Source organism: Pseudomonas sp. Larv2_ips, from assembly GCF_963879675.1.
GTDB lineage: Bacteria > Pseudomonadota > Gammaproteobacteria > Pseudomonadales > Pseudomonadaceae > Aquipseudomonas.
In genome coordinates, this window is sequence record NZ_CAWOAW010000031.1 from 354,813 (window position 1) to 466,833 (window position 112,021).

The following is a 112,021-nucleotide window of genomic DNA, read 5'->3' on the forward strand; positions in this document are numbered from 1 at the left end:
CGCCACCATGGTCCAGGCCGGTCTAAAGCGCGAAGGCGCGCGCAGCAAGCTCGGCGACACCGCCGACAACGCCGTGGCCAAGACCAATGAGGTCGAGAAGGCACTGCTGCAAGGTGACAGCGTCACCCAGTTCAACAACGTGGTCGACTTGAGCAAGCTGATTCAGCAATCACGCTTCCAGGTGCGCGGCTACACCTACAGCGCCAAGGCGGAAGCCGAGCAGCCGGCCCTGGATGCCATCGACAACGCCCTCAAGAAAATCACCGACCTGCAAGGCCAATTGCCTGCCCAGTATCAGGCCAACCTGCAAGAAGCCGGCGTGTCGCTGCAAGCCTATCGCGCCGCCGTCAGCCAGTACCGCGATTCCCAGGTCGCCAGCGCTGCGGCCCTGAAAATCATGACCGAGCAAGGCGATATCCTGCTGGGCCACAGCGAAAAACTCACCCTCTCGCAAACCGCAGTACGCGATGCCGACGCGGCGCAAGCCAAACAGCTGTTGCTGCTGGCCACCGTACTGGCGCTGATCTTCGGCATGGTCGCCGCCTGGGCCATCACGCGCCAAATCGTCATTCCGCTGAACCAGACCCTCAACGTCGCAGAGCAAGTCGCCTCTGGCGACCTGAGCCACAACCTCAACTCTGCGCGCCAGGATGAGTTGGGGCAGCTGCAACGCGCCATGCAAAGCATGACCGTCGGCCTGCGCGAGTTGATCGGCGGCATCAGCGATGGCGTCACTCAGATCGCCAGCGCTGCCGAGCAACTGTCGGCCGTCACCGAGCAGACCAGCGCGGGGGTCAATAGCCAGAAGGTCGAGACCGACCAGGTGGCCACTGCCATGAATGAGATGGCAGCCACCGTGCAGGAAGTAGCGCGTAACGCCGAAGAAGCCTCTGAAGCCGCCGTGGCCGCTGACCAGCAGGCCCGCGAAGGTGACAAAGTCGTGGGTGAGGCCATCGCCCAGATCGAGCGCCTGGCCACTGAGGTGGGCAACTCCACAGAAGCCATGGGCCATCTGAAGCGCGAGAGCGACAAGATCGGCAGCGTGCTCGACGTGATCAAGTCGGTGGCCCAGCAAACCAACCTGCTGGCGCTTAACGCCGCGATCGAGGCCGCGCGTGCCGGTGAAGCCGGACGTGGCTTTGCCGTGGTCGCCGATGAGGTGCGCAGCCTGGCCCAGCGTACGCAGAAGTCCACTGAAGAGATCGAAGAGCTGATCGTCGGCCTGCAAAGCGGCACCCAGCAGGTGGCGACCATCATGGACAACAGCCGTGGCCTCACCGACAGCAGTGTCGAGCTGACCCGTCGGGCCGGCAACGCGCTGGGCAATATCACACGCACGGTCTCGACCATCCAGGCGATGAACTCGCAGATCGCCACCGCCGCCGAGCAGCAGAGTGCCGTGGCCGAAGAGATCAACCGCAGCGTGCTGAATGTACGCGATGTGTCTGAACAGACCTCTTCGGCCAGTGAGGAAACCGCCGCCTCCAGTGCCGAACTGGCGCGCCTGGGGATTTACCTGCAAACCCTGGTTGGCCGCTTCCGCATCTGAGCCGCCTTGCACGGCGGCCGACCCGGGCCGCCGAATCCCTTGAGCGTTTCAGCGCGTTGGCGCTGAACCGCTTGCAGGCACCGCACAATGCAGTGCCGGAGCAAATCAATCGCAGTGTGATGAGGGTGCGGTGCGTGTCGCCACGCACTGCGGCGGCCGGTGCTCAGTTGACCTCGTCGGGCCCGGCCTTGAGGTTTACAGGACCTGGCGCAGGAAGGCCTGGGCCCGCGGGTCTTTCGGCGCGTCAAAGAACGCGGCAGGGGACGCGTCTTCCAGCAATTTGCCATGATCGAAAAACAGCACACGGTCGGCCACTTCGCGGGCAAAACCCATTTCGTGGGTGACGCAGACCATGGTCATGCCTTCCAGGGCGAGGGTCTTCATCACGTCCAGCACTTCACCGACCATCTCCGGGTCCAGCGCCGAAGTGGGCTCGTCAAACAGCATGACCTTGGGTTCCATTGCCAACGCGCGGGCGATGGCCACACGCTGTTGCTGTCCACCAGACAAACGTGACGGAAACTCGTTGGCCTTTTGCGCAATACCGACCTTTTCGAGCAGCGCCAGGGCCTTGGCCTCGCGCTCCTGTTTGCCGCGCTTGCGCACGACTTTTTGCGCCAGGCACAGGTTTTCCAGCACGGTCATGTGCGGGAACAAGTTGAAATGCTGGAACACCATGCCAACTTCGCGGCGGTAGGCGTTCACGTCGGTTTTCGGGTCAGCCAGTTGCAAGCCGTCGATGCTGACGGAGCCCGAGTCGAATGCTTCCAAACCATTCAGGCAGCGCAGGAAGGTGGATTTGCCGGAACCCGACGGACCGATCACCACCAGCACTTCGCCCTTGGCGACGTGAGTGGTGACGTGGTCCACCGCGCGCACCACGTGACCACGGGTGTCGAAGACTTTTACCAGATCGCGGACTTCAATCACTTTGCGCGAGCCTCCGCTCAAGCCGGCTGGCCATTTTTGACAGCGGCAGGTTGATCAGCAGGTACAGGCCTGCCACACAGAACAGGATTTCAAACGGCGAGAACGAGGTGGTGATCACCTCGCGACCACTTTTGAGCAGCTCGGTAATCGCGATTACCGACACCAGCGACGTGTCCTTGACCAGGCTGATAAATTGCCCGGCCAAAGGCGGCAGCACGCGTTTGAACGCTTGCGGCAATACCACATGGCGCATCGAGTGGCTGGCACTGAGGCCCAGCGAACGCGCGGCTTCATTCTGGCCACGGGTGATCGACTGCACACCGGCGCGCACGATTTCCGCCACATAAGCGCCAGTGAACAGCGACAGTGCCGCGATCCCGGCAAACTCCCGCGACAGGTTGAGCACCGTGCCGATGAAGAAATAGAAAATGAATATCTGCACCAACAGCGGCGTCCCGCGCACCAGCTCGACGTAGATAGTCGACAGGTCGCGCAAGGTCGGGTTATTGGACAGACGGCACAGGCCGGTTGCCAAGCCGATCGCCAGGCCGAGAATGCCGGACACCACCGAGAGCCACAATGTGGTCCACAGGCCCCACATCAACGGCCCCAGCGCCCAATGCCGGTTCACGCCCACCACGTCGCCTTCGGCGACATCATCGCCACGCGACACTTGCAGGCTGTTGTCGGCTACGGTGAGCTTTTGCTCGGTGCCGGCGTCGTTGCGCAGGGTCACTTCAGCGACGTCGCCTTTGTGCACCAGTTCCACCACGGTGGAAATGTCGGCGGCACGCTGGGACGTTTCGGCCTGATAGGCGAAGTACTGCGGCACGCGGTTCCAGCGCCACTCGTAAGACATCAGCGAAGTGGCGTAGTACAACGCGCCAGCCAGGCCAACCAGCACGACCACGGTCAGCAGGTGCCAGGGCCATTGGGCTTTTTTCTGTTTCATTTCACTTTCCGAAGATGTATCGCCTGGCATGCCGTCATCGCGGGCAAGCCCGCTCCCACAAGGGAACGCATTTCAACTGTGGGAGCTGGCTTGCCTGCGATGAAGTCGACTGGGTGTCAGCCCTTATTCCATGTCCTTGAGCCACTCGGCGCTCTTGAACCACTTGTCATGGATGCGATCGTAGGTGCCGTCGTTGCGGATCTGGTGCAGGAAGTTATTGATGTAATTGAGGCTGTCGTAATCGCCTTTTTTCAGGCCAAACGCCAACGGCTCGAACGTGAAGGGTTCTTCCAGGAACACCAGTTTGCCGTTGCCGACCTTTTTCTCGGCAACCACGTTGTACGGCGCGTCATACACAAAGGCATCTGCCTTGCCGTTGACCACGTCGAGCACGCCTTCCTGCTCGTTGTCGTAGCCGTGGTACTTGGCTTTGGAGATCAGCTTTTTGGCGACCATCTCGCCGGTGGTGCCCAGCTTGGAGGTCAGGCGGTATTTCTCATCGTTGAGGTCTTTGTAGGTCTTGATGGTGCCTTCCAGGTCCTTGCGAATCAGCAGCGTCTGGCCGACCACGATGAAAGGTTCGCTGAAATTGAGTCGCAGGTTGCGCTCTTGAGTCAGGGTCATGCCGCTGCCGATCATGTCGAACTTGCCGGTCAGGAAGGCCGGGATGATGCCGTCGTAACCGGTCGACACCAGCTCCAGTTTGACGCCCATCGATTTAGCCATTGCCTTGAGGATGTCGACTTCAAAGCCGATGATTTCACCGCGCTTGTCTGTCATTTCGAACGGCATGTAGGTCGGGTCCATGCCGACTTTCAGCGTGCCGCGCTTGACCGCATCATCGATGGCGCCAGCGTGAGCCGCGGTGGCCGCGACCAGCGCGGTGACGCCGAGCATCAGCATCGAAAGATACTTTTTCATCATCAAGTCCCCTGAACGGTTCTTATAAAGTCGGCGCGCAAAAGGGCTGCACCAATTCGGGGTGCGATCCTACCCCACTCGCTGCCCGTCACAAAGGTTTCGCGGGTAAATGTTCCCTGCGTATGTCGGAAAAGCCCCACAACGGTGCAGCGAGGCGCAGGGTTAGACAGGTTCAGCGGGAGAGCGCGGCAACGTCTTGATAGATAAGTGGTTATGACGATCAATCGATCTCGGCCATCCAGGCGGTGTCCTTGAACCACTTGTCGTGCAGGCGATCGTAGGTCCCGTCCTGGGCCACCTGGCTGAGGAAATGGTTGATCCAATTGAGGCTGTCGTAATCACCCTTTTTCAACCCGAACGCCAGAGGCTCAAAGGTAAACGGCTGTTCAAGTGCCAACAGTGTGCGGTTTTCCGGCCGGGCCATTGCGATCAGGTTGTAGGGCGCGTCATGAATGAAGGCATCGGCGTTACCCTCCACCACCTGCCGCACGCCCTCTTGCGCGGTGGCGAAACTGCTTAATCGGGCCGCCCCGAGCAAACGTCGCGCCGCTGCCTCTCCGGTCGTACCTGCCGTGGCGGCGATCCGGTAACCCGCCTCGTCCAGGTCTTCGATACTGGAAATTTTGCCGGCCAGGCTCGGATGCAGCAGCGCGGTTTGGCCAACCACGATGAAGGAGTCGCTGAAATTCAGCTTCAGATTGCGCTCTTGCGTGACCGTCATGCCGCTGCCGATCAGATCGAACTTCTTCGCCATAAGCCCCGGAACCAGGTCGGCATAGGGCATCGTGACCAATTCAAGTTGGACGCCCAGGGCATGGCTCATGGCCTGGAGCAAATCGATCTCGAAGCCGACGATGCGCCCCTGCTTGTCCGTCATCTCGAAGGGCACATAGGCGGGCGTGGTGCCGACTTTGAGCACGCCACGGCGCACGGCGTCATCCAGGGCGCCGGCACTCAACAGGCCCGCGTACACCCATGCGACAGCGCCTGCCAGCCACGCCCAACAATAGCTCTTGCTCATGATTCCCCCTGTGACCTCGTCAATTCGAGGGGGCGATGCTAACCCAGCCACAGGCACGGCAATACGTCGCGAACAAAGGACTTTTGTTTCGAAATAACAAGGCGTTAGTGCTTAGAGGAAGAAGCGCGAAACGCTGTAGGACCAGCGCTTCAAACGCCCCCGAGGTGGGCCCTCGGGGGCGTATGAATCAGGCCGGTTGAGCCTGGGACGACAGCGGTTGCAGCGGCAGCAAAGGCGCGTGCGGGTCCGCCTTGATCGAAGCACGCCAGGCGTCCAGCCACTCGGCGTGGCCTTCGCTCCAGACTTGCTGGTGCAGACGAGCCAGGGCGACAGGATCGCTGAGCAGCGCCACGCGTTCGCCGTTGTTGAGGCCGGCAGGGCCGACTTTCAATGCGTGGCGGACACGCTCCTGACGCAGATGCTCGATCGGCTCCGCTTCACGGTGACGCGAGGTCGCCAGGGCGCAGGCCAGCGCATTCTGCTGCGGGTCGACGACCGAACGCACAAACCCGTCGTTCAGCGCGTGCCAACGGTTTTCGTGGGTGTACTTCTCGGTCGACAGCAGGGCTTGCGGCGGATTGTATTCCTCAGGGATCAGGAACAGGCTCTCGTCGCGGGACTTGAGGCCCAGTTTCACGCGGCTGGAAATCACCGACACCGGAATCGACAGCATCAGCGAGCCGACAATCGGGATCAGCCACCACAGGAAGCTTGGGTTCAGCCACACCACCAACAACGCCCAGAGGAAGCCGAGCAATGTTTGCGGGCCGTGACGCTTGACCGCCTCGCTCCACGGCGTGGAGTCGTCGTCACGCTGCGGCGAGTTCCAGGTCGCAGCCCAGCCGAGGAACGCGGCGAGCACGAAACGGGTGTGGAAGATCATCCGCACCGGCGCCAGCAGCATCGAGAACAGCATCTCCAGCAGCATCGACAAGGTCACCTTGAACTTGCCGCCGAACTCTTTCGCGCCCTTGGCCCAGATCAGGATGATGCTCAGCAGTTTGGGCAGGAACAACAGCACGATGGTGGTGGAGAACAGCGCCACCGCCTTGTCCGGATGCCATTGCGGCCACAGCGGGTACAACTGGCGTGGTGCCATGAAGTACTGCGGCTCCATCAGGGTGTTCACCGCCAGCAACGCCGTCGACAGCACCAGGAAGAAGAACCACAACGGCGCCGACAGGTACGACATCACGCCGGTCAGGAACACCGCGCGGTGCACCGGGTGCATGCCTTTTACCAGGAACAGGCGGAAGTTCATCAGGTTACCGTGGCACCAGCGACGGTCACGCTTGAGTTCGTCCAGCAGGTTCGGCGGCAGTTCTTCGTAGCTGCCCGGCAAGTCGTAGGCAATCCACACGCCCCAGCCGGCACGGCGCATCAGCGCTGCTTCAACGAAGTCGTGAGAGAGGATCGCACCGGCAAACGCGCCTTTACCCGGCAACGGCGCCAGGGCGCAGTGCTCGATAAACGGCTTCATGCGGATGATCGCGTTGTGGCCCCAGTAGTGGGATTCACCCAACTGCCAGAAGTGCAGGCCGGCGGTAAACAGCGGGCCGTACACACGGGTGGCGAACTGTTGCATGCGCGCATACAGGGTGTCCATGCCCGACGCACGCGGCGCGGTCTGGATAATCCCGGCATCCGGCGTGGCTTCCATCAGGCGCACCAGGCTGGTCAGGCATTCGCCGCTCATCACGCTGTCGGCGTCGAGGACCACCATGTACTTGTAGTCACCGCCCCAGCGACGGCAGAAGTCGTCGAGGTTGCCGCTTTTGCGTTTGACGCGACGGCGACGGCGGCGATAGAAGATCTTGCCGAAACCCCCGGCTTCGCGGCACACGTCAAGCCAGGCTTGCTGTTCGGCGATGCAGATATCGGCTTCGTTACTGTCGCTGAGTACGAAGAAATCGAAACGGTCCAGGTCGCCTGTGGCGGCCACCGACTCGAAGGTGGCGCGCAGACCGGCAAACACCCGCGGCACGTCTTCGTTGCAGATGGGCATCACCAGCGCGGTACGCGCATCCTTCGGGATCGGCTCGTCACCGGCACTCTTACCGGAAATCCGGTATTTATCGTGACCGGTCAGCAGTTCCAGAAAGCCCATCAGCGCGGTCCAGAAACCGGCCGAGACCCAGCAGAACAAGATCCCGAACATGATCAGGATGCTGGTTTGCAGGGCGTAAGGCAGGACTTGGGTCGCGGTTTGCAGCAAGGTCTGGTTGCGCACTTCGTCGAAGTCGACCAGTGACCAGCCCTGGTACGGCATGATGCCTTTCATGTACCAGCCGGCAACGATGGTCTGACCGAGCATCAAAATCAGCAGGATGTAACGGCGGATCGAACCGACGGTACGCCAGCGCGCGGCCGGCAGTACACGCTCGTCTTTGGGCGGCTTCGGCGGGTTGGTGCGACCGGTCATCCGGCGCCAACCGCGCACCAGAATGTTGGTGCGCCAAGGCTCAGGCACTACTTTGGTCCGACGAATCGGCGGCGTAGCCTTCAGGCAAACCCGGCCACTGGCGTCGAGCGCAAGCATTTCTGCGTCTTGCAGCTCTTCGGCGGTGTTGAGGGTCAGCCGACGGCCGACCGACGCTTGGGCAGCGTCGGCTGGTGCGTCGAAGGTCGCAGACGAAAGCCGCTCATGCAGCTCGCTGAAGGACGTGCAGCCCGCCAGTTCGGCGCGCTGCTCGGCGGTCATCGGGAGGTGCGCCAGGTACTCGGACAGAGTCTCGGGCGTGGCTTGAGAATTACTCATCGGCAGGCAACTGATAGCTCCAGGTTTCGGTCAGGACGTGTTCTGTCTTGGCCGGCTCCGGATTAGAGAGTGGCGTGGCCGGGGCAGCTTCTGGCTGCTTGGCTTCCTTGTCTTTGGCTTCTTTCGCGTCTTTTGCTTCTTTTGCTTCTTTAGCTTCTTTCTTGGCCTGTTTCTCGTGCTGCTTGGCCAGCAGCTTGTCGGCCTTGATCACTTGGGTCGACGCTTTCTCAGGCTCCGGCTGCGGGATGTCCTGGACCAGGGCTGCACGCATTTCAGTCGGTTTGCCTGCGTCCTTGATCTTCATCCGCAGGGTCAAGCGCCAGCCTTTGGTGTGTTCGTTGTAACGCACGCTGTTTTCAACGATTTCGGCGTTGTCGCCGACACTCACCTGGCTGCGCACCGCGGCGTCTGCCGGCAGGGCTTTGAGGGACGGGCCCTCGAAGTCAACCAGGTAGGCCACGCTGCCGTCCGGCTGACGGATCAGGTTGGACTGCTTCACGTCACCGGTGGAGCGCAAGGTTTGCTTGACCCAGGCGCTGTCGGCCGGGTGCAGGGCTTTCTCGTCCATGGTCCAGTGCAAGCGGTAGCTGATGTCCAGCGGCTCGCCGACTTTTGGCAGCTCGGCCGGGCTCCAGAACGCAACGATGTTGTCGTTGGTTTCATCGGCGGTCGGAATCTCTACCAAATCGACGGAACCCTTGCCCCAGTCGCCCTCAGGCTCGATCCAGGCGCTTGGGCGCTTGTCGTAGTTGTCGTCCAGGTCTTCGTAGTGGCTGAAGTCGCGGCCGCGTTGCAGCAGGCCGAAACCACGCGGGTTTTCGATGGTGAAGTTGCTGACCGACAGATGTTTAGGGTTGTTCAGAGGGCGCCAGATCCACTCACCGTTGCCGGCATGGATCGACAGACCGCTGGAATCGTGCAGTTCACGACGGTAGTTGAGCACCTTCGACGGCTGGTTCGCACCAAACAGGAACATGCTGGTCAGCGGGGCAACGCCCAGTTTGCTGACCTTGTCGCGCAGGAACATCTGGGACTTGACGTCGACAACGGTGTCGGTGCCAGGGCGCAGGGTCAGGCGATAGGCGCCGGTGGCGCGTGGGGAGTCCAGCAAGGCGAAAATCACCAACTGCTTTTCACCCGGTTTTGGACGCTCGATCCAGAATTCGGTGAAACGCGGAAACTCTTCACCGGACGGCAATGCAGTGTCGATCGCCATGCCACGGGCCGACAGGCCATACGACTGGCCTTTGCCGACGACGCGGAAGTAGCTGGCGCCGAGCATGGTCATGATTTCGTCTTGCTTGTCAGGCGTGTTGATCGGGTACAGCACACGGAAACCGGCATAACCCAGCTGTTCAGTGGACTTGGGATCGTATTTCACGTCGCCGAAATCGAAACGCGTCGGGTCGTATTTGATTTCCTGAACGGTGTCGGCGGTGACTTCGTTGATTTTCACCGGCGTGTCGAAATGCATGCCCTGGTGATAGAAGGACAGCTTGAACGGCGTGTTTTGATCGGCCCACTCGGCTTTTTCGTTACGGAAACGAATCTTCTGATAGTCGGCGAATTTCATTTCGCGAAATTCGTTCGGCAGATTGCTGCGCGGAGCTTCGTATTTCTGCCCGGCCAGCTCTTTTGCCTTGGCCGACACATCATCCAGACTGAATGCCCACAGTTGACCCGCGCCGAACAGGCAAAACAGGGCGGAGCCCGTCACCAGTGCGTTTCGTAACCGTTTGGCAGACAATTTTGGTGCATTACAGGGACTAACAATCACGAGCAACCCTCGCCGAAAACAGATCAAAAAACCAACGGCCAGCTATCTATATGCCAGGTTGGCGAGCATTGTTCCGACTCCCTTGGGTCAAAATGATTCCCCATTGGTTTGTCGGACAAGTCTCTACCTAAGTCAAAAATGGACCAAACAACGCTGATCCCCGTAGCGCGCGATTATCTAGTAGCCCGCGAAACAACGCATCAGGGACAACGAAGTATTTGTAGCGAAACCCTGCGTTTTTAGGCATTAACGTCGTTTTTAATACATTCATGTCTGTAAGAGGAAGGTCACAGGGCCATCATTGACCAAATGCACCTGCATATCCGCCCCAAAACGCCCTGACGCCACCTTGCCATGCAATTGTTGCGCTTGTAACAGCAAGTGATCAAAAAGCGCTGCTCCCAGCGCCGGAGGGGCCGCGGTGGAGAAGCTCGGCCGCAGGCCGCTTTTGGTATCCGCCGCCAGGGTGAACTGCGACACCAGCAGCAAACCACCGCCAATGTCCTTCAAGGACAGGTTCATCTTGCCCTCGTCATCACTGAATACCCGGTAGTTAAGCAGCTTGTGTAACAGTTTGTCGGCGCTCTCTGGGGTATCTGAAGGCTCAACGGCGACAAGCACCAGCAAACCCTGGTCAATTGCGCCTACGACCTCGCCCGCCACCTCGACGCGGGCGCCACGCACCCGTTGCAACAGGCCCTTCATGCTTCTTCTGGCGGCAGATCAAGCAGGCGCCGTGCCATTTCGCCGGTTGCACGCACCAACGCATCGGTGATGCCGGGCTCGGACGCGGCATGGCCGGCCTCGCGGATCACCTGCAGCTCACTGTTGGGCCACGCCTGATGCAGCTCCCAGGCATTGTCCAGCGGGCAGATCATATCGTAGCGCCCGTGAATGATTACGCCAGGCAAGTGGGCGATCTTGTGCATGTCGCGAATCAGCTGGTTGGGCTCCAGGAAGGAGTTGTTGGTGAAGTAGTGGCACTCGATACGTGCGATCGACAGCGCGCGCTGCGGCTCGGAAAACCGCTCGACATGCTGCGGGCTCGGGCACAGGCCCAGCATGCGGCCTTCCCAGCCGGACCACGCCTTGGCGGCGTGCATCTGGGCGATCTGGTCGTTGCCGGTCAGGCGTTTGTGGTACGCGGCGACCAAGTCGTGACGCTCATCCGCCGGGATCGGTGCCAGGTAGTCCTGCCAGTAATCCGGGAACATGCGGCTCGCGCCTTCCTGGTAAAACCAGTGAATGTCCTGGTCGCGAGCCAGGAAGATTCCGCGCAGGATCAGGCCATGCACGCGCTCGGGATGGGTTTGCGCGTAAGCCAGCGACAGGGTCGAGCCCCAGGAGCCGCCAAACAGCACCCACTTTTCGATGCCCAGGTGTTCGCGAATGCGCTCAAGGTCGGCGACCAGGTCCCAGGTGGTGTTGTTTTCCAGGCTGGCGCGAGGCGTGGAGCGTCCGCAGCCGCGCTGGTCGAAGGTGACAATGCGGTACAGGTTCGGATCAAAGTAGCAGCGGCTCTGGGCGTCGCAGCCGGAGCCTGGGCCACCGTGGATAAAGACGACGGGCAAGCCTTCGGGGGAGCCACTTTCATCGACGTACAGCGTGTGGGTGTCATCGACGGCCAGATCGTGCCGGGCGTAGGGTTTGATCTGCGGGTACCAAGTCTGCATTGCGCGCTCCGTAGGGTGTCGGGTTCATCCCTGAGGGGACGTCTATTATTTTTGCCGTCTGGCATCATAAACCCGAATTGTGCAATGAGCATGTCCTTGAGCACTTAGACCTGTGTCAGCCCTTCGCTCCCCAGACAGCGCCGCACGTAGCCCAGCAGATAGTCGTAGAGCTGATCCACCTGCGCCACGTGGCCGCGCGCGCGCAAACAGCCGTGGACCAGGCCTTTGCCGGGGTACAACACAGCCTCCACAGTCGCCGCCCGCAGGCGTTCGGCATACAGCATGCCGTCATCGCGCAGCGGGTCGAACTGGGCCACGGCGATCAGCGCCTTGGGTAAACCGCTGAAGTCCTTGGCCAGCAGTGGCATGGCATAGGCCGAAGGCGTGTCTGCGCCCGGCAAGTAGAGCGCCAGGTAGCAGTCGGTGTCGGCGGTACTGAGCAAGGGCGCATCCCTGCAGTCGCGGCGCGACGGCAGGTCCGCCGCGCCGCCCAAACCTGGGTAAATCAGCACTTGGGCGCGGGGCAGCGGTTGGCCGTCATCGCGCAAACCCAGGCACAACGCCGCGGCCAGATTGCCGCCCGCGCTGTCGCCCATCACCACCAGGCGCTGCAGGTTGATCGCGTGCGGCCCCTGCCCGGCCTGGATGGCCTGCCACACTGCGCGGCAGTCCTGGTACGCCGCCGGGAACGGGTGCTCCGGCGCCAGGCGGTAGTCGATGGCGATCACCAGTACTTCAAGCGTGCTGGCCAGTTCGAAGCAAATGAAGTCATGGGAATCCAGCCCGCCGACCACCCAGCCGCCGCCGTGCATATAAAGGAGGCATGGCCAGCCTTCGGTTGGCGTGGGCGCCGAAGGGAGATAGCTGCGCACGCCGACTGCACCGAGGGCAAAGTCAGAGACTTGCAGCCCTTCTGGCTTCGGCGGGGTGAATGCCTGGCACATGCGGTCGTAGTTGCGGCGTAAACCTGCGAGCGACGAGTCGTCGCTGCTGAAAGATTCGGTTTTAGTGACGAAGGCCGCAAGCTGCGGAGAAATCGGATACATGCGCAAATATCCCTAATCGCTGTAGATCAAGTGCGGGAGCGGGCTTGCCTGCGACAGCGGTGTGTCAGCCACTTGTGAATGACCTGATACACCGCCATCGCGGGCAAGCCCGCTCCCACATTTGCCCTGTGTTGTTTGAGCTACCGTGCCTGGCTTAGGGTTTGAGGCTGGCCTTGACGGCCGCGACGCCATCGCCGCCATCAAACGCTGCTACCCCAGCCAGCCAGCGCTGCAAATCCTCCGGGTGGTCGCGCAACCATTGCTTGGCCACGTCCTGCGGCGATTGGCGCTCCATGATCGGCACCATCAACTGACTTTCCTGCGCGGCGGTGAAGGTCAGGTTTTCCAACAGGCGGTTGGCGTTCGGGCAACGCTCGGCGAAATCCGGCGCAGTCACGGTGGACACCGTGGCCCGGCCTTCGTCAGCCCCAAATACATCCTCGCTGCCGGTGAGGTAAGCCATTTTCATGTTGATGTTCATCGGGTGCGGAGTCCAACCAACAAACACGACAAACTCTTTGCGGTTTACCGCACGCTGCACGGCCGCGAGCATGCCCGCTTCACCGGAGGCTACCAGCTTGAAGCCGCCCAGGCCGAAGTGGTTGGCGTCGATCATTTTCTGGATATCGGTATTCGCGCCGCTGCCGGGCTCGATGCCGTAGATCTTGGCGCCCAGCTTGTCCTTGAAACGCGCAATGTCGGCGAAGGTTTTCAGCCCGGCATCGGCCACGTATTGCGGCACCGCCAGAGTGGCCTGGGCGTCAGACAAGCTGGGCGTATCGAAGACCTTGACCTGCTTGGCGGCCAGGAATGGCGCGATATTGTTGTCCATCGCCGGTTTCCAGTAGCCGAGGAAAATATCCAGGCGCTTGTCGCGGATGCCGGCAAAAATGATCTGTTGCACGGCGCTGGTCTGTTTGCTGTCGTAGCCCAGGCCATTGAGCAACACGTCGGCCATGCCGGAGGTGGCGACCACGTCAGTCCAGCTGACCACGCCCATGCGTATGGCTTTGCAGGAGGCCGGTTCCGCAGCCATGGCGTGCGCACTGAGCAGTGCGGCGCCGGTGAGGGTCAACAGGCAACGGTTGAACAGTCTTTTCATGAAAAGAGGTCTCACTCGGCAGCGTTATTGTGGGAAGTGGCATCTGACGCGCCCTATCCACAACATTACCCAGCGGGACTTTGGTGAAAGCGACCTGTGGCGACCGGCAATTGCACTGCGGCGACTGTGAGGCCTCATCGCAGGCAAGCCAGCTCCCACCTTTACACCGCATTCTCATGTTGGAACGCGGCCAAATGTGGGAGCGGGCTTGCTCGCGAAAGCTATTTCAGCAGTACCAAAAGTTTAACGGTAGTGCTTCTGTCCCCAGGCCAACACCCCTTCCAGCAACTGCTTCAACACCACCTGGGTCGGTTCAGCCAAGTCAGGGCGATACCGAAACGGCTCGACCTCTTCCATGTACGCGCTCTGACACAACTCCAGCTGCACCGCGTGGATGTCCTGCGCCGGGTCGCCGTAATGCCGGGTGATGTGCCCACCCTTGAAGCGCCCGTTGAGCACATGGGTGTACTGCGGATGCGCGGCGCAAATCGCCTCCAGCTGGCTGGCCAGCTCAGGATCACAGGCGGCGCCGTTGAAAGTGCCGAGGTTGAAGTCCGGCAGCTTGCCTTCGAACAGGTGCGGGATCACCGAGCGAATCGAGTGCGCATCAAACAGCAGCGCGTAGCCGAACTCGGCCTTGAGCCGCGCCAGTTCCTCTTGCAGGGCGCGGTGGTACGGCCCCCAAATCTTCTGCAGGTAGGTCGCGCGCTCCTCGGCGGAAGGCTCCAGGCCTTCGCGAAATAACGGCACGCCGTCGAACAGTGTCGCCGGGTACAGCCCCGTAGTGGCGCCGACATACAGCGGCTTGTCGTCCGATGGCCGGTTCAGGTCGATCACAAACCGTGAGTACTCTGCCGACAAGGTGCTGGCGCCCAGGTCTTCGGCAAAGTCATACAGCGTGGGAATGTGCCAGTCGGTGTCCGGCAGGCTTTGTGCCTCGGGGATCAATCCGGCTTCCACCGCGGGCGTCAGGCGCAGGCCCGCGTGGGGCATGCTGATCAGCAGTGGCACTCGGCCTTGTTTGAAGTTCAGAACCTTATCCACAGCAGTGCTCCTTAAACAGTGACATCGACGCCGTGGCGCACGACGCGTTTATCCAGTTCGCCGCCCAGCCAGTAGGCCAGGTCGGCGGGGCGATCAATCTGCCAGGCGACAAAGTCGGCGACCTTGCCCACTTGCAGCGAACCGTGGGTGTCGCCCATGCCCAGCGCGGTAGCCGCGTGTTGCGTGGCGCCGGCCAAAGCTTCTTCCGGAGTCATGCGGAACAGCGTGCAGGCCATGTTCAGCATCAGGCGCACCGACAGCGCCGGCGAGGTGCCTGGGTTGAGGTCGCTGGCGATGGCAATCTTCACGCCGTGCTTGCGCAGCGCATCCATCGGCGGCAGCTGGGTTTCACGCAGGAAGTAGAACGCGCCCGGCAGCAACACGGCGACGGTGCCCGACGCGGCCATGGCGATGGCGTCGTCTTCGGTCATGAATTCCAGATGGTCCGCCGACAGCGCGTGGTAACGCGCGGCCAGGCTTGAGCCATGCAACGAAGAGAGTTGCTCGGCGTGCAGCTTCACCGGCAGGCCAAGTTGCTGGGCGACCTTGAACACACGCTCGACCTGTTCCGGGGAAAACGCCAGGTATTCGCAGAAGGCGTCTACCGCGTCCACCAGCCCTTCGGCTGCCAGGGCCGGCAGCATCTCGTGGCAGATGTGGTCGATGTAATCGTCGGCGCGGTCCTTGTACTCCGGCGGCAACGCATGCGCCGCCAGGCACGTGGCGCGCACGCTGACCGGCAGTGCTTCGCCGAGGCGCCGTGCCACGCGCAACATCTTGCGCTCGTTGACCAGGTCCAGGCCGTAGCCGGATTTGATCTCCACCGTGGTCACGCCGTCACGCAGCAAACTGCGCAGGCGCTTGTGCGCGCTGGCAAACAGTTCATCTTCAGTGGCCGCGCGGGTGGCGCGCACCGTGCTGGCAATACCGCCGCCCTGGGCCGCGATGTCGGCGTAGCTCACGCCCTGAAGGCGCTGCTCGAATTCGCCGCTGCGATTGCCGCCGAACACCGTGTGGGTGTGGCAGTCGATCAGCCCGGGGGTGACCCACGCGCCTTGCAGGTCATGCACCTGGGCGTAATCCGCCGTCGGCGCCTGGCTGCGAGGGCCGATCCACTCGATGAGCGAATGGGCAGTGACCATGGCGGCATCCTCGATGATCGAGTACTTGCCGTCTGCCATAGTTGCGACGTGGCAGTGTTGCCAAAGCGTTTTCATCAACGCCTCCCTAAGTTAACGATGAGATAAAGCCGGGTCGTAATGAACCGTGGCCGCTTGCCCGGCAGCCGGTTTGACCCACAGCAGGTAAGCGACGACGAGCAGCACGATCCACACGGCGCCGACCAGCAAAGCGGCCTGGGTGTCCGGGAAGTAACCCAGCACGCCAAACACGAACAGCATGAACACGATGGCCGCTGCGGGCGCATAGGGCCAGAACGGCACCGGGAATTTCAGCTCGGCGACCTGCTCCCTGGTCATCGAGCGGCGCATCGCGACCTGAGTGAACAGAATCATCAGCCACACCCACACCGTGGCGAAGGTGGCAATCGAGGCGATCACCAGAAACACGTTTTCCGGGATCAGGTAATTGAGCACGACGCCGCCGAGCAACGCCGCGCCCATCACCACCACGGTCATCCACGGCACGCCCTGTTTGGACAGCTGGGCAAAGCCCTTGGGCGCCTGCCCCTGCTGGGCCAGGCCGTACATCATGCGGCCAGCGCCAAAGATGTCGCTGTTGATGGCCGAGACGGCCGCCGAGATCACCACGATGTTAAGGAGGGTCGCCGCCGAGCCGATGCCGAGGTTGCTGAAGATCTGCACGAACGGGCTGCCCTGGCTGCCGATCTGCGGCCACGGGTAGATCGCCATCAACACAAACAGCGTCAGCACGTAGAACAGCAGGATGCGCAACGGCACCGCGTTGATCGCCTTGGGGATCACGCGTTGCGGGTCCTTGGCTTCACCGGCGGTGATGCCGATGATTTCGATGCCGCCGAACGCAAACATCACCACCGCGAACGAGGCGATCAGGCCGCCAACGCCGTTGGGCATGAAGCCGCCATGGGCCCACAGGTTGCTGATGCCGCTGGCCTGGGTGTCGCCGGCCGAATGAATGCCAAACAGCATGATGCCCAAGCCACCGAGGATCATCGCCACAATGGCGCCGACCTTGAGCAGCGACAGCCAGAACTCCATCTCGCCAAACACTTTGACGTTGCACAGGTTCAGGCCGCCGATCAAAAACACAATGCCGAGCACCCACACCCAGCGCGCGACCTCGGGAAACCAGAAGCCCATGTAGATGCCGAACGCGGTGACGTCGGCGAGGCAGACAATGATCATTTCAAACGCATAGGTCCAGCCGAGGATAAACCCGGCCATTGGGCCCAGGTAGGTGCTGGCGTACTGGCCGAAGGAGCCTGCAACCGGATTGTGCACAGCCATCTCGCCGAGGGCGCGCATCACCATGAATACGGCGGCGCCGCCGATCAGGTAAGCGAGCAGCACGGCGGGGCCGGCCATCTGTATGGCGGAGGCAGAGCCATAGAACAGCCCGGTGCCGATCGCGGAACCGAGTGCCATGAAGCGAATATGTCGGGCGTTCAGCCCGCGTTTCAAACCCTTTTCTTGCTGGTGCATTTCTCTTCCCTAGTTATTGTTATCCCGAGAAAATTCAAAGCTATCGCAACTTAAATGTGGGAGCTGTCGAGCCCCAGCGAGGCTGCGAAGGCGGTGTGTCAGGCAACAAAAATGTTGCCTGTACCGACGCCTTCGCAGCCTCGCTGGGGCTCGACAACTCCCACATTGGACAGCAGCGAGCTTACAGGCTCGGCAGCAACTTGGCCGACACCAGCTCGTTCAGGCAGCGGCTGGCGAGCAGTTCGCTGGCGGCATTGATGTCCGGGGCGAAGAAGCGGTCCTTGTCGTAGAAGCCGACCTTGGCGCGCAGGATGCCACGGGCTTGCTCCAGCTTCGGCGAGGTTTTCAGGCCGTCGCGCAGGTCCAGGCCCTGGCACGCGGCCAGCCATTCCACTGCGAGGATGCCACGGGTGTTCTCAGCCATTTCCCACAGGCGTTTGCCCGCAGCCGGGGCCATGGACACGTGGTCTTCCTGGTTCGCCGAGGTCGGCAGGCTATCCACGCTGTGCGGATGGGACAGCGCCTTGTTTTCGCTGGCGAGGGCAGCAGCAGTCACCTGGGCGATCATGAAGCCGGAGTTAACCCCGCCATTGCCCACCAAAAACGGCGGCAATTGCGACATGTGTTTGTCCATCATCAACGAGATACGGCGCTCGCTCAGGGAGCCGATTTCGGCGATGGCCAACGCCATGTTGTCAGCCGCCATGGCCACCGGTTCGGCGTGGAAGTTGCCACCGGAAATCACGTCGCCTTCGGCGGCAAACACCAGCGGGTTATCCGACACGGCGTTGGCTTCCACCACCAGCACGTCGGCGGCCTGGCGGAACTGGGTCAGGCAGGCGCCCATGACTTGTGGCTGGCAGCGCAGGGAGTACGGGTCTTGCACCTTGTCGCAGTTCTGGTGCGACTGGGAGACCTGGCTGCTTTCGCCGAGCAGGTCGCGATAGGCCGCAGCCGAATCGATCTGCCCACGCTGGCCACGCGCGGCGTGAATACGCGCGTCGAACGGCGAGCGCGAGCCGAGCACGGCTTCCACGGTCAGGCCGCCGCATGCCAGTGCAGCGGCGAACAAGTCTTCACCCTCGAACAGGCCGCGCAGCGCATAGGCGGTGGACACCTGGGTGCCGTTGAGCAGGGCCAGGCCTTCTTTGGCGGCAAGGGTCAACGGCGTCAGGCCGGCGACTTTCAGTGCCTCGGTGGCTTCCAGCCATTCGCCTTTGTAGCGCGCCTTGCCTTCGCCCAGCAGCACCAGCGACATGTGCGCCAACGGCGCCAGATCGCCCGAAGCGCCGACCGAACCTTTGAGTGGGATGTGCGGGTACACCTCGGCGTTGATCAGTGCGATCAGTGCGTCGATCACCTGGCGGCGAATCCCGGAGAACCCACGGCTCAGGCTGTTGACCTTGAGCACCATGACCAGCCGCACCAGCGCGTCGCTGATCGGCTCACCAACGCCGGCGGCGTGGGACAGCACCAGCGAACGCTGGAGGTTTTCCAGGTCTTCGCTTGCGATGCGGGTCGAGGCCAGCAGGCCGAAACCGGTGTTGATGCCATAGGCGGTGCGATTCTCGGCGAGAATCTGCTCCACGCAGGCAACACTGGCTTCGATCTGCGCCGTGGCGCTGTCATCCAGACTGAGGGTTACCGGCTGCTGGTAGATGGTCCGCAGTTGGGCAAGGCTCAGTTGGCCTGGAATCAGATTTAGCGCAGTCACATTCATGCTCCTTTGAATTGTTCTTCTGAATATTTGTGAATAAGTAATCAGTGCAAATGGGGTAATACGTGGTGCAGCAAAGCGGTGTCCTTCAGCAACGCGGCAGCGCTGGCGATGTCCGGCGCCAGCCAGCGGTCTTGCTCGTACGGTGGGACTTTTTCACGTAGCAGGCGCCAGGCGCTGTCGGTGCCCGCGCCGAAACGCTGGTCCTTGAGAAACTCGAAGGCCTGGGCCGCCAGCAGGTATTCGATGGCGAGAATCTGGGTAACGTTGGCCAGTAACTGGTGCAGCTTGAGCGCGGCGTTGGTGCCCATGCTCAGGTGATCTTCCTGCAGGCCGGAGGTGACGAAATTGTCGAGCACCGCCGGTTGCGCCAGCTGGCGGTTCTGCCCGCACAGCGAGGCGGCGACGTATTGCACAATCATCATCCCGGAGTTGACCCCAGGGTTGCTGACCAGGAACGCCGGCAAGCCGCTGACGTGCGGGTTGATCAGGCGGTCCAGGCGGCGCTCGGCCACCGAGCCGATTTCCGCCATGGCGATGGCGAGCATGTCGGCCGCCAAGGCCACGGACTGCCCGTGCGGGTTGGCCTGGGACACCACGCGGTAGGTGTCCGGCGTGCCGAGCACCAGCGGGTTGTCAGTGGCGCTGTTGAGTTCGGTCTCGATCTGGCGGGTGGCGTGTTCGACCTGGTCGCGCGCTGCGCCGTGAATGTGCGGGATCGAGCGGATGCTCAAGGCGTCCTGGGTGCGAATGCCTTGGCTGCTGGCGATCACTTCACTGCCGTCGAGCAAGGCGCGCAGGTTGATGCCGACTTGCTGCATGCCCGGGTGCGGTTTGAGGGCGATGATGGCTTCGTCGAACGCGTCGATCTGGCCGCGCTGGGCTTCGAAACTCATGGCGCCGATCACGTCGGCCCATTGCAGCAAATGATGTGCGTCGGCCAGGGCCAGGCAGCTCAGGCCGGTCATGCACGGCGTGCCATTGACCAGGCACAGGCCGTCTTTGGCGCCGAGTACCACCGGCTGCAAACCTTCTGCCTGTAATGCTTCTTGCGCTGTCACGATCTGACCGCGATAGCTCACCGTGCCGACACCGAGCAATGCCACGCCGACGTGGGCCATGTGAGTCAAGTAACCCACCGAACCCTGGGACGGCACCTGCGGCGTGATGCCGTGGTTGAGCAGCGCCAGCAGCGAATGCACCACCTGTGGGTGCAAGCCGGATTTGCCGTGGCTGTAGTTGATGATCGCCGCGCAAATAATCGCGCGGGTTTGCTCGTCACTCAGTACCGGGCCGACGCCGCAGGCGTGGCTCAGCAAGGTATTGCGCGACAGCTGGCTGAGTTGCTCGCCCTTGAGCGACACATTGCACAGCGCGCCCAGGCCGGTGTTCACGCCATAGGCGCGCTCGCCGCTGGTGACGATGCGCTGCACGATGGCCTGGGCATTGTCGATGCGCGCCCAGGCGTGGCCCGAGAGTTCGAGCTGCGCACCAAAGCGGGCGACGGCGACCACGTCCTGCCAGCGCAGGGGAGCGTCGGCGATGATGATTTTTGCTGCCTGGGACATCTTCATACCTTCTTCAATTCTTGTGCAGCCTTACCGGCCTCTTCGGGGGCAAGCCCCCTCCCACCTTGAAGGTGTTCACAGTTCAACATGTGGGAGGGGACTTGCCCCCGATAGGGCCCGCAGCCTCACCACACAATCCGGCTCAAACCACCGCAGCGCGGCGCTGAACAAACCGGTCCACATACTCATCCGCCGGCGAATGCAGAATCTCGCGCGGCGTGCCGACCTGGATCAGCTTGCCGTCCTTGAGGATCGCGATGCGGTTGCCGATGCGCACGGCTTCGTCGAGGTCGTGAGTGATGAACACGATGGTTTTGTGCAGGGTTTTTTGCAGCTCCAGCAACTGGTCCTGCATCTCGGCGCGGATCAACGGATCGAGGGCGCTGAAGGCTTCGTCCATCAGGATGATGTCGGTGTCGGCGGCCAAGGCGCGGGCCAGGCCCACACGCTGGCGCATGCCGCCGGACAGCTGGTGCGGGTATTTGTTTTCGTAGCCTTTGAGGCCCACGGTTTCGATCCAGTGCAGCGCGCGTTCGGCGCACACCTGCTTGGTTTCGCCACGCACTTTCAGGCCGTAGGCGACGTTGTCGAGCACGCTCTTGTGGGGCAGCAGGCCGAAGCTCTGGAACACCATGCTGATCTTGTGCCGACGGAATTGGCGCAGGGCTTCCATGTCCAGTTGCAGGATGTCTTCGCCGTCCACCAGGATCGCGCCGCTGGTAGGGTCGATCAGGCGGTTGAAGTGGCGCACCAGCGTGGATTTGCCGGAGCCCGACAGGCCCATGATCACGAAGATCTCGCCGGTGCCGATGCTCAGGGACAAGTCGTTGACGCCGACCACGCAACCGGTCTCGGCCAGTACCTGGTCCTTGGTCTTGCCTTGGCCAACCATGGCCAGGGCGTCCTTGGAACGGTTGCCGAAAATCTTGAAGACGTTTTTAACTTCAATTTTGCTGACAGTAGTCATTTGCTCGCCTCATGCCGTGGACGACCATAGGCCTGGGTAATGCGGTCGATGACCACTGCGAGAATCACAATCGCCAGCCCGGCTTCGAGGCCACGACCAACATTGAGGGTCTGGATGCCGACGAGCACGTCTTCACCCAAGCCACGCGCGCCGATCATCGAGGCGATGACCACCATCGACAACGCCATCATGGTGGTCTGGTTGATACCGGCCATGATGCTTGGCAGCGCCAGCGGCAGTTGCACGCCGAACAGCTGCTGCCAGCGGTTGGCGCCAAAGGCGTTGATGGCTTCCATGACTTCGCCGTCGACTTGGCGAATGCCCAGGTCGGTGAGGCGAATCAGCGGCGGCGCGGCGTAGATCACCGTGGCGAAAATCGCCGGCACCTTGCCCAGGCCGAACAGCATCAGCACCGGAATCAGGTACACGAAGCTCGGCATGGTTTGCATGATGTCCAGCAACGGCATCAGCACCGAGCGCAGGCGATTGCTGCGCGCCGACAAGATGCCCAGCGGAATGCCGATCAGCACCGAAATCACCGTGGCGACCATCATCAGCGCCAGGGTTTGCATCAGCTTGTCCCACAGGCCAACCGCGCCCACCAGGAACAGCAAGCCGACGATCACTGCGGTGGTCAGCACCTTGCGGGTGGCATGCCAGGCGATGCCGCCGACGATGGCCAGCATCAGCCACCAGGGCGCCGCGCGCAGCAACCCTTCCAGGTTGACGATGGCCCACAGCAGGGTGTCGGAGATGTGCCGGAACACATCGCCGTAGTTGGTGACCAGTGAGTCCACCCAACCGTTGACCCAGTCGGCGATGGAAAACGTAAAACTCTCAGGAAACATATCGTGCTCTCGATCCAGTGGGTTGTGGCCGGGTGTCCGACCAGCCCCTCAGGGTGGTCGGACACGGTTGACCTACAAGGCCGCGTCGATTTTCTTGGCTGCGTCGTCGCTCACCCATGCGTGCCAGACTTCAGGATGTTCCTTGAGGAAAATTTTCGCCAGTTTTGGCGACTCAATTCGCTCTTTGGCCATGCGGCCCAGGTTCTGGTTCAACAAGTCGATAGGCAGGTTGACCTTCTCCAGCACGGCCACCAGCTCTGGCGCTTGCTCGTGAAAGGTCTTGGACAAGCCGACCTTGATGCTCACGCTTTTATCCACACCGGGCTTTTCTTCCAGTTTGACCAGGTCGACCTGGCCCATCAGCGGCGTCGGCGACCAGTAGTAGAACAGGATCGGCTCGCCACGCTTGTAGCTCGACAGCACCGCCGCATCCAGCGCCGGGCCGGTGCCTGGGCGGAAGTTGGTATAGGTGCTTTCCAGGCCGTAGCTTTTGAGCATTTCGCTGTTGTCCAGCTCACAGGTCCAGCCGGCCGGGCAGTTGTAGAAACGGCCTTTGGACGGTTCTTCCTGGTCCTTGAACACCGAGGCGTATTTGGCCAGGTCGGCGATGGTTTTCAGGTCCGGCGCCTTGGGTTCCAACTTGCGCTTGGCGTCGCCTTCAATCACGTAGCGCGGCACGTACCAACCTTCCACCGCGCCGACGACCGGCGCGCCGACGCCAACGACTTTGCCGGCCTTCTCGGCCTTGTTCCAGACTTCGCTGCGGCCGACCCATTCTTCGGCAAACACTTGGATGTCGTTGCTGCTCAGGGCGTTTTCCATGGTGATGGAGTTACCCGGCAGGCTGTCGGTTTTGCAGTCGTAGCCTTTTTCCAGCACGGTTTGCAGGATGTCGGTGAGCAACATGCCGCTTTCCCAATTCAGGCCCGCAAACTTCACCGGTTTGCCGGATTCACACCAACCAGCCGCCTGGGCGCCGGCACTCGCCAGCACGCTTGCAGAGAACAACGTGGCCAGCAGGGTCTTATTCATCTTCATTGTTGTGACGCTCCCAATCTTGAAATGGATTACGGCAGTCAGTAGGCATCCTGCCCTGTCCACGTCCCATCAGGCCTGTGCAGCCAGCCCGTTTGTCGTTGGTATAGCGCCCTGCTCTACCGGCAGGATCAGTCGTTCAGGAATTGCGCTGTGCCACTTTTTCGCGGCCCAGTAATACAGCGCGGCGGGCACCACCAGGCCGATGATCCAGGAGATATCGGTGTCGCCAAGGCTGGCAACCAATGGGCCGGTGTAGAAATGCGTGGAGATGAACGGCATCTGAATCAGCACGCCCAGCACGTAGATGCCGATGCCCATCCAGTTCCAGCGGCCGTAGCGACCATTGGGGTTGGAGAGTGCCGGGATGTCGTAACGCTCTTTGGTGATGCAGTAGAAATCCACCAGGTTGATCGCGCTCCACGGCGTGAAAAACGCCAGCAGAAACAGGATGAACGCGGAGAAATCCTTGAGGAACGAGTCCTTGCCCAGCAGCGCCAGCGCGGCGGCAATCGACACCATCAGGAAGATGTACAGCAGGCGCACCGCACTCGAAATGTGCCGGCTGCCACGAAAGCCGCTGATGATCGTCGCGATGGACATAAAGCTGCCGTAGGCATTGAGGGTGGTCACCGTGACCTTGCCGAAGGCGATGCTGAAATACAGCAGCGCCGCGACAATGCCGGTGCCGCCCAGGCCGACGATAAACGACACTTCGTGGTGGGCGAATTGCGCACCGGCCAGGGCCGCCGCGAACACACCGAACACCATCGACGCCTGCGCCCCGATCACCGAGCCCAGGCCAACCGCCCAGAAGGTTTTCGAGGCCTGCGTGCTGCGTGGCAAGTAGCGGGAGTAGTCCGCCACATATGGGCCGAACGCAATCTGCCAGGACGCCGACAACGAAATCGCCAGCAGGAAACTGCTCAGCGAAAAATGCTTGTTGCCCAGCAGCGCACCGACATCGTTACCGGCGAGCAATTTGTAGAACAGGTAGATGAAGGCAACCACGCCAAGCACGCTGGCGACGCGACCAATACCGTGGATCACGCGGTAACCGAAGACGGTGAACACCATGATCAGCCCGGCGAACAGCACAATGCCGACCCAGTCTTCCACGTGCAGCAGCTGCGCCACCGCCTGCCCCGCCAGCAGCGAGCCGCTGGCCGAAAAACCGATGTACATCAGGCACACCAGCACCAGCGGGATCACCGCGCCATACACGCCAAACTGCACGCGGCTGGAAATCATCTGCGGCAAGCCCAGTTGCGGGCCTTGCGCCGCATGCAGCGCCATCACGCCGCCGCCCAGCAGTTGGCCGATCAACAGACCGATCAACGACCAGAACACATCGCCGCCCAGCACCACGGCCAAGGCCCCGGTGACAATCGCAGTGATTTGCAGGTTGGCACCCAGCCACAGGGTGAACTGACTCAATAGACGACCGTGTCTTTCCGCTTCCGGGATGTAGTCGATCGAACGCCTTTCGATCAACGGGGTGGTGCTTGCACGTGCGTCATTTGCAGCCATGTGTGTTCAACCTCTGATGGATTGTTCTGTATGCGGATTGCTCTTCTGTGGGAGCTGGCTTGCCTGCGATGGCATCACCTCGGTTTTACTGAAAAACCGAGTCGTCTGCATCGCGGGCAAGCCCGGCTCCCACAGGACCGAGCCAGTCTTTACTTGATCATCGGCAGATTGAGGCCCTGCTCTTTGGCGCAGTCGATGGCGATCTGGTAACCGGCATCGGCGTGACGCATCACCCCGGTGGCCGGGTCGTTGTGCAGTACGCGAGCAATGCGCTCAGCCGCTTCGTCGGTGCCGTCGCAGACGATCACCATGCCCGAATGCTGCGAGAAGCCCATGCCCACGCCGCCGCCGTGGTGCAGCGAGACCCAGGTTGCGCCGCTGGCGGTGTTGAGCAAGGCGTTGAGCAGTGGCCAGTCGGACACGGCGTCGGAGCCGTCCTGCATGGCTTCGGTTTCGCGGTTCGGGCTGGCTACCGAGCCGGAGTCGAGGTGGTCACGGCCGATCACCACCGGCGCCGACAGCTCGCCGCTGCGCACCATTTCGTTGAACGCCAGGCCCAGCTTGGCGCGCTGGCCCAGGCCAACCCAGCAGATGCGTGCCGGCAGGCCCTGGAAGCTGATGCGCTCGCGCGCCATGTCCAGCCAGTTGTGCAGGTGGGCGTCGTCGGGGATCAGCTCTTTGACTTTGGCGTCGGTCTTGTAGATGTCTTGCGGGTCGCCGGACAGTGCAGCCCAACGGAACGGGCCGATGCCACGGCAGAACAGTGGCCGGATGTAGGCCGGTACGAAACCCGGGAAGGCGAAGGCATCTTCCACGCCCTCTTCCTGGGCCATCTGGCGAATGTTGTTGCCGTAGTCGAAGGTCGGGATGCCTTGCTTCTGGAACTCGAGCATGGCTCTGACGTGCACGGCCATCGACTGCTTGGCGGCCTTGATTACAGCAGCCGGTTCGGTCTTGGCGCGGGCGCGGTATTCGTCCCAGGTCCAGCCGGCCGGCAGGTAGCCGTTGAGCGGGTCGTGGGCGCTGGTCTGGTCGGTGACCATGTCCGGGCGCACGCCGCGCTTGACCAGTTCCGGCAGGATTTCCGCCGCGTTACCCAGCAGGGCGATGGAGATGGCCTTGCCTTCCTTGGTGTATTTGGCGATGCGCGCCAGGGCGTCGTCGAGGTCGGTGGCTTGCTCGTCGACATAGCGGCTGCTCAGGCGGAAGTCGATGCTGACCTGCTGGCACTCGATGTTCAGCGAGCAGGCGCCAGCCAGGGTTGCCGCCAATGGCTGCGCGCCGCCCATGCCGCCGAGGCCGGCGGTGAGAACCCAGCGGCCGGTCAGGTCGCTGTTGTAATGCTGACGACCGGCTTCGACGAAGGTTTCGTAGGTGCCCTGGACGATGCCCTGGCTGCCGATGTAGATCCAGCTGCCGGCGGTCATCTGGCCGTACATGGCCAGGCCCTTGGCATCCAGCTCGTTGAAGTGTTCCCAGCTGGCCCAGTGCGGCACCAGGTTGGAGTTGGCGATCAGCACGCGCGGGGCGTTGCTGTGGGTCTTGAACACGCCGACCGGCTTGCCGGATTGCACCAGCAGGGTCTCGTCGTCATTCAGGTTGGTGAGGCTTTCGACGATCTGGTCGTAGCACTCCCAGTTACGCGCTGCACGGCCGATACCGCCGTACACCACCAATTCTTTCGGGTTCTCGGCCACTTGCGGGTCGAGGTTGTTCATCAGCATGCGCAGCGGCGCTTCAGTCAGCCAGCTTTTGGCGGTGAGCTTGTTACCGCGAGCGGCACGGATTTCGACGTCACGGTACTTTGTAGGCTTGGTCACAACAGACTCCTCGGCGATCGATGCGCGAACATTGATGGTGCGAAGGAGAGTCTTACGCACACATCTTTACTTGTACATACAAGCATATGCAATCGAGCGGCCAACTTTGCGCGTGAGCTGTTGAGATTTTTTTGGAAGGTGTGTGTAAGCCTTGAAAATTAAGGCTTGGAGGTTTGGTGAAATTTCTTACAGAGGCGTTTTTCAGCGAGGGAGATTGTTCATAACAACGCGGCATTGCGCCACGCTGGGGCATTCGGTAACAAATTGGTGCGGGACCTGGAAACACATGCTGTAAGCGCCACAGAAGCAAATGTGGGAGGAGGCTTGCCCCCGATTGCGGTGTATCAGCCAGCCCATCTGGTACTGATACACCCTAATCGGGAGCAAGCCCCCTCCCACATTTTTTAACCGCGTGCGGTCAGTTCGATGACGCAGCAGCGGCCACTGACCGAGAGGTCCAACAGGCCGGTGTTACCGTCCACCTGCAGACAATCGTGATGCCCCAGCTTCTGGTCCAGCACCTTCACTTCATCCGCCACGCTGAACACCAGCACCGTCTGCGCCGTCGTGAAAAACCGCTGCACGCCATCAATCCACTGAAAGCGCGCCTGATAACGCTGCGGCGAATAAATCAGGTTGAAATCGCGGATCGGTCCGGTGATCAAGCGGCACGAAACCTCGCTTTCACCGCTGAACGCAAAGGGCTGCAGCGGCAACAAACCACGCTGCTCTTCGCCATCCACGGTCAGGACCATGCCTGCACCCTTGATCACAGTGATCACGCGCTGATAGCCGGCGAAGGTGGAAAACCCACCCGACTCGGCGATATCGGCAATCGACAGGCGCCAGCCAAAGCCATCCAGGCCGGTGCCTGCGTCACGGGTGATTTCTTCGGTGCTGCCGCCGCCGTTTTTCCACGGCATGCGGATGTAATCGGTGGCGCGCCAGACTTTCACTGCACTCATTTACTGAAACGTCCTTCCAGGCTATGACGGGAACCGGGGTGGATCAAACGCGCGGCGGTCACCGGCTGGCGCCCGGACCACGTACGCCGGCGAATCAGCAGGCACGGCTCGCTCGGCTCGATCTGCAGCAGCTTGCACTCCTCGGCATCGGCGAGGATCGCTTCAACCACGTGCTCGCCTTCGGTCAGCGGTGCAACCTGGTTGAGGTAGGCGTACGGCGTTTGCTGGGTGAAATCCTGCTGCAGGTAATCCGGCGCGACGAGGGCATTGACGAAACGGTCTTCGATTTGCACCGGAATGTCGTTTTCGAAGTGCACGATCAGCGAGTGGAACACCCGCCCGCCTTCGCGCATTTCCAGGGCGACGGCGCGCTCGGAGCCTGCGGCCTCTTCGCACAAATGGATGACCTGGCAGGTATGCCGGTGACCGCGGGAGGCGATCTCATCGGCAATGTTGTGCACTTCAAACAGCGCCGACTGGCTCTTGGGCTCGGCGACGAACGTGCCGACGCCTTGCATGCGCACCAGCAACCCTTCGGCGGTGAGTTCGCGCAGGGCGCGGTTGATGGTCATGCGGCTGAAACCCAGCTGGCTGACCAGCTCGCTCTCGGACGGCACGCGGTAATGCGGCGGCCAGTTGCCGTTGAGGATCTGCTGGCTGATCATCTGTTTGACGCGGGCATACAAGGGCGCCGGACTTTCGTCCATGTGGGCAGCCAGCGAAGACTTGGCAGGCGGAGTCGGCACAGGGAATCCTTGCAGGGGGAAAAGATGCATAGATTGCCGGAGTTTACCGAGCAGGCAAACGTCTGTATATGTATATACAAATAAACACACGACCGGGGTGCCTTGATCATGTCCGCTTTCTTTGCCGAACGCGCGCTGCTGCCTAATGGATGGGCCAACGATGTACGCTTTGATGTCAGCGCCGATGGCGTACTGACCCACGTTGAGCCCAACGCCACGGCAGACGGCGCCGAACGGCTCAGAGGCCCGGTGTTGGCGGGCATGCCGAACCTGCATTCGCATGCGTTCCAGCGCGCCATGGCGGGCCTGGCCGAAGTGGCCGGCAACCCGAATGACAGCTTCTGGACCTGGCGCGATCTGATGTACCGCATGGTCGGCAAGATCAACCCGGAGCAACTCCAGATCATCGCGCGCCAGCTGTATGTCGAGATGCTCAAGGCCGGTTACACCTCGGTGGCCGAATTTCACTACGTGCATCACGACGTCAGCGGCCAGCCCTATGCAGATCGCACGGAGCTGTCGCGGCAGATCAGCCAGGCAGCCGCCAGCAGCGGGCTCGGCCTGACGCTGGTGCCGGTGCTTTACACCCATTCCGGGTTTGGTGGCCAAGCGCCGAACGAAGGCCAGCGCCGATTTATCAACAGCACCGAAAATTACCTGGACCTGCAAGCGCGCCTCAAGCCGATCCTCGCCGCGCAACCGGCGCAGCAGTTGGGCCTGTGCTTTCACTCCTTGCGCGCTGTCACGCCGCAACAAATCAATGACGTCCTGGCTGCCAGCGACAAGACGTGCCCGGTGCATATCCACATCGCCGAGCAGCAAAAAGAGGTCGATGACTGCCTGGCCTGGAGCGGCAAACGCCCGTTGCAATGGCTGTATGACAATGTCGACGTCGATGAGCGTTGGTGCCTGGTGCACGCCACTCATGCTGATGCTGATGAAGTGGCGCGCATGGCCAAGAGCCGCGCGATTGCCGGTCTGTGCCTGACCACCGAAGCCAACCTGGGCGACGGGATTTTCCCCGCCGTCGATTTCCTCGCTCAAGGCGGGCGCATGGGCATTGGTTCCGACAGCCATGTGTCGTTGAGTGTGGTGGAAGAATTACGATGGCTGGAATACGGCCAGCGCCTGCGCGATCAGCGGCGCAACCGCTTATACCGCAGTGACCAACCGATGGTCGGCCGCACGCTGTTTGATGCCGCGCTGGACGGCGGTGCCCAGGCGCTGGGCCAGCCGATTGGTCGACTGGAAGTGGGGAAACGCGCGGATTGGATTGTGCTGGACGGTGATGACCCGTACCTGGCCACGGCCAGCGAAGACGGCATTCTCAACCGCTGGCTGTTCGCCGGCGGTGACCGGCAAGTGCGTGATGTGCTGGTCAACGGCAAGTGGGTGGTGCGCGATGGCCGCCATGCCGGTGAAGAAGAAAGCAACCGGGCATTCACGCACGTGCTGAGAGATTTGTTGGGCTAACCGCCGACACAAAACAAATGTGGGAGCTGGCTTGCCTGCGATAGCATCACCTTGGTGTAACTGATACACCGAGGTGTCTGCATCGCAGGCAAGCCAGCTCCCACATTAGATTGAGGGTGACTTCAGGTTACTGGGAGGTCTTCGCCATTTGCCTGTCCGACGTACGCCAGATCAATCGCGTGGTGTCATACCCTTGCTGGCGCGCCCTGCTCAGCAGGTCTTCGCGGGTGTCGGCGTTCACCGTCGGCGTACGTGACAATATCCACATGTAACGCCGGCTTGGGCTGCCGACGATGGCGGTCTTGTAGTCGTCGCTGACATACAGCACCCAGTAATCGCCCTTGGCGACGCCCGGCAGCAGCGCCGTGAACCAGTTATTGAATTCCACCCAAAGCTTGTCGGTCTTGCCCGGCACTTGCGGCGTGGCCGTGCCCTTGGCTTCTTCCCACTTCCATTCAGGTGTCAGGCAGCGGTTGAACACCGACATGTCGCCATCGGGCAGCAACGTGTAGCGGGCTTCGGACTGCGCGCAGTTGCGCTGGAAGTACATGGGCAATCGGGCCAACTCATACCAGGTGCCCTGGTAACGCTTGAGGTTGACGTTGCTTGCTGTCTTGGGTTGCAGATCATCGCCAGAATGGCTGGCGCAGCCTGCCAAAAACAGGCTGGCACAAAGGCACAAAACAAAACGCATCATTCTTCTTCTCCCGCAGGCTCGCGCCCCGGTTTACTTCAGGCCTTGCCCGGAAAACATCAAAACTTTGTCACCGGCATATTGAACGCTGATAAAGCTGTTTTTATCGCCCCAGGTGCAACTGGACATGCCCAGTGCGCCAGAACAATCGGTTGGCTTGCCCAGCAGCGACTCCACCTCAGCCTTGGCCATGCCAGCCGACAACTTCGCGTAGTTTTCTTGGTTGACCTTGCTGCAAGCGGCCAATAGCACGCAAAAAGCCAGCAGGGCGAGACGGCGTAACGACATGGAAAAACTCCTGGAGGGACGAAGCAGCTTGGGTATCTGCCAGAAGCTTAGAAGGGAAAAGAGGTGTCTGGTTCCCGATGAGCAAAAACAAAAAAGCCCCGAAAACGCTGAAACGTTTCGGGGCTTTTTCAAGAGTGAACAGCCTCACAACATCGCGGATAAGTGATCGCCGCGTCTTACTTCTTGTGGTAACCGGTCACACGCTCAACTTCTTCTTTGGAACCCAGGAACACCGCCACGCGCTGGTGCAGGCCTTCGGGCTGGATGTCGAGGATGCGCTGGTGGCCGTCGGTGGACGCGCCGCCCGCTTGCTCGACCAGGAAGGACATCGGGTTGGCTTCGTACATCAAACGCAGCTTGCCCGGCTTGGACGGCTCGCGGCTGTCACGCGGGTACATGAACAAGCCACCACGGGTCAGGATACGGTGCACGTCAGCCACCATCGCGGCGACCCAGCGCATGTTGAAGTTCTTCTTCAACGGGCCTTCCTCACCTGCCATCAACTCGCCGACGTAGCGAGTCACCGGCTCTTCCCAGTGACGCTGGTTGGACATGTTGATCGCGAATTCCTGGGTAGAAGCAGGAATAGTGATGTCTTCGTGGGTCAGCACGAAGCTGCCCATTTCGCGGTCCAGGGTGAAGCCTTTGACGCCATCGCCCAGGGTCAGCACCAGCATGGTCTGCGGGCCGTAGATCGCGTAGCCGGCAGCCACTTGCTCGGTGCCTGGCTGCAGGAAGGCCTTTTCGTTCAGCGCTTCGTTCTGGCTCAGGTATTCGTTCGGGCAACGCAGTACCGAGAAGATGGTGCCGACCGGAGCGTTGATGTCGATGTTGGACGAACCGTCCAGTGGGTCGAACACCAGCAGGTAGGCGCCTTTCGGGTATTTGCCCGGGATCTGGTAGGCATTGTCCATTTCTTCGGACGCCATGCCGGCCAGGTGACCGCCCCATTCGTTGGCTTCGAGCAGGATCTCGTTGGAAATCACGTCGAGCTTCTTCTGCACTTCGCCTTGGACGTTTTCAGTGCCCATGCTGCCCAGAACACCACCCAGTGCGCCTTTGGACACGGCGTGGCTGATTTCCTTGCAAGCACGCGCCACCACTTCGATAAGGAAGCGCAGATCGGCAGGCGTGTTGTTGCTGCGGGTCTGCTCGATCAAATAGCGACTCAGGGTAACGCGGGACATGTAAGGCTCCGGAGAATGGGGGGCTTAAAAACCCGCGCAGTTTAACGCGAGTCGAGGGTTATTTCCTCTAATCAGAGGATTTAACGCCAATAGAGTTCACGGTTTGGCCGCAGGCGCACGCAACAAACTGTAGGCCATCGCCCCCAGCGCCGCCACACCCAACAGGAGCACGGCCCACAGGCCGAGTTTCTTCCAATCGGTGCCCACTTCGGGCGATGCGGCAACGGTGGCGCTTTTAACCACAGCGTCACCGGTGACCCTGGCCTGGCCCAGCGTCTTGAGGCGCTCGGCGCTGTAGTCGGGAATCAAAGTCGACAAGGGCAGGTTCGCCGCCTTGACCGCGCCATTGCCCAACGCCAGGGTAAACGGCGGCTCACCCCGCGCCAGAAACACCAACTGCGTGGCGCGCACGGCAAAACGCAGGGCTGGCGCCTCAACGCCCAGGCCACCGCCGCGCTCATCCACCTGCAATTTAAGCTCGCCGACGGCCACTCCCGGCAGTTGCAACTCATCCTGCACCACATCCTGGCCATTCTGGGTCAAGCGGTACAACACACCAGTGCTCAGCGGCTGCCAGGCTTGATTGGCATCACGGCGCCCCGCCAAGGTGACCGGCGCCAGCGTGTTCGGCTGCTTCAGCTCGATGCGCAAACGCTCGACATGCAGCCCCGTCGGCAACGGCCAGCTGTACTCGCCCGCCTTGAGCCGCGCGCCCGACAAGGGCTGCGACCACACCAACGGCATCGGCAGGCTACTGCTGGTGGCGCTCACCAGCTTGGCCGAGGTCAGCGTCGGCGCGACCTGGCCCTGCCACAGCAGGCGCAGGTAGCGCGCCGATTGCCCCGGCAAACTCACCTCATGTTGCTCGACACGCTCGTCGGCAAACGACAGACGTGCCACCTGGCCATCGCCCCACGACGCCCAGTGCTGCAAGTCGTCGCTGGCCTCAATGCTGAAACGCTGGAAGCCGTCCTGTTCGCGGCTCCAGTCCAGGCTCAGTTGCTGCAACGGCGCCTTGATCGCACTGGCGTCCAGCACCCAACCGCGCAGCACTTGCTTGCCCGCCCTGGACGGGCGCACTTCGAGCAACGTGCCTTCGGCCGTGGATTTCATCACCACATCCGGCACGCTTTCGCGCGTGTCGGCGGCGTACAGCGGGAACCACTTCACGTCGGTCACAGTGCGGCTTTCGGTGCGTTGCGCAGATTGGCGTGACAGCGCATAGGCCTGAGGTTCACCGGCGGCGTTAAACACGCGCACATCGCCGAGATCCGCCTGACGCGCGCTCAGTTGCACAGACAGCGGCAACTCCAGGCGATACCAAGGGCCGTTGCCACTCACCGCCAGCGGCACTTGCGTGGTGAAGTCGGCAGGCGTTTCCTGCGCCCACACCGACGACGTCATACACACGCCCACCGCGATCACGCTCAACTTACCGATCAAGAGGATGCTCCTTCAGTTTCCAACACAGGTTCGGCACGCTTGGGCGGCAGCGGCGCAAAGTAACCCACCACCAACAGCAACCCACCCACGCCGATAAACGACACGATCCGCGCCAGCCCGCCGCGGTTGCTCAGCTCGACGAAGAACAGCTTGGCGACCACCACCGCAATCAGCGCCGCACCGATCAACCACACTTCGCGACGATGGCGCAGATGGCCGCCGATCATCAGCCCGAGGGCGATGAGGGTCCAGACAATCGACAGGCCGGCCTGAACCAGCATCGACTCCAGCAACGCCTCCGGATGGAACGGCACGCCTGCCCAGTGGTGGGCAGCGCGCATCACCAAGGCCGTGAAAAAGGCAAACAACGAAACACCCGCAACACCTTGGGCGACCAGCTCGGCGCGAGGACCGCGCTGCGGCGCTACGCTGCGCGACCACAGGTAAATACCCAGCAACGCGAACAACAGGCCCAGGTCCAGGGGGCTGAGCAGCGGCACATATGGCAGCGGTTTGGCCGTGCCATCGCTGAAGATATTGGCCAACCAGAACCAGCCGAGCATCAACACCGCCAGCGGCAGCGCGGCGAGCACACGGTATTCACGTGGATACGCCGACACCGGCCATGGCCAGCGGCGTGGCGCAGCCGCCAACACCAGGTACAGACTTGGCAGGATCGCCCAACCCAGCCAGCGCCAGGCGTTGTACTCGCTCGACAGCAGCAACAGGCCGTAACGCAGCTCGAGCGCCAGCACGCCGATCAGCATCCAGCAGCCGAGTACGTGAGCGATGCTCAGCACGTTGCTCGGCACCACCGCCGCCAAACGCCGTAGCGAAATGAAATGCACCACAAACACTGCCAACCATGCCAGCCAGCCGTACTGCGCCGCCGGGTGGTAATAATCATCGGCTGAGGCCAGCAACACCAGGCCCGCCGCCGGCATCAGCAACGCGCATAGCATGCCCAGCGACGCCCAGCGCAAACGTTCGGCCAGCAGCGCCCAGATCGCCACGCTCACCGCCGCGATGCCGAGCAAATAGGCGCCTTGCTGCGCCTGCGCGATAAACCGCAACACTTCACCGATCAGCGCCAGCGTCCACCAGGCCGCGCCCCACACCAGCAGCAGGTCAGACAGGCGTTGCAGTTTCAACACGGCAAACACCGGCGCATGCGGCTCACGCTGCAAGCGCCAGGCGCCGACCAAGGCAGCCAGGCCCAACACCATTGGCGTCCAGAAACCGCTGTGCGCCAAGGGGCGCAAGCCTTCGCTGCTCAACGGCCCGAGCAGCTGCGGCACCGCCAACAGGAACGAGGCGCCGCCGATCAGTTGCAGCAGTAACCCAAACACGAAGCTCACACGCTGTTGCAGGTACAGGCTCAGCCAGATGATCAGCAAACCGCTGGCCGCCCACACGCCGCTGGCGCTTTGCCACGGCAGTACAAACAGTACCGCGAGGTTGATCAGTACCAGACCGGCGAGCAGCACCACTGACAGACCGCGCAGCAGGCCGACGTCGCTGCGCACCTTGTCGTCGCGCACGGCCAGCAGCATGCCGCCAACCAACGCCAAACCGATCAGCGAGGCGGTCAACAAACCGCTCCAGCCCGCACTGAATACCGCCGTCCCGTCGCCGCCCTGCAGGCGCAGGAGGAACAACGCACCACCGAGCAATTGCACGCCAAACGCAGTGAACAGGAAGGTGCGCGAGCCGATGCGCAGGCCGACAAACAACGTCACAAGACCCGCGATTGCCCAACTGATGGCGGTGCCTTGGGTCAGCAGCAGCAACGGTGCAAGCAGGTACAAAAAGCTCAGGCCCAGGCTCGCCAGCACGGGCAGGCCTTTGCGCTCCCAGTCCGCCGCCTGCTCGATTGACGCCCTGCGCAACTGAGCGAAGCTGAACAACAGCGCAGCACCCAGCAACAGCGCGCCCAGCGGTGCACCATCAAGCAAGGTCAGTTCGCCTACGCGCAGTTCGCTGAGGAAGGTCAGCGCCGAACCCAATTGCAACAACAGGCCAAATGCCCGTGCCAGCGGCCGCTGCTGACGCAAGCCGAGCCAGAAGATCCCGGCGCCCTCCACCGCCCAGGCCGCGGCCGTCCAGCGTGCGTCGAGGCCCAGCGGAATCGCCAGGCTGGCAAAGATCACGCCCAACGCCAGGCAGGTTTCCGCCAGCAACAAAGCCCGCCCGCCACGCAGCCCTTGCGCCAGCCCCATGTACAGGATGCCAAGGCCCAGCGCACTGAATGCGGCGGCAAATTCCAGGTGCTGCACCAGCGCGAACTGCAAACCAAAGCCCACCAACGGCGGGCCGAACAGCATGCTGCCATCGACATAATCACCCTTGGCCGCCGACCAGCGCAGCAGCGCACCGCGACTGTCGTCTTCGGGTGCGTCGCTCATCTCAAGCAAGGTGCGCCGGGCAAACAACAGGCCGATGGCCAGGTACATCAGAAAAAACACGATCAGGAACGGCTCGGTGCTCCACAGCAGTTCCGGTGTGTAGGAACGCATGCCCCAAGCGAAACCAATGCCGAAGGTGCCGACAAAACCGATCAGGTTAAGCAAGCGCCAGGCCTTGAACCAGGCGATGGCGAGGATGCCGGCGTTCAGCAATGCGAAGTAGCTGAACAACGCCACGTGATTGCCGGCGCCGGTTGACGTGAGAATCGGCGCGGCAAAACCACCCAACGCCGCCGCGCAAGCCAGGCCGAGGGCATCCTGGGTGATCGCCAGGATCGCCGAGAACACCGTAACCGCCACCAGCAGGCCCAGCGCGGCGCCCGGATCGATCAACGGGTGCAAGCGCATCGCGGCGAACACCGTCAGGTACAACACGGCAATGCCGGTGCCTTGCAGCATCAGGCCGTAATTGCTGTTACGCAGCCGCAACCACCAACCCAAGCCCAACAGGCCGATGGCGGCAGCGGCAACCCCGGCGTAACGCAACTCGATCGGCACCACCACGCCTTCGGTGGCATAGCGCAGCAAAAAGGCCAGGCCCAGGAACAACAGCACCACGCCGACGCGCAGCACGGTGTTACCGCCAAACAGCCAATTGCGTGCGCCACTGATGGCGCGCTCGATCAGGTTGGGGCCGCGGGGCGCGGCAGGCGCTTTGGGAGTTGGCGCTGCGACCCAGGCGTCATCGGGCAGCGGCTGACTGGCTTGGGCGGCCACAGCCACAGGCGCCAGTTCGGCGGGTAGCTCCCAGACAAGTTCGGGCTTTGCAACGACAGGAGGGGGTTCAGGCACGGAGGGTTCGACAATCACGCTGTTCGTCGGCGCGGGCACCTCCAGTTGCCGCAGGCGCTCACCCAGCGCAATCAGCGCCTTCTGCGTGGTTTCCAACTGACGGGCCTGCTGGTCCGCCTGCGCCGACAGCTTCGCCAGGCGAAGGGCCTGGCCAATGCCCAAGCCCAGCAGCGCACCGATACCCGCATCACTGAACGACTCATCGAGTGTCCAGCCGAGCACCAGGCCAATCAGCATGAAAATCCATTGCATGGTCGATATCCCTAAGCAGCCCGAGGCGGGCAAACCGGGGCCTAGTATATCGACGCGGGGCCAATGTGGGAGGGGGCTTGCCCCCGATAGCGGTGTGCCAGTCGACATATCTGCAAACTGGCAATCCGCTGTCGGGGGCAAGCCCCCTCTCACATTTAGTATTGCGGTGATTAGTCGAGCGCTTTCCAGATTTCGGTCGCGTACTCCCTGATGGTGCGGTCCGAGGAGAACCAGCCCATGCGCGCCGTGTTCAGCACCGCCGAGCGCCACCACGCCTTGGAGTCATGCCAATGCGCCTCGACCCGCGCCTGAGCGTCCCAGTAGGAGTCGAAGTCGGCACACACCAGGAAGCGGTCGTAGTCGATCAGCCCGTCGATCAGGCCCACATAGCGGCCGGGATCATCCGGCGAGAACACCCCGCCCCGAATCGCTTGCAACACGTCGTTGAGACGATGGGAGGCAGCAATTTCCGGCCCGGCGTTGAATTCGCCTGCGTGCTTGCGGGCTTCAACCTGCTGAGCACTGAGGCCAAAAATGAACATGTGATCGGCGCCCACGCGCTCGTGCATTTCCACGTTGGCGCCGTCCATGGTGCCGATGGTCAGCGCGCCGTTGAGGCCGAACTTCATGTTGCTGGTGCCCGAGGCTTCAAAGCCGGCCGTGGATATCTGCTCGGACAAATCCGCCGCCGGAATAATGCTTTCCGCCAGGCTGACGTTGTAGTTGGGCAGGAACACCACCTTGAGCAAACCGCGCACGGTCGGATCGTTGTTCACGGTGCGGGCGATGTCGTTGGTCAACTTGATGATCAACTTGGCCTGGTGATAACTCGCTGCTGCCTTGCCGGCGAAGATCTTCACCCGTGGCACCCAGTCGGTGCCAGGCTCGGCGCGGATCGCCTGGTACAGCGCCACGGTGTGCAGCAGGTTGAGCAGTTGGCGTTTGTACTCGTGGATGCGCTTGACCTGCACGTCGAACATCGCCGCCGGGTTGACTGAAATACCCAGGCGCTCGTGGATGATCTCGGCCAGTGCACGTTTGCTGTGCAGGCGCTGGTCGGCGAAGGCTTTGCGGAAGGATTGCTTCTCGGCGAAGGTTTCCAGCTCCGTCAGGCGGGTTTCCATGGTGTCGAGAATATCCGGGCCCAGCGCCTCCACCAGCATCTCGGTGAGCTTGGGGTTGGCCTGGTACAGCCAGCGGCGGAAGGTGATGCCGTTGGTTTTGTTGTTGATGCGCTCCGGGTACAGCTTGTGCAGCTCGGAGAACACCGTGCTGCGCATCAGTTGGGTATGCAGGCCAGACACGCCGTTGACGCTATGCGAGCCGAGGAACGCCAGGTTACCCATGCGCACGCGGCGGCCGTTGTCTTCTTCGATCAGCGACACGGCGCGCAGCACGTCGAAGTCGTGAATGCCTTTGGCCCGCAGCGAGTCGATGTGCTGGGCGTTGATCAAGTAGATGATTTGCATGTGCCGCGGCAGCATGCGTTCCATCAAGCCTACGGGCCAGGTCTCCAGGGCTTCAGGCAGCAGGGTGTGGTTGGTGTAGGAAAGGGTTTCAACCGTCACGTCCCACGCCGCTTCCCACGGAATGTCATGCAGGTCGACCAGTTGGCGCATCAGCTCGGCGACGGCAATCGAGGGGTGAGTGTCGTTGAGCTGGATGGCGGCGTGCTCGCCCAGGCTCAATACCGAGCCGTGCATGTTTTTGTGGCGGCGCAGCAAATCTTGCAGCGAGGCAGAGACGAAGAAGTATTCCTGGCGCAGGCGCAGTTCCTGCCCTGCTTCGGTGCTGTCGGCCGGGTAAAGCACACGGGAGATGCTTTCGGCGCGGGCGACTTCGGCGACGGCGCCCAGGTGGTCACCGGCGTTGAAACGCTCCAGGTGCAAGTCTTCCACGGCCCGTGCACGCCACAGGCGCAGGGTGTTGACGCTGGCGCCGCGCCAGCCGACGACGGGGGTGTCATAAGCCACCGCGCGCACGGTTTCATTCGGCGACCACACCTGGATCATCTTGCCGGAAGCGTCCGCCAGGGTTTCGACGCTGCCGCCAAAACCGATGGGGTAAATCACCTCGGCCCGTTCGAATTCCCACGGGTTGCCAAAGTCCAGCCAGCGCTCGGTCTGCTCCTGTTGCCAGCCATCGACGATCGCCTGGCGGAACAAACCGTGCTCGTAACGAATGCCATAACCGTGGCCGGCAATGCCCAAGGTCGACATGCTTTCCATAAAGCATGCGGCCAGGCGGCCCAGGCCACCGTTGCCAAGCGCCGCGTCGGGCTCCAGCAGGCGGATGCGCTCCAGGTCCACACCGAGTTCGGACAGCGCTTCGCGCGCGATCTCCAGCACGCCGAGGTTGCTCAGGCTGTCGTAGAGCAAACGGCCGATAAGAAATTCCAGCGAAAGGTAATAAACCCGCTTCTGGCCTTTGCGGTAAATACGCCGCGTGTGGTCCATCCAGTGATCGACCATCTGGTCGCGGGCGGCCAGCGCAATGGCTTCAAACCAGTCGTGGTCGAAAGCGTGGTCGGGGTCCTTGCCCACCGCGTAGGTGAGTTTGGTCAAGACAGCATCGCGGAATGCGGCTACCTCTGCTTCTCGTGCAAGCGGTTCCTGAGACATCGGTGCGACCTCGGGCGAGATTGAAGGAGTTGCTAGAGCCTAGTCGGTCTGACAGACGGTAGACGCTCTGGTTCGGCAGTTTTTTAACTCATTCACCGTTGCGCAAAATTGATGCAGGGGTCGTGCCCAATCGGTGCGTGAGTCGCCTTCGGGCTGAAAACCGCAAAATATTGTTCAAAAAACCATCAATCCCGGTATGATCGCGCGCCCGGATATAGCCCCACCTTGGAACCCTGATGAAGCCTCAACTGATCGCCGCTGCGGAACTCGACCGTCTCGAGACCTGGCAGAAATATTCCGCCCACATGTGCGGTGGCTGCGTGTCCAGCTGCTGCACGCTGCCGGTTGAGGTGAAGATCAAGGACCTGATCCGCATTGGCATCGTCGATGAGTTCGAGCGCGGCGACCCGCCCAAGAACATCGCCAAGCGCTTGCAGAAAGAAGGCATCGTCGAGCGCTTCAATTCCAAATCCGAGATTTTTACCCTGCAGCGCATGAGCAATAACGATTGCCTGTACCTGGATCGTAAGACGCGCTTCTGCACTATTTATGACAAGCGCCCGGATACGTGCCGCAACCACCCGAAAATCGGGCCGCGGCCGGGGTATTGCGCGTACAAGCCCAAGGAAGTGGTGCGCGAGACGAAGTTCAAGACGCTCGATAAGTTCTGATTCGATTTTTGTGGGGCTGTTGAGGGCCCTATCGGGGGCAAGCCCCCTCCCACCTTTGATCTGTGAGCACATTCAAGTGTGGGAGGGGGCTTGCCCCCGATGAGGCCGGTATATTCACCACAAATTCTGCAGGCACAAAAAAACGCCCCCGGCCTTTCAACCGGGGGCGTTTTTCATTCAGCCTGAGTTAACTCAGTTCTTGGCTTTCTTGGCAGCGCGGGTACGCTCGCCTTCGTCCAGGATCTTCTTACGCAGGCGGATCGACTTAGGCGTGACTTCGCACAGCTCGTCGTCCTGGATGAATTCCAGGGCCTGTTCCAGGGTGAAGCGAACAGGTGGAACCAGAGCGATGGTTTCGTCTTTACCCGAAGCACGCATGTTGTCGAGCTTCTTGCCTTTGGTTGGGTTGACGCCCATGTCGTTGTCACGGCTGTTCAGACCAACGATCTGACCGTTGTAGATCTCTTGACCGTGTTCAACGAACAGCTTGCCACGCGCCTGCAGAGTTTCCAGGGAGTAGGTCAGTGCCTTGCCGGTTTCTACCGATACCAGAACACCGTTCTGACGGCCGGACATGTCGCCGGACTTCATGGTGTCGTAGCGATCGAAGATCGAGGTCAGGATGCCAGCACCGTTGGTCAGGGTCAGGAACTGGTTACGGAAACCGATCAGACCACGAGCAGGGATGTTGTATTCCAGACGCACACGGCCTTTGCCATCCGGCACCATGTTGGTCAGGTCGCCCTTACGCAGGCCCATCTCTTCCATGACCTTGCCCTGGGATTCTTCAGGGGTGTCGATGGTGACGTTTTCAAACGGTTCCTGCTTCACGCCGTCAACCTGACGGATGATCACTTCTGGACGACCAACGCCCATTTCGAAGCCTTCGCGACGCATGGTTTCGATCAGTACCGAGAGGTGCAGCTCACCACGGCCGGAAACCTTGAACTTGTCAGCCGAGTCGCCTTCTTCAACGCGCAGAGCAACGTTGTACAGCAGCTCTTTGTCCAGACGTTCCTTGATGTTACGGGAAGTCACGAACTTGCCTTCTTTACCGCAGAAAGGCGAGTCGTTTACCTGGAAGGTCATGGAAACGGTTGGCTCGTCAACGGTCAGAGGCTTCATCGCCTCGACGTTGTCCGGCTGGCACAGGGTGTCGGAGATGAACAGCGAGTCCATACCGCTCACGCACACGATGTCACCGGCAAACGCTTCTTCAACGTCGATACGGTGCAGACCGTGGTGACCCATCAGCTTCAGGATACGGCCGTTGCGTTTCTTGCCGTCGGCGCCGATGGCGACAACCGGAGTGTTCGGCTTGACGCTACCACGAGCGATACGGCCAACACCGATAACACCCAGGAAGCTGTTGTAGTCCAGTGCCGAGATTTGCATCTGGAACGGGCCTTCACGGTCAACTTTTGGCGCCGGTACGTTGTCGACGATCGACTGGTACAGCGGGGTCATGTCTTCAGCCATGTCGGTGTGTTCCAGACCGGCAATGCCGTTCAGGGCCGAGGCGTAGACGACTTTGAAGTCCAGCTGTTCTTCAGTAGCACCCAGGTTGTCGAACAGGTCGAAGATCTGGTCCAGAACCCAGTCCGGACGCGCGCCTGGACGGTCAACCTTGTTGATGCACACGATCGGACGCAGGCCGGCTTCGAACGCCTTCTTGGTCACGAAACGGGTTTGCGGCATAGGGCCGTCTTGAGCGTCGACCAGCAGCAGAACGGAGTCAACCATCGACATTACACGTTCAACTTCGCCGCCGAAGTCGGCGTGGCCCGGGGTGTCCACGATGTTGATGTGGTAGCCGTTCCAGTTGATAGCGGTGTTTTTAGCCAGGATGGTAATACCGCGCTCTTTTTCCTGGTCGTTGGAGTCCATCACGCGCTCGTCGTTGAGCTCGTTGCGCTCCAGGGTGCCGGATTGACGCAGGAGTTTGTCTACCAGGGTGGTTTTACCATGGTCAACGTGAGCAATGATGGCGATGTTACGTAGATTTTCGATCACTTGTGTATCTCGATCAGAGGATTCGGTGTGCTGACAGGTCGTGGCAGCGATTAACAGTAGAGTCAGGCCTTGCCGTTACAGCTTGACGGCAGAGTCGGGGGGCCGGTGACGCAGGCCACAGGCAAACAGCCCCGGGCTCTTAGCTCGGTCGATAAACGCGCACATTGGCATGCCCCTCACTGAGCAAATGGTGGGCATGCAGGCGACTCATCACGCCTTTGTCGCAATACAGCAGGTACTGACGGCTGTTATCCAGTTCCTTGAAACGCGCGTTCAATGCGTAGAACGGCAGCGTTTGCACGTCGATGCCAGCGATTTCCAGCGGCTCATCTTCGGCGGCATCCGGGTGACGGATATCGACGACAATCTGGCCGGCCAGGACTTCGCTGACTTCTTCGATTTGCACATCCTGGCCCAGTTCGTCGATTACACGATCGATCGGGACCATTTTGGCGTTCTCGAGCGCACGCTCCAGAATCGCCATGTCGAACTGTTGTTCTTCGTACTCCACGCGGTTGCGCTTGGCGTGGGTCTTGGGGTTCACCGAGATGACCCCGCAATATTCAGGCATGTGTTTGGCAAACGCCGCCGTGCCGATTTCTTCGGCCTGGTCGATGATGTCCTGCTTGTGACTCGCAATCAGCGGGCGCAGCACCAGCTTCTCGGTCACGCAGTCGATCAGCGACAGGTTCGGCAGCGTCTGGCTGGAGACCTGGGAAATCGCTTCACCGGTCACCAGCGCGTCGATCTGCAACTGATCGGCAATCCGCGACGCAGCGCGCAACATCATACGCTTCAATACTACGCCCATATGACTGTTATCGACTTTGCCGAGAATTTCGCCCAGCACTTCCTCAAACGGCACGCTTACGAATAGCACGCGCTGGGAGCTGCCGTACTTCTTCCAGATAAAGTGCGCGACTTCCATCACGCCCAATTCGTGTGCACGCCCGCCCAGATTAAAGAAGCAGAAGTGGCTCATCAGGCCGCGGCGCATGATCTGGTAGGCCGCCACCGTGGAATCGAAACCGCCGGACATCAATACCAGGGTCTGTTCCAGGGCACCCAGCGGGTAGCCGCCGATGCTGTTGTGCTGGCTGTGGATCACAAACAACCGTTGGTCGCGAATTTCCATGCGCACTTCAATTTGCGGCGCTTTCAGGGAAATTCCGGCAGCGCCGCACTCGCGACGCAGCTTGCTGCCGACGTATTTCTCGACGTCCATGGAGCTGAAGGTGTGCTTGCCGGCGCGCTTGCAGCGCACCGAAAAAATCTTGCCTTCAAGCTCGCTACCGTAGTGCTGCTTGCACTTTTCGGTGATGTCGTCAAAGTCGCCCAGCGGGTACTCATCCACCTGCAGGAAATGCGCAATGCCCGGCATGCAGCTCAGGCGCTCAGTCATGTCCTTCAAGGCTTTGGCGTCGGTGACACGGGTTTCCAGCTCGAGGTTGTCCCACACGCCGTTCACCACCACAGCCGGGTCCAGGTCACGGAGCACGGCACGGATGTTCTTGGCCAACTGACGGATGAAACGCGTCCGTACCGGTCGGCTTTTGATGGTGATCTCGGGGAACACTTTAACGATTAATTTCATGGAAACAGCGCGCGCCGGGCCTGCTGAAAAAGGGGGGCGCGGATTATAGCGGAAATCGCTCAAGGTTTAACCAGTTAATATGCATCAGACACAACGCGCACCAAAACGGGTCGTTTGCGCAAATTAACGCTACATTGCAGTGCGTTATTTATTCCGCTTCAGCGGATTGCACCTTTATAGGGGCCATTTTGAGGCAAAAAGGCCATGTTGGCGCACTGGCATGCAATTTGCTCTCTTGTGAGGCAGGTTGCCTTGGTCGAGTATTCGCGCCGGCATCACCCACATTCTAAGGGCTAACTCCACTACCCCAGCCCGAAGCCACCCGGAGGACACCATGTCGAAGTCGGTTCAACTCATCAAAGATCATGACGTTAAATGGATTGATCTGCGCTTCACGGACACTAAAGGTACTCAGCACCACGTGACCATGCCGGCTCGCGACGCGCTGGATGATGCTTTCTTCGAAGAAGGCAAAATGTTCGACGGTTCCTCCATTGCTGGCTGGAAAGGCATCGAAGCCTCCGACATGATCCTGATGCCGGACGACAGCACTGCCGTTCTCGACCCGTTCACCGAAGACCCAACCCTGATCATCGTCTGCGACGTGATCGAGCCTTCGACCATGCAAGGCTACGACCGCGACCCACGTGCGATCGCCAAGCGTGCCGAGGAATACCTGAAGTCGACCGGTATCGGCGACACCGTATTCGTAGGCCCAGAGCCAGAATTCTTCATCTTTGATTCGGTCAAGTTCAAGTCCGACATCTCCGGCTCCATGTTCAAGATCTTCTCCGAACAAGGTTCGTGGATGTCCGACCAAGACATCGAAGGCGGCAACAAAGGCCACCGTCCAGGCATCAAAGGTGGCTACTTCCCGGTTCCGCCGTTCGACCACGACCACGAAATCCGTACCTCCATGTGCAACGCCATGGAAGAAATGGGCCTGGTCATCGAAGTTCACCACCACGAAGTGGCGACTGCCGGCCAGAACGAAATCGGCGTGAAGTTCAACACCCTGGTTGCCAAGGCTGACGAAGTTCAGACCCTCAAGTACTGCGTACACAACGTGGCTGATGCCTACGGCCGTACCGCTACTTTCATGCCTAAGCCGCTGTACGGCGATAACGGCTCGGGTATGCACGTTCACCTGTCCATCGCTAAAGAAGGCAAGAACACCTTCGCTGGCGAAGGTTATGCCGGCCTGTCCGACACCGCCCTGTACTTCATCGGCGGCATCATCAAGCACGGTAAGGCCCTGAACGGTTTCACCAACCCGTCGACCAACTCCTACAAGCGTCTGGTCCCAGGTTTCGAAGCACCGGTAATGCTGGCTTACTCGGCACGTAACCGTTCCGCCTCGATCCGTATTCCTTACGTGTCCAGCCCTCGCGCTCGCCGTATCGAAGCGCGCTTCCCGGATCCAGCAGCCAACCCGTACCTGGCCTTCGCTGCCCTGGTAATGGCCGGCCTGGACGGTATCCAGAACAAGATCCACCCTGGCGACGCCGCCGACAAAAACTTGTACGACCTGCCGCCTGAAGAGGCCAAAGAGATCCCACAAGTGTGCGGCAGCCTGAAAGAAGCCCTGGAAGAGCTGGACAAGGGCCGTGCGTTCCTGACCAAAGGCGGCGTATTCAGCGACGACTTCATCGATGCCTACATCGAGCTGAAAAGCGAAGAAGAAATCAAAGTACGCACCTTCGTACACCCACTGGAATACGAGCTGTACTACAGCTGCTGATCCGGTAGCGCCGCTTAAAGCAGCGTGACAAAAAAGGCCTCCTTCGGGAGGCCTTTTTTATGCCTGAAAAAATATCGAAGCTACCCGCGCGGCGCGGCAGAAGGCGGCGGTCGATGCCAATCAGGGCCATCGTGTTTCTGGCGGCGCTGCGGCACCTACCACGCCCACCTCTTACATCACGCAGGCAGATAACTGCGCAGACTTACCGCCTCGCCCGACATCCATCCCGACCGCACGCCCGTAGCCTGAAGCACTACTCTGCTCAACGGATCAAATCATGGACAACCGCTCGCTCGCGCTCATCGCCTGCCTGTTCCTGCACGGGTGTGGCACCCCGCCCAACGCCCTTGCGCCAATCGAAAGGCAAATCCTGCTGCAAAGCAGCGCATCCTGGGACGGTACGCCTTATACCGGCTACCCCCAAAGCGCCCCGGAGCTGACACTGCTGAAGCTCAAGATTGCGCCACACACCACCCTCGCCTGGCACACACACCCGATGCCCAACGCGGCTTACATACTCCGTGGAGAACTCACCGTGCAAAGCCGCGACAGCGGTCACGCTCAGGTTTTCAAACAAGGGCAGACACTCGCCGAGATGGTCAACATCGTCCATCGAGGCGTCACAGGGGATACACCGGTGGAATTACTGGTGTTTTATGCCGGCAGCCCGGGCATGCCGCTCTCCCACACCGATTGATGCCGCCCGGCGCCAATAACCGCCGGGCAACGGCGGCGCGCAAAAAACCTCATGCGTGCCGCGCGCCTTCAATAATTACGCGTTATCGTTGGCGACCTTCGAACACGCTCGTGCCTACAGGGGATCGCCTTTGAAACATCGACTCGTACTTGCCTTGCTGTTCGCCAGCGCCACGGCCAGCGCCGCGCCGCCGACACTCGAACCGCTGCTCAATAGCATCGCCGAGCGCCTGACCATCGCCGACCAGGTCGCACTGAGCAAATGGGACAGCCACAAGGCCGTGGAAGACCGACCTCGCGAACAGGCTGTGATCGCCAGCGCGAGAGCCCAGGCCCCCGACTACAAAGTCTCGCCCGAGGCGGCGGAGCAATTTTTCTCCGCGCAGATAGAGGCGAATAAACTGGTGCAATACACCCGACTGTCCGACTGGCAGTTTAAAGGCAAGGCGCCCGATACGCCGCGCCCGGACCTGACCGGCAAGATTCGGCCCCAACTGGACCAACTGCAAAAGCGCATGCTGCAACAATTAGCTGACTTCGGCCCCGAGCGCAGCAACCCGCAGTGCCCGCACTGGGTAGCCCTGGCCGTGCATCAACCGCTTAACGATCCCTTGGTGCAGATCGCAATGACCCGCGCCACAGCCGAGTTGTGCGTCTACACGCCTTGAAGGATAAGGGCCTGCTTCATTGAAGGCCCTTTCCCGAACCTTGGTTAAATCGCGGAAATGTCTGATACATCCCAGGCCATCGACCCCCTACGATGCAGCGTCCTGCCGCCACTCGCCGATGTCTTCGCGATGAACCTTATCTGTAAGACCCTGTGTTCACTGACGCTCGCGCTCAGCCCAATCGCCGCAGCGCAAAAACCCACACCGCCTACGCCCCTCGACCTTGAGCCCACGGCGTGGACGGTAGAAGCGCCCTACCCGCAAAGCACGATTATCAATGCCCGCATCAATGGCATCGCCGCCCACGACGGCAATTCCAGCATGGCGATCCTGCATGTGGCCTGCTACAGCGCGCCCTTGCGCCCAATGATCTCGCTGCTCACCCACACCGACCAGTTGCATTTCAAACCCGGCATTTATGAAGGCCCGGATGCTCGCTCCACCGGGCCGCTCAGCCTCACCACCGGCGTGCTTCCACCCCGCACTTACCGCGTAAACGGCTATTACAGCGCCGAGCCCACGCAGCAGCACGGCGTGCTGTTCAAACTCACCATGCCCGCCAACCGCCAGGAGCTGCGCGAGTGGATCACCGACGACATGGGTGGCCAGCTCATCAGGATGACCATTCCCTCCGCGATTCCCGGTGATTCGCCACTGAGCGCCGAGTTCATCCTGCCCAAAGACAGCAAAGGCTTGCGCGAGGTCATCAAGCCCTGCCTGAACAATCGTAAAAGCACGCCTAAAAAACCTTCCTGAACAGACCTCGCAAAACTGCACTATATTGGTGCGTAGCGCCGCACCCTTCCCACCCTGACAGCCCATTTTGGTTCGAATCTTCCCGAGTGAGCTGGCAGAACGCCACAGTTTCGCGCCTTAAACCCCTATTTCAGGGCTTTAACGCTTCTTTTCGGAGCCTTGGTTTGGTTTTTGCATTTTCCTTGTATCAGCGTGTGCCTCAAGCCCGCGCCTTGCTCCAAAAGAGGTCCTGATGACCATTAGCGATGCACTGCACCGTTTGTTACTCGACAACCTGACCACCGCGACCATTCTGCTCAATGACGACCTGCGTCTTGAGTACATGAACCCGGCGGCGGAGATGCTCCTGGCCATCAGCGGCCAGCGCAGCCATGGGCAGTTCATCAGCGAATTGTTCACCGAGTCGGCCGAAGCCTTGAGCTCGTTGCGCCAGGCGGTGGAGCAGGCACACCCGTTCACCAAGCGCGAAGCGATGCTCACCGCCCTCACCGGCCAGACCCTGACCGTCGACTACGCGGTCACCCCGATCCTGAGCAACGGCGCCACCCTGCTGCTGCTCGAAGTACACCCGCGCGACCGCTTGCTGCGTATCACTAAAGAAGAAGCGCAGCTGTCCAAGCAGGAAACCAGCAAGATGCTGGTGCGCGGCCTGGCCCATGAGATCAAGAACCCGCTGGGCGGGATTCGCGGCGCCGCGCAATTGCTGGCCCGCGAGCTGCCGGACGAGAACCTCAAGGACTACACCAACGTCATCATCGAAGAAGCCGACCGCCTGCGTAACCTGGTGGACCGCATGCTCGGCTCCAACAAATTGCCGTCGCTGGCGATGACCAACGTGCACGAAGTGCTGGAGCGCGTTTGCCAGTTGGTCGAGGCCGAAAGCCAAGGCTGCATCACCCTGGTACGCGACTACGACCCAAGCATTCCGGACGTGTTGATCGACCGCGAACAGATGATCCAGGCCGTGCTCAATATCGTGCGCAACGCCATGCAGGCCATCAGCAGCCAGAACGAGCTGCGCCTGGGCCGCATCAGCCTGCGCACCCGTGCCCTGCGCCAGTTCACCATCGGCCATGTGCGCCACCGCCTGGTCACTAAGGTCGAGATCATCGACAACGGTCCGGGCATTCCTGCAGAACTGCAGGAAACCATCTTCTTTCCCATGGTCAGCGGCCGCCCGGACGGTACCGGGCTGGGCCTGGCCATTACCCAGAACATCATCAGCCAGCACCAGGGTTTGATCGAGTGTGAGAGCCATCCCGGCCACACCACCTTCTCGATCTTTCTGCCTCTGGAACAAGGAGCCCCATCGACATGAGCCGTAGTGAAACTGTCTGGATCGTCGATGACGACCGTTCTATCCGCTGGGTCCTCGAGAAAGCCTTGCAACAGGAAGGCATGACCACCCAGAGCTTCGACAGCGCCGACGGGGTGATGAGCCGCCTGGCGCGCCAGCAGCCGGACGTGATCATCTCCGACATCCGCATGCCCGGCGCCAGTGGCCTGGACTTACTGGCGCGCATCCGCGAGCAGCACCCGCGCCTGCCGGTGATCATCATGACCGCGCACTCGGACCTGGACAGCGCTGTCGCGTCCTACCAGGGCGGCGCGTTTGAATACTTGCCCAAGCCGTTCGACGTGGACGAGGCAGTGGCGCTGGTCAAGCGCGCCAACCAGCACGCCCAGGAACAGCAGAGCCAGGAAGCCCCGCCGGCCCTGACTCGCACCCCGGAAATCATCGGTGAAGCACCGGCGATGCAGGAAGTGTTTCGCGCCATCGGGCGCTTGAGCCACTCCAACATCACCGTGCTGATCAACGGTGAGTCTGGCACCGGTAAAGAGCTTGTGGCCCATGCGTTGCACCGCCACAGCCCGCGGGCGGCTTCGCCGTTCATCGCGCTGAACATGGCGGCGATTCCCAAGGACTTGATGGAGTCCGAGCTGTTCGGCCATGAAAAAGGCGCGTTTACCGGCGCGGCCAACCTGCGTCGTGGGCGCTTTGAACAGGCGGACGGCGGCACGTTGTTCCTCGATGAAATCGGCGACATGCCGGCCGACACCCAAACCCGCTTGCTGCGCGTATTGGCCGACGGTGAGTTCTATCGCGTGGGCGGGCACACGCCGGTCAAGGTCGATGTGCGCATCATCGCAGCGACGCACCAGAACCTCGAAACCCTGGTGCACGCGGGCAAATTCCGTGAGGACTTGTTCCACCGCCTGAACGTTATCCGCATTCACATCCCACGCATGTCGGATCGCCGCGAAGACATTCCGACGCTGGCTCGCCACTTCCTCAGCCGCGCCGCTCAAGAGCTGGCCGTCGAGCCGAAGTTGCTCAAAAGCGAGACCGAGGAGTACCTGAAAAACCTGCCATGGCCAGGCAACGTGCGTCAGCTGGAAAACACCTGCCGCTGGATCACCGTGATGGCATCGGGTCGCGAAGTGCATATCAGCGACCTGCCGCCGGAGCTGCTGAGCCTGCCGCAGGACTCGGCACCCGTGACCAACTGGGAACAGGCGCTGCGCCAGTGGGCTGATCAGGCCTTGGCACGCGGCCAGTCGAACCTGCTCGACAGCGCCGTACCGGCGTTCGAGCGGATCATGATCGAAACCGCCTTGAAGCACACCGCCGGCCGCCGCCGCGACGCCGCCGTGCTGCTGGGTTGGGGCCGCAATACCCTGACGCGCAAGATCAAGGAGCTGGGGATGAAGGTCGATGGCGGCGACGATGATGAGGGTGATGAAGGCTGATCACAGCCTTCTCATCCACTGAATATCAAATGTGGGAGGGGGCTTGCCCCCGATTACGGTGTATCAGCCACACACTCGCTGACTGAAACACCGCTATCGGGGGCAAGCCCCCTCCCACATTTTGATTGTCTGCACGTTCGGATCGCCACAAGGTTGCGTGACCGTGCACCGCTTCAATGCACCATGAACCGGCATCGGGCACGTATCTAACGCCTGAAACCTCAACCTCGTTGAAAAAATCTTGCACATCGAAAACCCCAAAGCCCCGTATTTCGGGGCTTTGAGCTTTCTGGCAATTTTTTTTGCACCCATTGCAAGTTCTGGCACGCGCCCTGCAATAACCCTTGTACTACCCAGTTTCGGGGACCTTGGTACAGGCAGGCCGAGAATCCCCTCTTTACACCCGGGGTGCTTGATGCGGATCGCGTCGCGCCCCACACCCGTTTCGGGAACCTCGGTACAGGCAGGCCGGGGATTCCCTCTTTAATACCGAAGCCGTTGGCTTCACCCCGTTTTGGGAGCCCTGGTACAGGCAGGCCGGGAACTCCCTTCTTTACACCCGGGGCTTACGTGGCACAGCGCCCGTAGCCCCAGCCCGTTTTGGGAACCTTGGTACAGGCAGGCCGGGGATTCCCTCTTTTATTCCTCGCGCAGATGGATCTGCAACCGCCAACGGCCATCGGCCTTCTCTCCCTTCCACTCCCCGCGCAACGGCCGAGCCGCCACCAGGTTCAGCAGCAGGCCGCCATCAGTCTTGCGGATGCGCCAGTTCACGTCATTGTCATTGACCTTGAGTTGCCCGCTGGCAGCTTTGCCCAGCGCGTCAAACAGCAGCGCCACGGTGCCGTCGATATGTTCGCCGTGCAGCTTGGGTTCGCTGTTGAACCACACCACCAGGCCGTCCGCCGCGGTCTCGACGTGTTGCAGCTCGACCGGGTCCGGCGTGGTGAGGCGGCCGATCATCAGGCCGATCATCAACCCGACAATCGCCAATGAGCCCAAAACCCTGGGCAATAGCTTCGGTCTTGGGTCGTCTTCGGGGGTAGAATGCAGCGCATCTTTGCCTTCGGAGCCGTGCATGTTTCACGTCATCCTTTTTCAACCAGAAATTCCGCCGAATACCGGCAACGTTATCAGGCTGTGCGCCAACAGTGGCTGCCACCTGCATTTGATCGAGCCTCTGGGCTTCGACATGGACGACAAGCGCCTGCGCCGCGCCGGGCTGGACTACCACGAGTACGCCACGCTCAAGCGCCATGCGGACCTGGCCAGTTGCCTGGAAAGCCTGGGCCACCCGCGGCTGTTCGCGTTCACCACCAAGGGTTCGCGGCCGTTTCATGACGCCAGCTTTGCCGAAGGCGACGCCTTCCTGTTCGGCCCGGAAAGCCGTGGCCTGCCGGCCGAGGTGCTCGACGCCCTGCCCGACGGCCATCGCCTGCGCTTGCCGATGCGTGAGGGCTGCCGCAGCTTGAACCTGTCCAACACCGTGGCCGTCGCTGTGTACGAAGGCTGGCGCCAACTCGGTTTTAAATAACACACAAAACAAAATGTGGGAGGGGGCTTGCCCCGATGGCAGAGTGTCAGTCGACAACTATGTGACTGATCCACCGCTATCGGGGGCAAGCCCCCTCCCACATTGGGTACTGCGTCGGGCCCATTACTGAACGGTCGACGAACCTTCTGTTTGCATGCGCTGCAGCTCTTGCGCGTACAGGGCATCGAAGTTCACCGGAGCCAGCATCAGCGCCGGGAACGAGCCACGGGTGACCAGGCTGTCCAGGGTCTCACGGGCATACGGGAACAGAATGTTCGGGCAGAACGCGCCCAGGGTGTGGCTCATTGAAGCTTCGTCCAGGCCCTGGATCAGGAAGATGCCGGCCTGTTGCACTTCAGCGATGAAGGCCACTTCTTCGCCGTTTTTGACGGTGACCGACAGGGTCAGCACGACTTCGTGGAAGTCGCCTTCCAGTGCCTTTTGACGGGTGTTCAGGTCCAGCGCAACGCTTGGGGTCCATTCCTGGCGGAAGATGGCCGGGCTTTTCGGCGCTTCGAACGACAGGTCACGCACGTAGATCCGCTGCAGCGAGAATTGTGGGCCTTGGTCTTGCGCTGCTTCGGTGTTCTGTTGGTCAGTCATCGCAGATCCTTCTTGATCTTGGGGTCTTTTAGGGGTTAGGAGTCAGACGAGCAGCAGCGCATCAAGCTTACCGGCGCGCTCTAGGGCGAACAGGTCATCGCAACCACCGACATGCTTGTCGCCGATCCAGATCTGCGGCACGGACGTGCGTCCCGCTTTCTTGGTCATCTCGGCGCGCACCTGGGGCTTGCCATCGACCTTGATCTCTTCGAAGGCAACGCCCTTTTTCTCCAGCAGAGCCTTGGCTCGCATGCAGTAAGGGCAATAATCGCTGGAATAAACGACAACCTGGCTCATATCACTTCACCAGCGGCAGGTTATCGGCCTTCCAGCTGCCGATACCGCCGGACAGTTTGGCGGCGGTGAAACCGGTCTTGAGCATCTCGCGGGCGTGGGTGCCGGCGTGCTGGCCTTGGGCGTCGACCAGAATGATGGTCTTGGCTTTGTATTTTTCCAGCTCGGGCAAGCGTGCGATCAGCTTGTCCTGCGGAATGTTCAGGGCGCCGACGATATGGCCGGCGGCAAAATCCTTGGCCGGGCGAATATCCACGACAACGGCCTCATCCTTGTTGACCAGCGCGGTCAGCTCCGACGTGCTCAGGCTGCGGCCACCGCGGCTCATTTCATGAGCGATCAGCAGCGCCAGCAGGATGACGAAGGCACCCGCGAGCAGGTAGTGGGCAGTGGCAAATGCAATCAGGTGATCAACCATCAAGGAGGTTCCAGGGCGTTAAAATGGCGGTAAGTATACACAGCCGTCAGGGGGGGCCAACCCCCGTAAAGCGGTGACGTGGTCGGAACTTCGCTTTAAACTGCTACTCCCTTTTAGATTGCCTTCCTTTATTACCGCCGCGAGAGGATCTATGACTACTACGCCTAAACCTTTGGTCCTGATAATTCTCGATGGCTTCGGACACAGTGAAAGCCACCACGACAACGCCGTGTACTCGGCCAAGAAGCCGGTACTCGACCGCCTGACCGCCACAGTACCCAACGGATTGATCTCCGGTTCCGGTATGGACGTAGGCCTGCCGGACGGCCAGATGGGCAACTCGGAAGTCGGCCACATGAACCTCGGCGCCGGACGAGTGGTATACCAAGACTTCACACGCGTGACCAAATCGATCCGTGACGGCGAGTTCTTCGAGAACCCGGCCATTTGCGCGGCGGTGGATAAAGCAGTTGCGGCCGGCAAGGCCGTGCACTTCATGGGCCTGCTGTCCGACGGCGGTGTACACAGCCACCAGGACCACCTGGTCGCCATGGCCGAGCTGGCGTTCAAGCGCGGCGCCGACAAAATTTACCTGCACGCTTTCCTCGACGGCCGCGACACCCCGCCAAAAAGCGCCCAGTCGTCCATTGAACTGCTCGACGCCACCTTCGCCGCCCTCGGCAAAGGCCGCATCGCCAGCCTGGTCGGCCGTTACTTCGCCATGGACCGCGATAACCGCTGGGACCGCGTGGCCCAGGCCTACAACCTGATCGTCGACGGCCAGGCCGAATTCAACGCGGCTACCGCCCAGGAAGGCTTGCAAGCCGCCTACGCCCGAGGCGAGAGCGATGAATTCGTCAAAGCCACCACCATCGGCGAGCCAGTAAAAGTCGAAGACGGCGACGCCGTGGTATTCATGAATTTCCGCGCCGACCGTGCCCGTGAGCTGAGCCACGTATTCGTCGATGCCGGCTTCAAGGACTTCGAGCGCGCCCGTCAGCCAAAGGCCGAGTTCGTGATGCTCACCCAATACGCTGCCAACATCCCGGCCCCGTCAGCGTTCGCGCCGGGCAGCCTGGAAAACGTGCTGGGCGATTACCTGGCCAAGAACGGCAAGACCCAGCTGCGCATCGCCGAAACCGAAAAATACGCTCACGTCACTTTCTTCTTCTCCGGCGGGCGTGAAGAACCGTTCCCGGGCGAAGAACGCATCCTCATTCCATCGCCAAAAGTCGCCACCTACGACCTGCAGCCGGAAATGAGCGCGCCGGAAGTGACCGACAAAATCGTCGATGCCATCGAACACCAGCGTTACGACGTGATCGTGGTCAACTACGCCAACGGCGACATGGTTGGCCACAGCGGCAACCTGGAAGCGGCCGTAAAAGCCGTGGAATGCCTGGACCTGTGCGTCGGCCGCATCGTCGACGCCCTGGACAAAGTCGGCGGCGAAGCGCTGATCACCGCTGACCACGGTAACTGCGAGCAGATGTCGGATGAATCCACCGGCCAGGCCCACACCGCGCACACCACCGAGCCCGTGCCGTTCATCTATGTCGGCAAGCGCGACTTCAAAGTGCGGCACGGCGGCGTGCTGGCCGATGTGGCGCCGACCATGTTGATGCTGATGGGGCTGGAGAAGCCGAAGGAAATGACCGGCACTTCGATTCTGGTTTGATCCCCAGCATCACCGCAAAACAGTGTGGGAGGGGGCTTGCCCCCGATTACGGTGGGTCAGCTGACACCTAGGTGGCTTATACACCGCTATCGGGGGCAAGCCCCCTCCCGCATTGGATCTCCTGTGTTTGGTCGATATCTTTTCGCCATACCACCGCCACTCGGCACCTATCTTGCCTTCCAGCCCGAATTGGGCGTTTTTTTTGCGGCGCTTGGCGGGCATACTAGGCCGTCCCTTTCCCTGGTGTCGCCCGCCTCTATGCTTCGCGCCTTGATTACCCTCGCTCTAGTCTGCCTGCTCCAACCGGCATTTGCCGATGAGCGCGCACAAACCCAACAACAGTTGGACGCTACGCGTCAGGACATTACCGAGCTGAAGAAACTGCTCGGCAAGCTCCAGGAAGAGAAATCCGGGGTGCAGAAAGACCTGCGCGGTACCGAAACCGAGATGGGCAAGCTCGAGAAGCAGGTCCAGGAGCTACAAAAAGAATTAAAGAAGAGCGAGTCGGAACTGGAGCGACTCGACGCTGAGAAAAAAAAACTCCAGAGCGCACGCGTTGAACAGCAACGCCTGATTGCGATCCAGGCCCGCGCCGCGTACCAGAGCGGCCGCCAGGAATACCTCAAGCTGCTGCTCAACCAGCAGAACCCGGAAAAATTCGCGCGTACCCTTACCTATTACGACTACCTGAGCAAGGCACGCCTGGCGCAATTGAAGGGCTTTAACGAAACCCTGCGCCAGCTGGCCAACGTCGAGCAGGAAATCGCCGACCAGCAGTCGCAACTGCTCGACCAGAAAACCGCCCTCGATACCCAGCGCGACCAGCTGGACAAGGTACGCAAAGAGCGCCAGCTAGCCCTGGCCAAGCTCAACGACGATGTGAAAGCCCGCGACGCCAAGCTGCAGGCCCGCGAGCAAGACCAGGCTGACCTGGGCAAAGTGCTCAAAACCATCGAGGAAACCCTGGCTCGCCAGGCACGTGAGGCCGAAGAAGCGCGGCAGAAAGCGCTGATCGCCCAGCAGGAAGCGGAAAAAAAGCGTCAGCGTGAAGCCGAACTGGCCGCCACCACCGACGCTCCGGCCCCACGCAAACCGGCGCACGCAGCGCCTGGCCCGCTGGTTTCCAGCGCCGGCGAGTCGTTCGGCGGACCTTTTGCTTCAGCGCGTGGAAAACTTCCATGGCCTGTTGATGGTCGACTACTGGCACGCTTCGGTGAAACCCGAGGTGACGATACCCGCGCCAAATGGGACGGGGTCATGATCAGCGCTGCCGCCGGCAGCCAGGTTCATGCCGTTCACGGTGGGCGCGTGGTGTTTGCCGATTGGCTGCGCGGTGCCGGTTTGTTGGTGATTCTTGACCACGGTAATGGCTATTTGAGTCTTTACGGCCACAATCAGACTTTACTCAAGTCGGCAGGTGATGTTGTAAAAGCCGGTGAATCCATCTCCACTGTCGGTAACAGTGGTGGCCAGGACACGCCGGCGCTGTACTTCGCTATTCGTCAGCAGGGCCGCCCGAGCGACCCTGCACAATGGTGCCGTTCCCAAGGATAGGGCCGCATCTACATTAGGAGTTCGTTCGACATGCTGCATTTGTCCCGCCTCACATCGCTGGCCCTGACGATCGCCCTGGTGATCGGCGCGCCTCTGGCTTTTGCCGACCAGGCCGCCGGGGCTGCACCCGCTGCCACGGCTGCGACCACCAAGGCCCCGCTGCCGCTGGACGAGCTGCGTACCTTTGCCGAGGTCATGGACCGGATCAAGGCAGCCTATGTCGAACCCGTAGACGATAAAACCCTGCTGGAAAATGCCATTAAAGGCATGCTCAGCAACCTCGACCCGCACTCCGCTTACCTGGGCCCGGAAGATTTTGCCGAGTTGCAGGAAAGCACCAGCGGCGAGTTCGGCGGCCTGGGCATCGAAGTCGGCTCCGAAGACGGCCAGATCAAAGTGGTCTCGCCGATTGACGACACCCCGGCGTCCAAGGCCGGCATCCAGGCCGGCGACCTGATCGTGAAGATCAACGGTCAGCCGACACGCGGCCAAACCATGACCGAAGCGGTCGACAAGATGCGTGGCAAGCTCGGCCAGAAAATCACCCTGACCCTGGTGCGCGACGGCGGCAACCCGTTTGACGTGACGCTGGCCCGCGCGACCATCACGGTCAAGAGCGTGAAGAGCCAACTGCTGGAGTCCGGCTACGGCTACATCCGCATCACCCAGTTCCAGGTCAAGACCGGCGACGAAGTGGCCAAGGCCTTGGCCAAGCTGCGCAAAGACAACGGCAAGAAACTCAACGGCATCGTGCTCGACCTGCGTAACAACCCAGGCGGCGTGTTGCAGTCTGCGGTGGAAGTGGTCGACCACTTCATCACCAAGGGCCTGATCGTTTACACCAAAGGCCGCATCGCCAACTCCGAGTTGCGCTTCTCGGCCACCGGCAATGACTTGAGCGAAGGCGTGCCATTGGCTGTATTGATCAACGGCGGCAGCGCCTCGGCGTCGGAAATCGTCGCCGGTGCCCTGCAAGACCAGAAACGCGGCGTGCTGATGGGCACCACCAGCTTCGGCAAAGGCTCGGTACAAACCGTATTGCCGCTGAACAATGACCGCGCATTGAAGATCACCACAGCGCTGTACTACACGCCGAACGGCCGTTCGATTCAGGCGCAGGGCATCGTCCCGGACATCGAAGTGCGTAAAGCCAAGATCACCAACGAGATCGACAGCGAATACTACAAAGAGGCCGACCTGCAAGGTCACCTGGGCAATGGCAACGGCGGTGCCGACCAGCCAACCGGCAGCGGCGCCAAAGCCAAGCCGATGCCGCAGGACGACGACTACCAACTGGCCCAGGCGCTGAGCCTGCTGAAAGGCCTGAGCATCACGCGCAGCCGTTGATATGCGTTTTGTTCTGATCATCGCCCTGCTGTGCAGCCTGGCAGGCGTCGCCCACGCGACGCCTGACGGCGAGCCACACAAAGCCTACCTGACCCTCATCATCGACGACCTGGGGCAAAACCTGCCCCGGGATCGTCGCGTGCTGGCCCTGCCCGGGCCGGTGACCACCGCGGTGATGCCGGACACGCCCCACGCCGCCGAATTCGCCCGCGAAGCGCACAAGGCCGGCAAGATTGTGATCCTGCACATGCCCATGGACCCGGCCACCGGCCCGTTCGCCTGGCACCCCGAGCTGCCGATCGAAGAACTTGGCAAACGCCTGGACGCCGCGTTCAAGGCCGTGCCCTACACCGCTGGCATCAACAACCATATGGGCAGCCGCATGACTGCCCAACGGGACGCCATGGCCTGGTTGATGGGCGAACTGCAGCGGCGTAACAAGTTCTTTGTCGACAGCCGCACCAGCGCGCAAACCGTCGCCGCCGCCGAAGCGCAAAAGATTGGTTTGGCGCATGTCTCGCGGGATGTGTTCCTCGATGACGAGCGCACCGAGGCGGCCATTACCACGCAGCTGCAAACCGCGATCAAGCTGGCGCACAAGCAGGGCTCAGTGGTGATGATCGGCCACCCCTATCCGCAGACGCTGGCGGTGCTGGAGCGCGAGTTGCCCAAGCTCAAGGCTCAGGGAATCGACTGGATTGATATCAAGCTGATGATCAGCGTGCGCGGCAATCAGGCCATGGCCGGGCATGGCAAGAACGGTCAGTACCGTTAGATAAGGTGGCGACATTCCATGTGGGAGCGGGCTTGCTCGCGAAGGCGGTGGGTCAGTCAACCAATTGAGTGGCTGACACTCCGCTTTCGCGAGCAAGCCCGCTCCCACATTTTTGACCGTGGTTTTCCCGCTGATTGCAGTGCGCCGCATGGGTGCATTTGAAATGCAGTATTCGCGGTGGGAGCTGGCTTGCCTGTGATAGCAGTCTTTCAATGACACCTATTTCAGCTGAACCACCGCTATCGCAGGCAAGCCAGCTCCCACAGTAGTTCTTGCCAGTTAGAGGTAGCGCGCCATGATCTCGTCGATTACGCCGTCTTTGCGCAGCTGATCCAGCGCGGCCTGAAGCTTGGCGACCAGTTCGTCCGGCACGTCCTTGTTCAGCGCGAGGTAGAGTTGCGCGCTATTGAAGCGCAACACGGTCTTGAGCCCCGTCACGCCTACCTGACGCGCCAGGTAGCGCCCAGCCGGATCGCCCGTCGCCCATAGATCGATCTGGCCATCCATGAGTTTTTGCGCGTTGTCCTGGTCGCGTAACACCACCAGCGGATTGAGGCCCTGCTTCTCCAGGGTTTCGGCAATGGCGTCGCCCTTGTAGGCGCCAATCTTGTAGCGACGGGCGTGCTCAAGATCCGCCAGCTCTATCTTGCTGTCAGCCTTGGCCAGCATCACCCAATCGTCCGGGCCGATCGGGCCGACCCACTTGAACAGGGCTTCACGGTCCGGCAGGCGCGCCATCACGAATACGCCATAGCCAGGTTTTTCCAGGGCGAGCTTGTAGATTCGCTCCCAAGGAAAACGCAGGGTCAGGTTGTAGGAAATGCCGGCACGCTTGAAGGTCTCGCGCACGATGTCCACGGCGATGCCTTCGATGTTCTCGTCCTTGGCGAAGTTCTTGCCGTTTTTTGCCATGTTGTACGGCGGGAAGTTTTCCGTCAGCAACACCAAAGAGGCGTCCGACGGTTCTTCGGCACGGGCCGAGCCTGCCAAAAGCATGGAAGAACTGGCGAGGGCGAGCAGCAGGTGTTTGAACATGAAAGTTACCGGAATCCATGGCAAGCGCAGAGAGTGCCGCGCGCTCGCCATGGTGTCCAGCAGCGTTTAGCGAACGACGATACCGCGCGCCGCCATGTAGGCCTTGGCCTCCGGAACGGTGTATTCGCCAAAGTGGAAAATGCTTGCCGCCAGCACCGCACTGGCGTGGCCTTCGATCACGCCGTCGGCCAGGTGCTGCAGGTTGCCGACACCGCCGGACGCAATGACCGGAATGCCCAGCGCATCGCTGATGGCGCGGGTCACGCCGAGGTCGAAGCCGTTTTTCATGCCGTCCTGGTCCATGCTGGTCAGCAGGATTTCACCGGCGCCCAGGCCTTCCATCTTCATCGCCCACTCCACTGCGTCCAGCCCGGTAGGTTTGCGACCGCCGTGGGTGAAGATCTCCCAACGCGGGGTTTCGCCAGGCCCGGAGACTTTCTTGGCGTCGATGGCGACCACGATGCATTGCGACCCGAAGTGCTGCGCGGCTTCGCCGACAAACTCCGGGTTGAACACGGCGGCGGTGTTGATCGAGACCTTGTCCGCGCCGGCATTGAGCAGGTTGCGGATGTCTTGCACGGTGCGCACGCCACCGCCCACGGTCAGCGGGATAAACACCTGGCTGGCCATGCGCTCCACAGTATGCAGCGTGGTGTCACGGCCATCGACGCTGGCGGTGATGTCGAGAAAGGTAATCTCGTCGGCACCTTGCTCATCGTAGCGACGGGCGATTTCCACCGGGTCGCCGGCGTCACGGATGTTCTCGAACTTGACGCCCTTGACCACGCGACCGTTGTCGACGTCCAGGCAAGGGATGATGCGTTTGGCCAGCGCCATGGTCAGTCCTCAGCCGTTGTAGGCATCGCAGTAAGCCTGGGCTTCGGCGACGTCCAGGGTACCTTCATAAATCGCGCGGCCGGTGATGGCGCCGATGATGCCAGGCGCCTTGGCGTCCAGCAGCGACTTGATGTCGCCCAGGTTGTGGATACCACCGGAAGCGATCACTGGAATCTTGGTGGCGGCAGCCAACGCGGCGGTGAACGGCACGTTGCAGCCCTGCATCATGCCGTCTTTGGCGATGTCGGTATAAACGATGGCGGACACGCCGTCGGCCTCGAACTGCTTGGCCAGGTCGATCACTTGCACGGTGCTGATTTCAGCCCAGCCGTCGGTGGCGACGAAGCCGTCCTTGGCATCCAGGCCGACAATCACCTTGCCCGGGAACGCGCGGCAGGCTTGGGCAACGAACGCCGGGTCCTTCACGGCCTTGGTGCCGATGATCACGTAGCTCACGCCAGCCTTGACGTAGTGCTCGATGGTTTCCAGGGAGCGAATGCCGCCGCCGATCTGGATCGGCAGGTTAGGGTAGCGCTTGGCAATGGCGGTCACCACCTCACCGTTGACCGGCTGGCCTTCGAAGGCGCCGTTCAAGTCCACCAGATGCAGACGACGGCAACCACCTTCTACCCATTTGGCAGCCATGCTCACCGGGTCATCGGAGAACACGGTGGAGTCTTCCATGCGGCCTTGGCGCAGGCGTACACAAGCGCCGTCCTTGAGATCGATAGCGGGGATAATCAGCATCTGGCAAACCTTATTCGATATTCAGCAATGCTTGGGAAATCAGGGTTTCTCAAGCGACCACAAGTCGCTTTCGATGCTTTCGAACCTTTCTTTAAGGAGCGTCTGCGTGTCGAAAATCGCCCTGTTGTAATAGTGCGGCGCTACTTCGGTGGTGAACAGCTCAAGAAGCTCGGCGACCTCGAACGAGCCCAACTTGAGCTCAAAGCGGTCTTCCATGAAGCGCTTGATCTTGAGCGTCGCCTCACGCTCCTGTTCGGGCGTGAGGTTCAAGATCGGCACTTTCGGCTTCTTGGCCATTTACCACCGGCCATCCCACGCGGCGAAGTTCTGCAGCAATTGCAGGCCATGGGTATGGCTCTTCTCCGGGTGGAATTGCACGGCAAAACGCGAACCTTCGGCCAGCGCTGCGGCGAAGTCGACGCCGTAGTGCCCGCCACCGACCACCTGACGCGGGTTACCGGCGGCGATGTAGTAGCTGTGCACAAAGTAGAAACGCGCCATGTCCGGGATTTCGTGCCACAGCGGGTGGTCGACGGTGCGACGCACCTCGTTCCAGCCCATGTGCGGGACTTTCAAGTGCTCGCCGTCTTCGTGCAGGTCCTTGCCAAAGAACTTCACCTGGCCTGGAAACAGGCCGATGCAGTCAACGCCGGCGTTCTCTTCGCTGCGCTCAAGCAAGGCTTGCATGCCCACGCAGATGCCGAGGAACGGGCGGTCCTGGCTGACTTCGCGCACCAGGTTGTCAAAGCCCAGGCGGCGGATCTCGGCCATGCAATCGCGAATCGCGCCAACCCCAGGAAATACCACCCGGTCGGCTTCGCGAATCACGTTGGCGTCACTGGTGATCAGCACCTTGCCGGCGCCTACGTGCTCGAGGGCCTTGGCCACCGAGTGCAGGTTACCCATGCCGTAATCGATAACCGCGACCGTCTGCATTACAGAACGCCCTTGGTCGAGGGCATTTGCCCGGCCATGCGGTCATCCAGCTCCACGGCCATGCGCAGCGCGCGGCCGAAAGCCTTGAACACGGTTTCGATCTGGTGGTGGGTGTTGGTGCCGCGCAGGTTGTCGATGTGCAGGCTGACGAGGGCGTGGTTGACGAAGCCCTGGAAGAATTCCTGGAACAGGTCAACGTCGAAGCCGCCCACGGTGGCGCGGGTGTAGGGCACGTGCATCTGCAGGCCTGGGCGGCCGGAGAAGTCGATGACTACGCGCGACAGCGCTTCGTCCAGCGGGACATAGGCGTGGCCGTAGCGACGGATGCCTTTTTTGTCGCCGATGGCTTTGGCAAAAGCCTGGCCCAACGTGATACCGACGTCTTCCACCGTGTGGTGGTCGTCGATATGCAGGTCGCCCTTGCTGACGATATCCAGGTCGATCAGCCCGTGACGGGCGATCTGGTCCAGCATGTGCTCAAGAAAAGGTACACCGATATCAAATCGGGCCTTTCCGGTGCCATCCAGGTTGATCGAGGCTTTGATCTGGGTTTCCAGAGTGTCGCGCTCGACGGACGCCTTACGTTCGGCCATCACCAGCTCCGCAAAATCATTGGGCGAAAAAGGCAGCCATTATAGGGGCGCGGGCGCTAAACAGAAACATCGAAGGGGATAAGACTGATGGAGTGTCGGCGATAGACATGTGCGTACAAGTGCGTGCTCCAGGATGGTGCGCGCGGCATATTAGCCAAATGCCAGCGCCGGCTTCGCTGTAACATGAGCGCTACGTTTGAAACCTGATGAATACTGAACAGTGACGATACCCAGAGTCTTACGGCGCAGCGGCATTCTCCTCCTGTGGGCGCTGACCTACTACGTCACCGGCATGGCCTCGCTGGCCTTTGATGACCCCGTCTCGAAGATGGCGATTATCTGGTTTCCGGCGGGCGTCTCGGTGTCGGCCTTCCTGAGCTCGCGCCGTGCTCACTGGCCGATGCTGTTCCTTGTGTTGTTGATCGCGCGGGTGCTGCTCGGTGCGCACGGCTGGGAGGAGTCACCGGCCGCCATCGCGCTGTCGGCTGAGGCGCTGGCAGGTTCGATTGCCATTGCCTGGCTGGTACGGCGCTTCGCGCGCCGTGGCGACGACCTGCACGCCATCGTGCTGTGGTTGCTGGCGACCGTGGCCATTTGTGGCGTACAGGCGCTGATCAGGAAGGGTTGGCTGATGCTGGCCGGGGAAACATCACCCCATACGCTGATGACCAACTGGATGTCTGGCGTTAACGGCGTGTTCTTTGCGACCGTCGTGGTCATGAACGTGCTGAACAGCAACTTGCGCGAATTTCCCACCAGCGCGCGGGAGAAACTCGCCGGCGCAGGGTGGCTGCTGCTGCTCGCATTGAATACCTGGTACGTCTTCGGGGCCGCGCCGCACTGGCTCACCAGCATGCTGGACACCGATGCCGGCGCCGCGGTGTATTTCATCCTGGCCTGCCTGCCGATCGCCCTCGCCCTTGCTGTGTGCGTGACCTGGCGCAGCCCTGGCGGCTCAATCGCGCTGCTGGTGCTGGGCAGCATCGTGGTCAATTACACCGATCAGAAGACCGGGCCGTTTTATGTGCCGGGCCTGCTCGAAGGCGAGCCTCTGCTGCTTGCGCAAAGCTACTTGTCCATTACCGCCCTGCTGGTGGTGGTGATACGCCTGATGACGCAATCGGCCAAGCCCTACGACCCGCAAACCGGGCGGCTGGGGGGCGACGGCGTGATGTACCAGTTGCATCCCGAAACAGGCGACATCCTCTGGGACGACAACCTTGATTCGCTACTGGATATCGGCACCCGGCCCCTGGGCACCATCGAGCAGGTGCTGGCGCGCGTGCACCCCGAGGACCGTGAAAAACTCAAACAGCACTGGTCGCCGGACACCCGTACCCACGCCTCATCGCTGGCCTTTCGCATCGACAAAGGTAACGGTGACTGGCTGACCCTTTACGACCAAAGCCCCGGCGCCATGCGCGATGCCAGGGGCCAAGTATTTGTCGGCAACTGGCAAAGCAGTCGCTATTGCTGAACCTTTGCCCTTTGCCGACCAGCGTCTACCTGTACGAGTACCTTCATGATTCAGATTGCTTTACTGCTGTTCGGCGTTGAATTCGTCCGATCCAAATTCTGGTTTCTCGGCCTGATCGGTATCGTATGGGGCGTGATGGGCGTTGGCGTGATGATCGACGGCCTGGATGGCGAGTTGTACTTTCCGCTGCGCGCGTTCGGCTTGCTGTTGCTGCTGGAAAGCATTGTCACCCTGAGCGTGGCCGCCAGCGGCGTAGGTACTCAGCGCGCCGTGCTGTATTTCAAGGGCGGGATTTGCTTTTTTGTCGCGGTATTGATCCTCGCCGACAAGGTCTACAGCAACCTGCTGCTGGCGATCATTTTTGGCTTTACCTATTTTGTGATCGGCCTGCTGACCATCACCTCAGCCTGGGTCGTCAGGTTCCCGCGCTGGCGATCATCGTTGATCAGCGGCGGCGCCCAAGTGGTATTCGCCGGGTTGCTGGTCAGCCCCTACCCCATCGCCAACAGTGCCACCGTGTCTTTTTTTCTTGGCGCGCTGATGATCGTCAGCGGCCTGAACACGGTACGCATTGCGCGTCGCGTCAGGCGATTGCGCCATGGCACCTCGACGTTCGAGCTGCTTGCGCCCAGGGATCTGCTATCGGATTTCAAGAAGCTGCCGCCGCAGGAACCGCCGCCGCAGCTTGAGCCGGAGCCTGCCTGCACCGATCCACTGGTGGTGCATATCTGGACGCCGGAAGGCACCGCCAGCGCAACCACCATTCCCCGCCCGATCATCAATCGCTACATCGCGGCCGTGGACGCACAAGGTGTGATTTCAACCGGGCACGCTGCCCTTGAACTGTCGCCGTCGGTGTACCTGAGCCTGTATCCGGTGGCAGACATCGATCGCTCACCGTCAGAGTTTTTCCGTATCCTCAAGGCCACCCGCAACAATGACGTGCCGGGCACCTTCCAGCCGGACTACGCCACCGAAGTGGCCAACTGGTGCGATTCGGACCGCAAGATCATTTTTCACCGGTACAGCCGCAAGGCGTTGATTGAGTTTTCCAATAACTATCGCCAACAGGCCACTTACAACCTGACCTACCGCAACTGCTCGAGCAGCGTGGCATTTGCCTTGGAAGCCTCGATGGATGGGGTATTGGCGGAACGCTCGCGACGCTGGCGGTCGGTGTTGCAGACCCTGCTCATGCCGGAACTGTGGATTGCCGCGCAAGTACGCAAGCGCGCCATGACCATGGCCTGGACACCCGGCCTGGTGATGGATTACGCACGAGCCTTGCGGGTGATCGTGCATCCGGTGCCGCGGCCATGGTTTCAACGCATCCCATGGCGCGGTCAATCAACCAAAGCCTTGCCTGACAAGAAGCAGGATTAGCCCGCGCCGGCTGCCCGAGGCCCGCTCACCTTGCGTGAGCGGGCACTGGGGAACGGTCTGTCAGTGGAACAATACCGCGGTCTTCTGCAGGGTCACCCACACACCCCACGCCAACGGAATACCCACCGCCAGCCACGCCACGATGGCCAATGGCACGCTGGCGGAAGAGGCCTTCCACTCCAGCGAGGTAGAGGCAGTGGCGCCTTTGTCATGGCCCAGCGCCTGTTCGGCAGCCAGTTCCGCGTCGGTCATGAAGTACTTGTCGGCCACCGGGCGCACCAGCAGGTTGCAGATGAAACCCAGCACCAGCAGGCCGGCGAGGATGTACAAGGTGATGTCGTACGCCGCGGCACGTTCAACGCCGATGCTCAGCTGATACTCACGCAGGTAGTTGACCAGCACCGGGCCCAACACGCCCGCCGCCGCCCAAGCGGTCAACAGGCGACCGTGGATCGCGCCGACCATCTGGGTGCCGAACAGGTCGGCCAGGTAGGCCGGAACGGTCGCAAAACCGCCGCCGTACATCGACAGGACGATGCAGAACGCCGCCACGAACAGCGCCACGTTGCCCAGGTGCCCCAGATTCGGGATCAGCGCGTAGAGGGCAAAGCCCAGGGCGAAGAACACGAAGTAGGTATTTTTACGGCCCAGGTAGTCGGAGAACGACGCCCAGAAGAACCGCCCACCGATGTTGAACAGGCTCAACAAGCCGGTGAAGCCTGCGGCGATGGCCGCGATGGACGCCAATTGCCCGGCATCCAGTTGGCCGAACGGCACATCCACACCCAACAACTTGCCACCGAACACTTCCTGCAGCAGCGGCGACGCCATGCCGAGAATGCCGATACCGGCAGACACGTTCAGGCACAGCACCAGCCACACCAGGCGGAATTGCGGGGTTTTCCACGCCACGTTCACGTGAACGTGACGGTGGGTGATCATCGCATTGGCGGCTTTTTTTACCGGCGCGGTCCAGCCCTCAGGCTTCCAGCCGGTTGGCGGAACGCGGTAGGACAAGGCGCCGCCGATCATGAACACGAAGTAGATCACGGCCATGACCACGAAGCTCTGCCACACGCCAACGCTGGTCGGCGAAGCGAAGTGGCCCATCAGGGCGGCTGCCAACGGAGCACCAACCATCGCGCCGCCGCCGAAACCCATGATCGCCATGCCGGTAGCCATGCCGCGTTTGTCCGGGAACCATTTGATCAGGGTCGACACGGGCGAAATGTAGCCCAGGCCCAGGCCGATACCGCCGATCACGCCGGAGCCGATCCACATCAGCCAGATCTGGTGGGTATAGATGCCCAACGCCGAGATCAACAGACCGCCACACCAGCACAAGGCCGATACAACGCCGGCTTTACGTGGCCCGGCATGTTCCAGCCAGCCGCCCCAGATCGCTGCGGAGCAACCCAGGAAGATGAAGAACAGCGTGTAGATCCAGCCCAGCATGGAGATGGGCCAGTCGCATTGGGACGAGAACACTTGTGTGATGAAGCTCATGTCCGGCGCGCAGGCGACCGGTGCAGTGATACCCAGCGCCTTGGACAGCGGCAGCCAAAACACCGAGAACCCGTAGGCCATGCCGATGCAGAGGTGGATGGCCAGAGCGGCCGGTGGCACCAGCCAGCGGTTGAACCCTGGCTTGGCGATAATGCGTTCCTTGGACAGGAACGCAGGCTGTGCGGCATTACTACCCGCCGCAGTGCTTGTGCTCATTGGTGTTTCCCCCAGTTATTAGTATGTGTCCGTCAGGCGCTCTCTCCCTCGGCCTTGCACGCAGAGCGTTGGCCGTTGTTGTTGAGTAAAGCTCCTTTTGAGCGCGACGCTGTGTCGCAGACGACAGACGAACCCGCGCAGATTAGCACCAGTGGATGACAGAAAAACCAAACTGATATCACCTTTTTCACGCAACCTGCTCTGTTGGGCGGCAAAATCCGATTTTGCTGCGCCTAGATACAATGTAACGATGCATGAACTGACGCAGGCCGTCGGGCGTTATACTCTGCGGCTAAATTTTGAAATCGACATACAAGGACTCGCCCATGAAAGCGTTCGGCAAAATCCTGGGTCTGGTACTTCTCGGGCTGTTGCTGATCATTGTGGCCCTGGGCTTTGCCCTGACCCACCTCTTCGATCCCAACGATTACAAAGACGAGATCCGCCAGATTGCCCGCGACAAGGCCCACATCGAGCTGACGCTCAATGGCGATATCGGTTGGAGCCTGTTCCCCTGGCTGGGCCTGGAATTGCACGAAGCCAGCGTCGCGACCATGACCAACCCGACTCAGCCGTTTGCCGACCTGCAGATGCTCGGCTTGTCGGTGCGCGTGCTGCCGCTGCTGCGCCGTGAAGTGCAGATGAGCGATGTGCGTGTCGAAGGCCTGAACCTGCGCCTCAACCGTGACAAGCAAGGCCACGGCAACTGGGAGGACATCGGCAAGAACGTAACCGAGAAACCGGCCAATGCGCCGGTGCCTGCCCCCGAGCAAACGCCGGCCGAACCTGAACCGGAAAAGCCGCCAAAACCGATCCGTCTGGACATCGACAGCCTGACCATCAACAACGCCCGCGTTGAATACAACGATGAGCAGACCGGCAAGCAGTACAGCGCCGAGAGCATCCAGTTGAGCGCCGGTGCCGTGCACGAAGGCGCGAGCATTCCGCTCAAACTCACGGCATTTCTGGGCAGCAACCAGCCGCTGATGCGCGTCAAGACCGAGTTGAACGGCAACCTGCGCATCCAGCGTGCGCTCCAGCGCTACCAGTTCGAAGACATGAAGCTGAGCGGCGAAGCCACCGGCGAGCCACTACTGGGCAAGACCGTAACGTTCTCCACCCAGGGCCAACTGCTGGTGGACCTGGCGGCCAACATTGCCGAATGGACCAACCTGAAACTCTCCGCCAACCAGCTGCGCGCCTTGGGTGAACTGAAGGTCAATGACCTGAACAAAACCCCACAGCTCAGCGGTGCCCTGTCCATTGCCCAGTTTGACCTGGCCAAGTTCCTCGACAGCGTCGGCCACCCGTTGCCGCCGATGGCGGCGGGCAGCCTCAGCAAGGTCGAACTGGTCAGCCGTCTCAAGGGCACGCCTACCAGCGCGGCACTGGAAGACTTGAACCTGAAACTCGACAGCAGCACCTTCACCGGCCGCATCGCTGTCGAGGATTTCGCCAAGCAATCCCTGCGCCTGCAACTCAAAGGCGATACCTTCAACGCCGACAACTACCTGCCGGCCAAGTCCGAAACCGCCAAAGGTGCAGCGGCCGCACGCCAGGCCGAAGTGCAGAACAGCGAAGCCGGCGCCATGGCCGCCGGTGGCACCACACCGCTGCCGGACGCACCGACCAAAGGCGCGTGGAGCACCGACAAACTGTTGCCACTCACGCGTCTGCGCACGCTGGACGTGGACGCCGACCTGGCCTTCGGTCAACTGACCCTGAGCAAGCTGCCGATCCAGAACGCGGCACTCAAAGCCTCCGGCGTCGATGGCCAGCTCAAGCTTGATACCCTCAGCGGCGGTCTCTACAACGGCACCTTCCAGGCCAACGGCACACTCGATGTGCGCCAGGACATCCCGGTGCTGGCGCTGCAAACCCACATCAAGCAAGTGCCGGTTGAGCGCATCCTGCAAGCTCAGGGGCAAAACCCGCCGGTAAAAGGCCAGATCACCCTCGACAGCAACCTCAACGGCCGTGGCAACAGCCAGAAGGCGCTGATCGACAGCCTTAACGGCACCGCCAGCTTTGTGATCAATAACGGCGCGCTGCTCAACGCCAACATTGAACAGCAGCTGTGCACCGGCATCGCACTGCTCAACCGCAAGACCTTGAGCACCACGCCACAAGGCAAGGACACGCCGTTCCAGGAACTGCGCGGCAACCTGACCTTGCGCAACGGCGTGGCCAGCAACCCGGACCTGAAAGTGCGTATCCCGGGCCTGACGGTCAACGGCAACGGTGACATCGACCTGCGCGTGCTGGGCATGGATTACCGCGTCGGCATTATCGTCGAAGGCGATACACGCGACGTGCCGGACCCGGCCTGCCAGGTCGGCTCCAACTTCCAGGGCATCGAAGTTCCGCTGCGCTGCCGTGGCCCGCTGGAACTGGGCGCCAAAGCCTGCCGCCTGGACAAGGACGGCTTGACTCAGGTTGCGGTCAAAGCCGCCGGCAACAAACTCAGTGAGAAGCTCGAAGAGAAACTCGACAAGGTCAACCCGCAGTTGAAAGACGCCCTTAAAGGCTTGTTCAAACGATGAGAAACGAGCAGTTTTCACAGGCGGTGCTGGACTGGTACGACCGCCACGGCCGCCATGACCTGCCCTGGCAACAGGGTATTACGCCTTACCGGGTGTGGGTCTCGGAGATCATGCTGCAACAGACCCAGGTCAGCACCGTGCTCAACTACTTCGACCGGTTCATGGCTTCCCTGCCGACGGTCGAAGCCCTGGCCGCCGCGCCGGAAGACGAAGTGCTGCACCTGTGGACCGGCCTGGGTTACTACACCCGCGCACGCAACCTGCAGAAGACTGCCAAAATCGTCGTCGCCCAATACGGTGGCGAGTTTCCCAAGGACGTCGAAAAGCTCACTGAACTGCCCGGCATTGGCTTATCCACTGCCGGTGCGATCGCGAGCCTGAGCATGGGCCTGCGGGCGCCCATCCTCGACGGCAACGTCAAGCGCGTATTGGCGCGCTTTACCGCGCAAGAGGGCTACCCCGGCGAGCCCAAGGTCGCCAAGCAGCTCTGGGCCACCGCAGAGCGCTTTACGCCGCACGATCGCGTCAACGCCTACACCCAGGCGATGATGGACATGGGTGCCACGCTCTGCACCCGCAGCAAACCCAGCTGCCTGCTGTGCCCGCTGGAAAAGGGCTGCGAGGCGCACATGCTCGGTCTGGAGACGCGCTACCCCATTCCCAAGCCGCGCAAGACCATCCCGCAAAAGCGCACGCTGATGCCGATGCTGGCTAACGCAGAGGGCGCGATTCTGCTTTACCGCCGCCCTTCCACGGGCCTGTGGGGCGGTTTGTGGAGTTTGCCGGAGCTGGACGACCTCCAAGACCTGGAACACCTGGCCAACCAGCACGCGCTCGCGCTGGGCACGCCGCATGAACTGCCGGGGCTGATCCACACCTTCAGCCATTTCCAGCTGGCCATCGAACCCTGGCTGGTCCAGGTGGAGGAATCCGCCCATCACGTGGCCGAGGCCGACTGGCTCTGGTATAACCTCGCCACCCCGCCGCGCCTGGGCCTTGCCGCCCCGGTAAAAAAACTGCTGAAGCGCGCGGCCGACGTATTGAACGCAGGAGTTCCGTCATGACCCGCACCATCATGTGCCGCAAGTACCACGAAGAATTGCCTGCCCTGGAGCGCGCACCGTTCCCCGGCGCCAAAGGCCAGGACATCTTCGACAATGTCTCCGCCCAAGCCTGGGCCGACTGGCAAAAACACCAGACCCTGCTGATCAACGAAAAACGCCTGAACATGATGAACGCCGAAGATCGCAAATACCTGCAGGGCGAGATGGACAAGTTCTTTTCCGGCGAGGATTACGCCAAGGCCGACGGTTACGTGCCGCCTGCTCAATAATTGATCAAAAATCGGGGTCGGCACGTAAGCGACGGTAATAATTAAATATTTTTTGAAAACTTGCTTGACGACCCCCTGAAAAACCCGTTTAATGCGCCCCGTTGCCCAGATAGCTCAGTCGGTAGAGCAGGGGATTGAAAATCCCCGTGTCGGCGGTTCGATTCCGTCTCTGGGCACCACTAATTAGTTTCAGGTGGTGCAAACGTCATCTGAAACACACAAAAAACCCGCCAAGTGCGGGTTTTTTGTTGCCTGGATTTTATGTACACAACCCAGGGCGATCCACTATCGCCCCGAGCCTATGCAACGCCAGTAAGCCGCCCGCCTACTTCAGCAAAAACACCATCAGCGGATTATCGTTCAGCCGCCCTTCAAAGCTTGGCGCTTGCTGCTCCATCGACGTCCCTTTCAATAGCGCTGCCTCCTTGCGCGGCACAATCACCCAGGATGGCCGTGGCAACGTGGTTAATTGCTCAAGCTGATTACCAGCGACGAACAGCGGCTGTTCATCGTGATCCAGGTTCATCATGTAGCGCACCGCCCAGGTATCGCGCCCCAGATTGACGAACACCAAGGGGCCTGGCTCGGCCACACGCAGCGCTTCAACTTGGGTGACAAACTTGCGCGTATCAAATTGCAGATCCTTGGCGGGGTCTATCACCACCACCAACAGCAGCCATTGCGCCGCCAGTGCGACCACGCTAAGCCACACCAACCGCAATGGACGACGCCAGGCCATCAGCGCCGCCACTTGCAACACCAGCATCGCGCCAATCATCAGCGATAACGAAACGTCCGGCCAGTAGCCGTGCTTTTGCCAGGCATGCCGACACACAAACAGCACGACCACGCACAACGCCGGTAGCACCGCGACAAGCCCTTCGTAGCAGCGGCGCACGCCAATCAGCCAATGTTGCGCCTGAAGCAGCCCATAGGCGGCGACAGCGGCAAACATCGGCACCATCGGCAAGATGTAATAAGCGCGCTTGAAGTGCGGCACCGAAAGCCCGAGCAAAATCATCAAGCCACAGGCCCCAAGCCGCACCACCAGCTCAATATCGTCATTGACCCAGCGCTCAGACCAGCGATGACGCAGCGCAATCATCGTGGCCAGCGCGAGTGGCACCACCGGGAAGTAGCGGTACAAACTGAGCTTGAAGTAGAAGTAAAACGGCTCGCCACTCTCATCGAGGCGCCCGCTGACCTGCATCCTGAACACCTCATCGGCAAAGGCGTCGCCCCCGCTGAACCGCGCCAGCTTCATCAACACCCACCAGCACGCCACCAGCAACACCAACCCCACAACACCGTGAATCAGCACCTGCTTGACGCGCTCCCCCGGCCGGCCGAGCGCCCAGTACACGCACACCACGCCACACACCTCGATCAACCCAAGCGGCCCACGAATCGCGAACGCCAGAATAAATAACGGGAACACAGCAAGCTGCCTCAACCGCGACCCCATGCGCTCGCCGCTGTGCAGCAGGTAGAAACTGCCCACACATAGCAATGCGATCATCAGGTCCAGGCACACCGAGCGCGACTTGTCGAGCAATTGGGTGGTGAGCAGCGTCAGCAATACCGTCAGCCACGCCCAAGGTCGGCTAAATGGCACCAGCAAGCGATAGATCAGCGCAATCATGCCCGCCGAGGCAAGCGCCGTCGGCAGCACATTCGCGAGGTGGTTGGGCGCCCCGAACACGCCGGCAAACACGAAGCTGAAAAAGGTCGCGGTGCCCGGGTAGTCAGGGTAAGGCTGACCGTAGGTAGTAGGAAAAAGACTCGCGCCATTGCGAAACATTTCCTGCAGGAACAGTGCCCAACGCCCGTCAAACCCTTGGGGCTGCTCATCCCAGATGCCCAAGGTGAACAGCAATAAAGCGATCAGAAACAGGCCCAGGGACTCCAGGCGAAAACGGCTGCGGTGATCCATCGAATATCCTTTCAGTAGGCTGCTCCGACGCCATGGTGCCGACTCGGCCCCTGAATAGCGCCTGAACAAACCCGAACATTTATGGATTTATCGACCAGCGCGCCACACCAGTACCGGAATCAGCCGGATGTAGACTAGCTCGCCCATCAACTCAACGAGGGTTTGCAGAATCACCGCCGTTGCAGCCAGCCCGCGCACGTCTTCCGGCAAAGCCAGCGCAAGGGGCAAGACCACCAGAGAATTGCGGGTCGAGGCACTGAACGTGACCGCCCGCGCGGTCACGGCAGGCAACGCAAACAACCGCGCAGCCAGCGCGCCCATCAACGGCGCCAGCAACAAGAAGCCCACGTACACCGGCATCAGCGGCAACAGCACACCGATATCGCGCACCACCGAGGTAATCTGCGAGCCGATGACCACAAACAGCACCAGCGCCATCGCGGGCACCGGCAGCCAGGCCCAGGCGTCGTTCCACGCATTGATCACACTGGAGCGACGCGCCAGGAACGTCGTCAGTACCGCCAGCATCATCGGCAGCACAATCAACAGCACAAACGCCTCCACGAACGGCTCTACTGCCACGACGACAGCGGATTGCGCGCCCAGCATGAAACCCAGATACACCGGCAGCAGTACCAGTTGCAGCAGTAACAGCACCGGTGTTGCCGCCAACATCAGCCGCGAATCGCCCTTACCGATGTGGGTAAACACCACCACGTAGTCGATGCACGGCGTCAGCAACACCAGCAACGCCCCCACCAACAGCGCCGGGCGCTCCACCAGGCCACGGGTCAACGCCCACACCAGCAAGGGCACCAGGATGAAATTGGCCAACAGCAGCGCCGAAATAAAGCGCTTGTTGCCCAAGCCCTGGCGCAGGTCCAGAAACGGGATTTGCAGGAACATCGCGTACATCAGCACCGCGATGGCAGGCGTCACCAGTACGCCAAGACCGTGGGCTGCAAGCGGCGCAAGCACGCCGAATGCGGCCGCCAGCAGGACGGCGACGAAGTAGATGAGGATCTGATTGTGTTCGAGGGTGTCGCGGGTCATGGACTGACTTTGGCTGATGAACAGATCGCAAGCCTAAGCACTCAGGGGGCCGAGGTCGAGCATCGCGATATTTGTTACGCCCCTGCCGCGCTAAATTTGTTAATTTCGGTTTCTTATAAAAGCGCGTGGCCCTACAGCCCACACCAAAAGCGCAAGGATCAAGCCGCCCTATGAACCTGCCCACTCGACCAGCCCCAGAAGCATTCCGTGAGCCCGCCACCGACGGCTATCCCATCGGCGGCTTCACCTGGCGCCATATCAGAACCGACCCGACACGCCCGGTTGTCATCATCAACGCCGCCACCTCCGTGCGCTGCCGGCACTACTCACGCTTCGCCGACTACCTGTTTGCCAACGGCTTGGACGTCATCACGTACGACTACCGAGGCATAGGCGAATCCCGCAGTGGCTCGCTGCGCGGCTTCAAGGCGACGTGGTCGGATTGGGGCGTGCTGGATTTCGAGGCGATGCTGCAGCGCGCGCAACGGGAGTTTCCAGGGCAGCCGATTGACGTGGTCGGTCATAGCTTTGGAGGCTGTGCGGCGGGGCTTGGCGCTTCCGGCGCGATGATCCGACGCATCGTCACCGTCGGCGCGCAGTTTGCGTACTGGCGCGACTATGAGGCCAGCGGGCGCTGGCGCATGTTTGCCAAGTGGCATGTGGTGATGCCGCTGGTGACCGCGCTGTATGGCTACTTCCCCGGTAAACGCCTGGGCTGGCTGGAGGACACACCGGCCGGCGTGGTGCACGACTGGGGCACGCCAACCCCCAGGTATGAGACGCGCCCCAGCGGGCGGGCGCTGAATGAGCTGCCGTTTGCCCGCGTGAAGGCGCAATTGCTGGCGATCAGCATCACCGACGATCCGTTTGGCACAGTGGCGGCCATTGAGCGTCTGCTGGGCTATTTTGAACACAGCGAGCGCACGCATCTGCGCATAGCTCCTGAAGATATTGGCGATAAAGCCGTCGGGCATTTCGCTTTTTTCCGCAGTGAATATCAGGACCGGCTGTGGCCGATTGCACTGGCGTGGCTGCAACACGGTGAGTTGATGCAAGGCGCTCCCGGCCTGCGCGTTTAGAATCCCTTGGGATTTACCCCCAACCTGCGCTTCAATACCCACCCAGACCCAGTACCCAAGGACGTTGAGCCCATGGCCTCGCCGAACAAGCAGCAAAAACGTGCCCACCGGGCAAAGGCCAAGGCCAAGCAAAACCGTACCCAACGCAGCGTGGCGACCAAGCCGGATGCGTTCGCCGGCGATGACAGCCGCATCGACCTTGAGTCGGTAGATTTGACCGAGTTGTTTATGGAGATGCGCACCGCGGGCGAAACCAGCCAGCAGGCACTGTGTGCAGTATTCCTGGCGCATCCGTTGTTGGCGCTGGTGCTGGAGCAGGAAGGCGAAGAAGAGGCCACCGACTTCATTCTCGCGGCACTGATCGAGTACCGGCAGTGGGCGACGGACAGTGACGATGAGGCGGCAGCGCTGGCGTGGATCGAGTCGCCGGAGTTTCAGGCCGATTATGTGGCGGCGTCCCAAGCGCTCACCAACTCGCCAGACTGACACAAAACCAAATGTGGGAGCGGGCTTGCCCGCGAAAAGCGGTGGATCAGTCGCCAGATGTGCTGGCTGATCTACCGTAATCGCGGGCAAGCCCGCTCCCACATTTGCATTGCGGTGCAATGAGCACCGCATTTCATTCCATCAATTGAGTACGGCAGCGCCTACCCTCTGCGCCTTGCGACGGCTCGCCACAAACAACCCCGCCAGCACCACCAGCAAGCTCAAAATCCCGGTCGCAATAATCTCGACCCGGTGCGCTTCCTGGAACAGCATGATGGTCAGCGTACCGACGATGAACACCATTACCGCGTAGGTCAGGCCAGGGAACAGCCACATCTTGAATACAATCTTCTCGCCCGCAGCCGTGCGCTTCTGGCGCATGCGCAGTTGCGACACCGCGATCACCAGGTACACCAGCAACGCGATGGCGCCGGAGCTTGCCAACAGGAACTCGAACACCGCCGCCGGGGCGACGTAGTTGGCGAACACGGCCAGGAACGCCGCGCCAGTGGACAACAGCACCGCGCAGTAAGGCGTGCCGCTTTTATTGGTGCGCTTGGACATCGCTGGTGCATCACCGCGACGACCCAGGGAGAACAGCATGCGCGAGGCGGTGTACAACGCCGAATTCAGGCAGCTGGTCACGGCAACCAATACCACCAGGTCGACGATCAGCTTGGCGTTCGGAATGCCCATGCGTTCCAGCACAGTCTGGTAGGAACCTACGGCAGCCAGCGTCGGATCGTTCCATGGCACCAGCGACACAACAATGAAGATCGACAGCAGGTAGAACAAACCAATCCGCCAGATCACCGAGTTGGTGGCCTTGGTGATTTGCTGGCCAGGGTTCTTCGATTCGGCCGCAGCGATGGTGACAATCTCGGTGCCCATGAACGAGAACATGGTGGTCAGGATGGCCGCCAACACCGCGCCCATGCCATTAGGCATAAAGCCTTGGGTGTCGAACAGGTGGGACACACCGCTGACCTGACTGGTCGGCAGGAAGCCGAAAATCGCCGCCAGGCCGAGGATCACAAAGCCCACAATCGCCACGACTTTGATCAGCGCAAACCAGAACTCGAACTCACCGTAGTTTTTCACGCTGAACAAGTTGGTTGCCGTGAGCAGCAACGTGATGATCAAGGTAAAGGCCCAGATCGCCACATCGGGGAACCACGCATTAAGGATGGTCGCAGCGGCGTTGGCTTCCAACGGAATCACCAGCACCCAGAACCACCAGTACAACCAGCCAATGGTGAAACCGGCCCAGTGGCCAATCGCGCGGTCGGCATAGGTGGAGAACGAACCGGTATCCGGCGAGGCCACGGCCATTTCGGCGAGCATGCGCATCACCAATACCACCAGCGTACCCGCAGCGGCGTAAGCCAGCAGTACGGCCGGGCCGGCGGCAGCAATCGCGTGGCCGGAGCCAACAAACAAACCGGCACCAATGACGCCGGCAATCGACAGCATGGTGACGTGACGCGGTTTGAGCCCCTGTTCGAGGTCATTGGAGCTTTGCGTACTACTCATTGACACACCTTTACGAGGAATTGCGAAAACGGTCCGCCCGGCCTGCGATCTTTCTCGTGAAAAGAAACCAACGGGGCGTTCTTTATTTTTTACGCAAGATTTGCGCCAAAATGTTACAGAGCCGCGATTGACGCGGGCTGTAGGACAATTCAACGTGAGCTGCAAGTCATTGAGAACAATGGCATTCCGCTATAGCGTTACCGTGCGACCCACATTCAAGACGCTCGGGCGCACCAAAAACACACACAAAAAGTGCGTGACGCCCCACAAAGGGGCTGATATGGACCGTTTGCCCGGTTAACCCTTCCAACACCCGCCCAAAGCTGGCACCATCGCGCCCTTTTTTACGCAAAGCCTGTGGATTTCTCGGGTTCAAACGTCTGTAGGTTGTTGATGGCGCGACACGCTGCTGCGCCGATGCGACACCCTGCCGCAGGCCACCCGTTAACCGTCCGCAGCGCTGTTGGCTGCCATCCGAACGCTATGCTAGCTTGGCGCCTCGCCAGGAAGGCGGCCCAACAGCAGGAATGCAATGAACACAATGAGGACCGCACATGGCCGAGGCCGCGCCCGCGCTTGAAATCCGCAACTTGCATAAACGCTATGGTGAGCTTGAGGTACTTAAAGGTATCTCGCTGACCGCCCGCGACGGCGACGTGATCTCGATCCTGGGTTCCTCCGGTTCCGGCAAGTCCACCTTCCTGCGCTGCATCAATCTGCTGGAAAACCCGCATCAGGGGCAGATCCTGGTCGCCGGCGAAGAGCTCAAGCTCAAGGCCGCGAAAAACGGCGAGCTGATGGCCGCCGACGGCAAACAGATCAACCGCCTGCGCAGCGAAATCGGTTTTGTGTTTCAAAACTTTAATCTGTGGCCGCACATGAGCATCCTCGACAACATCATCGAGGCGCCCCGCCGTGTGCTCGGCCAAAGCAAAGCCGAAGCCACAGAAGTGGCCGAAGCCTTGCTGGCCAAGGTCGGCATCGCTGACAAGCGCCACGCCTACCCTGCGCAACTGTCCGGTGGCCAGCAGCAACGGGCGGCCATTGCGCGCACCCTGGCGATGCAGCCCAAGGTCATCCTGTTCGACGAGCCGACATCGGCGCTTGACCCGGAAATGGTCCAGGAAGTACTTAATGTGATCCGCGCGCTGGCCGAAGAAGGCCGCACCATGCTGTTGGTCACCCATGAAATGGGCTTTGCCCGTCAGGTGTCCAGTGAAGTGGTGTTCCTGCACCAGGGCCTGGTCGAAGAGCAAGGATCGCCACAGCAGGTGTTTGAAAACCCGCTTTCGGCGCGCTGCAAACAATTCATGTCCAGCAACCGCTAACGGAGCAACATGCATGCAGAACTATAAAAAATTCCTTCTGGCCGCGGCCGTTTCGATGGCGTTCAGCGCCACGGCCATGGCAGAAACCTTGAAGATGGGGATCGAAGCGGCCTACCCGCCCTTCAACAATAAAGACGCCAGCGGCAACGTCGTCGGCTTCGACAAAGACATCGGCGACGCCCTGTGCGCGAAGATGAAAGTCGAAAAGTGCGAAGTGTATGTGTCCGACTGGGACGGCATCATCCCGGCCCTGAACGCCAAGAAGTTCGACTTCCTGGTGTCCTCGCTGTCGATCACCGATGAGCGCAAGCAGGCCGTCGACTTCACCGACCCGTACTACTCCAACAAGCTGCAATTCATCGCGCCTAAAGCGACTGCGGACTTCAAGACCGACGCCGCTTACCTGAAGGGCAAGGTCATCGGTGCACAGCGCGCGACGTTGGCCGGTACCTACCTGGAAGACAAGCTGCCGGACACCGAAGCCAAGCTTTACGACACCCAGGAAAACGCCTACCTCGACCTGACGTCCGGCCGCCTTGACGGCATCCTCGCCGACAAATACGTGCAGTACGAATGGCTCAAGAGCAAAGACGGTTCGGCCTATGAATTCAAGGGCGACCCCGTTGTAGAAAGCGACAAGATCGGGATCGCCGTGCGCAAGGGCGACCCGCTGCGCGAGCGTCTGAACAAAGCTTTGGCAGAGATCAAGGCAGACGGCACCTACAAAAAGATCAACGACAAGTACTTCCCGTTCAGCATCGAATGATCTGAACGGCCTGCCCGACGCGCTGCTTGAGCGCGTCGGCTTTTAGCAATGCCTGCCGCGATATGAAAACACCATGAATTTCGATCTCTACGGATTCGGCCCGGCGCTCGCCGCCGGCGCGCTGATGACCGTCAAACTGGCACTCACGGCTTTATGCCTGGGGCTGGTGCTGGGCCTTGCCGGCGCCTTGGCCAAGACGTCCCCGTACAAGCCGTTGCAATGGCTTGGCGGCGTTTACTCGACCATCGTTCGCGGCGTGCCGGAACTGTTGTGGGTGTTGCTGATTTATTTCGGCACGATCAATGCGATGCGCAGCCTGGGTGAAATGCTCGACATCCCCGACCTGTCGCTCAGCGCTTTCGCGGCCGGCGTGATCGCCTTGGGCCTGTGTTTCGGGGCCTACGCCACCGAGGTGTTACGTGGCGCGATCATCGCTATTCCCAAGGGCCATCGCGAAGCCGGTGTGGCATTGGGCCTGTCGAAGTTTCGCATCTTCACCCGTCTGATCATGCCGCAGATGTGGCGCATCGCTCTGCCGGGCCTGGGCAACTTGTTCCTGATCCTGATGAAAGACACCGCGCTGGTCACCGTCATCGGCCTGGAAGAAATCATGCGCCACGCCCAGATCGCGGTCACCGTCACCAAACAGCCGTTCACCTTCTATCTGGTTGCCGCGTTCATTTACCTGGGGCTGACGTCGCTGTCGATGGTCGCTATGCACGTGCTGGAAAAACGCGCCGCCCGCGGCTTCGTGAGGACGACGTAATGGAATGGGAAGTCATCTATAAGTGGCTGCCGAAGTTTATCCAGGGCGCCATTCTGACCCTGGAACTGGTGGGCATTGCCGTGATTCTCGGGCTGATCCTGGCGATCCCACTGGGTATCGCTCGCTCGTCCAAGCGCTGGTATGTGCGTTCGCTGCCCTACGCGTATATTTTCTTTTTTCGCGGCACCCCGTTGCTGGTGCAGTTGTTCCTGGTCTATTACGGCCTGGCCCAATTCGACGCCGTGCGCGCAAGCTTCATGTGGACGTATCTGCGCGACCCTTTCTGGTGTGCCACGGCCACCATGACCCTGCACACGGCGGCTTATATCGCCGAGATATTGCGCGGCGCCATCCAGGCTATCCCGCCGGGCGAAATCGAAGCGGCGCGCGCGCTGGGCATGTCCAAGCCGAAAACGCTGTTCTATATCATCCTGCCGCGTGCGGCCCGCATCGGCCTGCCGGCCTACAGCAACGAAGTCATTTTGATGCTCAAGGCCAGCTCGCTCGCGAGCACGGTGACCTTGCTCGAGCTGACCGGCATGGCCAGGACCATCATTGCGCGCAACTACCTGACAGTTGAGATGTTCTTCACCGCCGGCGTGTTCTACCTGCTGATTTCCTACATCCTGGTACGCGGCTTCAAACTGCTCGAACGCTGGTTGCGCGTCGATGCTTGCCAGGGACGTTGAGGCGCGCTTCGCGGCGCTGGATGCGTTCCTGATCGAGCACCAAGGGCTGTGGCGACCACGGCCCTTTACGCATCTGCAATTACCCTGGGAACGCGAGTATCCCGAGCTTGCCCAGTGGTTACGCCAGCGCACTTTGACCGATGCCGAAAGCTGTCACAACTGGCCTCACGACCTGCCGGCGCCTGCGCCTTTTCCACAGCTGGCCGAACAGGCGCTTCAGCTCAGTGCCGTGGACAGGTTACCGACACGGGCGCTGGAGCCGGCGCGTCATCGATTGAATGTCGACGTGCCGGGTCGCAAATGGCAACAGATAGAAGCTTTCGGCGCCGCACTCAACTTCACCCACACGCCCGGCCATTGGCTGGACTGGTGCGCCGGCAAAGGCCACCTTGGCCGCCGACTGCTGCAACCCGGCCAACAGCTGACGTGCCTGGAACACGACCCGGCGCTGATCGCCTCCGGCCAGGCAATAAGCGACCACCACCGCTTGCCCGTCACCCATCGCCTGCAAGACGTGATGGCCAAAGTGGCACTCAGCCCCGAACACACACCCGTCGCCCTGCATGCCTGCGGCGACCTGCACGTGCGCCTGCTGCAACTGGCCAGCGCGGCCGGTTGCAAGCAACTGTCACTGGCGCCCTGCTGTTACAACCGCATCAACGCCGACAGCTATCAAGCTGTATCCGGCACCGCACGCGCGTCGCAATTGCGGCTGTCGATTGATGACCTGGGCCTGCCGTTGAGCGAAACCGTCACTGCCGGCAACCGCGTACGCCAACAGCGGGATATCTCCATGGCCCGACGCCTGGGCTTCGATCAGCTACAGCGGCAATTGCGCAACTGCGATGACTATTTGCCCACGCCTTCCTTGCCCGCCCGCTGGCTGGATCAACCTTTCGCAGACTATTGCCAAGCACTGGCGAGCCTTAAAGGCTTATCCACAGGTGAACAGGATTGGCAGGCGCTGGAAGCGCAGGGCTGGCGCCGGCTGGCCGAGGTCAGAAACCTGGAGTTGGTGCGTGGGTTGTTTCGGCGCCCATTGGAGATGTGGCTGGTGCTGGACCGGGCACTTTTTCTGCTCGAACAGGGCTACAACGTTGAGATAGGCAGCTTCTGCGAAGCCACGCTGACCCCGCGCAATTTGATGGTGGTGGCTGAGCGCGATTAAAGGGCAAATTTTCCTACACGCGCCCTGTGGATAAGTCTGTTGATGAATTCTTTACGAGCGCTGTAACTATCAGCACTACAGGCCAAAAGCCGAGCTGGTCATTTTTTGTTCACATTATAAAGTGCACGCAAAACAGGCAGTTGCAGCGTATTGAGAACGGCTCCACAAAATGGCTGTTTCGTGACACCCACGACCAACCGATTGTGCATAAGCATCTGGCTTAAAGCATATAAACCACGCTTAAGCCGTTCTTTTGGGCGCCTTCAACAACCGGCAAATTTCGTTGATATCGTCGCTGGCCAGGTGTTTCGCAACGTTATCCAACGGGTCGGCGGCAAACGCTAGCGCCTCGTTGATCGCCACGTCACGGTGAACCTCCAGCGGAGCCTTGCCGAGGTGCTGTTTGAAGGCCTCAACCATGTCCAGGCTGAATGCATTGCTCTCATCCACCTGATTGACCACCACATACACGGCAGGCGGACGCTCACCGGCAAGGTGCGGCGCAAGCAATACATCCAAGTGATCGAGCGTGCCAAGGCACGCGGCATCCGCCTGCACAATCACCAACACCACGTCGGCAACGTTCAGCGCTTGATGAAAGTAGACGTTGTTGCCAGCCGGCGTATCGATGATCACCGTTTGCCGCTCGCTCAGGCCCAGCGACAAGAGGCGTTGAGCCAGCCAGGTCGGCTCGTGCTTGAGCCAGCGCTCGAGATTTTCCTGCTGCTGGACATCGATATCGCCAAAGGTGAGCACTTGGCAACCGGCGAAACCAAGCTGTTGCAACGGGCTCCACTGCCCATGCTCCAGGCTGGTGCGGCCGATTCCGGGGAGCGCCGCGCTGACGCCGAAGTGATGGTGCAAGGCGTTCTGCGGGTCCAGGTCCAACGCCACCACTGATTCGCCGTGGCGCTGCAGGCCGCTGCTCAGGGCTGTGGCCAATGTGCTTCGGCCGACACCCCCATTCATCGACACCAGCGCGACGATTTTCGGGCGCAGTGCTGCCAGATCAATGGCTTGAGCGTGTGCGTGGGGGGATGGGTCGGAAGGCACGCTGCCGAAAAAGTGCATGCGCGCATTGATGCCTTGGGCATCGTGGGTGACGTTTTTGCCGAACAACGTCAAAAGCTCTTCACTCAGGCTCATGGCCTACTCCTCACGACGCAGCGTAAAGACGTGAAGGTCGGCAAGCAGGCACTTACCGCAGGTCTTATTATTGGCGTCTTAGTGACGCATTCTGTGACAGGTGCGGCGAAGTGTCATTATTTTGATGTTTTGACTGGTTGTTTTTTAGACAAACGGTAAATAGTCAAATTAATGGCCGTGCACGTTTTAACGCATTCGCGCGCTCAACGCACGACACAGCGCATTCACGTCCTGGCATCCGACGCTATCAAGCACCGGGTCGAGCGGGTCTCGACCGTAAGCCTGCGCCTCGCTGAACGAGGGATCGCGTTGAACCGTGCCCAACACGGCATCACCCAGGCGTAATTTGAAAACGCCCGCCATGTCCTGGCTGAACGCGTGAGCGCCGTCGACCTGATTGATCACGTAAAACCGTTGAGGCGGCGATTCACTTGCAAGGTAGGGCGCGAGTACTTCGTCCATCTTCGCCAATCGGCGAAACGAAGCCGCGTCCGGCTGAACCACCACCAGCACCGCATCCGCCACCGACATTGCCTGGCCGAGATACACCGTGTTGCCCGCAGGGACGTCGATGACCACCGTGTCCTGGCCATTGAGCCCGAGGCCGGCCAAACGCTTGCCGAGAAAATCGAGGTCCTGCCCCAGCCAACGATTCAGGCTTTGTTGCTGCACGGCGTCGGTTTCACCAAAGCTGACCAGCCGGCACCCGGCAAACCCTCGTTTGGGCAAGGCGTGCCAGGTTTGATTGAGCAAGCTGGTCGCCCCCAGGCCAGGTAGATCAAACCCCGGACACAAGTGATGACGCAGCGCGTTTTGCGGGTCCAGGTCCAGCGCCAGCGCTGGATGCCCCTGACGCTGCAAACCGCTGGCAAGCGCGGCGGCCAACGTGCTGCGCCCAACGCCGCCGGTAGCAGAAACCACCACCACGACCTTGGGCGCCGAGGCGTGCGAATACACCTCGCCACGCGGGCTTTCTACTACTTGGGGTGGGTGAGCAGAAGCGGCCGTGCCTTGGTTCAATTGATCCAGCAAGCGCTGTAAAGGCTCGGCCACCGAGGGCTCGCGCAAAGAGGGTTCAGCCAGCGCGGTGTAAAGTTTTGAAATGTGATCTGCACGCCCCACTGACTGCTCCTCCCGTTCTCATCGCTGATCAATTAAGGCGCGCATTGTGTGATATCACACTGATGGTGTCAGTATTTTGGTGTTTGTAACGAATTCCTTTCAGATGAGCGGCATGGCGCCATTTTTATGGCTGCAAGCCAATACCTAAATATTATGTTTTAAATCAATGCACTGGGTATTATTTGTGTGTTTTTTGACCAGCTCGTGATTCATGACAACCGCTCTCAAACCTCTTTCGTATCAGCAAGTACATAAATCCCAGGCCAACACATAACGAGACAAAACCGAAGCTGCGAGACACAGCCCAGATACCTGCAAGGCATTCAATGACCTCACCCCACCATTGACGCCCCAGAGGACAGCACCATGAATCCAAACAACTGGAAACACTGCATTGCCTTAGGCCTGCTTGCCCTGACCTTCGGCGCCCATGCCGAGGCAAGCCAAAAGCCGGACATCCAGCGCGTACTGTCAACCACCGAAGACGCCCGCTCGGGCTGCGGCGTGGTGAATGCGCGAATGACCTACCTGGATTCGAAGGGCCAGACACAGGTGTTGGACTACATGAAATTTACCGACACTTGCGGGGACGGAAATTGAGGCCGATTTGAGGCCCCGGAGACGACGAAAAAGCAGTGATCGCAAAAAAACCTTCGCCTCTGCAAAAATAGTCAGAATTCAGGGGTTTACAGATGCTTGCCAATCGCTATAATCGTCGCCCTAACACGCCGGTATAGCTCAGTTGGTAGAGCAACTGACTTGTAATCAGTAGGTCCCGGGTTCGACTCCTGGTGCCGGCACCATATAAGACGAAGCCCTCACAGCAATGTGAGGGCTTTGTTGTTTCTGGCGTAAGCATCAGCTCCCTCGGTTCATCCGCAGCTGTTCACATCGACCGTGATGTCGTTCGTCTCTGCGCTTATTTGCGCCCCCTCCCTCAGCTGAAGCCTTATCCCCTATCAATAGCTTTTGGTCCGGCTGAAAAACGACTTTGCCCTACCGAATGATTGATGGAGAATGCGCCACGGCAAGGAACGCTGCACTTGAGCGGCCCGTCATGCACACATTTCATCATTCAATTACCAACGGAGCGGTGCGTGATTAATCGCGACAATTCATTCGACCTGATCAGGCACCTAGCGGCGCTGGCAGTTCTTGTAAGCCACCACTACGTACTTTCCGGCCAGCAAGAACCCATGTTGCAGGGCTACAACTCGTTAGGGGCGATTGCCGTATTGGCATTCTTCGCCATATCCGGCTTCCTCATCACTCAAAGCTTTCTAAATACTCGCAGCTTCTACCACTACATGGAGAAGCGAATCGCGCGAATTTTTCCTGCCTTGATCGCCTGCGCATTTGTGATGGTGTACTTCTGCGGGCCTGCATTCAGCAAAAACGGTGTGGGCTATGCATTCAGCCTGGAGTCGTTGACAGACTTCTTGAAAGTGTCGGCGTTTGGCCGCGCAGACATAGGCGACATCACCCGTACCTTCATATTTAAAGATTCGTTCAACGGAAGCTTGTGGTCGCTGAAAATTGAGTTTGGTTGCTACGTGCTGCTCGCGCTGGCGCTGCTGGTAATGCGCAGGGCAGCCGTACCGCAGATCATCGCACTCGCCTTTTGCATAACCACCTACCTATGCAGCACGTCAGCGCACCCGATGGCGCCGAAGCTACTGGTGTACTCAACCGTCGGGATTGCATTCTTCGTAGGGTCTTCGCTGTATTTCTATCGAGCTGCATTCAGCAGCGTGAAAGCGAAACTATTGATCGGCATTCTGTCGGCGGCACTTGTTCTGGTCTCCCTGAACACACCGTTGGTTATGGTGTTTGCAAGCATCGGAGTCAGTCTTCTGGTGCTGTCACTTGGGACGTTGTGCAAAGATCGAATCATTAAATCTCGATTCGATATTTCGTATGGGATGTATCTCTACGCCTTCCCCGTGCAGCAACTCATGATCAATACGACGGCGCTGAGTTTCTACGCTTCCATGCTGGCAACCGTGGCAGTTGTCATCGTGCTGGCCAGCCTGTCGTGGCTGTTTATCGAGAAGCCTGCGCTGAACTACGTGCATCGAAAATCCCGACACCAGGAAAGCGCTGCAACAATGGCATAGAGCAGTTTCACGTTGTGATGGTTTGAACTTCGCGGCCTGTTGCCTGGGGATTTCTGTCTTTCGACACGACTGACGCTCGGCTGTGAACTCAGCGACCACGCTTGAGAATCCGATTTTGAGGCAGGCGCCAAAAGCGCCACGCCGTCGTTAAATCAACGAAGGTGATAGCTCTCACTCGATAGGGGCGTCTCACCAATAACTGCACTTCAGGCGTCACCCCTTGGTGATGGTAAAGGCGGTGAAGGTGGGAGTCGCCCTGCAATGTTGGGCAATAGGATGTGAATGTGGGGGCCGGGGTGGCGCTATCGCGGGCAAGCCCGGCTCCCACGGGGATCGACGTGGGGCGTTTTTTCAGTGCCCCGCGCTTTGGCCGCCGTCCACGTGCAGGATCTCGCCGGTGACGAATCCGGCGTTCTCCAGGTAGATGATTGCCTGGGCAATATCACTCGCTTCGCCCATGTGCCCGACCGGATGCAGGTTGCCCAATGCCGCGTGAGTTTCTTCGCCGTGCATCGGCGTCTTGATGATCCCGGGGCTCACCGCGTTCACGCGAATGCCGCGTTTGGCGTATTCGATCGCCAGGGATTTGGTCGCTGCGCTCAAGCCGCCTTTGGTCAGCGAGGCCAGCACCGACGGCACACCGTCAATGGCGTGGTCCACCAGGCTGGTGGTGATGTTGACGATGTGCCCGGCGCCCTGTTTGAGCATTTCGGTGATCGCCAGCTGGGTGATGTAGAAGAACCCGTTGAGGTTCACGCCCAGCACATTCTTGTAGTCTTCGTGGGTGTAGCGGGTGAAGGGTTTGGCGACGAAGATACCGGCGTTGTTGACCAGGCTGTCGATGCGGCCAAAGTGCGCCACGCCTTCGCGGATTACGCGCTCGGCGGTGGCCGGGTCGGCGATATCGCCGGCCACGGTAAGAATCTCCGGATCCGTCGACGGCATGATCGACCGCGAAGTGGCAACCACACGGTAACCCAGCTGGCGGTAAGCCTCGACCGCAGCAGCGCCAAGGCCCTGGGATGCGCCGGTAATCACAACGACTTTTTTCGAATTGCTCATGATGAAAACTCTGTATGGAAAGTGAGATGGTTCAAGCAGCCACGGCGGACATTTCCCGCAGCATCTGTTCGTAATAACTGACTGATTGCGACCCGCAGACCAGTTGACGACCATTGAGGACCATGGCCGGCACGGCGTTGATGCCGCGCTCGCGGTAGAACGCTTCAAGCTCGCGCACTTCATTGGCGCAGTCGGCAGAGGCCAGCACCCTTCGTGCGTCCTCAATGTCCAGCCCGGCCTCGGCGGCTAAACGTGCGAGGGTTTCGTGATCGCTGAGGTTCTGGCCGTCGGTGAAAAAACCGCGCAACAGCATCTTTTTCAACACGATCTGCCGCCCTTGCGGCAACGCCCACAGCAGCAGCCGATGCGCATCGAAGGTGTTGTAGAAGTGGCTGCGTTTTTCCAGGTCAAAGGTGAAACCGATGGCATCGCCGCGCTCCATCAACATCCTTTTGCCGCTGGCGACGTCTTCAGCGCTGCGCCCGTATTTGCGCATCAGGTGGGCGACGGCGTTTTCACCCTCGGCCGGCATGTCAGGGTTGAGTTCGAAGGGTTTAAAGGTCAGTTCAACCTTAACTTCGCCCGCCAGGTTGGCGATGGCTTGCTCTAACGCAGTAGCGCCCAGGGCGCACCACGGGCAGACCACATCGGAGATGAAGTCGATGGTGACGGGCGTGCTCATGACGGATTTTCCGCGAGCTGTTTACGGTATTGAGTGGTGGTGACGCCGGCGTAGCCCCAGTTATCGGTATCGACTTCTTCGATGACGATGTGGGTCAAGTCGGGGCGTTTGTTGAGCACGCGTTCGAGGGTTTCAGTGAATTCGGCAATGACCTGGGCTTTTTGCTCCGGGGTAACGCCGTCACGGGTAACGCGCAGGCTGACAAAGGGCATGGCAGTGGCTCCAGTGGCCGGCCATCGGAGTGATGGGCGGGCAAGTGGGCCTAATTTAGGCGTGCGCCTGATGGGGATAAAGATGGGCTGGAGTACTTCATTAGTGACGCGGTGTAACAGATGCATTAGGTAATACCTTCAAGTATCGCGCCTGGCGTTTTTTTCGGTATAACCGACAGCTCTGCGTTGGGACCGGACTTCCATGAACGCCCTGAAACTGATCTGTCTGCTCGTCATATTCCCGCTATTGCTCGCCGCCCTCGGTGTCTGGGAGCGCGAACGTGCTGCCGAGGCATCCACCATCATCATCGTCTACAGCGCCAAGGTGAACACCGCTAAACAGCAGTTGCAGGCGCTGGCGGCGCAAGATCCAGCGGCGCTGGTCGACCTGGGCAAAGAGAAAATCAGCGTGCAACTGGCGCTCTCGCGCCTGGATAACGTTGAAGCCGAGCTGCCGACTGCTCATCGCCTAAACCGCGCCCTGCGCGAGCTGGCACCGTGGGTGATCGGCCTGGGGTTGCTCGCGGCGTGCATCGGCCTAGCTGCGCTGGCCGGCACTCAGTGGGCAGGTCAACGCGCGCAGCAGTCGCGGGAGAAATTGCTGCAGGTGTTCTCCCTGGGCAGTCGGCTGTTGCCTTTTGGGCTGGTGAGCCACGTGGTGGCAATGGCCGCGACGTTGGCGTTGGTGCTGATTTACGAAGGCCTGGCGATGTGGCATGTGGGACGCCTGGGCAGCGGCGAAGTCAAGTTGATGGCGACACTGGGCGTGTTGGCCGCTTTCAGTGTGTATTCAATCTGGTCGCTGCTTAAACAACTGCGCTACATGCTGGGGATGTTCAAGCCCGAACCGCTGCAAATGTTCGGGCAGGCCGTTACACCCCAGCAGGCACCCGCGTTATGGCGCCATGTGCGCGAACTGGCCGGCCAACTGGGTGCATTGGCGCCGGATCATATTGTGGTGAGCCTGGCCCAGGGCTTTTACGTGACCTCCAGCGAAGCCAGCGTAATGCCCGCCGAAACGCGATTGAGCGGGCGCACCTTGCATGTGCCGCTGCTGCACCTGGGCCTGCTGAGCCGTGAAGAAATCGGCGCGGTGATCGGCCACGAACTGGCGCACTTTGTGGGTGAAGACACCGAGTACAGCCTGCATTTTCTGCCGATCTACGACGGCGTCGACCGCAGCCTGCGGGCGCTGCTGGAAACCATGCAGGCCAGCGACCTGATCCAGGGTTGGCTCATGCGCCCTTCGTTCATGTTCGGCCTGTTTTTCATGCAGCGGTTCGATCACGCGGTAAATCACTGGAGCCGAGAACGCGAGTTGCTGGCAGATGCTGCCGGCGCCCGGTTAGTGGGGAATGCGGCGGCGGCCTCGGCGTTGTTGCGAATCTCGGTGCTGCATGCCCACATCGAGCAGGCGTTGCTGACTCTGTGTGACACAGCCACAGAGGATGACTTGCCGGGCGCGGTGCTTACCGCATTGCGCGACACACCCTTGCAGCTGCCGCCCGAAGCGCTGGACATTCACCAACCGCACCCGACCGACTCTCACCCATCAAATGGCGAACGCTTGCAAGCTTTACAAGTGCACGTGGAAGACGCCGTGCACAGCGCCACGCGCGCAGTGGATGTAGCTGCTGCGAATGCGCAAATCGATGCGTGTTTCAGTGCGCCGCTTAGCGTGCGGGTACAACTTTCGCGCGATCTGAATGCGCTGGCAGAGACCGAAAACACTGCGCAAACCGAGCTGTTGGAAACCATGGTGACGTCCACTACAGGCGAATGCTCGCTGCATGAAGGCGGCCGGTGGCGGGGCACGCTGATGGCGGTGTTGGCAGTGCCGTTCGTGTTGCTGGGGTTAGCCATCATGAGTCGGCCCTGGCTTTCCCCGGAAAAATTCAAAGGCACCCCGCTATCGGCCGTGGGCGCCGGCGCGGCGATCGGCAGCATCGCGCTGATCTTTTTATGGATGGGCATCCGCCGCATCAAGCGCGCACCGCAAACCGCGCTGCGCCTGACGCCGGAGCATTTTGTGTTCGCCAACCTGAAAGACCCCTTGCCCATCGAACACATTGCCGATGTCAGCCTGCAATTTGCCCACGGCGTCTGGGTCACAGTAGAACTGACGCCCGAAGCGCCATTACCCGAGCGATGTAAAACCGCATTCGGCGTACCCGGAGCGCGGGTCAACAAGAAGAAACGCCAAGTGCTGCTGCAGATGGCCCAACTGTGCATCGATAACCAGAAAATCGAGCCTTACGAAGGGTTGACGATGATGCTCAACTACCTGAATGCCTCGCTCGCCCGCAAAATTTTGCAAAACCGCCAAGACTGAAGTGCAGGCATAAAAAAACCCCGAACCAGTCGGGGTTTTTGATCGCCTGAAATCAGGCGCGACGCCAAATCAATTAGAAAACGTTGATCGGGTAATCGGCGAACAGACGGATTTCGTTACCGCCTACGTTGTAGTTGCTGGCGTTGCTGGAGACGCGCAACCAGGACGCACGAGCGCGCAGGCTCAGGTCTTTGGCTGGGCCGCTCTGAACGACGTATTTGAACTGGTTGAAGATTTCACGCTCGGTGCCACTGCCGCGGTTGGAGCCGTCGTCAATGTTGGTGCCGCGCACGTAAGCAATGTTGTAGGTCAGGCCAGGCACGCCGAAGGCGCTGAAGTCCAGGCCGTAGCCTGCTTGCCAGGAGCGCTCGTCCTTACCGTTGAAGTCGGACCAGTAGGAGTTGGCCAGCAAGATGGTGTTGCCGCCATCGCCGATGCCGCCAGCGTTGCGGTAGCCGCCGTACAGATAACCGGTGTCGCCGGTGCTGCGCTGGTGAGCAACGGTGAAGCTGTGCGGGCCAACAGCCCAAGTAGCCCCCAGGCTCCAGATTTTGTTGTCGCGAGCGTCGGCGTCACCTTGGTTTTCAAGGGCGAAGCTCTTGTCCAGCTTGGTTTTGTAGCCGTTGAAGTCAAAGGTCAACGATTGCTTCTCTGGCAGGGCCAGTACGTAGTTGACGTTGACGTATTGCTTCTTCAGCACATCTTGCATGTCGGAGGCGTACAGCGCGGCCGACAGGCTTTCGGTGAATTTGTAGCTACCACCGATGTAATCGATGCTTTTCAGGCGACCGCTGTCGGTGCCTTCGGCGCTCTTGCGCGCTTCCTTGGTGAAGTGACCAGCGTCCAGTTGCAGGCCGGCGATCTCTTTGGAAACGATCGAGGTACCTGTGTAGGTTTCCGACAACAGGCGGGAGTTGTCGTACTGCAGAACAGGGACTGCCGGGAACTGATCACCGTACTTCAGCACAGTGTTGGAAACCCGGAATTTGACGGCTGCGCCGCCCTTGGCCAGATCGTCGGCAGGTGCGCCGTTGCGTGTCGTGCCATCCGCGCGCGTGGTGGCTGCGCCTTCTTTAAAGAAGTCGATACCGCCCGCGCCTGCGCGGCCTCGGCCACCATCCAGGCGAATGGCGTATTGGCCGATCACGTCAACACCCACACCGACGGTGCCTTGGGTGAAGCCGGATTCAAATTTACCGATGAAGCCCTGGCCCCACTCGGCTTTGTCTTGCTTGCCGTTTTTGTAGTCACGGCTGATGTAGGCGTTACGTGCTGCGATGTTCAGGTGGCTGTCGTCAACAAAACCCTTGGATTGCTCCTGGTCGTTTGCCATTGCCTGAGTAGCGCTCAAAATCCCCAGAGCGATCAGACCCATCCGTTGCTTCAACATTTCTTATATTCCTTATTACTGGTTGAGTACGCGCTGTGACACCAGGCTCCGTGTCGCTTTTCTGGTGTCGACTTTTTCCGGAAAAAACAAAGCCCGCGGACGACTGAACTGCCGCGGGCCTTTTTTTATTGGATAAGTCATGGCGGTTAGCCACAGGCGTTGGGCGCAATCCTATGCGCGCGTTGAACTATGTGTCAATTTCGTGAATCGTCTGTATTTAGGCGAAATAATTCTAAGCAACGGCCTACAGCGCTTGTGTGAAAGCCAGAAAATCGCTTTTAGGCGCTAAAAAAACACATCGAGTAACACTTTCCAAAGCCTACATTTTTGGGAATGCATAACGCGCGCAAATGCAAAGCATTACCATTAACGCGCAAATTCCTTCTCGAACTTTTTTGGATAGATTCCTCCATGCCAGTCTCTCGCCTGACGCCCATTACCCTTGGGCTTTCTGCTCTGCTGTCTGCTGGTTTTGCCTGCGCCACCACGATTTTGCCGCAAACCTCGATCAGCACCGAAGTTGACGAAGACGACCCACGCGTCAAAGAGACCCACACCGCCACCCGCACTGCCACGTCAGTGCGTTATGTGCCGCAGGCCATCGATTCGGTAAAAACCGAAACCCTGCGCGCCTACGGCACCAACGATCTGGGCCAGGCGTTAAGCGGCATTCCCAACGTAAGCAGCGGCGCCGACACGCGCTTCGACAGCCTGCGCATTCGTGGTTTCGACGCAAGCAACGACTTCTACCTGGACGGCATTCGCGACGACAGCCAATACGTGCGCGACCTGCATAACATCGAACGCATTGAGGTGCTCAAAGGCCCGGCAGCCGTGCTGTACGGGCGCGGCGGTCAGGGCGGGATCGTCAACCGCGTGAGCAAATTGCCCACCACGGGTCACCCCTCCAGCATCGAAGCCCAGGGCGGCAGCCATGATTTGCGCAGCCTGTATGCCGACCTCAGCACCGACCCCACAGACGACATTAGCCTGCGCCTGAACATGGGCAATCAGGACAACAACAGTTTTCGCGATGGCGTCAGTGGCAATCGCCAGCTGTTTGCGCCATCGATGAGCTGGCAACTGACGCCCGACCTCAATTGGTTGGTGCAATACGAATACAGCCGTTACAACCGCACGCCGGACCGCGGTATTCCCGGAGTCAACGGGCGCCCGGCAGACGTGAGCCGCAGCGCCACCTATTTTGATAGCCGCGATTACATCGACGACAAGTCTCAGTCGCTGCGCTCCAGGCTCGCTTATGAACTCAACGCCAACTGGCAACTGCGCCACACCTTGGGCGTGTTCAAGCTCGACAGCGATTTCGACAACACCTACCAGACCGGCTACGACCCGAAAACCAACAAGGTCACGCGCCAGCGCTGGCAGCAGGATTTGACCACCCGCAATGTATTCAACAACCTCGAGCTGGAAGGCGCTTTCGACACCTTCGGCCTGGAGCACCGCCTGCTCACCGGCCTGGAGCTGGGCAGCCAGCGCCGCGACCCGAAACTGTATACCGCCACCGCCGTCAATCGTGGCGGCCAAGCCGTGCCGAGCCTGGATCTCAACCAGCCCAACCGCCACCTGAGCCACAACGGGCCGATGAGTCTTTCAAGTTACAACCACACCGAAGTCGAAAGTCGCGCCGTGTACGTGCAGGACCAACTGCGCCTCAACGATCAATGGCAACTGCTGGCTGGCCTGCGTTATGACCATTTCGAAGTGGACACCACCAGCAAGGTGCTCAACACCCGGCAAGCTGTCGAAAGCCGCAGCACCAGCCCGCGCGTCGGCCTGGTATGGACGCCGCTGGAACATCACTCGTTTTATGCCTCGTGGAGCAAAACCTTCTCCCCCGCGGGCGGTGGCCTGATAGGTATCACGCCCAATGCCGCTGGCAGCGTCAACGACCTGAGCCCTGAACTGACCAAACAGAAGGAAATCGGCGTGAAGAGTGACTGGCTCGATGACCGCCTGAGCACCACCCTCGCCGTGTACGAGCTTGAGCTTTATAACCGCCGCACCAGCGACCCGCTCGACCGCACCATCACCCTGCTCACAGGCATGCAACGCTCACGCGGCGTGGAACTGACGGCCACCGGCAAGCTCGTCGGCAATTGGTATGTGCGTGGTGGTATCGGCCTGCAGGATGCCAAGGTCGAGAAGGACAACAATGGCTTTGAAGGCAAGCGCATCAGCGATGTGGCCAAGCGCAATGGCAGCTTGTTTATCACCTGGAAACCCGAGATGGGCTGGTACGCCGAAACCGGTCTGACCCTGGTGGGTGACCGTTACGCCGACAACCTCAACACCGTGGCGCTACCAGGTTATGGGCGGTGGGACGCGTTGGCCGGGTTCCGCCAGAAGGAATGGGACGTACGCGCGGCGCTGAACAATATTGCCGATAAAAACTATTACGCTTCGGCCACCAGTGCGGCGCAGATCCAGCCGGGCGAGCCACGTAGCCTGGTTGTAACGGGCACCTACAGTTTCTAAAACCTCACACCCTGATGTGCGAGCGGGCTTGGCTGCGATGCCATCGCAGGCAAGCCGGCTGCCATCACTGATCTCAGTGCTGGTCAGTTTTTCAACAATTCACACAACGCGCGCACTTCATCCTCACTGAACAGCCCCGCCGGGTAACGTTCACTCATGACACGGCGCAGGTCAGCTTGCCTGACCCGTCGCGAGCCGTTTGCCTTCAACCAGAGCGCCAACGCACGGATCGCATCACCGTTGACCCGCGTGGGGTGGAACGGGCGCGTGTAGATCAGGTTGATATCGGCATTCATTTCAGCGCTCTCTCCTACTGCGTGAGCGGCTAACTTACTCAAGGTTTGTGACAGAACTGCGCAGTCATCGCCTCGAGTCACTGTGACGACATCGATACAAGAGCTATGCCAATGTCCCGTATTTACAGGCATTCGGACACAAAAAAGCCCGCGGCCGTGCAGGGCCGCGGGCTTGCTATTAGCGCTACGAACGGGTAGTGCCGGGCTGTGGCCCAGACGCTGTTACAACTGCACTCAGTTTTTGTGCGGCGCCGGTTGTTGTTGGGTCAGGCAATGGATATTGCCGCCACCCAGTAACAGTTCGCGCCCCGGCACCATCACCACTTCGTGCTGCGGGAACAGGCTCTGCAGAATCTGCTTGGCCTGACTGTCCAAAGGGTCGTCGAAGCTTGGCGCGATGATGCCGCCGTTGACGATCAGGAAGTTCACGTAGGAACCGGCCAACCGCACGCTTGGGTTACGTTCCTGGCTACCGTCCACCGGGTCGACGCCCGCGCACTCTTCTTCGGTGGCATACAGCGGCCCCGGGATCGGCATTTTGTGCACTATGAATGCGCGCCCCTGGGCGTCGGTGCTGCTTTGCAGCACGTCCATGGCAGCGTGGCAACGCGCGTAGTTCGGGTCTTGCGGGTCGTCGGTCCACGCCAGCAGCACTTCGCCCGGGCGCACATAGCAGCAGAAGTTATCCACATGACCATCGGTTTCGTCATTAAACAGCCCGTCCGGCAACCAGATGATCTTATCCACAGCCAGATTGGCGCTGAGCACCGCTTCGATGGCCGCACGATCCAGGTGCGGATTGCGGTTGCGGTTCAACAGGCATTCTTCGGTGGTGATCAACGTGCCTTCGCCGTCCACATGGATCGAGCCACCTTCCAGCACGAAGCCTTCGGTGCGGTAGCGCGGCGCACGTTCGATTTCGAGAATCTTGCCGCCTACCTGCGAGTCGCGGTTCCACGGCGCGTAAAGGCCGCCATCGAAACCGCCCCAAGCATTGAAATCCCAGTTCACGCCGCGCACTTCGCCGCTGTTGTTGATCACGAAGGTTGGGCCGGTGTCGCGCACCCAAGCGTCATCGCTGGACATTTCCACCACGCGGATGTTCGGCACGTCCAACCGCGCGCGCGCGTTTTCGTATTGCCCGGCCGAGACGCCCACCGTCACCGGCTCAAAGCGTGCGATGGCCTTGGCCACCGCCACGTGCGCGGCCTGCGCGGGCTTACCTCCCAGGCGCCAGTTGTCCGGCCGCTCAGGCCAGATCATCCAGGTTTGAGTCTGTGCTGCCCATTCGGCTGGCATGTAGAAGCCATCGGCGCGAGGTGTGCTGTGCAGAGTGGTCATGGCGTTCAGGGCTCCGAATGGGGTGAAAGACCGACTTTATAACGGATAGAAATCGGCTTTAAAAGGTAAAAAAGATGGAAATCACAAAACATCACGGTTAATAACCGATAACAATCGACTATTACAACTGCTCATCCAGCACCTTCGACAACATGTCGACGAAGAAGTCCACGCTGCGTTTGGACGTGACCATCGGCGGCTTGATCTTGAGGATATTGAGGTAGTCACCCGTGGGCTGCATGAAAATACCCAGTTCCCGTAACCGGTCACACAGCAACGCCGTTTCTTCGGTGGCCGGTTCAAGCGTATGGCGATCACGCACCAACTCCAGCCCCAGATAGAAGCCGGAGCCATGAACAGCGCCGACCAGTGGGTGACGATCGATCAACTGCTCCAAGCGCGCCTTGAAATGCCCGCCCACCACCTGGGCGTTTTCCCACAGCTTTTCTTCCTGCATCACGTCCAGCACGGCCATCCCGATCTGACAGCTGACCGGGCTGCCCCCCGACGACGAGAAGAAATACCCTTCGGCCTCCAGCGCCTCGGCGATTTCGCGCCGGGTGATCACCGCGCCCAACGGCTGGCCGTTCCCCATGCCCTTGGCCATGGTGATGATGTCCGGCACCACGCCCTGCTCTTCAAAGCCCCAGAAAAAGTGGCCCATGCGCCCATACCCCACCTGCACCTCATCGGCGATGCACACGCCGCCCTGGGCGCGCACCCGCGCGTACACCTGCTGCAAATAACCCGGCGGCAGTGAAATGCCCCCCGCATTGCCGTAGACCGGCTCGCATATGAACCCTGCCAACTGGCGGTTACTCGCGGCGATTTTCGCCAGGTTGTGGTCCACGCTTCGCACGTAATCCGGCGCACTGTCCTGCCCACGGAACTCGCCGCGATAGGTGTTCGGCGCGGTCACCGGGTGCACCCAGTCCGGGCGGCTGCTCAATGCCTGCGGGTTGTCGGCAATCGAGGTCGACACCGCATCCGCCGCCACCGACCAGCCGTGGTACGCCTCCAGCACGCTGAGCATGTCGCGCCCGCCGCTGTAGGCCCAGGCCAGGCGGATCGCCAGGTCATTGGCCTCGGTGCCGCTGTTGACCAGAAACACCCGGTCCATGCCCTCTGGCGCCAATGCCAGCAAACGCTCGGAAAACTCGGCAATCGCCGCATAGTGAAAGCGCGAGTTGGTGTTGAGCAGCGACCATTGCCGCGCCGCCACCGCCGCCATGCGCGGGTGGCCATGGCCCAGCACGGCGACATTGTTGAGCATGTCCAGGTAGGAACGGCCCTGCATGTCGATCAGGTGGTTGCGCCAGCCACGCTCGATGCGCGGTGGGTCGACGTAATAGTGCTTCTGCGAGCGAGCGAAACTGGCATCCCGACGCGCCAGCAGGGCTTTCGGGTCCAGCTCCGGCTCGGCATCACAGGCCAGCCCCAGCAACGCAGCCGGCGACGGGCAGAGGGCTTGCCACGCCGGCGCCCTGGACGGGGTGCAGAACAACGGCGGCTCGAGCTCGGCACGGCATAACTGTACGGTGAGCGGAGCGTGCACCTCACCGAGCAGTTGCCCCTTCACCACCACCGAACCCGGTTTCAACGCGGTTCTCGCGCCGCCTATACGCAGGTTCAGTTGAGCGTCATGCAAGCACAGCAGACCATCGTCGCTTTGGCGCAACGTACCGCCAAAGGGCGCTTCCAATACGGTGCCATGAGGCAGATGCAACTCCACGTGAAGCGGGAAAGTCTGCGGCTCGACGGTACTGTCGGCACGCGTTCGCGACAACCGATATTGCCCATACCGACTGGCCGCCAGCCCATGCACGGTCGCCGCTTCATCCAATAACCGGCGGTCTATGCCGGGCAACTCCCAATTGCCGGCCTCGAAATGCGGGCTGAGTACACCCAGATCGATCAGCGCGAACTCACGCCCAACCAGGCCCGGCAGCAACGGTGCAAAGTCTTGGCCGGCCATCGGCGGCAACGCTTGTGCGACACAGCTCAGGATCGCCGCCTCCATCAGCGCAAACGGCACCGAGGTCGCCACATGAAAAATTTCCCACTCGTGCTCGGCATTTTTCAGCAGGTAAGTATTGTCAGGATCAAGGCGTTGCTGCTGTTCGCTGCTGAGCACCAGCACCGCCGCGCGCGCCACAATCAGCGGCCATAACGCCTGTAACTCTTCGCGCAGCAATGGCGTCACCGCGTGGCAGGCCTGGACCGCCGGCAGGATGGCAAACGGGTCTCCATCGGCATGGTGCAACAGCGCCGCGCAGGTCACCGACAGGTCGGCAATGCGCCAGGTGTGCACCAGGTCGCCGAAATCAATCACGCCCTGGACCTGCCAACGCCGCTGGGCGTCGCGCTGCCAAACGACGTTGTCATCGGTGATGTCCAGGTGCACGGCTTGCCACGGCAGGTGATCGGCCAAAGGCTGAAGGCGCGTGTGTGCGTGGTTGGCCGCGCGCTCGATGGCGTCGCGGTGCGGCAGGTTATTCAGGTTGGCCAGCAGGTGCGTGATCAGTGCATGGGCGTGGCGCGGGTCCCATTGCAACGTGCGGTCCAGGCCCGGGTGCTCGAAATGCTCAAGTGCGCGGCTGACCTGTCCACACAGCTCACCAAAGCCTGCGATCACGTCACGGCCCAGGTGCGGCAGATGCGTCAGGGGCTGGCCGTCGATATAGTCCAGCAGCCGCAGGTGCGCGGTTTGCCCGCCCACGGTGACGCTCAGCACGTCTTCCCCGGTCAGTGCGCGGTTCACCTTGGGCACACGCACGTGCGCTTGCAGTTCATTGAGGGCGGCGTGCTGGGCCTGCAGTTCAATGGTGGCGTAGTCGCCCCGGCAGATCTTCAGAACGAAGCGGCCACGCTCGCTGTCAACTCGGTAATTGAGGTCTTGTTGGCTGCCCAGCGACTGCAACGCGCCCGTCAAACCGTAATGTTGCTCGAGCAATTGCGCGGCTTGATCGGCGCTTATTTGTGGGCAAGGCAAACTGGCACGATGGATCAACGTGGCGAGCAACATGGTGGCGACCTCTGCTTTTTCAGGCGCTTATATCGCCATTGTTCGGGCCTGTTAATCAACCCCTCATGCATACCGGGCTTGCGCCGTCCCGATTCACAACTCAAGCTATGCCAACTTCGCCAAGTCTTCGTCTAAGGAAAAGGCCCTCGACATGCGTATTCTCATCACCGGCGGTGCCGGTTTTATCGGTTCCGCCCTGGTTCGTCACCTGATTCAAGACACCGAGCACGACGTGCTCAACCTGGACAAACTCACCTACGCCGGCAACCTGGAATCGCTGACCAGCATTGCGTCCAATAGCCGCTATGAGTTCGTGCAGGCCGATATCATCGACCAGGCTGCGGTCAGCGCCGTGATTGCGCGCTTTAAGCCTGAGGCAATCATGCACCTGGCAGCCGAGTCGCATGTCGACCGCTCCATTGATGGCCCGTCGGATTTCATCCAGACCAACATCGTCGGCACTTACAGCCTGCTGGAAGCCACTCGCGCTTACTGGCAAACGCTGGAAGAGCCGGCCAAGAGCGCGTTTCGCTTTCACCACATCTCCACCGATGAGGTTTATGGCGACCTGCACGGCGTGGACGACCTGTTCACTGAAACCACGCCTTACGCGCCCAGCTCGCCGTACTCGGCCAGCAAGGCGGCGTCCGACCACCTGGTCCGCGCGTGGCAGCGCACTTACGGCCTGCCGGTGCTGCTGACCAACTGCTCGAACAACTACGGGCCGTTCCACTTCCCCGAAAAACTGATCCCGCTGGTCATCCTCAACGCCCTCGCCGGCAAGCAACTGCCGGTCTACGGTGATGGCCTGCAAGTGCGCGATTGGCTGTTCGTCGAAGATCACGCTCGCGCGCTGTTGAAAGTGGTTACCGAAGGTGTGGTCGGCGAGACCTACAATATCGGCGGCCACAACGAACAGAAGAATATCGACGTGGTACGCGGCATTTGTGGCCTGCTCGAAGAACTGGCACCCAATCGCCCGGCGGGCGTGGAAAAATTCACCGATCTGATCACTTTCGTCAAGGATCGCCCGGGCCACGATCAGCGCTACGCGATCGATGCCAGCAAGATCGAGCACGACCTGGGTTGGGTGCCCGAAGAAACCTTCGAAACCGGCCTGCGCAAAACGGTGCAGTGGTACCTCGATAACCTCGACTGGTGCCGCCGCGTCCAAGACGGCAGCTATCAGGGTGAGCGTCTGGGTAACACCGAGCCAAAAGACCTGATCGCATAACAACAGCATCACGCACCACAGCTAGGCATAATGCGCCTGTCCCCACAGGCGCATGACTCCCATGACTCCACCCCTTCCGCGAAGACCCCGCTGGCGCAGCCTCGCCCTGTTGGCGTTGTGCCTGGCACCGCTGCTGTGGCCGCTGGAACACCTGGCCGAGCGCTATTACCGCAGCGAACTGGCCGGTCAAAACCGCCAGACCCTCGACCTCTACGTCGCCAACCTGCTCGGCACCCTGCACCGCTATGAAGTGCTGCCCCAGATTCTGGGTGACTTGCCGGCCCTGCGCACCGCGCTGGATGCGCCCGATGTCAGCACCAACCTGGTCAACGCCAACCTGTTGCTCAAGAACGTCGCCGCCCAGGCCGGGGTAGAAGTGATGTACCTGATGGACACCACCGGCAAAACGCTCGCCGCCTCCAATTGGGACAAGCAGGACAGCTTTGTCGGGCGCAATTTCTCGTTTCGCCCCTATTTCAGCGAAGCCATGGCCGGGCGCCTGGGCCGGTTTTTCGGCCTGGGCACCACGTCGGCCAAACGCGGCTACTTCTTCGCCGCCGCCGTGCGCGATGGCGACACGATCATCGGTGTGCTGGTGGTCAAGGTTGACCTGGACCATACCGAAAGCCTGTGGGGCAAAACCCCGGAACAACTGCTGGTGACGGACCACAACGGCGTGGTGATCCTTACATCACGCCCGCAATGGCGATTCCGTGCGACACGGCCGCTGACCGCCGAAGAGCGCCAAGCCATCATCGCGATCCAGCCCTACCCGACGCGCGACCCCCAGCCGCTGGCCTTGAGTACGACGGCATGGCTGCGCCAATCCTCAGCCATTGCCGAAACCGGCTGGACGGTGGAAATTCTGGCGCCGCGCTCGCTGATCAATCGCCCGGTGCGCACGGTAGTAGCAGTCGGCGGCGCCACGTTGCTGGTACTGATGCTGCTGCTGGGCTTGATGATGCAGCGCCGTCGCCATTATCTGGAACGCATCGCGTTCGAAGCCAAGGCGCGCCGCGAACTGGAAGCCCGTGTGATCGAGCGCACCAGCGACCTTGAAGGCCTCAACCGGCGCCTGAAACAGGAAGTGCTTGAGCGCGAACACGCCCAGCAGGAGCTGGTTCGCGCCCAGGACGACCTGGTGCAAGCCGGCAAACTGTCAGCGTTGGGGACCATGTCGGCGAGCATCAGCCACGAACTCAATCAACCGCTCGCGGCGATTCGCAGCTACGCAGAAAACGCCGAAATCCTGCTCGACCACGAGCGCACCAATGACGCTCGCGGCAACCTCAAACTGATCAGCGAACTGACCGGGCGCATGGCCTCGATCATCGCGCATCTGCGCGCGTTCGCCCGACGCGACCGCCACGCACCGGAAAGCGTGGCCCTGCAACCGGCGCTGGACGATGCACTGGCGTTGCTGGCCAAGCGGCGACGGTCGATGGAAGTGGAGCTGATCCGCGATTTGCCAGAAGCAACCCTGTGGGTACAGGCCGGCGAAACGCGTCTGCGCCAGGTACTCGGCAACTTGCTGGCCAACGCCCTCGACGCTCTCACCGAAAAAGGCCCGCCGCGCAAACTCTGGTTGAGTGCCCAAACCACCGAACAGGGCGTCAACCTTTACATTCGCGACAACGGTCCAGGCTTTTGCATGGAAGCCCTGGGCCGCGCCAGCGAGCCGTTCTACACCACCAAGACGCGCACCCAGGGCCTTGGGCTGGGGCTGGCAATTTGCGACACGTTGATGCGTGCCTTTGGTGGCGAATTGCTGTTTGCCAACCACAAGGAAGGCGGCGCGCTGTTAACCTTGAAATTGCGTGCCGGCTCGCCGGGCGTCAGTCTGCAACCGTCCGAGGACCGCAGTGTATGAGTATCGATAACCAGATTCAGGTGGTGTTGATCGACGACGATCCACACCTGCGTCAGGCCCTGTGCCAGACCCTGGACCTGGCCGGGCTGAACGTCCTGACCCTGGGCGAAGCCACCGGCCTCACTGCGCGCCTGTCGCGGGACTGGCCGGGCGTGGTGGTCAGCGACATCCGCATGCCCGGCATGGACGGCCTGGAGTTGCTCGCCGAACTGCACGGCCAGGACCCGGAATTGCCGGTGCTGTTGATCACCGGCCACGGCGACGTGCCGCTGGCGGTGCAAGCCATGCGGGCCGGCGCTTATGATTTCCTTGAAAAACCCTTCGCCAGCGATGCCCTGCTCGACAGCGTGCGTCGCGCCCTGGCCCTGCGCCGTCTGGTGCTGGACAACCGCAGCCTGCGCCTGGCCCTCAGTGACCGTCAGCAATTGAGCACGCGCCTGGTCGGGCATTCGCCGCAAATGCTGCGCCTGCGCGAGCAGATCGGCGCCCTGGCCGCGACCCGCGCCGACGTGTTGATCCTCGGCGAAACCGGCGCCGGCAAAGAGGTGGTGGCGCGCGCGCTGCACGACCTGTCCAGCCGACGCAGCGGGCCGTTTGTGGCGATCAACGCCGGCGCACTGGCCGAATCAGTGGTCGAGAGCGAGCTGTTCGGCCATGAGCCGGGAGCGTTTACCGGCGCGCAGAAACGCCGTATCGGCAAATTCGAGTTCGCCAATGGCGGCACGCTGTTTCTCGATGAAATCGAAAGCATGAGCCTGGACGTGCAGGTCAAGCTGTTGCGCCTGTTGCAGGAGCGCGTGGTGGAACGCCTGGGGGGCAATCAACTGATCCCGCTGGATATCCGCATCATCGCTGCCACCAAGGAAGACCTGCGCCAGGCTGCCGATCAGGGTCGCTTCCGCGCCGACTTGTATTACCGCCTCAATGTTGCACCGCTGCGCATTCCACCGTTGCGCGAGCGCGGCGAGGATGCCTTGATGCTGTTTCAACACTTTGCCGACGAGGCCAGCAGCCGTCACGGCCTGCCGCTTAACGAGCTGCAACCAGGCCAGCGCGCGCTGCTGCTGCGTCATAGCTGGCCGGGCAATGTGCGCGAACTGCAGAATGCGGCAGAACGCTTTGCCCTGGGGCTCGAACTGGCACTGGACGCCACGGCGGACAACCCTGCCGCTGGCATCCTGACTTCTACGCCCGGCGGCCTGAGCGAACAAGTCGAGCAGTTCGAAAAAAGCCTGATCGCCGCCGAGCTGACCCGCCCCCACAGCTCGGTGCGCAGCCTCGCCGAAGCCTTGGGCATACCGCGCAAAACCCTGCACGACAAACTGCGCAAGCACGGCCTGAACTTCGCCGACAGCGCCAACCACAGCGCCGACGACGAATGACCCTGCCCACTCGCCAAGAGGCCGCCATGAGCCGCGACAGCCGTTACCTGGAATCCATCCTTCACCACGACATCCCGCTTACCCGGGAAATGGGCCTCAAGGTGCTCGACTGGCAACACGGCCAGTTGCAGCTGCACCTGCCCTTGCAAGCCAATATCAACCACAAGAGCACCATGTTTGGCGGCAGCCTGTATTGCGGCGCCGTGCTGGCGGGCTGGGGTTGGCTGCACCTGCAATTGCGCGAAGAAGGCATAGAAGACGGGCATATCGTGATTCAGGAAGGGCAGATCAGCTATCCGCTGCCAGTCACACGGGATGCGACGGTGGTGTGTCGGGCGCCGGAGGAGAAGGTGTGGACGCGTTTTGTGGCGACGTATAACCGTTATGGCCGGGCGCGGCTGACGCTGGAGACGTGGATTGTGAATGAGGGGAGTGAGGAGCGCGCGGTGGCGTTTACTGGCCAGTACGTTTTGCACCGTTAACCGTCAAACCCCAAAAAAATATGAGCGCTGGATTGCCACGGTATCTACACAACTTCCGAATGGCGACCCCATCCTCCGTGGCGAGCGGGCTGGCCCCACGTTGGGCTGCGAAGCAGCCCTAAAACCTGAAACGGCGGTCGGTCAGCAGAGCGTGGTGTTCTTATTGGGGCCGCTTCGCAGCCCAACGCGGGGCCAGCCCGCTCGCCACGAAAGCTCGTCTGTTACCTATTTTGCGTTTATCGGACGTTATGTTGAGGCGCCGCGATAGCGATCTGACAGTCACAGCGTGAGTGGCTGCTCTAACGAAATCGCAGGCAAGCCAGCTCCCACATTGAATCTAGGCCAGGCTCAGGATCTCGCCAGGGTCAGCAAGCGCTCGCGCCATGCGGCCTTGGCCGGCAGCGCCAAAAAGAACGGGTTCAGCAGCGATTCCCGCGCCGGATAGCTGAACGGCTCACCACTCAACTCCAACACCTCGCCGCCCGCGCCTTCCAACACGCCCTGAGCCGCTGCGGTGTCCCACTGCGACGTCGGCGCCAAACGTGGATAGCAATCGGCACTGCCTTCGGCCAACAGGCAGAATTTCAGCGAGCTGCCGATATTCGCCAGCTTCAACGCTCCCAGGCCTTCGCTCAAGCCGTGCAGCAGGCGCTCTTGTTCAGGGCTGCTGTGGCGGCGGCTGGCAACCACGGTGAAGGCTTCACCCGCTGCCGGCGTCTGGCGTACCTGAATCTGCTTGGGTGCCTCGTTCACATCAGAACGCCACGCCCCCAGCCCCGCGCCTCCGAAGTAGCAACGACCACTGGTCGGCATCGATACCACGCCAAACACCACGCGGCCTTGTTCGATCAAGGCGATATTGACGGTGAATTCTTCGCTGCCAGAGATAAATTCCTTGGTGCCATCCAGCGGGTCAACCAGCCACCAGCGCTGCCAGCCCGCACGCACACTCTGGTCGATATCCGCGTCTTCTTCGGACAACACTGGAATGCTCGGGTCGAGCGCGGTAAGGCCGGCGAGAATCAGATGGTGAGCGGCCAGGTCCGCTGCCGTCACCGGCGAGTCATCCGACTTGGAGGTGACCTCCACGTCGGCGCGCCAATACGGCAGGATCACTTCGCCCGCCTGACGGGCCAGCTCAATCACAGGGGCAATAAACGGGTGACCTAAAAACAGTTCGCTCATGCGATAAACGCTCCACGCTGGGTCAACAGGTCTCGTACCAGATACAGTGCCGCCAGGGCGCGCCCCTCGCTGAACTGCTCGTTTTGCGCAAGCTGCGACAGCTCGCGCAGGTTAACCCGATCAACCCGCATCGGCTCAGGCTCATCGCCCTCCAGGCGCTCTTCGTACAGATCGGTGGCCAACACCACCTGAATTTTCTGGCTCATGTAGCCGGGTGACAACGACAGCTCGGTAATGTGCTCCAACTGACGCGCGCCATAACCGGCCTCTTCCTTGAGTTCACGGTTGGCCGCCGCCAGCACGTCTTCGCCGGGTTCGATCAGACCCTTGGGCAACGACACCTCATATTCATCGGTGCCGCCGCAGTACTCCTCCACCAGCAACGCATGATCGTCGTCAATCATCGCCACGATCATCACCGCGCCGTAGCCGGCACCGCGGCCTACCAGGCGCTCGTAGGTCCGTTCAACGCCATTGGAAAAGCGCAATTGCACTTCCTCCACGCGGAACAAACGGCTACTGGCGACTATTTCGCGGGCGAGGACGGTGGGTTTCTGGCGCATAAGCGGCTCCTTGGCGTGATCGGGTTACTATACCGTGGCTTTTCCGATTGTCTGTGTCGGATATCTTTACTTACATGAGAACGCCCCATGCCCTCTTTGCCCTGGCACGCCATCGATACCGTCCTGCTGGACATGGACGGCACCTTGCTCGACCTGCATTTCGACAACCATTTCTGGATGGAGCATCTGCCCCAGCGCTACGCCGAGCTGCACGGCGTAAGCCGGGCAATAGCCAATAGGGAACTGCAGCCACTGTTCGAGCGTAACGCGGGACAGTTGCAATGGTATTGCCTGGACTTCTGGAGCACGGAACTGAATATTCCGGTGCGCGACCTCAAGCTGGAAACGGCCCACCTGATTGCCCTGCGCCCGGACGCGGATACCTTTCTGGCGGCGATCAAGCAGGCCGGCAAGCGCGTGATTTTGATCACCAACGCTCATCGTGACTCGCTGTCCTTGAAGTTGGAACGCATTGAACTGGCGCCGTATTTCGAGCGGTTGATCAGCTCCCATGACTATGGTTTTGCCAAGGAGAACCCGCAATTCTGGGATGCCCTGCAAGCGGACATCCAGTTCGACCCGGCGCGCAGCCTGTTTATTGATGACACCTTGCCGATCCTGCGCAGTGCTCGGGATTTTGGCGTGGGGCATCTGCTGGCAGTGAAAGAACCGGACAGCAAGAAGGGGCCAAAGGACACGGCAGAGTTTGCGGCGGTAGGGGATTACCGGGATCTGATCGCCGGGCTCTAATCAAAAGTGGGAGCGGGCTTGTGTGAGCGACGGGCTTGCCCGCGATATAGGCACCTCGGTGTATCAATTACACCGAGGTGATGCTATCGCAGGCAAGCCTGCTCCCACACAATCCCGCTCCACCGTTGGGCCAGCGTATTACTCAGGAATGCGCAGTGTCTGCCCTGGGTAAATTTTGTCCACATCTTTGAGCAACGGCTTGTTGGCCTCAAAGATCTTTTGGTAATGGTTGGCGTTGCCGTACACCGCCAGGGAAATCGCGCTCAGCGTGTCGCCCTTTTTCACGACGACGAAACGGGCCGCTGTCACAGCCGGGCCGGTCACGGTGATCTGGTCTTCTACACTGCCAACACCTGCGATGTTGCCTGCAGCCAGGATGATTTTTTCTTTTTCTTCCTGAGAGGCAACTTCACCCTTCACGGTGACCTTGTCGCCATCAACGGTTGCGGTGATATTCGGGTTTCCGAGCCCGACATCGCTGATGTGCTTTTTCAACTCATCACTTGCGTTGGCGTTACCCGGCGTCAACAGGTCAATAAGCTTCTCGCCTGCTTCCTTAACAAAGCTAAAAATACTCATGGTGCGCTCTCCTTGGGTTTTTAAGTTCCAGATGCCCAAGACTAGACCAGTCCTGCTGTCTTGGGTTCCAGGCCGACCAAAGACCCAAACGCGCTAGAATCCCCCGCCATTGGAATAAGCCCGGAGCGAAGATGGACATCAAACAGCTGAAATTCCTCATCGCCCTCGACGAGACGCGCCACTTCGGTCAGGCGGCCGCGCGCTGCCATATCACCCAGCCGACCCTGTCGATGCGCTTGCGTAACCTGGAAGAAGAGCTGGACTTGCCGTTGGTCAATCGCGGCCAGCGCTTTGAAGGCTTTACCGCGCCGGGCGAGCGCGTGCTGGCGTGGGCGCGCACGGTGCTGGCGGCCTATGACGGCTTGCAGGCCGAAGCAGCGGCCTGTCGCGGCAATTTGGTCGGCACCTTGCGCCTGGGTGTGGTGCCGTTGTCGAGCTTCGATCCCTTGGCCTTGATGCAGCAACTGCATAAAGAGCATCCGAGCCTGCGCTTTGAACTGTCGGCCTTGAGCTCCGAGCAAATCCTCGAACAGCTGGCGAGCAACCGCCTGGACCTCGGCGTGTCCTACCTGGAGCGCCTGGATAACGAGCGCTTCGACTCGCTGGCCTTGGGCGAAACCCGCATGGGCCTGCTCTACGACCAGCGTTTTTTCAGCTTCGGCGACAAGCCATTGAGCTGGGAAGCGCTGATCGAACTGCCGCTGGGCATGCTTACCAGCGGCATGCATTTCCGTCAGTCCATCGACCACAATTTCCACAGCCGCGGGCTCAACCCGCAACCGCTGTTGCAAACCGATGCGGTGCATCAATTGTTACAAGCCGTGCACGGCGGCCTGTGCTGCGCGGTGATGCCATTGGACGGCGGCCTGGATGCACTGACTGAGCACCTGCGCCTGCAACCCATTGAAGACGCTCACACATTGGCTCGCCTGGGGCTGATCATGCGTCGCAGCGCACCGCGTTCGGCATTGGCGGAAGCCTGTTTCGCGCTGTTTCAAAAATCACAACAAGAGCCTTGATCGACGCCATCTATCGATAGATCAGTACTGGCGATTAGACGCGACCCTTTGTCGCGCCTAGTCTAAACACTGATCAATCCGCCGGTGGTACTGCCACATGAACGCCAAGCGCCCAGTCTGCGCGGCGCCCGCCCTCGAAACGCCCGCGCCCGCCTCCAGCCAGAGCTACCAGTTTTGCAACCTCGAACACACAGAAGTCGCCAGCACAGCGTTGGCGGAAGAAGTGGCGTTGGCGATTGCCTATAACGACATCAGCCAGGCGGTCATGTTGGTGACGCCAACGGACCTGGAAGATTTCATCGTCGGCTTCAGCATCGGCAGCGGCATTATCGCCGACGTTAGCGACATATATGACCTGAAACTCAGCGGTTCGGGCTCGGCCCAATACGCTCAGGTGCAAATTTCCAGCCGTGCCTTCTGGAACCTCAAGCAGCAGCGCCGCCAATTGGCGGGCACCAGTGGCTGCGGCTTGTGCGGTGTCGAGGCGGTGGAGCAAGCCCTGCCAGACCTTCAAGTGCTGCCCGGCGCGCCCTTGCCACCTGCCGAATGGCTCGACGGCCTGCGCCAGCGCATCAGCGCGTTCCAGCCGTTGGGCCAGTACAGCGGCGCAGTGCATGCGGCGGTGTTTATGAATAATCAGGGCGAATTGCTGATGGGCCGCGAAGACATCGGCCGGCATAACGCCCTGGATAAGTTGATCGGCGCCTTGATCCGCCAAAAGATTCCGACCGACGGCGGCCTGGCGATTGTCACCAGTCGCTGCAGCCTCGAATTAATCCAGAAAGTTCTGCGCGCGGGCATCCAGACCCTGGTCAGCCTGTCGTCGCCTACCGGCCTGGCCTTGCAATGGGCCCGCCGACACAACCTCAATCTCATTCACCTGCCGCAGAAAAGTGCGCCGCGGGTCTACAGCCCTGCGATGGAGAACCAGTCATGAGCCAGCACCACCAAGCCGACCAAACCCCGACTCCGCGCTACAAGCCCTACAAAGGCCCGGCTGGCGGCTGGGGCGCGCTGATCAGCGTGGCGCAGGCCTGGTTGACCAGCGACAACGCGCTGAAAAACCTGCGCATGATGCTCAAGACCAACCAGAACGGCGGCTTCGACTGCCCGGGCTGCGCCTGGGGCGACTCGCCGGAAAGCGGCATGGTCAAGTTCTGCGAAAACGGCGCCAAGGCGGTCAACTGGGAAGCCACCAAACGCCGCGTGGATGCCGCTTTTTTTGCCAAGCACAGCGTCACCGCACTGCTGGAGCAAAGCGACTATTGGCTCGAATACCAGGGCCGCCTGACCGAGCCGATGCGCTATGACGCCGAAACTGACCGCTACACGCCGATCAGCTGGGAAGCGGCATTCGACCTGGTCGGCAAGCACCTCAACGCACTGCCAAGCCCGGACATGGCCGAGTTCTACACCTCGGGCCGCGCCAGCAACGAGGCGGCTTACCTGTATCAGCTGTTTGTGCGCGCCTACGGCACCAACAACTTCCCGGACTGCTCGAACATGTGCCACGAGGCCAGCGGCGTGGCCCTGGCGCAAAGCGTGGGGGTGGGCAAAGGCACCGTGACCTTTGACGACTTCGAACACGCCGATGCGATTTTCGTGTGGGGCCAGAACCCCGGCACCAATCACCCGCGTATGCTCGAACCGCTGCGTGAGGCAGTTAAACGCGGCGCCCAAGTGGTGTGCATCAACCCGCTGAAAGAGCGCGGCCTTGAACGTTTCCAGCACCCGCAACACCCGCTGGAAATGCTCACCAACGGCGACAAGCCGACCAACACCGCCTATTTCCGCCCGGCACTGGGCGGCGACATGGCCATCCTGCGCGGCATGGCCAAGTTCCTGCTGCTGTGGGAACGCCAGGCCCAGGCCGAAGGCAAAGAAGCCGTGTTCGATCACGACTTCCTCAACGAACACACCACCAACGTGCTGGAATACCTGGGCCAGATCGACGACACCTCGTGGGATGAGATCGTCGAACAGTCCGGCCTGACCCTGGTGGAGATCGAGCAAGCGGCGCGCATGTACGCCAAAGGCAAGAACGTGATCATGTGCTGGGCGATGGGCATCACCCAGCATCGCCATTCGGTGCCGACCATCCAGGAAATCGCCAACCTGATGCTGCTGCGCGGCAACATCGGCCGCCCAGGCGCCGGCTTGTGCCCGGTGCGCGGCCACAGCAACGTGCAGGGCGACCGCACCATGGGCATCAACGAGCGCCCACCGGTGGCATTCCTCGATTCCCTGGAACGACGCTTCCAGTTCCAGGTGCCGCGCCACAATGGCCATAACGTTGTGGAAGCCATCCACGCGATGCTCGAAGGCCGCTCCAAAGTGTTTATCGGCCTGGGCGGCAACTTCGCCCAAGCCACGCCCGACAGCCCGCGCACCTTTGAAGCACTGCGCAGCTGCGACCTGACCGTGCAGATCAGCACCAAGCTCAACCGCAGCCATTTGATGCACGGTAAAGACGCGCTGATCCTGCCGTGCCTGGGCCGTACCGACATCGATATCCAGGCCGACGGCCCGCAAGCGGTCACTGTGGAAGACTCGTTCAGCATGGTTCACGGCTCCAACGGCCAACTGCAGCCACTGTCGAAGCTGATGAAATCCGAGCCTGCGATTCTTGCCGGCATTGCTGCCGCAACCCTGGGCAGCAAACCCGTGGACTGGAACTGGCTAGTCGCCGACTACGGGCGCATCCGCGACCTCATCGCCGACACCATCCCAGGCTTCAAGGACTTCAACGAGCGCATCAAACACCCGGGCGGTTTCTACCTGGGCAACTCCGCTGGCGCACGCCGCTGGAACACGCCCTCGGGCCGCGCCAATTTCCGCCCGAACGTGCTGCCCAAAGACCTGATACACGAACGCACCCACGCCACGGGCCGGGTGCCGGACCTGATCATGCAGTCGATGCGTTCTCACGATCAGTACAACACCACCATTTACGGCCTGGACGACCGCTACCGTGGCGTGAAAGGTCAGCGTAACGTGCTGTTCGTGAATGAAGCCGACATCATCCGCCTGGGCTTCAAGCCCGGGCAGAAAGCCGACATCGTTTCGCTGTGGGAAGACGGCCGTGAACGTCGAGTGAAGGGCTTTACGTTGCTGGCGTTTGATATTCCCGCAGGGCAGGCAGCCGCTTACTACCCGGAAGTGAACCCGCTGGTGCCACTGGAGAGCACTGGCGATGGCAGCCATACGCCGACGTCGAAGTTTGTGGCGATCCGTCTGGAAGCGGCGAGTGCGACCGGCTTGATCATGGCGCGCTCGGCCTGACCGGGATTGTTGTGACGGGCGCGCCTGTTGCGGCACCGGGCCCGTTGTGGCGAGCGGGCTTGCCCCGCGTTGGGCTGCGTAGCAGCCCTTGGGTCCAGGCACTGCGTTCTGACTGAAAGAATGCG

Annotated in this window: 93 protein-coding genes, 2 tRNA genes and 2 pseudogenes (1 of these 97 running past the window's edge); 41 read left to right on the forward strand and 56 right to left on the reverse strand. The window is 60.8% G+C overall.

Annotated elements, in window-relative coordinates:
* Together AACV02_RS31030 and AACV02_RS31035 are read left to right on the forward strand one after the other, a co-directional pair.
* Nucleotides 1-691: pseudogene (locus tag AACV02_RS31030) on the forward strand (methyl-accepting chemotaxis protein); its annotated part reaches 368 nt to the left of the window's first position; the annotation flags it as partial.
* Between the two features lie 144 nt (nucleotides 692-835).
* Nucleotides 836-1,549: a methyl-accepting chemotaxis protein gene (locus AACV02_RS31035; protein ID WP_372239724.1), complete on the forward strand. Its 714-nt coding sequence runs from the start codon at nucleotides 836-838 to the stop codon at nucleotides 1,547-1,549.
* A gap of 195 nt (nucleotides 1,550-1,744) precedes the next feature.
* Here the strand turns inward: AACV02_RS31035 and AACV02_RS27195 are convergent, their stop codons facing one another.
* The 22 genes and pseudogenes from AACV02_RS27195 to hutC form a co-directional block, all read right to left on the reverse strand.
* The gene (locus tag AACV02_RS27195; protein ID WP_106577504.1) at nucleotides 1,745-2,479 is read right to left on the reverse strand and encodes an amino acid ABC transporter ATP-binding protein; all 735 of its coding nucleotides are present in this window, start codon (nucleotides 2,477-2,479) and stop codon (nucleotides 1,745-1,747) included.
* Nucleotides 2,472-3,431 carry an amino acid ABC transporter permease gene (locus AACV02_RS27200; protein WP_119738080.1) on the reverse strand — a complete coding sequence of 320 codons (960 nt, stop codon included), beginning with the start codon at nucleotides 3,429-3,431 and terminating at the stop codon, nucleotides 2,472-2,474. Before AACV02_RS27200 ends, AACV02_RS27195 begins: the two co-directional genes overlap by 8 nt.
* A 123-nt stretch (nucleotides 3,432-3,554) precedes the next feature.
* Nucleotides 3,555-4,352 carry a transporter substrate-binding domain-containing protein gene (locus tag AACV02_RS27205; protein ID WP_106577502.1) on the reverse strand — a complete coding sequence of 266 codons (798 nt, stop codon included), beginning with the start codon at nucleotides 4,350-4,352 and terminating at the stop codon, nucleotides 3,555-3,557.
* 220 nt (nucleotides 4,353-4,572) lie between these two features.
* Nucleotides 4,573-5,373 (reverse strand): transporter substrate-binding domain-containing protein, encoded by an 801-nt coding sequence (locus AACV02_RS27210; RefSeq protein ID WP_119738082.1) that lies wholly within the window; start codon nucleotides 5,371-5,373, stop codon nucleotides 4,573-4,575.
* A gap of 149 nt (nucleotides 5,374-5,522) precedes the next feature.
* Nucleotides 5,523-8,131, reverse strand: a pseudogene (gene mdoH, locus AACV02_RS27215) (glucans biosynthesis glucosyltransferase MdoH).
* On the reverse strand, nucleotides 8,124-9,908 hold the full coding sequence (locus AACV02_RS27220) for a glucan biosynthesis protein G (protein ID WP_106577762.1): 1,785 nt from the start codon (nucleotides 9,906-9,908) through the stop codon (nucleotides 8,124-8,126). The pseudogene mdoH and the gene AACV02_RS27220 overlap by 8 nt, the downstream one beginning before the upstream one ends.
* Before the next feature lie 267 nt (nucleotides 9,909-10,175).
* Nucleotides 10,176-10,613 carry a D-aminoacyl-tRNA deacylase gene (gene dtd / locus AACV02_RS27225; protein ID WP_078740275.1) on the reverse strand — a complete coding sequence of 146 codons (438 nt, stop codon included), beginning with the start codon at nucleotides 10,611-10,613 and terminating at the stop codon, nucleotides 10,176-10,178.
* Nucleotides 10,610-11,581, reverse strand: coding sequence for a prolyl aminopeptidase (gene pip / locus AACV02_RS27230; protein ID WP_119738084.1), 972 nt, complete (start codon nucleotides 11,579-11,581; stop codon nucleotides 10,610-10,612). Before pip ends, dtd begins: the two co-directional genes overlap by 4 nt.
* Before the next feature lie 104 nt (nucleotides 11,582-11,685).
* Entirely contained in the window at nucleotides 11,686-12,627 is a 942-nt protein-coding gene (locus tag AACV02_RS27235; RefSeq protein ID WP_119738086.1) for an alpha/beta hydrolase, read from the reverse strand.
* 154 nt (nucleotides 12,628-12,781) lie between these two features.
* Nucleotides 12,782-13,729, reverse strand: a complete 948-nt coding sequence (choX, locus tag AACV02_RS27240) for a choline ABC transporter substrate-binding protein (RefSeq protein ID WP_119738088.1) — start codon at nucleotides 13,727-13,729, stop codon at nucleotides 12,782-12,784.
* 243 nt (nucleotides 13,730-13,972) lie between these two features.
* Nucleotides 13,973-14,773 (reverse strand): N-formylglutamate deformylase, encoded by an 801-nt coding sequence (hutG, locus tag AACV02_RS27245; protein WP_119738091.1) that lies wholly within the window; start codon nucleotides 14,771-14,773, stop codon nucleotides 13,973-13,975.
* An 11-nt stretch (nucleotides 14,774-14,784) separates the two neighbouring features.
* Nucleotides 14,785-15,990: an imidazolonepropionase gene (gene hutI / locus AACV02_RS27250; RefSeq protein WP_119738093.1), complete on the reverse strand. Its 1,206-nt coding sequence runs from the start codon at nucleotides 15,988-15,990 to the stop codon at nucleotides 14,785-14,787.
* A gap of 15 nt (nucleotides 15,991-16,005) precedes the next feature.
* Nucleotides 16,006-17,415 (reverse strand): amino acid permease, encoded by a 1,410-nt coding sequence (locus AACV02_RS27255; protein ID WP_119738095.1) that lies wholly within the window; start codon nucleotides 17,413-17,415, stop codon nucleotides 16,006-16,008.
* A 181-nt stretch (nucleotides 17,416-17,596) separates the two neighbouring features.
* A complete protein-coding gene (gene hutH, locus AACV02_RS27260; protein WP_119738097.1) occupies nucleotides 17,597-19,135 on the reverse strand; it encodes a histidine ammonia-lyase in 1,539 nt (512 codons plus the stop codon).
* Nucleotides 19,136-19,176: 41 nt separating this feature from the next.
* Entirely contained in the window at nucleotides 19,177-20,700 is a 1,524-nt protein-coding gene (locus AACV02_RS27265) for an HAL/PAL/TAL family ammonia-lyase (protein WP_119738396.1), read from the reverse strand.
* A 142-nt stretch (nucleotides 20,701-20,842) separates the two neighbouring features.
* Nucleotides 20,843-21,667, reverse strand: a complete 825-nt coding sequence (locus tag AACV02_RS27270) for a quaternary amine ABC transporter ATP-binding protein (RefSeq protein ID WP_106577492.1) — start codon at nucleotides 21,665-21,667, stop codon at nucleotides 20,843-20,845.
* Entirely contained in the window at nucleotides 21,664-22,515 is an 852-nt protein-coding gene (locus AACV02_RS27275; protein ID WP_058411854.1) for an ABC transporter permease, read from the reverse strand. The genes AACV02_RS27270 and AACV02_RS27275 overlap by 4 nt, the downstream gene beginning before the upstream one ends.
* A gap of 72 nt (nucleotides 22,516-22,587) precedes the next feature.
* Nucleotides 22,588-23,553: an ABC transporter substrate-binding protein gene (locus AACV02_RS27280; RefSeq protein ID WP_106577491.1), complete on the reverse strand. Its 966-nt coding sequence runs from the start codon at nucleotides 23,551-23,553 to the stop codon at nucleotides 22,588-22,590.
* Between the two features lie 69 nt (nucleotides 23,554-23,622).
* Nucleotides 23,623-25,080 carry a purine-cytosine permease family protein gene (locus AACV02_RS27285; protein ID WP_119738099.1) on the reverse strand — a complete coding sequence of 486 codons (1,458 nt, stop codon included), beginning with the start codon at nucleotides 25,078-25,080 and terminating at the stop codon, nucleotides 23,623-23,625.
* Nucleotides 25,081-25,229: 149 nt separating this feature from the next.
* Nucleotides 25,230-26,900: a urocanate hydratase gene (gene hutU, locus AACV02_RS27290; protein ID WP_119738101.1), complete on the reverse strand. Its 1,671-nt coding sequence runs from the start codon at nucleotides 26,898-26,900 to the stop codon at nucleotides 25,230-25,232.
* 404 nt (nucleotides 26,901-27,304) lie between these two features.
* Nucleotides 27,305-27,865 (reverse strand): HutD/Ves family protein, encoded by a 561-nt coding sequence (locus AACV02_RS27295; RefSeq protein WP_106577489.1) that lies wholly within the window; start codon nucleotides 27,863-27,865, stop codon nucleotides 27,305-27,307.
* The gene (gene hutC / locus AACV02_RS27300) at nucleotides 27,862-28,572 is read right to left on the reverse strand and encodes a histidine utilization repressor (RefSeq protein WP_232000148.1); all 711 of its coding nucleotides are present in this window, start codon (nucleotides 28,570-28,572) and stop codon (nucleotides 27,862-27,864) included. The genes AACV02_RS27295 and hutC overlap by 4 nt, the downstream gene beginning before the upstream one ends.
* Before the next feature lie 147 nt (nucleotides 28,573-28,719).
* On the opposite strand from hutC, the gene AACV02_RS27305 reads away from it, so the two are divergent.
* On the forward strand, nucleotides 28,720-30,084 hold the full coding sequence (locus AACV02_RS27305) for a formimidoylglutamate deiminase (protein WP_119738104.1): 1,365 nt from the start codon (nucleotides 28,720-28,722) through the stop codon (nucleotides 30,082-30,084).
* 127 nt (nucleotides 30,085-30,211) lie between these two features.
* On the opposite strand, the gene AACV02_RS27310 is transcribed toward AACV02_RS27305, so the two are convergent.
* The 6 genes from AACV02_RS27310 to AACV02_RS27335 all read right to left on the reverse strand — a co-directional run bounded on the left by AACV02_RS27310 (nucleotide 30,212) and on the right by AACV02_RS27335 (nucleotide 39,826).
* Complete coding sequence (locus tag AACV02_RS27310) at nucleotides 30,212-30,781, reverse strand: lipocalin family protein (protein WP_106577487.1); 570 nt, start codon at nucleotides 30,779-30,781, stop codon at nucleotides 30,212-30,214.
* A 30-nt stretch (nucleotides 30,782-30,811) separates the two neighbouring features.
* Nucleotides 30,812-31,066 carry a hypothetical protein gene (locus AACV02_RS27315; protein ID WP_017849914.1) on the reverse strand — a complete coding sequence of 85 codons (255 nt, stop codon included), beginning with the start codon at nucleotides 31,064-31,066 and terminating at the stop codon, nucleotides 30,812-30,814.
* Between the two features lie 176 nt (nucleotides 31,067-31,242).
* Entirely contained in the window at nucleotides 31,243-32,253 is a 1,011-nt protein-coding gene (locus AACV02_RS27320; protein ID WP_053253909.1) for a class 1 fructose-bisphosphatase, read from the reverse strand.
* A 96-nt stretch (nucleotides 32,254-32,349) separates the two neighbouring features.
* On the reverse strand, nucleotides 32,350-33,693 hold the full coding sequence (locus AACV02_RS27325; protein ID WP_119738398.1) for a DUF3999 domain-containing protein: 1,344 nt from the start codon (nucleotides 33,691-33,693) through the stop codon (nucleotides 32,350-32,352).
* Nucleotides 33,693-37,205, reverse strand: a complete 3,513-nt coding sequence (locus AACV02_RS27330) for a DUF2339 domain-containing protein (protein ID WP_119738106.1) — start codon at nucleotides 37,203-37,205, stop codon at nucleotides 33,693-33,695. The genes AACV02_RS27325 and AACV02_RS27330 overlap by 1 nt, the downstream gene beginning before the upstream one ends.
* A gap of 170 nt (nucleotides 37,206-37,375) precedes the next feature.
* Nucleotides 37,376-39,826 carry a glycogen/starch/alpha-glucan phosphorylase gene (locus AACV02_RS27335; RefSeq protein WP_106577485.1) on the reverse strand — a complete coding sequence of 817 codons (2,451 nt, stop codon included), beginning with the start codon at nucleotides 39,824-39,826 and terminating at the stop codon, nucleotides 37,376-37,378.
* Between the two features lie 236 nt (nucleotides 39,827-40,062).
* Here AACV02_RS27335 and AACV02_RS27340 point away from each other — a divergent pair, with 236 nt between their 5' ends.
* Nucleotides 40,063-40,497 carry a YkgJ family cysteine cluster protein gene (locus AACV02_RS27340; RefSeq protein WP_017529542.1) on the forward strand — a complete coding sequence of 145 codons (435 nt, stop codon included), beginning with the start codon at nucleotides 40,063-40,065 and terminating at the stop codon, nucleotides 40,495-40,497.
* 192 nt (nucleotides 40,498-40,689) lie between these two features.
* Here AACV02_RS27340 and typA read toward each other — a convergent pair whose 3' ends face one another.
* Both typA and thiI read right to left on the reverse strand, forming a co-directional pair.
* The gene (gene typA / locus AACV02_RS27345) at nucleotides 40,690-42,510 is read right to left on the reverse strand and encodes a translational GTPase TypA (RefSeq protein ID WP_003217997.1); all 1,821 of its coding nucleotides are present in this window, start codon (nucleotides 42,508-42,510) and stop codon (nucleotides 40,690-40,692) included.
* 139 nt (nucleotides 42,511-42,649) lie between these two features.
* Complete coding sequence (thiI, locus tag AACV02_RS27350) at nucleotides 42,650-44,104, reverse strand: tRNA uracil 4-sulfurtransferase ThiI (RefSeq protein ID WP_106577484.1); 1,455 nt, start codon at nucleotides 44,102-44,104, stop codon at nucleotides 42,650-42,652.
* Between the two features lie 334 nt (nucleotides 44,105-44,438).
* On the opposite strand from thiI, the gene glnA reads away from it, so the two are divergent.
* The 6 genes from glnA (at nucleotide 44,439) to ntrC (ending at nucleotide 50,716) form a co-directional block, all read left to right on the forward strand.
* On the forward strand, nucleotides 44,439-45,845 hold the full coding sequence (gene glnA / locus AACV02_RS27355; protein ID WP_034117297.1) for a glutamate--ammonia ligase: 1,407 nt from the start codon (nucleotides 44,439-44,441) through the stop codon (nucleotides 45,843-45,845).
* A 277-nt stretch (nucleotides 45,846-46,122) separates the two neighbouring features.
* The gene (locus AACV02_RS27360; protein WP_119738108.1) at nucleotides 46,123-46,542 is read left to right on the forward strand and encodes a cupin domain-containing protein; all 420 of its coding nucleotides are present in this window, start codon (nucleotides 46,123-46,125) and stop codon (nucleotides 46,540-46,542) included.
* A 130-nt stretch (nucleotides 46,543-46,672) separates the two neighbouring features.
* Nucleotides 46,673-47,209 (forward strand): chorismate mutase, encoded by a 537-nt coding sequence (locus AACV02_RS27365; RefSeq protein WP_119738110.1) that lies wholly within the window; start codon nucleotides 46,673-46,675, stop codon nucleotides 47,207-47,209.
* 129 nt (nucleotides 47,210-47,338) lie between these two features.
* Nucleotides 47,339-47,965: a hypothetical protein gene (locus AACV02_RS27370; RefSeq protein WP_119738112.1), complete on the forward strand. Its 627-nt coding sequence runs from the start codon at nucleotides 47,339-47,341 to the stop codon at nucleotides 47,963-47,965.
* A gap of 232 nt (nucleotides 47,966-48,197) precedes the next feature.
* Nucleotides 48,198-49,283, forward strand: a complete 1,086-nt coding sequence (gene glnL, locus AACV02_RS27375; protein WP_016979130.1) for a nitrogen regulation protein NR(II) — start codon at nucleotides 48,198-48,200, stop codon at nucleotides 49,281-49,283.
* Nucleotides 49,280-50,716 (forward strand): nitrogen regulation protein NR(I), encoded by a 1,437-nt coding sequence (gene ntrC / locus AACV02_RS27380; protein WP_016979129.1) that lies wholly within the window; start codon nucleotides 49,280-49,282, stop codon nucleotides 50,714-50,716. The genes glnL and ntrC overlap by 4 nt, the downstream gene beginning before the upstream one ends.
* 639 nt (nucleotides 50,717-51,355) lie before the next feature.
* Here the strand turns inward: ntrC and AACV02_RS27385 are convergent.
* Nucleotides 51,356-51,796, reverse strand: coding sequence for a hypothetical protein (locus AACV02_RS27385; protein ID WP_119738114.1), 441 nt, complete (start codon nucleotides 51,794-51,796; stop codon nucleotides 51,356-51,358).
* On the opposite strand from AACV02_RS27385, the gene AACV02_RS27390 reads away from it, so the two are divergent.
* Nucleotides 51,795-52,250, forward strand: coding sequence for a tRNA (cytidine(34)-2'-O)-methyltransferase (locus AACV02_RS27390; protein ID WP_003171120.1), 456 nt, complete (start codon nucleotides 51,795-51,797; stop codon nucleotides 52,248-52,250). The two genes, AACV02_RS27385 and AACV02_RS27390, sit on opposite strands and share 2 nt — an antisense overlap.
* 123 nt (nucleotides 52,251-52,373) lie before the next feature.
* Here AACV02_RS27390 and secB read toward each other — a convergent pair whose 3' ends face one another.
* Genes secB through AACV02_RS27405 form a run of 3 tightly spaced genes read right to left on the reverse strand, consistent with a single transcriptional unit; the run spans nucleotide 52,374 to nucleotide 53,565 of the window.
* The gene (gene secB, locus AACV02_RS27395) at nucleotides 52,374-52,853 is read right to left on the reverse strand and encodes a protein-export chaperone SecB (protein WP_106577478.1); all 480 of its coding nucleotides are present in this window, start codon (nucleotides 52,851-52,853) and stop codon (nucleotides 52,374-52,376) included.
* Nucleotides 52,854-52,895: 42 nt separating this feature from the next.
* Nucleotides 52,896-53,150 (reverse strand): glutaredoxin 3, encoded by a 255-nt coding sequence (gene grxC / locus AACV02_RS27400; protein ID WP_053253893.1) that lies wholly within the window; start codon nucleotides 53,148-53,150, stop codon nucleotides 52,896-52,898.
* 1 nt (nucleotide 53,151) lies between these two features.
* Nucleotides 53,152-53,565, reverse strand: coding sequence for a rhodanese-like domain-containing protein (locus AACV02_RS27405; protein WP_078740246.1), 414 nt, complete (start codon nucleotides 53,563-53,565; stop codon nucleotides 53,152-53,154).
* Nucleotides 53,566-53,716: 151 nt separating this feature from the next.
* Here AACV02_RS27405 and gpmI point away from each other — a divergent pair, with 151 nt between their 5' ends.
* The 4 genes from gpmI to AACV02_RS27425 all read left to right on the forward strand — a co-directional run bounded on the left by gpmI (nucleotide 53,717) and on the right by AACV02_RS27425 (nucleotide 58,919).
* On the forward strand, nucleotides 53,717-55,243 hold the full coding sequence (gene gpmI / locus AACV02_RS27410) for a 2,3-bisphosphoglycerate-independent phosphoglycerate mutase (protein ID WP_106577476.1): 1,527 nt from the start codon (nucleotides 53,717-53,719) through the stop codon (nucleotides 55,241-55,243).
* Nucleotides 55,244-55,501: 258 nt separating this feature from the next.
* Nucleotides 55,502-56,797, forward strand: a complete 1,296-nt coding sequence (locus AACV02_RS27415) for a murein hydrolase activator EnvC family protein (RefSeq protein ID WP_106577475.1) — start codon at nucleotides 55,502-55,504, stop codon at nucleotides 56,795-56,797.
* Nucleotides 56,798-56,827: 30 nt separating this feature from the next.
* The gene (locus tag AACV02_RS27420) at nucleotides 56,828-58,144 is read left to right on the forward strand and encodes a S41 family peptidase (protein WP_106577474.1); all 1,317 of its coding nucleotides are present in this window, start codon (nucleotides 56,828-56,830) and stop codon (nucleotides 58,142-58,144) included.
* Between the two features lies 1 nt (nucleotide 58,145).
* Nucleotides 58,146-58,919 (forward strand): divergent polysaccharide deacetylase family protein, encoded by a 774-nt coding sequence (locus AACV02_RS27425; protein WP_119738116.1) that lies wholly within the window; start codon nucleotides 58,146-58,148, stop codon nucleotides 58,917-58,919.
* A gap of 279 nt (nucleotides 58,920-59,198) precedes the next feature.
* Here AACV02_RS27425 and AACV02_RS27430 read toward each other — a convergent pair whose 3' ends face one another.
* The 6 genes from AACV02_RS27430 to hisB form a co-directional block, all read right to left on the reverse strand.
* Nucleotides 59,199-59,954, reverse strand: a complete 756-nt coding sequence (locus AACV02_RS27430) for a substrate-binding periplasmic protein (RefSeq protein WP_106577472.1) — start codon at nucleotides 59,952-59,954, stop codon at nucleotides 59,199-59,201.
* A gap of 66 nt (nucleotides 59,955-60,020) precedes the next feature.
* The gene (hisF, locus tag AACV02_RS27435) at nucleotides 60,021-60,791 is read right to left on the reverse strand and encodes an imidazole glycerol phosphate synthase subunit HisF (protein WP_003171107.1); all 771 of its coding nucleotides are present in this window, start codon (nucleotides 60,789-60,791) and stop codon (nucleotides 60,021-60,023) included.
* A 9-nt stretch (nucleotides 60,792-60,800) separates the two neighbouring features.
* Nucleotides 60,801-61,538: a 1-(5-phosphoribosyl)-5-[(5-phosphoribosylamino)methylideneamino]imidazole-4-carboxamide isomerase gene (hisA, locus tag AACV02_RS27440; protein ID WP_057025453.1), complete on the reverse strand. Its 738-nt coding sequence runs from the start codon at nucleotides 61,536-61,538 to the stop codon at nucleotides 60,801-60,803.
* Nucleotides 61,539-61,577: 39 nt separating this feature from the next.
* Nucleotides 61,578-61,835 (reverse strand): DUF2164 domain-containing protein, encoded by a 258-nt coding sequence (locus tag AACV02_RS27445; protein WP_106577470.1) that lies wholly within the window; start codon nucleotides 61,833-61,835, stop codon nucleotides 61,578-61,580.
* A complete protein-coding gene (gene hisH, locus AACV02_RS27450) occupies nucleotides 61,836-62,474 on the reverse strand; it encodes an imidazole glycerol phosphate synthase subunit HisH (protein WP_119738118.1) in 639 nt (212 codons plus the stop codon).
* Entirely contained in the window at nucleotides 62,474-63,067 is a 594-nt protein-coding gene (gene hisB, locus AACV02_RS27455) for an imidazoleglycerol-phosphate dehydratase HisB (RefSeq protein ID WP_003218037.1), read from the reverse strand. The genes hisH and hisB overlap by 1 nt, the downstream gene beginning before the upstream one ends.
* Before the next feature lie 220 nt (nucleotides 63,068-63,287).
* On the opposite strand from hisB, the gene AACV02_RS27460 reads away from it, so the two are divergent.
* Both AACV02_RS27460 and AACV02_RS27465 read left to right on the forward strand, forming a co-directional pair.
* The gene (locus tag AACV02_RS27460) at nucleotides 63,288-64,544 is read left to right on the forward strand and encodes an MASE1 domain-containing protein (RefSeq protein WP_106577468.1); all 1,257 of its coding nucleotides are present in this window, start codon (nucleotides 63,288-63,290) and stop codon (nucleotides 64,542-64,544) included.
* Between the two features lie 45 nt (nucleotides 64,545-64,589).
* Nucleotides 64,590-65,927, forward strand: a complete 1,338-nt coding sequence (locus tag AACV02_RS27465) for an HdeD family acid-resistance protein (RefSeq protein ID WP_119738120.1) — start codon at nucleotides 64,590-64,592, stop codon at nucleotides 65,925-65,927.
* A gap of 60 nt (nucleotides 65,928-65,987) precedes the next feature.
* Here AACV02_RS27465 and AACV02_RS27470 read toward each other — a convergent pair whose 3' ends face one another.
* Nucleotides 65,988-67,649, reverse strand: coding sequence for an OFA family MFS transporter (locus AACV02_RS27470; protein ID WP_106577466.1), 1,662 nt, complete (start codon nucleotides 67,647-67,649; stop codon nucleotides 65,988-65,990).
* A 326-nt stretch (nucleotides 67,650-67,975) separates the two neighbouring features.
* On the opposite strand from AACV02_RS27470, the gene AACV02_RS27475 reads away from it, so the two are divergent.
* The 4 genes from AACV02_RS27475 to AACV02_RS27490 all read left to right on the forward strand — a co-directional run bounded on the left by AACV02_RS27475 (nucleotide 67,976) and on the right by AACV02_RS27490 (nucleotide 71,704).
* Nucleotides 67,976-70,192, forward strand: coding sequence for an AsmA family protein (locus AACV02_RS27475; protein WP_106577465.1), 2,217 nt, complete (start codon nucleotides 67,976-67,978; stop codon nucleotides 70,190-70,192).
* Nucleotides 70,189-71,256, forward strand: coding sequence for an A/G-specific adenine glycosylase (gene mutY, locus AACV02_RS27480; protein ID WP_106577464.1), 1,068 nt, complete (start codon nucleotides 70,189-70,191; stop codon nucleotides 71,254-71,256). The genes AACV02_RS27475 and mutY overlap by 4 nt, the downstream gene beginning before the upstream one ends.
* The gene (locus AACV02_RS27485; protein WP_119738122.1) at nucleotides 71,253-71,525 is read left to right on the forward strand and encodes an oxidative damage protection protein; all 273 of its coding nucleotides are present in this window, start codon (nucleotides 71,253-71,255) and stop codon (nucleotides 71,523-71,525) included. The genes mutY and AACV02_RS27485 overlap by 4 nt, the downstream gene beginning before the upstream one ends.
* A gap of 103 nt (nucleotides 71,526-71,628) precedes the next feature.
* A tRNA-Phe gene (locus AACV02_RS27490) sits at nucleotides 71,629-71,704 on the forward strand.
* A 146-nt stretch (nucleotides 71,705-71,850) separates the two neighbouring features.
* Here the strand turns inward: AACV02_RS27490 and AACV02_RS27495 are convergent.
* Together AACV02_RS27495 and AACV02_RS27500 are read right to left on the reverse strand one after the other, a co-directional pair.
* Nucleotides 71,851-73,458, reverse strand: coding sequence for an ArnT family glycosyltransferase (locus tag AACV02_RS27495; protein WP_119738124.1), 1,608 nt, complete (start codon nucleotides 73,456-73,458; stop codon nucleotides 71,851-71,853).
* 87 nt (nucleotides 73,459-73,545) lie between these two features.
* Nucleotides 73,546-74,511, reverse strand: coding sequence for an arsenic resistance protein (locus AACV02_RS27500; RefSeq protein ID WP_119738126.1), 966 nt, complete (start codon nucleotides 74,509-74,511; stop codon nucleotides 73,546-73,548).
* A gap of 170 nt (nucleotides 74,512-74,681) precedes the next feature.
* On the opposite strand from AACV02_RS27500, the gene AACV02_RS27505 reads away from it, so the two are divergent.
* Nucleotides 74,682-75,590 (forward strand): alpha/beta hydrolase family protein, encoded by a 909-nt coding sequence (locus AACV02_RS27505; protein WP_119738129.1) that lies wholly within the window; start codon nucleotides 74,682-74,684, stop codon nucleotides 75,588-75,590.
* A gap of 72 nt (nucleotides 75,591-75,662) precedes the next feature.
* On the forward strand, nucleotides 75,663-76,076 hold the full coding sequence (locus AACV02_RS27510; RefSeq protein ID WP_106577459.1) for a hypothetical protein: 414 nt from the start codon (nucleotides 75,663-75,665) through the stop codon (nucleotides 76,074-76,076).
* A 141-nt stretch (nucleotides 76,077-76,217) separates the two neighbouring features.
* Here AACV02_RS27510 and gabP read toward each other — a convergent pair whose 3' ends face one another.
* Nucleotides 76,218-77,609, reverse strand: coding sequence for a GABA permease (gene gabP / locus AACV02_RS27515; protein ID WP_119738131.1), 1,392 nt, complete (start codon nucleotides 77,607-77,609; stop codon nucleotides 76,218-76,220).
* 554 nt (nucleotides 77,610-78,163) lie between these two features.
* Here gabP and AACV02_RS27520 point away from each other — a divergent pair.
* The 5 genes from AACV02_RS27520 (at nucleotide 78,164) to AACV02_RS27540 (ending at nucleotide 82,326) form a co-directional block, all read left to right on the forward strand.
* A complete protein-coding gene (locus tag AACV02_RS27520; RefSeq protein ID WP_106577457.1) occupies nucleotides 78,164-78,937 on the forward strand; it encodes an ABC transporter ATP-binding protein in 774 nt (257 codons plus the stop codon).
* Between the two features lie 13 nt (nucleotides 78,938-78,950).
* Complete coding sequence (locus tag AACV02_RS27525; RefSeq protein WP_003187758.1) at nucleotides 78,951-79,703, forward strand: ABC transporter substrate-binding protein; 753 nt, start codon at nucleotides 78,951-78,953, stop codon at nucleotides 79,701-79,703.
* 73 nt (nucleotides 79,704-79,776) lie between these two features.
* Nucleotides 79,777-80,469 carry an ABC transporter permease gene (locus AACV02_RS27530; RefSeq protein ID WP_119738133.1) on the forward strand — a complete coding sequence of 231 codons (693 nt, stop codon included), beginning with the start codon at nucleotides 79,777-79,779 and terminating at the stop codon, nucleotides 80,467-80,469.
* Nucleotides 80,469-81,158 carry an ABC transporter permease gene (locus AACV02_RS27535; RefSeq protein ID WP_106577455.1) on the forward strand — a complete coding sequence of 230 codons (690 nt, stop codon included), beginning with the start codon at nucleotides 80,469-80,471 and terminating at the stop codon, nucleotides 81,156-81,158. The genes AACV02_RS27530 and AACV02_RS27535 overlap by 1 nt, the downstream gene beginning before the upstream one ends.
* On the forward strand, nucleotides 81,139-82,326 hold the full coding sequence (locus AACV02_RS27540; protein WP_119738135.1) for a methyltransferase: 1,188 nt from the start codon (nucleotides 81,139-81,141) through the stop codon (nucleotides 82,324-82,326). The genes AACV02_RS27535 and AACV02_RS27540 overlap by 20 nt, the downstream gene beginning before the upstream one ends.
* A gap of 240 nt (nucleotides 82,327-82,566) precedes the next feature.
* On the opposite strand, the gene bcsQ (AACV02_RS27545) is transcribed toward AACV02_RS27540, so the two are convergent.
* Together bcsQ (AACV02_RS27545) and bcsQ (AACV02_RS27550) are read right to left on the reverse strand one after the other, a co-directional pair.
* Nucleotides 82,567-83,472 carry a cellulose biosynthesis protein BcsQ gene (gene bcsQ, locus AACV02_RS27545; RefSeq protein WP_119738138.1) on the reverse strand — a complete coding sequence of 302 codons (906 nt, stop codon included), beginning with the start codon at nucleotides 83,470-83,472 and terminating at the stop codon, nucleotides 82,567-82,569.
* Nucleotides 83,473-83,658: 186 nt separating this feature from the next.
* On the reverse strand, nucleotides 83,659-84,525 hold the full coding sequence (gene bcsQ, locus AACV02_RS27550; RefSeq protein WP_256680471.1) for a cellulose biosynthesis protein BcsQ: 867 nt from the start codon (nucleotides 84,523-84,525) through the stop codon (nucleotides 83,659-83,661).
* Between the two features lie 435 nt (nucleotides 84,526-84,960).
* Between bcsQ (AACV02_RS27550) and AACV02_RS27555 the strand changes: the two genes are divergently transcribed.
* The 3 genes from AACV02_RS27555 (at nucleotide 84,961) to AACV02_RS27565 (ending at nucleotide 86,711) form a co-directional block, all read left to right on the forward strand.
* The gene (locus AACV02_RS27555) at nucleotides 84,961-85,194 is read left to right on the forward strand and encodes a DUF2790 domain-containing protein (RefSeq protein ID WP_106577451.1); all 234 of its coding nucleotides are present in this window, start codon (nucleotides 84,961-84,963) and stop codon (nucleotides 85,192-85,194) included.
* 127 nt (nucleotides 85,195-85,321) lie between these two features.
* A tRNA-Thr gene (locus AACV02_RS27560) sits at nucleotides 85,322-85,397 on the forward strand.
* 294 nt (nucleotides 85,398-85,691) lie between these two features.
* On the forward strand, nucleotides 85,692-86,711 hold the full coding sequence (locus AACV02_RS27565; protein WP_256680472.1) for an acyltransferase family protein: 1,020 nt from the start codon (nucleotides 85,692-85,694) through the stop codon (nucleotides 86,709-86,711).
* Nucleotides 86,712-87,062: 351 nt separating this feature from the next.
* On the opposite strand, the gene AACV02_RS27570 is transcribed toward AACV02_RS27565, so the two are convergent.
* From AACV02_RS27570 to AACV02_RS27580, 3 genes are read right to left on the reverse strand one after another with little or no spacing between them, the layout of a single operon-like run.
* Nucleotides 87,063-87,773: an SDR family NAD(P)-dependent oxidoreductase gene (locus AACV02_RS27570; protein ID WP_119738144.1), complete on the reverse strand. Its 711-nt coding sequence runs from the start codon at nucleotides 87,771-87,773 to the stop codon at nucleotides 87,063-87,065.
* Nucleotides 87,774-87,804: 31 nt separating this feature from the next.
* A complete protein-coding gene (locus AACV02_RS27575) occupies nucleotides 87,805-88,455 on the reverse strand; it encodes a DsbA family oxidoreductase (RefSeq protein WP_119738146.1) in 651 nt (216 codons plus the stop codon).
* Nucleotides 88,452-88,667 carry a tautomerase family protein gene (locus AACV02_RS27580; RefSeq protein WP_119738148.1) on the reverse strand — a complete coding sequence of 72 codons (216 nt, stop codon included), beginning with the start codon at nucleotides 88,665-88,667 and terminating at the stop codon, nucleotides 88,452-88,454. Before AACV02_RS27580 ends, AACV02_RS27575 begins: the two co-directional genes overlap by 4 nt.
* Before the next feature lie 202 nt (nucleotides 88,668-88,869).
* On the opposite strand from AACV02_RS27580, the gene AACV02_RS27585 reads away from it, so the two are divergent.
* On the forward strand, nucleotides 88,870-90,999 hold the full coding sequence (locus tag AACV02_RS27585) for a M48 family metallopeptidase (RefSeq protein WP_119738150.1): 2,130 nt from the start codon (nucleotides 88,870-88,872) through the stop codon (nucleotides 90,997-90,999).
* 73 nt (nucleotides 91,000-91,072) lie between these two features.
* Here the strand turns inward: AACV02_RS27585 and AACV02_RS27590 are convergent, their stop codons facing one another.
* On the reverse strand, nucleotides 91,073-92,389 hold the full coding sequence (locus AACV02_RS27590) for an OprD family porin (protein ID WP_106577437.1): 1,317 nt from the start codon (nucleotides 92,387-92,389) through the stop codon (nucleotides 91,073-91,075).
* Nucleotides 92,390-92,800: 411 nt separating this feature from the next.
* Here AACV02_RS27590 and AACV02_RS27595 point away from each other — a divergent pair, with 411 nt between their 5' ends.
* Nucleotides 92,801-94,888, forward strand: coding sequence for a TonB-dependent receptor (locus tag AACV02_RS27595; protein WP_119738152.1), 2,088 nt, complete (start codon nucleotides 92,801-92,803; stop codon nucleotides 94,886-94,888).
* Between the two features lie 83 nt (nucleotides 94,889-94,971).
* On the opposite strand, the gene AACV02_RS27600 is transcribed toward AACV02_RS27595, so the two are convergent.
* The 3 genes from AACV02_RS27600 to AACV02_RS27610 form a co-directional block, all read right to left on the reverse strand.
* The gene (locus AACV02_RS27600) at nucleotides 94,972-95,184 is read right to left on the reverse strand and encodes a hypothetical protein (RefSeq protein ID WP_106577435.1); all 213 of its coding nucleotides are present in this window, start codon (nucleotides 95,182-95,184) and stop codon (nucleotides 94,972-94,974) included.
* A gap of 234 nt (nucleotides 95,185-95,418) precedes the next feature.
* Nucleotides 95,419-96,525, reverse strand: a complete 1,107-nt coding sequence (gene aguA / locus AACV02_RS27605) for an agmatine deiminase (protein WP_119738154.1) — start codon at nucleotides 96,523-96,525, stop codon at nucleotides 95,419-95,421.
* A 121-nt stretch (nucleotides 96,526-96,646) separates the two neighbouring features.
* Nucleotides 96,647-99,550 (reverse strand): aminotransferase, encoded by a 2,904-nt coding sequence (locus AACV02_RS27610; RefSeq protein WP_119738157.1) that lies wholly within the window; start codon nucleotides 99,548-99,550, stop codon nucleotides 96,647-96,649.
* Nucleotides 99,551-99,701: 151 nt separating this feature from the next.
* Here AACV02_RS27610 and rfbB point away from each other — a divergent pair, with 151 nt between their 5' ends.
* From rfbB to AACV02_RS27630, 4 genes are all read left to right on the forward strand, one after another.
* Nucleotides 99,702-100,784, forward strand: coding sequence for a dTDP-glucose 4,6-dehydratase (gene rfbB, locus AACV02_RS27615; RefSeq protein WP_119738159.1), 1,083 nt, complete (start codon nucleotides 99,702-99,704; stop codon nucleotides 100,782-100,784).
* Nucleotides 100,785-100,845: 61 nt separating this feature from the next.
* On the forward strand, nucleotides 100,846-102,654 hold the full coding sequence (locus AACV02_RS27620; RefSeq protein WP_106577431.1) for a sensor histidine kinase: 1,809 nt from the start codon (nucleotides 100,846-100,848) through the stop codon (nucleotides 102,652-102,654).
* Nucleotides 102,651-104,036: a sigma-54-dependent transcriptional regulator gene (locus AACV02_RS27625; protein ID WP_119738161.1), complete on the forward strand. Its 1,386-nt coding sequence runs from the start codon at nucleotides 102,651-102,653 to the stop codon at nucleotides 104,034-104,036. The genes AACV02_RS27620 and AACV02_RS27625 overlap by 4 nt, the downstream gene beginning before the upstream one ends.
* A gap of 26 nt (nucleotides 104,037-104,062) precedes the next feature.
* Nucleotides 104,063-104,518, forward strand: a complete 456-nt coding sequence (locus tag AACV02_RS27630; protein WP_119738163.1) for a thioesterase domain-containing protein — start codon at nucleotides 104,063-104,065, stop codon at nucleotides 104,516-104,518.
* Between the two features lie 348 nt (nucleotides 104,519-104,866).
* Here the strand turns inward: AACV02_RS27630 and cysQ are convergent, their stop codons facing one another.
* Both cysQ and nudE read right to left on the reverse strand, forming a co-directional pair.
* Complete coding sequence (gene cysQ / locus AACV02_RS27635; RefSeq protein WP_119738165.1) at nucleotides 104,867-105,703, reverse strand: 3'(2'),5'-bisphosphate nucleotidase CysQ; 837 nt, start codon at nucleotides 105,701-105,703, stop codon at nucleotides 104,867-104,869.
* Nucleotides 105,700-106,266, reverse strand: a complete 567-nt coding sequence (gene nudE / locus AACV02_RS27640; protein WP_106577427.1) for an ADP compounds hydrolase NudE — start codon at nucleotides 106,264-106,266, stop codon at nucleotides 105,700-105,702. Before nudE ends, cysQ begins: the two co-directional genes overlap by 4 nt.
* 87 nt (nucleotides 106,267-106,353) lie before the next feature.
* Between nudE and yrfG the strand changes: the two genes are divergently transcribed.
* Nucleotides 106,354-107,016 carry a GMP/IMP nucleotidase gene (gene yrfG, locus AACV02_RS27645; RefSeq protein WP_119738167.1) on the forward strand — a complete coding sequence of 221 codons (663 nt, stop codon included), beginning with the start codon at nucleotides 106,354-106,356 and terminating at the stop codon, nucleotides 107,014-107,016.
* A gap of 138 nt (nucleotides 107,017-107,154) precedes the next feature.
* On the opposite strand, the gene lysM is transcribed toward yrfG, so the two are convergent.
* A complete protein-coding gene (lysM, locus tag AACV02_RS27650; RefSeq protein ID WP_119738169.1) occupies nucleotides 107,155-107,595 on the reverse strand; it encodes a peptidoglycan-binding protein LysM in 441 nt (146 codons plus the stop codon).
* A 131-nt stretch (nucleotides 107,596-107,726) separates the two neighbouring features.
* Between lysM and AACV02_RS27655 the strand changes: the two genes are divergently transcribed.
* From AACV02_RS27655 to AACV02_RS27665, 3 genes are all read left to right on the forward strand, one after another.
* Entirely contained in the window at nucleotides 107,727-108,614 is an 888-nt protein-coding gene (locus tag AACV02_RS27655; RefSeq protein WP_119738171.1) for a LysR family transcriptional regulator, read from the forward strand.
* Nucleotides 108,615-108,711: 97 nt separating this feature from the next.
* The gene (fdhD, locus tag AACV02_RS27660; RefSeq protein ID WP_119738173.1) at nucleotides 108,712-109,551 is read left to right on the forward strand and encodes a formate dehydrogenase accessory sulfurtransferase FdhD; all 840 of its coding nucleotides are present in this window, start codon (nucleotides 108,712-108,714) and stop codon (nucleotides 109,549-109,551) included.
* Nucleotides 109,548-111,896, forward strand: a complete 2,349-nt coding sequence (locus tag AACV02_RS27665; protein ID WP_119738175.1) for an FdhF/YdeP family oxidoreductase — start codon at nucleotides 109,548-109,550, stop codon at nucleotides 111,894-111,896. Before fdhD ends, AACV02_RS27665 begins: the two co-directional genes overlap by 4 nt.
* Nucleotides 111,897-112,021 lie beyond the last annotated feature (125 nt).

Coding starts and splice junctions, on each gene's coding strand:
- thiI (WP_106577484.1), bottom strand. CDS start 44,104: ATGAAATTAATCGTTAAAGTGTTCCCCGAGATCACCATCAAAAGCCGA.
- glnL (WP_016979130.1), top strand. CDS start 48,198: ATGACCATTAGCGATGCACTGCACCGTTTGTTACTCGACAACCTGACC.
- AACV02_RS27475 (WP_106577465.1), top strand. CDS start 67,976: ATGAAAGCGTTCGGCAAAATCCTGGGTCTGGTACTTCTCGGGCTGTTG.
- AACV02_RS27465 (WP_119738120.1), top strand. CDS start 64,590: ATGATTCAGATTGCTTTACTGCTGTTCGGCGTTGAATTCGTCCGATCC.
- AACV02_RS27205 (WP_106577502.1), bottom strand. CDS start 4,352: ATGAAAAAGTATCTTTCGATGCTGATGCTCGGCGTCACCGCGCTGGTC.
- AACV02_RS31035 (WP_372239724.1), top strand. CDS start 836: ATGAATGAGATGGCAGCCACCGTGCAGGAAGTAGCGCGTAACGCCGAA.
- grxC (WP_053253893.1), bottom strand. CDS start 53,150: ATGAGCCAGGTTGTCGTTTATTCCAGCGATTATTGCCCTTACTGCATG.
- AACV02_RS27470 (WP_106577466.1), bottom strand. CDS start 67,649: ATGAGCACAAGCACTGCGGCGGGTAGTAATGCCGCACAGCCTGCGTTC.
- AACV02_RS27340 (WP_017529542.1), top strand. CDS start 40,063: ATGAAGCCTCAACTGATCGCCGCTGCGGAACTCGACCGTCTCGAGACC.
- AACV02_RS27385 (WP_119738114.1), bottom strand. CDS start 51,796: ATGCACGGCTCCGAAGGCAAAGATGCGCTGCATTCTACCCCCGAAGAC.
- AACV02_RS27500 (WP_119738126.1), bottom strand. CDS start 74,511: ATGACCCGCGACACCCTCGAACACAATCAGATCCTCATCTACTTCGTC.
- hisB (WP_003218037.1), bottom strand. CDS start 63,067: ATGGCCGAACGTAAGGCGTCCGTCGAGCGCGACACTCTGGAAACCCAG.
- hutI (WP_119738093.1), bottom strand. CDS start 15,990: ATGAAAACGCTTTGGCAACACTGCCACGTCGCAACTATGGCAGACGGC.
- AACV02_RS27570 (WP_119738144.1), bottom strand. CDS start 87,773: ATGAGCAATTCGAAAAAAGTCGTTGTGATTACCGGCGCATCCCAGGGC.
- rfbB (WP_119738159.1), top strand. CDS start 99,702: ATGCGTATTCTCATCACCGGCGGTGCCGGTTTTATCGGTTCCGCCCTG.
- pip (WP_119738084.1), bottom strand. CDS start 11,581: ATGCAGACTTGGTACCCGCAGATCAAACCCTACGCCCGGCACGATCTG.
- AACV02_RS27665 (WP_119738175.1), top strand. CDS start 109,548: ATGAGCCAGCACCACCAAGCCGACCAAACCCCGACTCCGCGCTACAAG.
- yrfG (WP_119738167.1), top strand. CDS start 106,354: ATGCCCTCTTTGCCCTGGCACGCCATCGATACCGTCCTGCTGGACATG.
- AACV02_RS27285 (WP_119738099.1), bottom strand. CDS start 25,080: ATGGCTGCAAATGACGCACGTGCAAGCACCACCCCGTTGATCGAAAGG.
- AACV02_RS27590 (WP_106577437.1), bottom strand. CDS start 92,389: ATGTTGAAGCAACGGATGGGTCTGATCGCTCTGGGGATTTTGAGCGCT.
- AACV02_RS27525 (WP_003187758.1), top strand. CDS start 78,951: ATGCAGAACTATAAAAAATTCCTTCTGGCCGCGGCCGTTTCGATGGCG.
- AACV02_RS27275 (WP_058411854.1), bottom strand. CDS start 22,515: ATGTTTCCTGAGAGTTTTACGTTTTCCATCGCCGACTGGGTCAACGGT.
- dtd (WP_078740275.1), bottom strand. CDS start 10,613: ATGAAGGGCCTGTTGCAACGGGTGCGTGGCGCCCGCGTCGAGGTGGCG.
- AACV02_RS27655 (WP_119738171.1), top strand. CDS start 107,727: ATGGACATCAAACAGCTGAAATTCCTCATCGCCCTCGACGAGACGCGC.
- hisF (WP_003171107.1), bottom strand. CDS start 60,791: ATGGCGCTGGCCAAACGCATCATCCCTTGCCTGGACGTCGACAACGGT.
- AACV02_RS27540 (WP_119738135.1), top strand. CDS start 81,139: ATGCTTGCCAGGGACGTTGAGGCGCGCTTCGCGGCGCTGGATGCGTTC.
- AACV02_RS27390 (WP_003171120.1), top strand. CDS start 51,795: ATGTTTCACGTCATCCTTTTTCAACCAGAAATTCCGCCGAATACCGGC.
- AACV02_RS27505 (WP_119738129.1), top strand. CDS start 74,682: ATGAACCTGCCCACTCGACCAGCCCCAGAAGCATTCCGTGAGCCCGCC.
- secB (WP_106577478.1), bottom strand. CDS start 52,853: ATGACTGACCAACAGAACACCGAAGCAGCGCAAGACCAAGGCCCACAA.
- AACV02_RS27320 (WP_053253909.1), bottom strand. CDS start 32,253: ATGTCCCGCGTTACCCTGAGTCGCTATTTGATCGAGCAGACCCGCAGC.
- hutC (WP_232000148.1), bottom strand. CDS start 28,572: ATGGACGAAAGTCCGGCGCCCTTGTATGCCCGCGTCAAACAGATGATC.
- AACV02_RS27270 (WP_106577492.1), bottom strand. CDS start 21,667: ATGACTACTGTCAGCAAAATTGAAGTTAAAAACGTCTTCAAGATTTTC.
- AACV02_RS27620 (WP_106577431.1), top strand. CDS start 100,846: ATGACTCCACCCCTTCCGCGAAGACCCCGCTGGCGCAGCCTCGCCCTG.
- AACV02_RS27520 (WP_106577457.1), top strand. CDS start 78,164: ATGGCCGAGGCCGCGCCCGCGCTTGAAATCCGCAACTTGCATAAACGC.
- AACV02_RS27600 (WP_106577435.1), bottom strand. CDS start 95,184: ATGAATGCCGATATCAACCTGATCTACACGCGCCCGTTCCACCCCACG.
- lysM (WP_119738169.1), bottom strand. CDS start 107,595: ATGAGTATTTTTAGCTTTGTTAAGGAAGCAGGCGAGAAGCTTATTGAC.
- AACV02_RS27585 (WP_119738150.1), top strand. CDS start 88,870: ATGAACGCCCTGAAACTGATCTGTCTGCTCGTCATATTCCCGCTATTG.
- AACV02_RS27485 (WP_119738122.1), top strand. CDS start 71,253: ATGACCCGCACCATCATGTGCCGCAAGTACCACGAAGAATTGCCTGCC.
- gabP (WP_119738131.1), bottom strand. CDS start 77,609: ATGAGTAGTACGCAAAGCTCCAATGACCTCGAACAGGGGCTCAAACCG.
- AACV02_RS27630 (WP_119738163.1), top strand. CDS start 104,063: ATGAGCCGCGACAGCCGTTACCTGGAATCCATCCTTCACCACGACATC.
- AACV02_RS27315 (WP_017849914.1), bottom strand. CDS start 31,066: ATGTCGTTACGCCGTCTCGCCCTGCTGGCTTTTTGCGTGCTATTGGCC.
- AACV02_RS27510 (WP_106577459.1), top strand. CDS start 75,663: ATGGCCTCGCCGAACAAGCAGCAAAAACGTGCCCACCGGGCAAAGGCC.
- glnA (WP_034117297.1), top strand. CDS start 44,439: ATGTCGAAGTCGGTTCAACTCATCAAAGATCATGACGTTAAATGGATT.
- AACV02_RS27535 (WP_106577455.1), top strand. CDS start 80,469: ATGGAATGGGAAGTCATCTATAAGTGGCTGCCGAAGTTTATCCAGGGC.
- AACV02_RS27255 (WP_119738095.1), bottom strand. CDS start 17,415: ATGCACCAGCAAGAAAAGGGTTTGAAACGCGGGCTGAACGCCCGACAT.
- gpmI (WP_106577476.1), top strand. CDS start 53,717: ATGACTACTACGCCTAAACCTTTGGTCCTGATAATTCTCGATGGCTTC.
- choX (WP_119738088.1), bottom strand. CDS start 13,729: ATGAAAAGACTGTTCAACCGTTGCCTGTTGACCCTCACCGGCGCCGCA.
- AACV02_RS27610 (WP_119738157.1), bottom strand. CDS start 99,550: ATGTTGCTCGCCACGTTGATCCATCGTGCCAGTTTGCCTTGCCCACAA.
- AACV02_RS27575 (WP_119738146.1), bottom strand. CDS start 88,455: ATGAGCACGCCCGTCACCATCGACTTCATCTCCGATGTGGTCTGCCCG.
- AACV02_RS27530 (WP_119738133.1), top strand. CDS start 79,777: ATGAATTTCGATCTCTACGGATTCGGCCCGGCGCTCGCCGCCGGCGCG.
- AACV02_RS27420 (WP_106577474.1), top strand. CDS start 56,828: ATGCTGCATTTGTCCCGCCTCACATCGCTGGCCCTGACGATCGCCCTG.
- AACV02_RS27425 (WP_119738116.1), top strand. CDS start 58,146: ATGCGTTTTGTTCTGATCATCGCCCTGCTGTGCAGCCTGGCAGGCGTC.
- AACV02_RS27235 (WP_119738086.1), bottom strand. CDS start 12,627: ATGTATCCGATTTCTCCGCAGCTTGCGGCCTTCGTCACTAAAACCGAA.
- mutY (WP_106577464.1), top strand. CDS start 70,189: ATGAGAAACGAGCAGTTTTCACAGGCGGTGCTGGACTGGTACGACCGC.
- hisH (WP_119738118.1), bottom strand. CDS start 62,474: ATGCAGACGGTCGCGGTTATCGATTACGGCATGGGTAACCTGCACTCG.
- AACV02_RS27595 (WP_119738152.1), top strand. CDS start 92,801: ATGCCAGTCTCTCGCCTGACGCCCATTACCCTTGGGCTTTCTGCTCTG.
- AACV02_RS27370 (WP_119738112.1), top strand. CDS start 47,339: ATGAACCTTATCTGTAAGACCCTGTGTTCACTGACGCTCGCGCTCAGC.
- AACV02_RS27625 (WP_119738161.1), top strand. CDS start 102,651: ATGAGTATCGATAACCAGATTCAGGTGGTGTTGATCGACGACGATCCA.
- bcsQ (WP_119738138.1), bottom strand. CDS start 83,472: ATGAGCCTGAGTGAAGAGCTTTTGACGTTGTTCGGCAAAAACGTCACC.
- AACV02_RS27415 (WP_106577475.1), top strand. CDS start 55,502: ATGCTTCGCGCCTTGATTACCCTCGCTCTAGTCTGCCTGCTCCAACCG.
- AACV02_RS27280 (WP_106577491.1), bottom strand. CDS start 23,553: ATGAAGATGAATAAGACCCTGCTGGCCACGTTGTTCTCTGCAAGCGTG.
- AACV02_RS27495 (WP_119738124.1), bottom strand. CDS start 73,458: ATGGATCACCGCAGCCGTTTTCGCCTGGAGTCCCTGGGCCTGTTTCTG.
- ntrC (WP_016979129.1), top strand. CDS start 49,280: ATGAGCCGTAGTGAAACTGTCTGGATCGTCGATGACGACCGTTCTATC.
- AACV02_RS27210 (WP_119738082.1), bottom strand. CDS start 5,373: ATGAGCAAGAGCTATTGTTGGGCGTGGCTGGCAGGCGCTGTCGCATGG.
- hutH (WP_119738097.1), bottom strand. CDS start 19,135: ATGAATGTGACTGCGCTAAATCTGATTCCAGGCCAACTGAGCCTTGCC.
- AACV02_RS27360 (WP_119738108.1), top strand. CDS start 46,123: ATGGACAACCGCTCGCTCGCGCTCATCGCCTGCCTGTTCCTGCACGGG.
- AACV02_RS27295 (WP_106577489.1), bottom strand. CDS start 27,865: ATGAGTGCAGTGAAAGTCTGGCGCGCCACCGATTACATCCGCATGCCG.
- AACV02_RS27555 (WP_106577451.1), top strand. CDS start 84,961: ATGAATCCAAACAACTGGAAACACTGCATTGCCTTAGGCCTGCTTGCC.
- aguA (WP_119738154.1), bottom strand. CDS start 96,525: ATGACCACTCTGCACAGCACACCTCGCGCCGATGGCTTCTACATGCCA.
- nudE (WP_106577427.1), bottom strand. CDS start 106,266: ATGCGCCAGAAACCCACCGTCCTCGCCCGCGAAATAGTCGCCAGTAGC.
- fdhD (WP_119738173.1), top strand. CDS start 108,712: ATGAACGCCAAGCGCCCAGTCTGCGCGGCGCCCGCCCTCGAAACGCCC.
- AACV02_RS27330 (WP_119738106.1), bottom strand. CDS start 37,205: ATGCAATGGATTTTCATGCTGATTGGCCTGGTGCTCGGCTGGACACTC.
- AACV02_RS27305 (WP_119738104.1), top strand. CDS start 28,720: ATGTCCGCTTTCTTTGCCGAACGCGCGCTGCTGCCTAATGGATGGGCC.
- AACV02_RS27310 (WP_106577487.1), bottom strand. CDS start 30,781: ATGATGCGTTTTGTTTTGTGCCTTTGTGCCAGCCTGTTTTTGGCAGGC.
- AACV02_RS27335 (WP_106577485.1), bottom strand. CDS start 39,826: ATGTCTCAGGAACCGCTTGCACGAGAAGCAGAGGTAGCCGCATTCCGC.
- AACV02_RS27265 (WP_119738396.1), bottom strand. CDS start 20,700: ATGTCCCAGGCAGCAAAAATCATCATCGCCGACGCTCCCCTGCGCTGG.
- AACV02_RS27580 (WP_119738148.1), bottom strand. CDS start 88,667: ATGCCCTTTGTCAGCCTGCGCGTTACCCGTGACGGCGTTACCCCGGAG.
- AACV02_RS27200 (WP_119738080.1), bottom strand. CDS start 3,431: ATGAAACAGAAAAAAGCCCAATGGCCCTGGCACCTGCTGACCGTGGTC.
- AACV02_RS27445 (WP_106577470.1), bottom strand. CDS start 61,835: ATGGCCAAGAAGCCGAAAGTGCCGATCTTGAACCTCACGCCCGAACAG.
- cysQ (WP_119738165.1), bottom strand. CDS start 105,703: ATGAGCGAACTGTTTTTAGGTCACCCGTTTATTGCCCCTGTGATTGAG.
- AACV02_RS27430 (WP_106577472.1), bottom strand. CDS start 59,954: ATGTTCAAACACCTGCTGCTCGCCCTCGCCAGTTCTTCCATGCTTTTG.
- AACV02_RS27405 (WP_078740246.1), bottom strand. CDS start 53,565: ATGGTTGATCACCTGATTGCATTTGCCACTGCCCACTACCTGCTCGCG.
- hisA (WP_057025453.1), bottom strand. CDS start 61,538: ATGCTGATTATCCCCGCTATCGATCTCAAGGACGGCGCTTGTGTACGC.